The organism is Nocardia heshunensis, from assembly GCF_054782115.1.
The window spans coordinates 899660-1015002 of sequence record NZ_BAAGTC010000009.1 but is presented as its reverse complement, the minus strand read 5'-3'; the positions used below and the strand labels follow the sequence as shown (position 1 = coordinate 1015002).

Sequence of the window (115343 nt, the reverse complement as noted above, 5' to 3'; positions counted from 1 at the left end):
CTCGCCGCGCTGCTGCGGCGCGACGGCGAGAGCTGGCTGTTCGTCGACTGCCGCCCCTACGTGGTCGCGGACCGGCCCTGATCCACCGCAACACCTTTCGAGTGGCCCGCCGTCTCGCGGCAGGCCACCGGCGGTGAGATTCGGGTAGGCGACGTGGATCCGATCCTGCTGTCGCCGCCTGCGCCCTGGAGACCACTCGGCCGATCGGGTTCGGCCGCCGAGGTTTCGAGTGCGGTGTAGAGCCAGTGGTGGGCTGCTCCGACGGTGATTCGGTCGCCGAGGAGTTGGTCGGTCAGGGTCCAGTAGCGGTGGATGCGGGGGTCGGAATCGGTTGCGCCGGTGAGCAATCGGTCACGGAAGCCGGGGGTGTCGCGGTCACCTCTAGCGGTGGCGTGGGCGGTGACGAATCGGTCGAGTTCGCCGCCGGCGTGTGGGAGTTCGCCGTGGGTGATGCGGGTGAGCACGTCCGGGATGATGTCGCCGACGTCGAGGAAGAGGGCCTGACGGTCGCGGATCAGGTCCGCTCGGGTGCGCCAGTATTGCTGTCGCACAGTGCGACTCATGTCGGGGTCGGCGGCCAGGGCGGTCAGTTCGGCATAGGCCACCACCTGGTCGACGCTCGGGTCGGCGGGCGGTTCGGGGACGTTCCAGCACACCCAGGCTTGGATGTGGTGCTCGGGGATCGGGCCGAGGATGCGCCGCCAGTAGCGGAGGAGGCACTCGTGGGCAGCGCTGCCGTCCTCGGCGGCGGCCAGCAGGGCCAGGCGTTGCGGCCGTTGCACGGGGTCGGCGGCCTCGACCGCGCGCAGGGCCGCGCGCCGCCAGGTCATGGACCTGAATTCGAGGTCGAGGCGGGCGCTTTCGGCGGCGACGGCCTCCTCGATGGAGCGTTCGTCGCGGAGCACTTCGGTGATCGTGGCCAGGCCCAGGCCGAGTGTGCGTAGTCGCCTTACCAGCAGCAGGCGTTCGGTGGCGGTGTCGGCGTCGAACATGCGGTGGCCGCCGCCGCTGCGGCGGGATTCGAGAATGCCTTCGTCGCAATAGAACCGGATCGTGCGCACGGCAAGTCCGGTGCTGCGCGCCAATTCTCCGATACTCACCAGCGCGCCGGTCTGTGTGTTGTCTGTCACAAGCTGTTGAACCTCCACCCCGGTGGAGCTTTTAGCGTTCCGAGGACGAAGTTCGTTACTAGGAAAGGGCAATTCGTGGCTACCACGCAGGAAGAGATCGTCGCCGGGATCGCGAAGATCATCGAAGAGGTAACGGGTATCGAGGCTGCCGAGGTGACGATCGACAAGCATTTCGTCGACGACCTGGACATCGACTCGTTGTCGCTGGTGGAGATCGCCGTGCAACTCGAGGACAAGTACAGCGTGAAGGTCCCCGACGAGGACCTGTCGAACCTGCGCACCGTCGGCGACGCCGTCACCTACGTGCAGAAGATGGAGGCCGAGAAGCCGCAGCTGGCCGCGGATCTGGAGGCGAAATACAAGGAAGGCCAGGCGAATTGAACCGCACCCCGGTGCCCATCGAGGCGGTGCGCCGATGATCGCCGACGCGGAACTCGACCCCGCCGCCATCGAACTGGGCAACTACTTCCCGCAGCCGGTCGAGGCGGTATGGCAGGCGCTCACCGATCCGGACCTGGTGGCCCGCTGGCTGCTTCGCCCGATCGGCTTCACCGCCGTCCCCGGCACCAGCTTCCGATTCATCGTCCCCGACGCACCGATCAGCGAAATCCACTGCGAGGTACTGACGGCCCGTCCGCATACGCACCTGACCCACACCTGGCACTACCCCCAAGCCGACTATCCGGCCCACTGGATTCTCGACTGGACCCTCCACCCCCAAGGCCACGGCACCCGCCTACTACTCACCCAAACCGGTTTCGACATCACCGACCGCCGCCAGAAGATGGCCCGCAACGCCATGGAACGCACCTGGAAACGCCGCCTCCTCCCCCGGCTCGGCGAGGTGATCCATCACTGACATGAGTTAGCGTCGAGTATGGACGCGAAGGAGTTGCGCGCCGCGCAGGCGCCGCTGAAGGAGCAATACCGACAGGATCCTGAGACGGCGCGCACTCCTTTGCGCGCGGTCGGGCGGATCGGATCGCCGGGGGTCACCTTCGATGTGGATCAGTTCTCGGGCGTGAGTCGCGCCGGACTGCACAGGGCTACCGGGGGTGACGGGTCGGACGCCTGCTCCGGGGACATGCTGCTGGAAGCCCTGCTCGCCTGCGCGGGCGTGACGCTGCATTCCGTGGCGACGGCATCGGGAATCCAGCTTCGATCCGTGGAAGGCCGCGCCGAGGGATTCTTCGATGCCCGCGGCACCCTGGGTGTCGACCGGGAAGCCCCGATCGGCGTCCAGAACCTGCTGGTCACCTTCACCGTCGACACCGACGCCGACGACGAAGCCCTGACCCGCCTCGCAACCCTCACCGAGCGCTACTGCGTCGTAGGCAAATCCCTCGCCGAACCCCCGACAATCACCGTCCACCGTCCGCTCTGATCACCCCATCCCCGATTCCAAGATCAGGGAGTACTCACTGCGGAATTATGTCCGGTTCACCGCGCTGAGTACACCTTGATCTTGGTCCTTGGCTAGGACCAGTGCGCCACTGGTCATTGGGACCGGGTGGATGGGCCGGGGGTGAGCGGATGGGACATCGGGGTGAGGGTTTGGGGTATTTGTCCGGATTGATGGGGCGGGTAGGGTTGCTGCGCGATGGCCGCAGCTGGTGGCGATCCTGATCGAAAGAGCTTCGTATGCCCACGATTCCGTGGATGTCAGTCGGTACACCCACCACCCCCGAGGTGCAGTGCATGGCCTCTCGGCTCGAGGTGAAGTCGTTGCGCGACGCAGCCGGGTTCCTGCTGGCTTCGCTGACGCTGTGGCGGCAGGCTCGCAGGTCTCCGGGGGTGCTGGGTGTGGCATTGAAGGCGGAGATGCTGAAGGGCGTCTTCTGGACCTACTCGGCGTGGGCGGACAAGGCGGCGATCTTCGCCTACGCGGGGGCCGAGCCGCACAAGTCGACGGTCGAGCGCAAGCGAAAGGTGATGCGGGAGGCGACGTTCGTGTTCTTCACGGCACCGGCGGCCGAGGCGCCGCTGCCGTGGGACGAGATTCGCCGCCGTATCGCGGAGCGTCGGGAAGCCGAGCAGTCAGGGACGGAGCCCGGGCACTGAGCGTCAGCGGGTGACCATGCGGAAGGCAAGGTTTCGACCGTGCCCCTGGCCCATCGCCAAGGTGAGCCACAGGCGCATGACCCCGTCGACGACGTCGTGGGCCTGCTCGCCGACATACACCGGCCGCAGGCCGACGGCGGTGACGAGCTCGTCGACCTGCGGCCGATCCGCCTGTGCGCAGGAGAAATACATGTCGGCGGGCTCACCGTCGAAGATCGGATCGGTGATGATCTCGGTGCCGAGGGTGTTGAACGCGCGGGCATAGCGACACTTCGGAGCATGCTCGGCGAAGGACGCTGAGGCGTTGGCGGGTGTGCCCATCACATCGTTGGTGGCATCGAGAATCAGCTTCCCGGCAAGGGAATCGCCGTGTGCGCGAGCGAAGTCGGCGGCGGCCGCGGGCGGGGTCGCGACGAGAACGACGTCACCGGACGCCACCGCCTCGGCAATGCCGACACTGTCCGCGCTGGGATGACGCGACCCGTAGACGACGGGGTAACCGGCCTGGGCCAGCGCGGCACCCACCGCCCGGCCGACCCGACCTGTGCCGATCACCGCGACGCTCGTCCGCGCGGCATGCTGAACCGAAGTGCTGGTCATCTCTACTCCCGAAACTCGTTGTACCCGTGGCCCCGGAATCCGGCGAGTACCTCGCCACCGGGCATGCTCCCAGCATCGCGTCGGAACGGGCCGCCCACATCGGTAGCGACCACGGAACCCACTACTGATCGAGCCGCCGGGCAGCCAGCTTTCACCGGCTGGTGCAGCAACGAATAGTTCGGATGGTCAGCGGCGGGTCTGGGGGGCGATGATCGGGCCCGAACCCCCCTCGGGCAGTCGCTGCGATACCGAGCTGAAGCTACTCAGGCCGGTGTTCCTGTCGCTCATCAGGCCGCGGAGCCAGTCCCGGAGGCGCGCAAAGAGTTTCATACCTCCGATCATGCTCGCACTAGGAACGACCGGCCAGCGGATTTGTCGGCGTGACCGGGAAATGCGAGTGGCGCATCACCCGGAGGTGATGCGCCACTGGCGGATTCGCTTGGTCAGCCGCGGATCTTGGCTGCTACCGACGCCACGGCGGTGTCGGCGGGGAGTTCTTCGGCGGTGCCGGCGAAGCGGTCGCGGAGTTCGATCTTGCCTTCGGCCCAGCCGCGGCCGACGACGACGATGTAGGGCATGCCGAGCAGTTCGGCGTCCTTGAACTTGACGCCCGGGGAGGCGGTGCGGTCGTCGAGGAGGACCTCGAAGCCGAGGGAATCGAGTTCGGCGGCAACCTGTTCGGCGCCGGAGCGGGCGCCCTCGTCCTTGTTGGCGATGACGACGTGGACGTCGAACGGCGCGACTTCGCGGGGCCAGCGCAGGCCCTTGTCGTCGTGCATCTGCTCGGCCAGCACCGCGACCATGCGGGAGACGCCGACGCCGTAGGAGCCCATGGTGAGGCGGACCGGCTTACCGTTCTCGCCCAGCACGTCGACCTCGAAGGCGTCGGTGTACTTCTGGCCGAGCTGGAAGATGTGGCCGATCTCGATGCCGCGCGCGGCTTCCAGGACGCCGCGGCCGTCGGGCGACGGGTCGCCGTCGCGGACCTCGGCGGCCTCGATGGTGCCGTCGGCGGTGAAGTCGCGACCGGCGACCAGGCCGACATAGTGCTTGTTGTATTCGTCGGCGCCGGTGATCCAGGCGGTGCCGGACACCACGCGCGGGTCGACGAGGTAGCGAACGCCGTTGGCGAGCAGCGCCTTCGGGCCGATGTAGCCCTTCTTCAGGAAGGGGTTGGCCTTGAAGTCGGCCTCGTCGAGCAGCTCCACCGCGGCCGGCTCGAGCGACGCCTCGAGGCGCTTCTCGTCGACCTCGCGGTCGCCGGGGATGCCGACGCCGAGCAGTTCGGTCTTGCCGTCGGGGTAGACCAGCTTGACCATGACGTTCTTGAGGGTGTCGGCCGCGGTGACCTCGCGGCCCAGCACCTTGTCGATGCCCGCGCCGTTGGCCCACTCCACCAGCTTGGCGATGGTGGCGGTCTTGGGGGTGTCGTGGACGACGGCCTCGGCCTGGCCCTCGATGGCGATCGCCGGCGGGGCGGCGGTGACCACGGCCTCCACGTTCGCGGCGTAACCGGATTCGCGGCAGATGACGTAGGTGTCCTCGCCGGAGGGGCTGTCGGCCAGGAACTCCTCCGACGCCGAACCACCCATCGCGCCCGAGGTGGCGGCCACGATCACGTACTTCACGCCAAGGCGATCGAAGATCTTCTGGTACGCCTCGCGGTGGGCGCTGTAGCTGTTCTTCAGACCGTCTTCGTCGAGGTCGAAGGAGTACGAGTCCTTCATGATGAACTCGCGGCCGCGCAGGATGCCCGCGCGGGGACGGGCTTCGTCGCGGTACTTGGTCTGGATCTGGTACAGCGTGACCGGCAGGTCCTTGTAGGAGTTGTACTCACCCTTCACGGTGAGCGCGAAGAGCTCCTCGTGGGTGGGGCCGAGCAGGTAGTCCTGACCCTTGCGGTCCTTCAACCGGAACAGGCCGTCGCCGTATTCGGTCCAGCGGTTGGTGGTTTCGTAGGGTTCGCGCGGCAGCAGGGCCGGCAGCGAGATCTCCTGAGCGCCGATGGCGTTCATCTCCGAGCGGACCACGTCCTCGACCTTGCGCAGCGTGCGCAGGCCGAGCGGCAGCCACGAGTAGACGCCGGGCGCGATGCGACGCACGTATCCGGCACGCACCAGCAGCTTGTGGCTGGGCACCTCGGCGTCGGCGGGGTCGTCGCGCAGGGTGCGCAGGAACAGGTGGGAGAGGCGGGTGATCACGGCTCATCACCCTAGCCGCTGCTCGCGCACAGTTCACAAGGCATTACCGTGTTGGCTCGTGCTGGTGCTGCTGCCTCCCTCCGAAACCAAGTCCGACGGTGGTTCGGGTGGACCCCTGGATCTGGATTCCCTGTCGATGCCGCAGCTCAGCGCGGTGCGCGACAAACTCGTCACCGAGGTGATCGGGCTGGCCGCCGATCCCGACGCCGCGCGGACCGCGCTGGGGTTGGGCAAGGGGGCTGACGCGGAGATCGCGCGCAATGCGGCACTGCGCACCTCCGCGACGCGCCCGGCGCTGGATCGGTATACGGGCGTGCTCTACGACGCGCTCGACGCGGCCGGGTTCACCAAGGCCCAGCGTGCCAAGGCGGAGGCCCGGTTGGGGATCGGCTCGGCGCTGTTCGGCGTGGTCCGCGCGGGCGATCCGATTCCGGCCTACCGACTTTCGGGCGGGTCGAAGCTGCCCGGGCTGCCGACGCTGCAGGCGCTGTGGAAGCCGGTGCTGCCGGAGGCCTTGCGCGCCGAGGCAGCCGGGCAACTGGTGGTGGACCTGCGCTCGGGGACCTACATGAACCTGGGCCGGGTGCCCGGCGCGGTGACCGCGACCGTGCTCACCGAGCGCCCGGACGGTAAGCGAACCGTGGTGAGCCACTTCAACAAACACCACAAGGGACTGCTGGCGCGGGCGCTGGTGCTCTCGCGCACCGAGCCCTCCGACATCGACGGGCTGGCGAAGCTCGCCGAGAAGTCGGGGCTGCGCACCGAGATCGCCTCACCGTCCGAGCTGCTGATCATCACGTCCTGACCGCCGTCGGACGAGCGCTCTCGCCGCCGGCTCAGATATACGGAAACTTGGCTCGGCCGGGCCGCTCGAGCTCGATAGAGTGGCCTGGTGGAACCCAATGATCTGGACCCGGAAGTCCTCGAGCTGGCGAGCAAGATCTTCGACCTCGCCCGTAGCGGCGACGCCGCCACCCTCGGCGCCTACCTCGACGCGGGTGTCCCGGTGAACCTCACCAACGAAAACGGCGACACCCTGCTGATGCTCGCCGCCTACTACTCCCACCCCGCCGCGGTCACCACCCTGCTCGACCACAAGGCCGACCCCAACTTCGGCAACGACAAGGGCCAAACCCCGCTCTCCGGCGCAGTCTTCAAGGGCTCCGACGAGATCGTCAATGCCCTCCTCGCCGCCGGCGCGGACCCGAACGCAGGCAGCCCATCAGCCCGCGACGCCGCCGAAATGTTCGGCCAGACAAAGTATCTGAGCCTCTTCGACAAGTGAGCTGAACCGCAACCGGGCCACAGCTCATCGCGATTGCCCGACGTCAGTGCAGGAACCGGCGTAGTTCCGTGGCAACGAGGTCGGGCTTCTCGCCGTTGAAGGCGGCGCTGTGGCCGGTGCCGGGGAGGGTGGCTCGGGCGGCATTGGGCAGCAGGGTGTGGAGATGGTCGAGGGCTCCGGACAGGAAGTGCGGGCTACGCTCACCGCCCAGAAGCAGTGTGTCGCAGGTCAGTTCGGGCCAGCGATCCCACAGGGTGGCACCCTCGCGAGCCAGACCGATGTCGATACGGAAGGTGGGGAGGGATTCCCGCAGCCCGGGCTGGTCGGCATCGCCGCGATCCACGTGCAGCAGCAGCGCCATGAGGGGGCGAAGCACCATGGGCGGCAACGACATCCAGGAGCCACGGTCAGCGGTCGCGCTGAACAGGGTGGCCATGGCGGCGGCGGGGCGGTTGGTGTCGAGGTAGCGTTCGATGCGGGCCATCATGGTGAGCAGTGGCCCGCTCTCGACCGCCAGCGCCGGTTCGTAGATCGCGAGCTGACGGATCTGCGGAACGCGCAATGCGGCGGCGAGGGCGATGAGGCCGCCTGAGCTCAATCCGAACACCCGCGTGGCACCGGTTTCCCGCACCAGCGCGGCGAGGTCGGCGATCTCGGTGTCCAGTCCGCACTCGGCGACCGTTCCGGCAGCGTCGACAGTCACACCGGCCCGGCTCATTCCATGCCCGCGCCGGTCCGGCACGTACACGGTGAACTCATCGGCCATCGCGATGGCCAGCTCATCGAACAGGGCAGAAGTCATCATCGCGCCGTGCAGAAGGATCAGCGCCGGACCTTGCCCGATGCACCGATACCCGATCTCGACGCCATCACCGGCCCGAACCGAGCCGAAGCGGAAGTCCACGGGAGAAATTGCCTTGACAGCCATGTGCTCACGCTGCGCCCTCCCGCTTACGCTCCACTTGCGCCACTCTGTCGCACCGACGGTTCGCAAGCCGGAAGGCGTTCAGCCGAAGACGATCTCGGAGGAGAGGGAGGGGATGGCGTCGAGGGCGGACAGGATGTCGGCGGGGAGGGTGATCGAGCCGACGGCGATATTGGTTTCGAGGTGGGCGAGGTTGGAGGTGCCGGGGATGAGCATGATGTTGGGGGCGTGGTGGAGTAGCCAGGCGAGGCCGAGTTGGGCGGGGGTGCAGGCGAGGGATCGGGCCGTGGCGATGACGACCGGGTTGTCGGTGACCTTCGGCATGGCGGGGAAGGTGCCGCCGAGGGGGAAGAACGGGATCCAGGCGATGCCTTCTGCCGCACAGAGTTTCACCAGGTCCTCGTCGTCGCGGGCGACCAGGCTGTAGGCGTTCTGAACGCAGACGATGCCGGCGGGGAGGGCCTGTCGCAGGCCGTCGAGGGTGACGGCGCTGAGGCCGATCGCGCCGATCTTGCCCTCGTCGCGCAGCGCGATCATGGCGGCAAGTTGGTCGTCCAGGTCGACGACCTGGTCGCCGGAAGCCCGTAACCCCGGCCCGGTGTCGAGGCGGCGCAGGTTCACCACCGGGATGCGGTCGAGGCCGAGCGAGGTGAGATTGTCTTCGACGCTGGCCCGCAGTTGCTCGGGTCGTTGCGCCGGGCGCAGCGGGATGCGGGCTCCCGGGTCGGGGTCCGCACCGACCTTGCTCACGATGACGACACCGTCCTCGGACGTGAAGGCGTCGCGGATGAGCCCGTTGACGTAGCGGTCACCGTAGAAGTGGGCGGTGTCGACGTGGTCGACCCCCAGTTCCCAGGCTCGGCGCAGCACGGCGAGCGCGGCGGCCCGGTCGTCGAGCAGGCCCGCGAGCCGCATCGCACCGAATCCGATGCGCGACACGGTATGCCGGCCGAGGGTGCCGGGGCCGCCGGGGCGCGGCACGCCCGAGGGGGCGAGGGTGGTCGCGGGCGGGATGTTCGTTGTCATGGGAGTCCTCCCACATGAGATGATGGCCGAAGCGGAGGAACCTCCGCTTAACCGACTATACCGGAGGTGCCTCCGATTTGAGCCCGGCCGATTCCGCGTCCGCCCATGACAAGCCTCGGGCTGCCCGCGCCCCGCGCGCGGACGCCCAACGCAATCGCGACCGACTGCTCGAGGTCGCCCGGGTCGCGTTCGCGAATGCGGGTGACACCGTGAGCTTGGAGGGCATCGCTCAGCAGGCCGGTGTCGGCATCGGCACCCTGTATCGCCACTTCCCCAATCGCGAGGCGCTGGCCGAGGCGGTCTACGCCGCCGAGCTCGACGATGTCACCGCCGCCGTCGGGACCCTGCTCGAGCAGCACCCGCCGGAGATGGCATTGCGGGCGTGGATGGGGCGGTACGCCGCCTTCGTGGCCACCAAGCGCGGGATGGCCGACACGCTGCGCGCCGGGTGGGCTTCCGGCCGGATCGCGATACCGGTTACGCGGGAACGCATTACGGGCGCGATCGCGACGCTGCTGGCGCGGGGAGTCGAAACCGGTTCCCTGCGTGCCGATGTCGAAGCCGCGGATATCACGGTCATGCTGCTGGGGATCCTGCTCACCACGGCGGGCGATTCGGGCGAACAAACCGAGCGACTACTCGACCTCATGCTCGATGCCCTGCGGCCGAGCCCAGTCCCGCGATGATGACGGTTGCGGGATCGCGGCCCGGCCCGCTGCTAGCTTGGGCGGGGTGGAACTCTTCGCACAGTCTTGGAGCGCGTTGCGTACCGCGGTCGGCGAACTCTCCGACGAGGACTTCGGGCGGCCGTCCGGCTGCGCGGGGTGGCTCGTGCGAGATCTGGTGTGCCACTTGGTCATCGACGCCCAGGATGTATTGATCACCCTGGTGACGCCGACCGAGGCCGAGCCGAACCGCGATTCGATCACCTACTGGCGGGTGAGCGACACCCGACCCACCGGCGACGACCCTCTGGACGCCTTGATCGTCCGGCTGGCCGCCGCCTACCAGGACCCGGCCCTGCTCACCTTCCATCTCGACGACGTCGGCGCCGCCGCGGGTCGCGCCGCCGCCCTCGCCGACCCGGCCCAGCGCGTCGCCACCCAGGACTACGCCCTCACCACGGCCGACTACCTCGGGGCCTACGTCCTGGAATGGACCCTCCATCACCTGGACCTGATCGCCAACCTCCCGCACGCGACTCCCCCACCCACCGAAACCCTCACCCGCGCACGCGAAATGCTCGAGCAGATCGCCGGAACCCCCTTCCCGGCCTCGATCTCCGACACCGAGGCCCTCCGCATCGGCACCGGCCGCCGCAACCCCACTCCCGCCGAATCCACCGAACTGGCGGCCCTGGCCGCCCGCGTCCCCTTCGTCCTCGGCTGACCACCTGCGCGGCCGACCGAACGCGGTTCAGGGCGTGGCGGATTGCACGAGTAGAGCACCGACCAGCATGGTCAACGCTCCGGCCAGCTGGGTCGGGGTGAGCGACTGGCCGAGCAGCAGCCAGGCGAGGGCGGCGGCGATCAAGGGTTCCGCGACGGCCAGCACACCCGCCAGGGTCGGGGGTAAGTCTCGGAGGGAGCGGAGACCGGCCAGGTAGGGCAGGACAGTTCCGGCTACCGCCAGGGCCAGGAGGACGACCCATACCGGGGTCCGCAGACCGCCCAGAACGGCTGGGGCCGTGAGCAATCGGGCGGGCAGGGTCCACGGCGGCGTGAATAACGCCACCATCACCGCACCGATGGTCAAGCCGACAGCGGTCAGCCCGGCCGGGTCGTGACTGCGCGCGCCGCGCTCACCGAGCAGGAAGTACGCGGCCGAGCAGACCGCCGAACCCAAGCCCGCGAGGATGCCCAAGGCATTCGGATGCGCGAACTGCCCGAGCTGCGCGATCAACGCCAATCCGGCCACCGCCAACCCGATACCCAGCCACACCCGCCCCGACAGTCGCGTGCGCCGCACCACCCGCACCCACAAGGCGACCAGCACCGGCGCGAGATTGACCAACACCATCGCCGTCCCGACCGGAACCTGCTGCACGGCAACGAAGAACAACAACTGCACCCCGGCGACGCCGAGCAGGCCGTAGCCGAGCAGCAGCCACAGATCGGACCTACGGAAGCGCAGTGCGCTGGGCCGCACCAACGCCACCACCGGGACCAGCAGGACCGCAGCCAGCGTGATCCGCATCGAGGTCACCGCCGCCGGTGACCAGCCCGCATCCATCACCGCCTTCGCCAGCGGCCCCGAACTCGCGAACAGCGCCCAGGAGATCAGACTCCACCCGATCGCCGGTCCCCGGATCGGCACCCGCGCAGCCTTTTCCGTCGTTGCCACAGCTGCAGTGTGATCAGGCACCCGCCCATCCGGCCACCCCATTTCCCGCAGCGCACTCCCGTCGGCGCACCTACGGCAGCCTTATCTCTGCGCGCCCGCAATCTCTGCGGCAGTGCCTCCGCGCGGCCGTGCCCCCGTAACTCCGTGCCCCGTGACTCCTTGCGGCCGTGCCCCCGTGACTCCGTGCGGCCGCGCCTACATGCGGCCGTGCCTCGTGCGCCTGCGCCTTACCATCGTGCGGTCGTATCTCCTGCGGCCGGGAGGGAGTGCCCGGCCGACAGTCGCGCTCAGAGGAAGACGCGGGCGTTTTCCAGCCAGGTCTGCGCGTCCGCGCCGACAGCGGTGAGGTCGGTGGCGGCCAGGGGTTTGCGTTGGGTGACGCGGAGGCAGAAGTCGAGGGCGCTGCCTCGTACTCGTTGCGCGGCGTCCTCGGGGCCCCACGACCAGGGCTCGCCGTCGGGGCCGGTCAGGTCGACGCGGAAAGGAGATGTCGGGAGGGGCAATTCGGCGGCGTAGAACGACAGGCCGAGTCCGGCTACGCCCAGCGCGGCGATGTGCCGCAGGCGGGGTGTCGGACGGTGTGCGGCACCGACGGTGTCGTAGATGTCCTGCCCGTGCGCCCAGGTTTCCATCAGCCGCAGTGGGACCATGAGTGTCGCGGTCAAGTCCGAGCCGAACCACGGGAAGGACTGATCGAGGGGGATGTCGCGGAGTGCCGCCGCCACTTCGGCTCGGCCGCTGCGCCATTCGTCCAGCAGGGCCGATCGAGGTTTCGCCGCTCCCGCCTCGGCGTCGAGGTCGGCGGCGCGCGGACCCGCGGCCTCGGCTTGTTTCAGCACGGTGGCGAAGGCGTCCGGGGTCCGGATCGCGATGAGCACGTTCGCGTCGGCGACGGCCAGATGCGCGATCTGATGGGCGATCGTCCACCCGGCGGCGGGGGTGGACGCGGTCCAGTCGTCGTGCGCGGAGACCAGTGCGTCGAGCTCATCTCCCTCGGCCACCAGATCGGGTACCGCGAGATCGCGGTTCACGTCGGACAGGTCGAGGCCGTAATCCAGCATCGGTAATCACCTTCTCGCGCACGGTCGAACATGATCACCACCACGATAGCCCTCGCGCGAGGCCGGGTTTGTGAGCGTCGGGTCCGGGTACAGAACCCAGCGACGCTGTTGTCTCATATGGGAGTCTCATGACCGAAAGTACTACCGCCACTCCGACATTCGTCTTCGTGCACGGGCTGACCAGCAACAGCTTCTATTGGACGCCCGTGGTCCGCGAGCTGGCGTTGCTCGGGCACCGCAGCCTGCCGGTGGACCTGCCCGGGCACGGGCTCGACGCCTCGATCCCGGTGTCGTATCAGGCCCAGGACATCGACACCTTCGCCGCCGGGGCGTCACCGATGTCCACGATCACGGTGCAGGACAATGTCGCTCACGTCATCGAGGTGGTGCAGGCGGTGCGTCGACACGGTCCGGTCATCCTGGTCGGGCACAGCCTGGGTGGCATCACGATCGGCCTGGTCGGCAATGCCATCCCCGACGCCATCGACCGCATCGTCTACCTCTCCGCGTTCTGCCCGTCCACCGACGAAGCGCCGAACGCCATGGCTTTGAGCCAGACTCCCGAGGCGTTGAAGGGTATTCGCGTCCCGGATCAGGACCATTCACTGTTTCTGGGCATGGAACCGGTGACGCGTGGGCTGATCCGCTTCAATCTGCGGTCGGCCGATCCGGTGGCCCTGGAGGACTTCCGCCTGACCAATTTGCCCGAGGCCACCCTCGAACAGCTGCTCGTGCTGATCAATTTCGGTATGCAGCCGGAGGATTCGGCCAACACCAGCTTCGCGGACGGCCGCGTCGAGGCCGATACATGGGGCCGCATTCCTCGCACCTATATTCGCCTCACCCAGGACAATGTCATCTCCCCCGCTCTCGCCGGGAAGATGATCGACGACGCCGACCGCCTCACCCCCGGCAATCCGTTCGACGTCCACAGCCTGCCCGCCGGGCACATCGGCGCGGTGCTCCAGGCCCGCGACCTCGCCAAGCTTCTCGCCGGGCTCGCCTGAGTCACTGGAACAACTTGAGCAGGTTCACGATCAGGCGATCGACGCCGTAGAGGAACGGGATGGTGACCCACGCCCAGGCGAACACGAGCAGCGGAATGCGCCGGGGCGGAGTGGGTTCCGGGGTGGTCATTGCGGTTGTCCCTCCGGAGTTGCCGGTTCGGCGGGTCGGCGATGATGTCTCGCCGAGACGGGGCGGATGAGTTCGTTGGCCAGGAAGCCGACGCACAGTAGAGCGATCATGATGGCGAACGAGGTGCCGTAGAGGGCGGGGCCGGATTTGCCGTGGCGGGCACCGGAATCGGCGATGGCGTTGACGATGAGCGGGCCCGCGACGCCGGCGACGGACCAGGCGGTGAGCAGGCGGCCGTGGATCGCGCCGACCTGGTAGGTGCCGAACAGGTCCTTGAGATAGGCGGGGACGGTGGCGAATCCGCCGCCGTAGAAGGACAGGATCACCATCGCGCCGAGGATGAAGGCGGGTTTGTTGTCGCGGCCCACCGACCACACCAGGACGTAGGCGAGGGCACCGACGCCCAGGTAGATGCGGTACATGTTCTTGCGGCCGATGAGGTCCGACAGCGACGACCAGCCGATGCGGCCGCTCATATTGGCCGCCGACAGGACGGCCACGAATCCCGCTGCCGCACTGGCCGATACCGGCGTCGAGGTGTGCTTGAAGAAGTCGACCACCATGGGTGCGGCCTTCTCGAGAATGCCGATGCCCGCGGTCACGTTGAAGCACAGCACGATCCACAGCAGCCAGAACTGGGGGGTGCGGATCGCGTCGTTCGCGGCGACATCGTGGGCGCTGACGAGCTTGCCGGTGATGGCGGGCGGCTCCCAGCCCGCGGGCCGCCAGCCCGGCGGCGGGACCCGGACCAGTAGTACACCCACGGTCATGAAGACGGCGTAGACGAGCCCCATCACGAGGAAGGTCTCCGCGATGCCGCGGTGATCCTTGCCGAAGTCCGAGAGCATCTCGGTGGTCCACGGGGAGGCGATGAGCGCGCCGCCGCCGAAGCCCATGATGGCGAAACCCGTTGCCATGCCGGGCCGGTCGGGGAACCATTTGATCAGCGTGGACACCGGTGAGATGTAGCCGATGCCCAGGCCGATGCCGCCGATGAACCCGTAACCCAGCACGATCAGCCAGTATTGGCTGAGTGCCGCGCCCAGCGCCGAGACCAACAGTCCGGAGCAGAAGCACACCAGCGAGACAGCCATCGCCCAACGCGGGCCGCGTTTCTCGACGGTCGTGCCGCCGAAGGCCGCCGAAAGTCCCAGCATCACAATGGCGATCTGGAACGGCAGCGCACTTCCGGTGCCGGAGATGTGCATCGTCTTCTCGAGCGGCGGCTTGAACACGCTCCACGCGTACGCCTGCCCGATGGCGAGGTGAATGGACAGGGCCGCCGGTGGCACCAGCCAGCGGCTCCAGCCCGGCGGTGCGGTGACACGGGAAAACCTCATGGCGTCAGCTACAGCTGTCATGTTCTGCCCCAAATGTCCGACGTGGGGCGATCATAGGACGACGACATACCGGACCGTTGGGTATCGGACGAGGATGGCGGACTCGGCCGCAAGCGTCCGGCCCGAGCGGCGGAAGTGCCACCCGGGCCGGACTTTCGCGCGGTTACTGGGTCCGCTGATAGGTGCGGAAGGCCGACAGCGCCCAGGCGAAGGCGAGGGCGGCCAGGGCCGTCAGGTAGCCGAGATGCGCGGCGACGAAACCGGCATCCGCCGTGCCCGCCAGGCCGGTGCGGCCGATGTCGACCGCCCAGGTGACCGGGTTGAACTTCGAGATCGACTGCACCCAGCCGGGCATCAACGCGGTGGCCATCATGCCCGAGGACAGGAAGGTCAGCGGCAGGATGATCAACTGGGACATGCCGATCAGGGCGATCTGGCTGCGGGTGATCAGCGCCAGCGCGACCGACCCGGCGCAAAAGATCGTCGCCAGCAGGGTGGCCGCCGCCAGCGCTAGCAGCACGCCGACCACGCCACCGGGATAGCGTGCGCCACCGGCGAATCCGATGAGCAGCACCAGCGCGGACTGGACCACGCCGATGGTGAGCTGCACGCCGAGCTGCCCCGCCACCACCGCGCTGCGCGAAACCGGCGCGGTGAGCAACTGATTCATGACGCCGTTGTCGATGTCCTCGATATAGCCGGTGCCCGCCCAGACCCCGGAGTACAGCACGGTCATCATCAGGACGCCGGGAGCCAGGAAGGTGATGTAGTTGGCGGCCCCGAAGCCTGGGATGTCGCCGACGGACTTGAATACCTGGCCGAACAACAGAATCCAGACGATGGGCTGCAGCAGCGCTGCGAACACACCCCAGGATTCGCGCAGAGTGTTGACCATCCAGCGTCGGAAGATCTGGCCGGCCGCCACCGCCCAAGCGGTCGTGGGGTTTTCGCGGGGCAGGTCGTAGGCAATCGCGGTCATGCCGCCACCTCCACGGTGTCGCGGTGGTTGTCGGCTCGGTAGGAACGGCCCGCGTAGTGCAGGTACACGTCATCCAGGGAGGGCCGGGAGATGGATACCGCGCCGAAACCGATGGCGGCGGCGTCGAATTCCGACAACACCCGGCCGACCACGCCCGACGGGTCGTCGGTGCGCGCGATGAGCTTGCCGGTGGGTCCGTCCTGCTCGATGACGATGTCACGCAGGGACGCAATGGATTCCCCGACCGCGCGCACCGCGGCCACATCCGGGTCGATGAGCTCGACGGTGAGCGTGTCGCCGTCCAGCGTCGACTTCAACTGTGCCGGTGTGCCTTCGATGACCGCGCGCCCGTGGTCGATGATGACCAGCCGGTCGGCGAGCTCGTCGGCCTCCTCCAGATAGTGGGTGGTGAGCACGACGGTGAGCGCCGCCTCGGTGGCCAATCGGCGGATCTCCGACCACATCTCGGCCCGCGCCTGCGGATCCAGGCCGGTGGTCGGCTCGTCCAGGAACAGCACCGACGGGGTGTGCACCAACCCGACGGCGACGTCGAGCTTGCGGCGCATGCCGCCGGAGAGCTTGGCCACCTTGCGGTTTCGCGCAGCGGTGAGCTGGAACTGATCCAGCAGGCCGTCGGCGCGCAGCACGGCATCGTGGCGGGACAGGCCGTGCAGGCGCGCGGCCATGACCAGGTTCTCGAAGGGCGTCTGCCGCGGGTCCGCGCCGGAACCCTGCGAGACATAGCCGATGCGATGCCGGATGGCGGCCGCATCGGTGGTGACATCGAATCCGGCCACCCGCGCGGTGCCGGAGTCGGCGCGCGAGAGGGTGGTGCAGATCTTGGTGGTGGTGGATTTGCCCGCCCCGTTGGGGCCGAGCATGCCGTAGACGGTGCCCGCGGCAATGCTGAAGCTCAAGCCGTCCAGGGCGCGCACGTCGGGCTTGCGACGGCCGCCGGGATAGGTCTTGACCAGGTTGTGCACCTCGACCGCAGCCGAGGGCAAGGGAGTGATGGACATGGTGATATTCCTCGTGTCAGGTACGGGGAACGACCACGGAAGCCAACAGATAGGCTGGTGAATGCAGTTCGAGCAGCCGATGGTTCGCCGTCGGTCGTTCGGATCCGGCGGAGGCTCGGGTGTTGGCGCACCCGGGCCACCGTTGTTTTCAGGCGGTTAGCTCGGTGGTTTCGGCATCCCCCATTCCTCCAGAAACAAGTCGGCGAGGTTCTGCGGAATCTGGCCCGGCGGGTGTTTCGCTGCCAGCGCGGTCATGGCGCGCCAGCCGTCGAGACCGCCCAGAGCGCCGGATTCGATGCGGTCGGCGACCTCGGCGGTGAAGTCGCGATCGGCGCACAGCATGCGGACCTCGTAGTTGCTCTCGATCAGCAGGATTTCGGGCAGCCAGGAGACCACGGACTCCTCGATATCGCGGATCTCGGTGATCCGCTTGTCCAGCACCGAGACTCGGCGACGCAGCAGCGCGGCCGCCTCCTCGGGGCCCAGCACCGGCAGGAAGGACAGGGCCGCCATGAAGCGCGGGTATTCCTTCTCCGGCTCGGAGATCCAGGCGCGCAACCAATCCCGCAGCTCAGCGGCCCCGGATTCGGTGATCCGGTAGACGGTGCGGGCGGGCCGGTTGCCGTCCTGTTCCGCCCCGACCACCTCGATGAAACCCTGCGCCAGCAGCGACTCGACCACGGGGTAGAGCGCACCGTAGTTGATGCGCACGCTGCCGTCCTTGCCGCGCTGCTTGAGGGTCTGCGAGATCTGGTACGGGTGCATCGGGCGTTCCCAGAGCTGCGCGAGGACGGCCAGCATCAACGGATTGACCCGGCGAAATGCCCGCTTGGCGGCCATGCCACACCTCCCACTTACTCTGGTCAGAATATGCGCTTACTCTGAACAGAGTACTCCTCGTTGTGCGATAAACAAGGCGTGCCAGTCTCTCGCCGCAAAACCACCAGCCGCCGAACCGTCCTCGCCGGGGCGGGCGCGCTCGCCGTCGGCACGGCCCTCGGCGCGGCCGGATGCAAGGACCCGAGCGCCGCGACCCCGGGGACCACCGCCGAGGCCGCGCTACCGGCGGCCGCGGACTCCGGGATCGACCACATCATCGTGGTGATGATGGAGAACCGATCGTTCGACCACTACCTGGGCTGGCTGCCCGGCGCGAACGGCAAGCAGTCGGGATTGAGCTTCACCGACCGGGACGGCAAGGCGCACACGACCTTCCACCTGGCCACCACCCAAGGCTGCAAGTACAACGACCCGGATCATTCCTTCGAGGGCGGTCGCACCGCGTTCAACGATGGCAAGTGCGACGGCTGGCTGCGCGCCGGGCAGAACGACGAATTCTCCATCGGCTACTACCAGCCGAATGATCTCGACTTCTACGCCAAGGCCGCACCGGCATGGACGGTGTGCGACAACTACTTCTCCGCGATCATGGCCGAGACCTTCCCCAACCGCTGCTATCAGCACGCGGCGCAAACCGATCGCATCCACAACTCCACGACCGTCTCCACCCTGCCGACCATCTGGGATCGCTTGGCGGCGGCCGGAATTCAGGGCCGTTACTACTTCCACGATGTGCCGTTCCTGGCGGCGTGGGGTACCAAATACCTGTCCATCAGCCACCTGTTCTCGACCTTCCTGGCCGATTGCGCGGCCGGGACGCTGCCACCGGTCTCCTTCGTCGACCCGAAGTTCCTCGACGAGTCCACCGGCACCTCGGCCGACGATCATCCGCACGGCGATATCCGGGCCGGGCAGGCATTCCTCAACCAGGTGTATCAGGCCGTCACAAAGAGTCCGGCCTGGTCGAGGACGATGCTGATCATCAACTACGACGAGTGGGGCGGTTTCTACGACCACGTGCCACCGCAGACCGCGCCCGATGCCAATCCCGCGTGGGGTCTGCGCGGATTCCGGGTGCCGTGCCTGGTGATCTCGCCCCTGGCTCGCCGCCGACACGTGGCGAGCGAGGTGTACGACCACGCGTCGGTGTTGAAGGCCATCGAATGGCGTTGGGGGCTACCGTCATTGACGCCGCGCGACGCGGCGGCCCGCAATCTCGCCGAGGTACTGGACTTCAGCGGCACGCCGAATCTCGATGCGCCGCAATGGGATGTGCCGGGCGTCACCTCACCGCGCTGTTCGCCGTCGGTGGTGGCCGACTTCGAGCAATGGACCGGCCTGCGGAAGGTGGCCGAGGCGGCGGGCTGGAAGTTCTGACGCCGCCGCTGCTATTCAGCCGTCGCGACTACTGCGTGGTGTGGCCGGGCAGCACGCAGACCGCGTCGAGGCCCAGGACATGATTCAGGCGGCCGAAGGCCAACCAGGAGCCCAGGCACATGGACAGTTCCACGATCTCGGCGTCGGTGTAGAGCTTCTTCATGCGCTCGAAGAACTCGTCGTCGAGGGCGTGGTGGTCGAGGGCGTAGACCTCGGCGTACTCGGCAGCCATGCGGGTGCGGTCGTCGAAGCTGGTCGTGGTGCGCCACTCGGTGACGTCGTCGGCGAAGGACTCCTCGACCTTCTCGCCGTTCCGGTCGGTGCGCCAATCCAGGCAGAACAGGCAGCCGTTGATCTGGGCGATCCGCAGTCGCGCCGCCTCGAATTCGCGCAGGCCCAGGGTGGAGTGTGAGTAGACGGCGAGGGAGAAGTTGGACGCGGCCACGCCGATGCCGGGGACCATTTCGCCCCACACGTAGCCGATGGGGTCCTTGCCCTCGGGAATGTCGATGATCATGCGGGGCTCCTTAATGTGCCGAAGGGCAGGGGGACGTCGAGGGCGTCGTAGAGGCCGGGCTCCGCATCGGCCAGCCAGGGGATGGCGTTCACCAATCTGCCCACGGCCGTGGCGTTTCCGCCCGCGGAGTGATTGCCGTCTTCGTCGGTGGCCTGCACGGTGATCTCGATGCGCGGGCGGCCCTCGATGAGGACGCGATGCGCGCCCGCACCGCTGGGTGGCTGCGGCCAGTCCGGTGCGCAGCTCGCGTGGATGCGGGTGACGTGCTCGATGATGATGCGCGGGCTGCCGTCGACGATGCCCTGCACCTCGAAGCGGACCGCACCCTGGGTGCCCGCCTCGAACTTGCCCATCAGCTCGGTCTCGACGGTGTCGTCGAGGGCACGGCGTTCCACCACCTCGCGAATGTCGGTGAGCGCCACGCCGAGTCCGCGGGCGATCATGCGAATCTGGCCGCCCCACACCATGGTCGGGATGGTGGGCGCGAGCATGGGCGGCTGGTAGTCCAGGGGCTGGCCCATGCCGACCAGGTAGCGCACCGAATCGGGCTGGTCGTAGGTGGTGTAGTCGAAGATCTCCTGGCAGCGCAGCACGTCCACGCTGCTGCCGAGTCCGGTCATGAGCAGCGGCAGGATGTCGTTGCCCCAGCCGGGATCGATGCCGGAGACGAACAGCGCGCCACCGCCCTCGGTGACCGCGGCCTGCACGCGATCGCGCAATTCGGCCGGGGCGCTGCGGTGGTCGTAGAGCGCGTAGAGCGCGGGAGTGACCACTACCGCGCCGGTGCGCAGGGCGCGGTCGATGTCGGCGAGGGCGTCGTCGGGGCGGATGTCGCCGGAGGCGGCGTAGACCACGGCCCGGGGACCTGCCGCCAGGGCGGCGTCGATGTCGTCGGTGGCCGCGATCCCCAATTCGGTGTCCAGCCCGGCCAATTCGCCCGCGTCGCGGCCGACCTTGGCGGGGTTGTGGACCAGGACGCCGGTCAGTTCCAGTCCGGGATGGGCGGCGACGGCCCGGATGGCGGCACGGCCGACATTGCCCGTGCCCCAGACCAGGGTGGAAATCATGAATCGAACGTAGCAAATGCTTGGTAGGTTGATGTCCGATTCGGCTACATTGCGGTATGGATTTCGAAGCACTCGAGGCGATTCGCACACTCAAGCACCGTTACCTGCGCAGCCTGGACCTCAAGCAGTGGGACGACTACGGGGACACCATGTGCTCCGACATCGTCGGCAAGTACGGCTCCCCCTCCGGCGGGCTGCCCGCCGAATTCCGCGGCCGCGATGCGATCGTCGACTTCATGCGCAATGCGCTCGACGGCAAGAACATCATCAGCGTGCACGTCGCCAACCATCCCGAGATCACCGTCGACGGCGACACCGCCAGTGGCAGTTGGTGTCTGGAGGACACCATCATCGCCGCCGACTACGGGCTGCTGATCCGCGGCGCGGCGTACTACCACGACACTTATCGGCGCGAGGACGGTGTGTGGCGCATCGCCACTACCGGCTACCAGCGGCTCTACGAGTACACGACGGCGACCAAGGACCTGCCCAGCTTCACACTCACCGCCAACCTCTGGGCTCCCGGCGAGGCCGACGCGCGCGGCTGATCGGGCCCGATCGGAAAGCACTGCGACCCAGCGGTTAACGCGTGCCCGAAGCCTGTCGATCATGACTGCGACAGTCGATCATGGCTGTGACATCGAGCAACGCTAGGAAGCACATGCGCAAGACCCTGCTGGCCCTGTCCGGAATCGCCCTCACCACCGCCGCCCTCGCGCTGCCCGCCGCCCCGGCGCAGGCCGCGGGCGACGCCTGGGGCGCGATCGCGGTGTCCGACAACGGCGATCTGGGCTGGGGCTGGAACTACGACACCGAGGACCAGGCCAACCAGGCCGCCATGGACAAGTGCGGTGTGGCGAGCTGCTCCGTCATCACCACGTTCCCCAAGTGCGGTGCGGCGGCCTTCTCCAACTCGATGAACAAGTACACCGGCGGCTTCGGCGACACGCCCGCCGCCGCCGAGCAGAACGCCGAGTGGTACGGCGACTCGGTCATCGTCCGCGCCGCCATCTGCAACGACTGATTCGACGAGCCGGGCGGCGAAACCTGACCCCACCGCCCGGCGCACTCCGTCATTCCGGCGCGATTTTGGCCGGAATCCAACGCGCGCTGTGGATCCCGGCCGAAAGCACGCCGGGATGACGAAGGAGGGTCGCCCCGGGATGAGGGGCGGTCAGCGTTCGGCGGCGTCGACCGCCTTGCGGACGGTGATCGCGTCGGCGGGGGTGGCCGGGTGCTCCCAGAAGGGTTCGGCCGAAGCGTAGGGCTTGCCGTAGGCGGGGGTGCCGGGCTGGGTGCGCCAGCTGTCGGCGAGGGTGCCGATGTCGACGGTGTCGTAGCCGAGGGCGCTGATCAGTTCTGCGGCTGCGGCTTTCGCTGCCACGTCGTCACCGGCGATGGGCAGCGCGGTGCGGTCGGCAGATCCGGCCGGGCGGGCCAGTTCGCCCAGGTGGCGGAAGAGAATATTGTTGAACGCCTTGACTACTCGCGAGCGCGGCAGATGGCGTTGCAGCAGTTCGGAACTCGTAGCGGTGCCCGCCTCCAGATCGGCGAATTCGCCGTCGCGGCCGGGGGAATAGTTGTTGGTGTCGATGACCACCTTGCCGACCAGCGGGTCCACCGGGATCTGCTGATACGCCTTCAGCGGCACCGTGACCACCACGATGTCGCCCGCGGCGGCGGCCTCGGCGGGCGTGGCGGCGCGCGCCCGCTCCCCCAGCTCCGACACCAGCTCGGCCAACGTCTCCGGCCCGCGTGAATTGCTCAGCACCACATCGATCCCCGCCGCCACGGCCAACCTGGCGATGGTGCCGCCGATATTGCCACTCCCGATCAATCCCAGTGTCGTCATGCCCGCACCCAACGCGACACGCTCGGACCTTGTTCCCGACCCGACCCCCGGGTCTGCTGCCGCGCGGTCACTCCTCCGGCGGAAGCGTCGCGGCGGCGGTGAGAGCGGCGTCGAGGACGCCGGGGAAGCGGCCGTTCAGGTCGTCGCGGCGGAGGCTGACGAAGCGGTTGCGGCCGTCCTGGCGGGTGGTGATGAGGCCGGAGTCGCGCAGTACCCGGAAGTGGTGGGACATGGTGGATTTGTGGACGTCGATGCCCGCGGCCGCGGCGGCGCAGGCGTGTTCGGCGTCGTCGGCGAGCGACGCGAGCAGGCGGAGGCGCACCTGGTCGGAGAGGGCGTGCATGACGGCGACGAAGTCGATGTCGCCGGTGGCGGGTTGGGGCAGGTACCGCATGGCTTCATGCTAGCAACTGTTGGATTGTTTGACATCTATCGAACTGTCTTCATAGTATGAAGAACGTCAAACCATTGCGGGTTCCCGCTCACCCTGCACGAGGAGTCTCGGGTGAATTCACGACTAATCACGTTGGCGCTGGGCACTTTTGCCATCGGCATCGACGCGTTCGTCACCGCCGGGCTGGTCACGCCGGTATCCAATGATCTGGGTGTCTCGACCTCGGCGGCCGGGCAGCTGGTCACCGTCTTCGCACTGTCCTACGCGGTGCTCTCGCCGATCCTCGCGACCGCCACCGCCCGGCTGTCGCGAAAACGGGTGCTGCTCATCGCGTTATCGCTGTTCGTGCTCGGCAATGTGGTCACCGCGCTGGCCGGAACGTTCGCGCTGGTGCTGGCGTCGCGGGTGATCGCGGCGGCGGGCGCGTCCATGTACACGCCGAACGCGACGGCCGTGGCGGCGGCGCTCAGCTCGCCGGAACGACGCGGGCGCGCGATCTCGGTGGTGATCGGCGGGCTCACCGTGGCTACCGCGCTGGGCGTGCCGATCGGCACCTGGATCGGTGGCGCATTCAGCTGGCGGGCCACGCTGTGGCTGGTAGCAGCGCTCGGTGCACTCGCGCTGGCGAGCGTGGCGGCGGTCGTCCCGACGGTGCAACTGCCCGCACCCGCACGGCTCCGGGAACGGCTACTGCCATTGCGCGACAGGACGATTGCCACCGGGCTGCTGCACGCGGTCCTGCTGTTCGGCGGCATGTTCACCGTCTACACCTACCTCGCCGCGGCCATGCACCCCGCCACCGGCGGCAGCACCGGCCGATTCACTATCCTGCTGTGGATCTACGGCCTCACCGCGGTGGTCGGCAGCACGCTCGGCGGACGACTTGTCGACCGGCTGGGCTCACGGCGCATCATGCCGCTCACCCTGATGGGCGCGGGCATCGTGGTCGCCCTGATCCACGTCTCGGGCCAACACTTCGCCACCGCCATCGCGTGGTGCATCGCCTTCGGCATCCCCGGCTGGATTTGGGCTGTGGCACAACAATATCGGCTGGTCGAGCTCTCCCCGCAAGGTTCTCCCCTGCTCCTCGGCCTCAATGCCTCCGCCCAGTACTTCGGCATCGCCCTCGGCGGCGCGGCGGGCGGCCTCGGCCTCCAGTGGTGGGGCGCAGGCTCACTCGGCTGGATCGGCCTGGTCCTGGTGGCGGGATCGCTGGCACTGTTCGCGATCAGCCTGCGCGGATCCACGCAGCGGAATGTTGCCGTACCTACGGCCCCGTCGACGGCCGCCGCTCCGCCTGTCTCCCCAACCGCGTCCGCTACCACGACGACCACTACCGCAGCGACCGCCTGACATGCGCCGACTCGGCCGATCGGCCTCTCTCCGTGTGGATTCCGTCCGTAACGTGCCGGAATGACGGAGGGCAACGATGGGATGAGTGCAGCCGCGGGCGAAATCACCAGGGATCGCCCCCACGGCCGCCGTCTTGGCGACGGCCGTGGGAACTCGCCGAATGGTCTGGGGGCGAATGTGATTCAGCCGAGGGTGATGGCGTCGAGGCGGGTTCGGAGGAATTCGGCGGATGTCACCGGTGGGAGGCCGGTGATGCGGCCTACGGGTGGCTCGAGGGGTGTCACGCGGGCGTCGTGGTCGAGTTCGTAGAAGTAGATGAGGGAGATCAGGTCTTCGTCGGGGGCGGAGGGCTGGGGTGGGAGGACGCGGTGGCGGCCTGCGGGCCAGCGTTGGCCGCTCCAATAGGCCAGTAGGTCACCGATGTTCACGGTGAGGGCGGCGGGATCGTAGGGGGCGTCTTCCCAGCCGCCGGCCTCGGTGTAGACCTGTAGGCCGCCTGCGCCCGGTTCGCGGTCCAGCACGGTGACGGTGCCGAAATCGGTGTGCGGGCCGATGCGGAACTGGCCGGGTTCGGGCGGGCCGACCGCGGTCAGCGGCGGGTACCAGTTGATATTGCAGGTCCAGGTGGGGCGGGCGGCCAGACCCTCGAAGGGGTTGTGCGGCAATTCGAGTGCGGCGGCGAAGAGGGCCAGCAGTTCGTCGGAGAGGGTGCGCACGGCGGCGGTGTAGGCGAGGAACAGGTCACGCAGTTCGCTCACCTCGGCGGGCCATACATTGTCGAGGAACCAGACGTCGTCGACGAGGTGGTCACCGGTGCGGGTGTCCGCGCCGATCGCGAAGGTCTCCTTGAGGTCCGGTGGGGTCTCGGTGCCCTCGGCATAGCCGTTGGCCTCCATCCCGGGACCGATCCAGCCGCGCCCGCCGACGGAGACCGCGTAACGCTGCTTGACCTCCTCCGGTAGTGCGAAGAACCGCCGGGCCGCCGCGCGCAGGTCGGCCGGAAGTCCCTGCGGCACACCGTGTCCGCGCACCAGCAGGAATCCGGCGCGCTGCATGCCCGCGTCCACCTCGCGCAGCACCTCGGCGGCGGACTCGCCGCCCGCGCGCCAACGGTCCAGGTCGATGGTCGCGATCGCGTTCATTCCGCCACTCCGATGTCCTCGTTCCAGAGCTCGGGTCGCTCCGCGATGAAACGGGTCATCATGTCTACGCAGGCCGGATCGTCGAGCACGGTGATCGAAACACCGTGCGCGGCAAGCCAATCGTGGCCGCCGGTGAAGGTGCGGGACTCGCCGACGATGACCGCGCCGATGCCGAACTGGCGGACCAGGCCACTGCAGTACCAGCATGGGGACAGCGTGGTGACCATGATGGTGTCGCGGTAGTCGCGGCGGCGGCCGGCGTTGCGGAAGGCGTCGGTTTCGGCGTGCACGCTGGGGTCGTCGTTCTGGACGCGGCGATTGTGGCCGCGGCCCAACAGGTTTCCGTCGCTGTCGAACAGTGCCGCGCCGATGGGGATGCCGCCCTCGCGGAGTCCGAGTTGTGCCTCGTCGTAGGCGGTGACCAGCAGATCCTGTGCATTGATCATGCCGATCATGCTGCCACCGCCTGCCGGGAAATCCGGGAGCGGTTGACGAGCAGGTAGGCCGCGCCCGAAAGCAGGAAGCCGACGAAGAAGGTGATGTCGCCCAGTTGCGGCACCGCCTTGGCGACCGCGCCGACGAACTTCTCCTGATTGGAGAACAGCACGACCGACACGACGAGGCCGAACACGAAGGCCGCCAGCCCGCCCCAATTGCTGTGCGCGCGATCGTAGAGCAGGTGATCGACGCGCTGCCCGCGGCGCAGATACTCGTCGGCGAAGACCACGCCCAGCCAGGGGCCGATCCAGTACGCCACGATCAGCAGGAAGCCCTCGTAGCTGGCCGCCGCGTCCGGCAGCGCCCACCAGGCGACCAGGAATCCGAGCACCCCGAAGGCCGCCGACACCACCGCGCGCTGGGTGCTCACCGAGAATTTGAAGCCCATGGTGACGAATGCCATCGCGCCCGAATACACATTGAGCGCATTGGCGGCCACCGCGCCGACCGCGATGGCCAGCAGCGTCAGATCCTTCAGCGGCGTGGACAGATTCGCGGTGAACACGTCGGTGGGGCTGCCCTGCGCGGTACCGGTCACCGTCGCGGACGCCGCACCGACCACGGTCAGCCAGACGCAGGAAATGAACAGTCCGGCCGAGGCGTAGCCGCCGGTCGCCAGGCGCGAGGCGGAGGCGGGTAGGTAGCGAGAATAGTCCGCGGCGTAGGGATTCCAGCCCGCGGCGTAGCCGAACGCGGTGCCGACGGTGAGCAGGAAGCCGCCCATCCCGCCGACGCCGCCCGCGGGTGCGGGCGCACCCAGGTGGGCCTTGCTGAAGATCACCACCGTGACGATCGCGAACACGACCGCCAGCAGCGGGAAGGCGATGCGCTCCACCGCCTGCACCAGGTTGTGACCGAAGAACGCGAAAGCCGTCTGCACCACCACGATCACCAGCAGCGCGGTCAGTTTCGGCATGCCGGTCAGGGAGTTCAGGGCGAACGCGCCGCTGACGGAGTTGGTGGCGAACCAGCCGACCCCGCACATGACCGACATGAACGCCGCGGGCAGCGCATTGCCGCGATAGCCGAAGGCCAAGCGCCCCAACACCATTTGCGGGACACCGTGCAAGGGGCCGCGCGCCGAGAGCAGGTAGTGCGCGACCGCGCCGATCCCGGTGCCGATCACCAGGCCCAGGCTGGCCTGCCAGAAGTTCATGCCGTAGGCGGTGACGGCGAGCACGCCGACGAAGACGGTCGCGAACTCCATGTTCGGAGACATCCACGTCCAGAACAGTTTTCGCGGAGTGCCGTGGCGGGCGTCCTCCGGAATGTAGTCGTCGCCGCCGGGCTCGACGGCGATCACGCGATCCCCGTAGGCCGACCGGGCTTGCGTCTCGGTCATGGGAGGAATTGTGGGGTCCCCAATGTTGCGGGGACATGAAACCGGGTTACCACTGGATACCAACTGTGCGAACCGGATCTGGCTTCAGTTCGGTCAACTCAGCGGCTAGGGTGGGGTGCATGGACAATGCGTTCGCTCGCGACATGTGGCGGGTGCTGGAACCGCTGCACGCCGTCACCTACTTCGCCGCCGACTGTAGGGCCGCCAACAAAGCCGTTGGCCTGCGCGGATATTGGATGGGCTACTTCGCGGCGCGCTCGGCTCCGCTCGGGGCGGTGGGGCCGTCGGTGGTGGAGGCCACCTTCTACAACTTCAATCCGGCCATGATCCGGCGCGCGATTCCGGACGCCTGGAGTTTCGCCACGCCCGACGCGGTCATCGCCACCCGCACCATCGCGGCCGCCGCGGTGCTGCGGGCCGCGGTGCCCGATATCGTCACCGTCGCCGCCCGCGCCGTCCCGCACCTGCGCGCCGCCATCGACGCCGCGCCCGCCGCGGGCCGCCCGCTCTTCGCCGCCAACCGCGACCTGCCCACCCCCGGCGATTCCGTGCACGCGCTGTGGCAGGCCGCCACCACCCTGCGCGAGCATCGCGGCGACGGCCACGTGGCCTGCCTGCTCTCGGAAGGCATCGACGGCTGCGAAGCCCACGTCCTGTTCTCCGCCGCCACCGGCACCCCCGAACAACTCTGGCGCGACAACCGCGGCTGGAGCGACGCCGACTGGCAGGCCGCCCGCGACCGACTCACCGACCGCGGCCTGCTCGACCGCGACGGCGTCACCGACACCGGCCGTGCCCTGCGCGACCACATCGAATCCCGCACCGACGCCTTGGCCATGACCGCCTACCGCGACCTCCCCGGCATGGTCGAAACCCTCTCCGTCCTCACCCCCGCCGCCCGCGCCGTAGTCCGCGCCGGCGAAGTCCCCTACCCCAACCCCATGGGCGCCGACCCGGCCTGATTTCTCATATCCGCGAGGATCCCCTCGGCGCTCTTGCGACGCCCCATCCGGGTCCTGCGACCCCGTGATGCCGCCGGAATCTATGCCCACCCGCGGCCCGAGTTCGCGCGCCTCGCGGAAGCGGGTGCACTGCACCGCATCGCCACCGGCTACTACGCGGCCGTGCCCGACGACCGGATCGGCCAAGCTTGGACTCCGGAACTCGAACCCACCGCCGTCTCTTCGTCCGCCGTGACGTGGGGAAGCTGGACTTGCAGCGGCACCGATGGGAATTGGGTACCGGCTGGATCACCACCGTCGAGCAAACAATCCTCGACCTGGCCGCCCGCCCCGATCTGGGAGGACTCCCGGACGAAGCACACGGCGCCACACACGCCTTACTCCCCCGGGCGGATCACGCCCTGCTCGCCGACCTGGCCACCAAACAACGCCGCAAAGCCACTCTCGACCGACTGCTCGGAGCCGCATGACATGCGCACCGACCACGAGGAACAAACGGTCGCAACCCAATTCGGCGTCTCACCCGCCCAGGTCCGACGCGACCACCTGATCTCCCACCTACTCGGTGCCATCGGGAGGCACTCGGCCCGACGAAGTCCTCTTCTTCGGCGAGACAGCCCTGTCGCGAACCGCGCTTCCGGCGGGGCGCTTGTCCGAGTACATCGACCTGATCGCGCTCGGTAGTCGAAAAGCGTGGTGCAGGCGACGGCGGGGATGTTCGTGGTGCTGCCGCATGGTGTTCCGCATGCGTCGCGGCGCGGGTCCACGCCGCCGCCCCGGGTCATTCAGATCTCCTCGCCCGGTGGGTGGGAGTGCTATCTGGAGGATCTGTACGAGGCTCAGTAGAGGCCGGGGACCAGGCGCTTCGTGGTGAGGCGGTAGGTCTCGTATGGGGCGCCGAGGGTTTCGAGGAGGGTTTGCTCCTCGAGGCGGATGCGGCGCAGGAAGGCGTAGATCGGGATGATCGTGGTGAGCAGTAGGGAGGGGTAGTTGGCGGAGGCTATGCCGAAACCGACTGTGATCAGGAGGACGCCGGTGTAGGAGGGGTGGCGGACCCAGTGGTAGGGGCCGTGGCTGATGACGGGCTGGTCGGCGTCGACCTCGACGGTGGTGCGGAAGTGCTTGCCCAGGACCGTGATCGCCCAGATGCGGACCGCCAGGCCGAGCCACATGAGCGCGATGCCCGCTACCTGCCAGGGGACCACCGGGCCGGGGAAGCGCACGGGGCTGTCGGCGGGGAGGAGGATGCCGGCGAAGCTGGCCACGGTCATGGCGGCCGCTACCAGGAGCATGATGGCCAGTCGGGTGCCGCCGTCGCCCGCGGTGGAGCCGGTGCCGCGCACACGATCTCGTATGCGCAGGGCGATCTCGAATGCCAGCCACACCCAGGTGGTGTAAACCGCGATTGTCACGTCCGGCTGTCCTTCCCTTGTCCGATCACGTTGAGAATTCCATCCAACCGGCCGCGCGCACATCCGGGATCCACCCGGAGAACGAGTGCCCGCCGCCCCGGGTCAACCCCGGGGCTGAGGCTCGGGAGGACTCAGTACGTCTGGAGTCGAATGGCGTTGGCGGCCTTCTCGATCGGCTTGATGATGGGGCGCAGGGCCAGGCCCTTCCACGGCATCCAGCGCAGCATCCGCATCATGGACAGCTGCATGCGCAGGGATTTGGCGTCACCGGCCACCATCTGGGTGGCGTTGTTCCAGCCCAGCGTGAGGTTCTGCTCGACGAACTCGCGCATGCGCTCCTGGTAGGCGGGGAAGGCCGCCCGGTGATCGCCCGCGGCGGCGCGCAGTTCACCCGCCAGCACGTACGCGCCGACCAGGGCCATGCTGGTGCCCTGGCCCGAGAGCGGAGACGGGCAGTAGGCGGCGTCACCCAGCAGCGCGACGCGGCCCGACGACCACTGGTCGAGGTGGATCTGGCTGACGGTGTCGAAGTAGAAGTCCGGCGACTCCCCCATGGCGGCCAGCAACTCGGGCACCACCCAGCCGCTGTCGGCGAAGGTGTCGGCCACCAGTCGCTGCTGGGCGGCCACGTCGCGACGGTCGGGCAGGTTCTCGGGAGCGGGGAAGATGAACTGCGCCTTGGCCGCTGAGCGGTGGGTGCTGTACACCTGCACCACCTTGCCGGGTGCGGCGTGGATGAGCTCCCAGTGGTCGAGGTCCAGGGTGTTGGGGACGGAGATGACGCAGGCGGCCATGCCGGTGTGGCGGGCGAACTGGTCCTCGTCGCCGAAGATAGTGCGGCGCACCGTGGAATGCATGCCGTCCGCGCCGACCACCAGATCGAACACCTGCGGGGCGGAGTTGCGGAAGTGCACCTCGACGCCGTCGGCGTGCTCGATCAGCTTGGTGATCGCGTCACCGAAGCGGTAGTCGACGCCGTTCTTGGTGGCGTCGAACAGGATTCGCGACAGATCCCCACGCAGCACCTCGTCGTCGCCGGGCGAGCGCATGCCGATCAGGTCCGGGCCGAGGGTGGCGACGGCTTTGCCCGTCTCGTCCACCCAGGAACCGCCGCGCATATCGGTGGACGCCTTGCGGATCTCGTCGGTGAGGCCCATCCGGTCGATGACCTCCATGGCCACGCCGCGGATATCGACCTTGTAGCCGCCCTCGCGCAGGGCCGGGGCCTGCTCGACGACGGTGACGCGGAAGCCGTACTCCCGCAGCCAGAAGGCGAGAGCCGGGCCGGCGACGCTGGCGCCGGAGATGAGGACGGTCTTGTTGGCGAACTGCTGTGTGCTGGTCATGACACAAACCTTCGCCGGAGGGCCTCACCGAACCCTCACCGTCGGCTCACCGACCCTCACCAAGCCGCTGACCTGCGGATTCAAACACGGCAGTACTCGCCGACCCGATCCTGCCCGCACCTCAGCCGTTCTCCAACAACGCGAGTCCGGCGTGCGCCCGCTCACGTGCCTCCAGCACGGTGGGTGATCCGGCGGCCGGGATCTCCAGCACGGCCGCGTAATACTGCCGGGCCGCCGCTGGATCGTCGTCGCGCACCGCGTCACCCAGCCCGCGGAGCGCGCCTGCGTACATATCGATCGCGCCCGTGGAACGCGCCAGCTCGGCAGCCCGCTGATAGTCCGCGCGCGCCGCCGCGACATCTCGTCCCGCACTCGCGGCTCCGGCTCCGGCTCCGGCTCCGGCTCCGGCTCCGGCTCCGAGCAGAATGTCGCCTCGGCGGGTGAGCAGGTCGGACATGTCTGCGGCCCAACCCAATTCGGCGTTCACCGCGACCGCCTCGTCGATCAGGGCCAGCGAGGCGGAGCGGTCGCCGCGTCGCTCGGCGACGGCGGCCAGCTTGTCGAGGGTGGCTGCGATCGCCCAGCGGTCGCCGATCGCGCGGAATCCCGCCAGCGCGGCAGTGAAGTCCGGCTCGGACTCTTCAGGGCGACCGGACATGAGCAGTCCCATACCGTCTCCCATCCGCAGGAACGCCTGCGACCAGGCGTCCGGCCCGAACAGGCGGCGCAGGTCCGCGGGATCGCCGGGCAGCATGCCGCCCGCCATGGCGAGCAGCAGCACCAGCTGCGGCTGCCGCAGCGGAGATTCCAGCGCGGCGACATCCGCCGCCGCCCGCTCGGCCTGCATGGCGAGATCGCCGCGCCCGCGCGCCGCCACGGCGACACACAGGGCATACCGCTCGATCTCCAGACCTCGCGTTGCCTCGGCGGCACCGCCCATGGACATTCCGGCAGCATCCACCGACATTCCGGCGGCGGCCACTCGTATCCCGGCAGCGTCCACTGTTCTCGCGGCCCGGTTCTGGCCGGGATCCTCTCCGGGCGAATGGATTCCGGCCACGAGCACGCCGGAATGACGGGGTGGATCCAGTTGCGGCAGTGTGCGGTTCGCGAGGGCCGGGGCGTCGCCGGGGCGGCCGGTGAGCCACCAGTACCAGGCTTGGGCGGCGATCAGGCGGGCGGCGAGGGACGGGTCGGCGGTGGCGGACCAGTGCAGGGCGGATTGGAGGTTGTCGTGGTCGGCGGCGAGGAGGTGGAGGTGGTCGAGTTGGGTTGCGGTGCGTAGCAGGGGGTCCGAGGTTTCGGCGAGGGTGGTGAAGTATTCGGCGTGGGAGCGTTGGGTGGTGGCGTGGTCGCCGGATTCGAGAGCGCGGGTGTGAGCGAATTCGCGGATGGTTTCGAGCATGCGGTAGCGGCCCGCGGAAACGTCGAGGAGGGACTTGTCGGCGAGGTCGGCGAGGAGGTCGTCGATGTCGTCCAGGTCGCAGACGTGCTGAGCGGCCGCAGCGGTCGCGCCGCCGGAGAAGACCGAGAAGCGTTGGGCCAGTTGTTGTTCGGCGGGGTCCAGCAGGTCCCAGCTCCAAGCCACGACGGCCTGGAGGGTTTGATGGCGGGGCTGGGCGGTGCGGTCACCGCGGGCCAGTAGGCGGAAACGGTCGGAGAGGCGGGCGTCGATCTCGGCGAGGTCGAGGGTGCGCAGGCGGGCGGCGGCGAGTTCGATGGCCAGGGGCAGGCCGTCGAGACGAGCGCAGATGCGCGCGACCACGGCGATGGTGCCCGCGTCGACGACGAAGCCGGGGCGGACGGCGGCAGCGCGGTCGGCGAAGAGGCGGACTGCGGGGGCCGAGAGTTGGTCGGCCAAGGCTGAATCTGTCGGGGCCGTGGGTAACTGCGGCACCGGGAACAGTGCTTCGCCGGTGACGCGCAGTGCTTCTCGGCTGGTCGCCAGAATTCGTAGGCCGGGGCAGGCGGTCAACAGCCGGTGCGCGAGCTGCGCGACGCCGAGCACCACCTGCTCGCAGTTGTCGACAATCAGCAACATCGGCCGGTCGGTCAGCATGGCGATCAGCTGGGATTCGGAGTCGCGTGGACCCCCACTACGTTCGGCCAGGTCCCGGCCACCCAACGCGGTCGCGACGGCCGCGGCCACCTGCGTATCGTCCAGCAGCGCAGCCAATTCGACGAAACACACCTCGCCGCGCACCCGGCTACCGGCGGCGAGCGACAGCCGCGTCTTGCCGGTGCCACCCGGCCCGATCAGCGTAACGAGCCGGGACTTCGCGATCAGCGGCACCAACCGCGCCAACTCCTCCTCGCGCCCCACAAAGCTGGTGAGCGGCGTCGGCAGCCGCCGATTCGCCACTCCTGCAACCTCATCCGCGCGCAGGATCGCCAGGTGAGCGTCCATCAACTCAGCGGAAGGGTCGGCCCCGAGTTCGTCGGCGAGCAGCCGCCGCCCTTCTTCGAACGATTCCAAAGCCTCGGCCTGCCGCCCCGCCGCATACAGCCCGCGCATGAACAACGCCCGCGCACGCTCCCGAAGTGGATGCGCCGCAACCAATTCCGCCAGTGCCGCCAATACCGACTCCGACTCCCCCACCGCCAAAGCAGCTTCGGCCCGATCCTCCTCGACACCCAATCGCGACTCGGCCAGCCGCGCCGCCGCCGCCTCGGCGAACGGTGCATCCCGCACATCCGCCAACGCGGGCCCCCGCCACAACCCCAGCGCCTCTTCCAGCACAGTCACCGCCGCGCCAGGATCCCCGTCCCGCAACGACTTCCGCCCCAGCCCGGCCAACTGCCCGAACCGCAGTGCGTCTACCGCTTCCGCCTCGACCGCCAATCGATAACCCGCCCCGGTCGATTCGACGAACTCCCCCTCCCCGACCCCGGCGCGCAAGGCCCGCCGCAACCGCGAAACCTGCGACTGCAACGCATGCCCCGCATCCCCCGGTACATCCTCCCCATACAACTCGTCGACGAGCCGCTCCCGCCCGACGACCCGCCCCGCCGCCAAAGCCAACGCCGCCAACAGGGCCCGCACCTGCGGCCCACCGACCGGAAACGGACTCCCATCCGCCCGCCGAACCTCAACAGGCCCCAAGATCCCGAACTCCACCCGGCCAGTATGCCCGCCCACCAAACGCGTTCCGATCGACTAGGGGTGGGTGCGAGTGGGCAGCAGGTCGCGGATCAGGAGGGCGGTGTGGAGGGAGGTTCGGGTTTCGCCGTGGGTCAGGTCGACGGAGAGGATGCGTTCGATGCGGGATAGGCGGTCGTAGAGGGTGGGGCGGCTGATGGTGAGGCGTTTGGCCAGTTCGGTTTTGTTGCCCGCCAGGTCGAGGTAGAGGCGGAGGGTGGCGGTCAGGTCGGTGTTGTTGCGGATGTCGTGGCGGAGCAGGGCGGAGAGTTCGGTTTCGGCGAAGTGTTGGACGCCGGGCTCGTCGCGGATGAGGGAGAGCAGACCGCGGAGGCGGATGTCGCCGCTGCGGTAGAAGGGGCGGGGGGTCGAAGGAGCCAGGGAGAGGGCCACTTCGGCGACGTGGGTGGCGTGTGAAAGTTCGCGGGCGGTGTCGAGGAGAGAGTCGGACGCGTGACCCGCGCCGATGACGGCGCGGGTGACGCCGGGGACTCGGCGAATCTCGGCGAGTACTGCAGCGCAGATCGTGGTGAGGGCAGTGTCGAGGTCGCCGCTGCGGGAAATGGCCAGCAGCAGGATGATTCGGTTGCCGTGCTCGGGCGCGGCCAGAGCTGTCGCTTTGGACAGGGCGACGCCGTGCATAGCCGCGTCCAGGAGGGCGGTCGTGCGGCGTTGCTGCGCAACCGGATCCGACGCGGACACGCCCTCGAGCTCGGTAGCCGCGATATCCACGGCCAAGGGGACATACCGGGCACGGCGAGCGAGACCGAGGGCCGCGGCCAACGCGACGGCGTCGCGCTCATCACCGAGGCGGCCGGTGACCATGTCATCGATGAGCCCCGTCTGCGCCTGTCGATGCAGACCGAAGCGGTCGCGCTCGATCATGCGGTGCAGGGTGAGGGTCTGCGCCGCCCGCTCCAGCACCATGCGGGAGCGGGTGGTCGATACCTCGCCGGTGCCGGCAACGGACTCCGCCAGGCCGATCCCGGGCGCGGTCGGCGCGAGTGCCGGGCGCAGGATAAGGCGGCCCCACGGCTGGGTTGGCTGGCCTACCGGGACGACGGTGGGGTCGGTGTCGGGGAGAAGACGGGAAACGTGTTCCCACTGTTCGAGAAGGGCCGGGGTGCCGATGTGGCGGGCGGTCAAGGCCAGCACGCGGTGGGTGACGTCTTCGAGGACGATCGAGGTGTCCAGCATTCCGGCAGCGGTCTTCACGATTTCGGCGAGCGAGGCGCGCCGGACGCTGAGGGCGGTGAAGGTTTCGTGGACCGTGCGCGCGAATTCCAGCTCCTCGTACTGGTCGGCCACGATCACCCGGTGCACCGCCTCGGTGATCTCCACGAACCGCACCACCCGGTGCAGCGCCACCACCGGCATGCCCAGCCGATCCGCCGTCGCCGCCACGATCGGCGGCAATTCCCGCAGGTAGGTGCCCAATTCGACGACCAACCCGGAAACCCCGGCCGCGGCGAGGGATTCCAGATAGGCGACGGTCGCGGCGTCCGCACCGGCCAGCGCCTGCCCGGTGGTGAGGATCAACTCCCGCCCGACCAGCAGTTCGGCGACCTCCGGCAGTTCGCTCACGTGCACCCACCGCACCGGCCGATCCAGCGTGCCGCCGCCCGCGAGCTCGGGCTGCCCGGCCTGCACCACGGGCATGGCTACGATGTCGGCAACGGTGAGGAGCACCGACGAATCGTAAAACGAAGCTCGAAATCGCGCACACAATGTCGGGGTCCAACCGGTGGGTAAGGGCGCAGAGTATGGGCATGAACAGCATCGGACATTGGCTCGACGGCAAACCCTTCGCCGGTTCCAACACCGCCACCGCCCCCGTCACCAATCCCGCCACCGGCGTGGTGACCGGGCAGGTCGCCCTGGCCTCCGCGGCCGATGTGCGCGCGGTCGTGGACGCCGCCGCGGCCGCCTTCCCGGCCTGGCGCGACGCCTCCCTGGCCCGCCGCACCCAGGTGCTGTTCCGCTTCCGCGAACTGCTCAACGAGCGCAAGGAGGAACTGGCCGCGATCGTCACCGCCGAGCACGGCAAGGTGCTCGCCGACGCCGTCGGCGAGGTGACCCGCGGCCTGGAGGTCGTCGAATTCGCCTGCGGCATCCCGCATCTGCTCAAGGGCGGCTACACCGAGAACGCCTCCACCAAGGTCGACATCTTCTCGGTGCGCCAGGCGCTGGGACCGGTGGCGATCATCTCGCCGTTCAACTTCCCGGCCATGGTGCCCATGTGGTTCTTCCCCCTCGCCATCGCGGCCGGGAACACCGTGGTGCTCAAGCCGAGCGAGAAGGACCCGTCGGCGTCACTGTGGCTGGCCGAGCTCTGGCAGGAGGCCGGACTGCCCGACGGCGTGTTCAACGTGGTCCAGGGCGACAAGGTGGCGGTCGACGAACTGCTGGAAAACCCTGCGATCAAGGCGATCTCGTTCGTCGGTTCCACCCCGATCGCCAAGTACGTCTACGAGCACGGCACCGCCAACGGCAAGCGGGTGCAGGCGCTCGGCGGGGCGAAGAACCACATGGTGGTGCTGCCCGACGCCGACCTGGACCTGGCCGCCGACGCCGCCGTCAACGCGGGCTTCGGCTCGGCGGGCGAACGCTGCATGGCCATCAGCGCGCTGGTGGCGGTGGGCGAGATCGCCGACGCTCTGGTCGAGCGAATCAACCAGCGCGCCAAGACCATTCGCACCGGCGACGGTACCCGCGGCACCGATATGGGCCCGCTGGTCACCAAGGCGCACCGCGACAAGGTGGCGAGCTACATCGCGGCGGGCGAAACCGCCGGGGCCACGGTCGTTCTCGACGGACGCACCATCGAGGCGGACGGCGCGGCCGACGGATTCTGGCTCGGCCCCACCATTCTCGACCACGTCACCCCCGACATGAGCGTCTACACCGACGAGATCTTCGGCCCGGTGCTCTCGGTCGTCCGTGTCGAGAGCTACGACGAGGCGATGGCCCTACTCAACGCCAACCCGTACGGCAACGGCACCGCCCTGTTCACCAATGACGGCGGCGCGGCGCGGCGGTTCCACAACGAGGTGGAGGTCGGCATGGTCGGCATCAACGTCCCTATTCCGGTGCCCATGGCCTACTACAGTTTCGGCGGCTGGAAGAACTCCCTGTTCGGCGATTCGCATGCGCACGGCACCGACGGCGTGCACTTCTTCACCCGCACCAAGGCCGTCACCACCCGCTGGCTCGACCCCAGCCACGGCGGCCTGAACCTCGGCTTCCCGCAGAACCACTGAGCCCGCAGAACACTGACGACCGCGACACCGAAAAGGACATGCCATGACACTGCCCAATGGTCTGACTCCGGACGCGGCCCGCGAAAAGGCCGCGCGCGCCTACGAATTGGACCGCAAACACGTCTTCCACTCCTGGTCGGCGCAGAAGTCGCTCAACCCCATGGTGATCACTGCCTCCCAGGGCAGCTATGTGTGGGACGGGGACGGCAACCGGCTGCTGGACTTCTCCTCGCAGATGGTCAACACCAATATCGGACACCAGCATCCGAAGGTGGTGGCCGCGATCCAGCAGCAGGCGGCCACCCTGTGCACCATCGGCCCGGCGTTCGTCAACGACGCCCGCTCGGAGGCGGCGCGGCTGATCGCCGAACGCACTCCCGGTGAGCTCAACCGGATCTTCTTCACCAATGGCGGCGCGGACGCGGTCGAGCACGCGGTGCGCATGGCACGGCTGCACACCGGGCGCTACAAGGTGCTTTCGCGCTACCGGTCGTATCACGGCGGCACCGAGACCGCGGTCAACCTGACCGGCGACCCCCGCCGCTGGCCCAACGACCACGGCAACACCGGCACCGTGCACTTCTTCGGACCGTTCCTGTACCGCTCGCAATTCCACGCCACCACCGAGGCGGAAGAGTGCGAGCGGGCGCTGGAGCATCTCGAGCAGACGATCATGTTCGAGGGGCCCAGCACCATTGCCGCGATCATTCTCGAGTCGGTGCCGGGCACGGCCGGGATCATGGTGCCGCCGCCCGGGTATCTGGCCGGGGTGCGGGAGCTGTGCGACCGCTACGGCATCGTGTTCATCGCCGACGAAGTGATGGCGGGCTTCGGCCGCACCGGAAAGTGGTTCGCCATCGACCATTTCACCGGTGGACGGGGCGCGGGCGTGGTGCCGGACCTGCTCACCTTCGCCAAGGGCGTCAACTCCGGGTATGTGCCGCTCGGAGGTGTCGCCATCGCACCGCACATCGCCGCGACCTTCGAGGACCGGGCCTACCCGGGTGGGCTCACCTACTCGGGACATCCGCTCGCGACGGCCGCGGCCGTCGCGACCATCAATGCCATGGCCGAGGAACGCATCGTCGAGAACGCCGCCGATATGAGCGACCGGGTGATCGGCCCGGCGCTGCGCGAATTGGCCGAGCGACACCCGAGTATCGGCGAGGTCCGCGGACTGGGCGTGTTCTGGGCGATCGAACTCGTCCGCGACCGCACGACCCGCGAACCCCTCGCCCCCTACGGCGGGACCAGCCCGGCCATGACCGAGACCGTCGCCGCGGCCAAGGCGGCCGGACTGCTGCTGTTCGTCAACTTCAACCGCCTGCACGTGGTCCCGCCCTGCACGATCTCCGAAGCCGAGGCCAAGGAAGGCCTGGCCATTCTCGATCACGCGCTGACCATCGCCGACGGGCATACGGTGTGAGCGTGACCCAACAGCCGCAAGACGAACAGCTGCAATACATCGGCGGCGCACGGCAATCCGGTTCGGGTGCGCCACTGACGATCACCGCCCCGGCCACCGGGGAGGAGATCGTCACTGGTGCGGGCGCGAATGCCGCCGACGTGGAAACGGCCGTGGCCGCCGCACAGGCGGCCTTCCCCGGCTGGGCGGGGCTCACGCCGGGCGCGCGATCGGACCTCATGCACGAGTGGGCGCGGGTATTACGTTCCCGCGCCGACGAATTCGCGGCGGTCGAGAGTTCCAACGCAGGCAAGCCGATTCGCCTGGCCACCGAATTCGACGTGCCCGGCACCATCGACAACACCGCCTTCTTCGCCGGTGCCGCACGACATCTCGACGGCAAGGCGGCCGCCGAGTACTCCGGCGACCACACCTCCTCGATCCGCCGGGAGCCGCTCGGCGTGATCGGGTCCATCGCGCCGTGGAACTATCCGCTGCAGATGGCGGCCTGGAAGATCCTGCCCGCCGTGGCCGCCGGAAACACGGTGGTGCTCAAGCCTTCCGAGCTGACCCCGCTCACCTCGCTGCTGTTCGCGGAGGCCGCGACGGCGGCGGGCATCCCGCCCGGCGTCATCAATGTCCTCACCGGAACCGGTGCCGAGGCCGGGCAGCCGCTGGTGGAACACCCTGCGGTGGCGATGGTTTCGTTCACCGGCTCCACCGCCGTGGGCAAACGCGTGGCCGCCACCGCCGCCGGTGCGGTCAAACGGGTGCACCTCGAACTCGGCGGCAAGGCACCGTTCGTGGTGTTCGACGACGCCGACCTCGAGGCGGCCGCACGCGGCGCGGTAGCCGGGGCCTTGATCAATGCCGGTCAGGACTGCACGGCCGCCACCCGCGCATACGTGCAAAGGCCCCTGTTCGAGGAATTCGTCGGCCGCGTCGCCGATCTCATGGACCGGGTCCGGCTCGGACCGGTACAGGATCCGGAAACCGATATGGGCTCCCTGATTTCCCGCGCGCATCGCGACAACGTGAGCGCCATGGTGGAACGCGCCCGCGAATCCGGTGCGAAAATCGTGCGCGGCGGCCGAATTCCGGAACACACCCCGGACGCGGGCGCGTATTACGAACCCACCCTGATCACCGGGGCGGCCCAGTCCGCGGAGATCGTGCAGCGGGAAATCTTCGGTCCCGTACTGGTCGTCCTGCCGTTCGACACCGACGACGAGGCCCTCGCCCTGGCCAACGACACCCCCTACGGCCTGGCCGCTTCGGCCTGGTCACGCAGCGTATTCCGGACCCAGCGGGCCGCCCGCGAAATCCGGGCGGGCTGCGTGTGGATCAACGACCATATTCCGATCGTCAGCGAAATGCCGCACGGCGGGTACAAAGCCTCCGGATTCGGAAAGGATATGTCCGCCTACGCATTCGAGGAGTACACGAATATCAAGCACGTCATGTCCGATATCACCGCGGTCGCGCGCAAACCCTGGCACGAGGTGATCTACCGCGCCGAGTAACGGCGACGACACGGAATCCGCCGATTCCGGCATTCGACCCGGCTTTGGGTTATCCTCACGGCACACGTCATGTTCTGAGGTGGTTACCGTGGAAACCCGCACCGCCGGGTTCGACCCGAGGCTGCAGGATGCGGCCATGAATATCGCCGGGCAGCTGCGCATGCGCCGCCGCTGCGACGATCGCGCCGCCACCAGCTGAATCATCCGAAAGCCGCCGACTGGTCCCCTCGCGGGTGACCATCGGCGGCTTTCGCGTATCCCGAACCCGCCGCGCGGCCGCAGATCGGCTCTCCGACAGGGGGTTCGGGGCAAGCCCCTGACAATCCCGAGAGCCGGGATTCGCCGTCTCGCACGGCAGGAGCGAAGGAGTTGATCGGCCATGTCGGCCAAAGGAAGCAAACTGTCGGCGTCGGCACTCATCGATGCAGCGCCGACGCCGTACTGGACCGACCGGCCCGAGCGGCCGACCCCCACCGACCCCCTGACCACCGCCACCGAGGCGGACCTGGCCGTCATCGGCGGCGGTTACAGCGGACTGTGGACCGCGCTGCTGGCCAAGGAACGCAATCCCGGCACCGACGTGGTGCTGCTGGAATCCGGGCTGTGCGGGCACGCCGCCTCCGGGCGCAACGGCGGATTCTGTTCCGCCAGCCTCACCCACGGGCTGGCCAACGGCATGGAACGCTTCCCCGACGAGATCGACCAGCTCGAACGATTGGGCCGCTCCAACCTCGACGATATCGAGAAGGCCATCCTGCGCTACGGCATCGACTGCGACTTCGAGCGCACCGGCGAGATGGAGGTCGCCACCGCGCCGCACGAGGTCGACTGGCTGCGCGAGAGTCACGACGCGGCCGAATCCCTCGGCTACCGCACCGAATTGCTGGATGCCGGGCAGGTGCAGGGCATGGTGCACTCTCCCACCTATCTGGGCGGGTGGTGGGATCGCGACGGGGTCGCCATGCTGGATCCGGCGCGACTGGCGTGGGGATTGCGGCGCGCCTGCATCGAATCGGGGGTGCGCATCTACGAAGGCACTCCCGTGCAACGGATTTCGAAATCGTGCGCGGGGACGCTGACCCTGCACACGCCGCACGGCGAGCTGCGCGCGCCCCGGGTCGCGTTGTGCACCAGCGCCTTCGCGGGACCGCTGCCCAAGGTGTCGCGCCACGTGGTGCCCGTCTACGACTACGCCCTGATGACCGAACCGCTCACCGCCGAACAGCTCGACAGCATCGGCTGGCACACCCGCATGGGACTCGGCGACGCCTCCTACCGGTTTCACTACTACCGGCTGACCAGCGACAATCGCATCCTGTTCGGCGGCTACGACGCGATCTACCACTTCGGCAACCGCATCGCCCCGACCCTGGAGTACAACGAGGCCACCTTCGAAACCCTGGCGGCGCACTTCTTCCAGACCTTCCCGCAACTCGACGGGCTGCGCTTCACCCATCGCTGGGGCGGCGTCATCGACACCTGCGGCCGCTTCTGCGCCTTCTTCGGCTCCGCCTACAAGGGCAAACTCGCCTACGCCGCGGGCTACACCGGCCTCGGCGTGGGTGCGACCCGCTTCGGCGCGGAGGTCATGCTCGACCGCCTCTGGAACCTCGACACCGAACGCACCCGCCTGCGCCTGGTCCGCTCCCGGCCGCTGCCGCTGCCGCCGGAACCGTTGCGCTCCGCGGGAATTCACCTCACCCGCTGGTCCCTGGCCCGCGCCGACGCCCACCAGGGCCGCCGCAACCTGTGGCTGAAGACCCTCGACTACACGGGCTTGGGGTTCGACAGCTGAACGGCCGACATCGCCCGTCATTCCGGCGCGTACTTGGCCGGAAATCCACACGGCAGGTGTGGATCCCGGCCAAAAGCACGCCGGGATGACGGGCGATGCTGCGCGCTGTCGGGCCGGTTACTTGGCGGTGCGCAGGATCAGGACGGTGATCTCGCTGGGGGCGAAGAGGCGGAGTTGCGGACCCCAGAAGCCGGTGCCACGGCTGGTGTAGAGCTGGGTGTGGTCGCCGTGGCGGGACAGGCCCGCCACCACCGGCTGGTCGAGGCGGACCAGGTAGCGGAAGGGCCAGATCTGGCCGCCGTGGGTGTGGCCCGAAATCTGCAGGGCCACACCGGCGGAGACCGCGTCGGTAACCTGCTTGGGCTGGTGAGCCAGGAGCACGACGGGGAGGGCGGGGTCGGCTCCGGTCAGGGCCGTGCGGATGTCGGGGCCGTGGCCGGGCAGGGCCGCGCCGGTGGGGTCGTCGATGCCCGCGAGCACGAGACTGTCGCCGTTGCGGGTGATGACCTGGTGCTCGTTGCGCAGCGGCCGCCAGCCCAGGCCGGACATGTGATCGATCCAGCCGGGAGCGTCACCGAAGTACTCGTGATTGCCGGTGATGTAGTACCGCCCGTACTCGGCCTCGACCTTGCCCAGCGGATCCACCTGCGCCTTGCGCGCGGCCACCGAACCGTCGGCGAGATCGCCCGCGTGACAGGCGATATCGGGGCGCTGGGCGTTGACCTCGTCGACCACCCGCTCCGACCAGCGCAACCGATCCGTGGCGGCGAAATGGGTGTCCGTGACCACGACCAACCGCAGCCCGTCCAGGCCCGCACCGAGATTCGGGATATCGACCTCGACCGTGCGCACCCGCGGCAGGCGACGCGCCTCGTAGATCGCGTACGCGGTCAGCACCGCCCACACCGCCAGCACCCCGACCGCGACGACCCGCGAGCGGGCCGGATCGTCCACGCCCGCGACCGCGAGCACGCCGCGCACCACCGCACCGATCACCGACCAGGTGAACCCGACCCACATCACGCCCAGCAGCGTGTCCCCGATCAGGGACGCGGCATCGGACTGCCGGGGGCCGTGCCCGAGCAACATGCCCGCCGGCAACGCGAGATAGCCGAGCGCGAACACCGCGGTACCCAGCCAGAACGCGGGCCCGGACAGGGTGGTGTACACCAGCAGCCACCACGGCAGGGCGAACAGGAGCGCGGGAATCACGAGGAACAGAACCGCGCGCGGTACGTACTTCACGGGAGATCATCCTTGTCGGACGGAAAGCGCCGGATTCGGCGTGCTATCCAACGTACCGTGCCCATCGGGAAGGATGATCTCTCGTGACCGATCAGACCCGCGCAGCCCCGATCCTCGACGACATCTCCAAGCGGATCATCGCCCAGCTGCAGGAAGACGGCCGCCGCGCCTACGCCACCATCGGCAAGGCGGTCGGCCTCTCGGAGGCGGCGGTCCGCCAGCGCGTGCAGAAGCTCGCCGACGCCGGTGTCATCCAAATCGTGGCGGTCACCGATCCGCTACAGGTCGGACTGTTCCGGCAGGCCATGATCGCCATCACCGTCGACGGCCCGGTGCAGCCGGTGGCCGACACCCTCGCCGCCATCGAGGAGATCAACTACGTGGTGGTGTGCGCGGGCCGCTACGACATCCTCTGCGAAGCGGTGTGCCCGGACGACGAGGCCCTGCTCGACCTGGTGTCCAACCGGATTCGCGGCCTGGCCGGAGTCCGCCACGCCGAAATCATGGTCTACCTGAAACTCCGCAAGCAGACCTACAAGTACGGCACTCGCTAGACCGCGTTGTATCCCGGCCACAACACGCCGGGATGACGAGGGTTCACGCTCACGCCGGGTTGCCGAGGGATTCGCGGTCGGATGTCTAGTCGGTGAGGGCGGCGATTTCGGCGGAGAGGTTGGCGCGGGCGGCGGTTTCGTAGCGGGCGCGGGCGGTCGGGGTGCGGAACAGCTCCGGTTGTTCGGCCAGGGCTTTGAGCACCGCGGCGCGGCCCGGGCGGAAGAGATTGTCGGGGACGTGGGCGTATTCGGCGCGGACGGCGGCGGTGTAGGCCGCGTAGCTCGCCGGGTCGGCGGCGAGGATGGCGAGGTCGGCGTCGCAGAGGACGGCACCGTTGCGGTCGGCGGGATCGGGGTGGTGGCCGCCGGTCAGGCGGACCAGGCGGGCCACCTCGGCGACCGTGTCCGGGTCGACTCCCAGGGTGGGCAGGGTGGTTTCGGCCAGGCGGGCGCTGGCCTCCTCGTTGTCGCTGCCGTCCATGGCGTAGACGGCATCGTGGAAGAAGGCGGCGTAGCGGACGGCGTCCAGGTCCTCGGCGTCGGCGGCCAGGTCCTCGATGACCGCGAGCATGGCGGCCAGGTGCTCGACGGTGTGATAGCGGCGGTGCGGCTCGCTGTAGCGGCGGACCAGGTCCTCGCCGACGGTGCGTGCTTGCGGCCCGGCCAATTTCGTCCAACGGTCCAGCAGATCCGCGTGCAGGCTATTCCCCATCGGGGCAGTGTGACCGAACTTCGGTCCGGAGAAAACCCCTTCGGCACGGTGGTTTTCGCCACCCACACCGATCAGGCGGTGCCGAGGGTGAGGTAGCGCTGAATGGTCGGCCCGATATCGGCGACGACCTGCTCGGGGGTGAGCGCCACCACCGGGGGCAGCCGCAACACATAGCGGCACAGCGCGAGTCCCAGGATCTGGGTGGCGATCAGGCCCGCCCGGTGCGGCGCGTCGGCGGGATCGCCGAAGCGCAGCACGGCGGGCATGAGCTGACCGGTGAAGATGCGTTGCATCCGCTCGTGCACCTCCTCGTCGGTCACCGCAGAGCGCAGCAGGGTGAGCAGGATGTCGCTGGTCGGTGGCTGCTCCCACAGTTCGAGGAAGCGCCCGGCCAGCAGCGCGCCCAGCGAATCCGATTCGGCGGCACCGAGATCCGGCAGCTCCAGGTCGACATCCAGTGCGGCGTCGAACAATCCGTCCTTGTTGCCGTAGTACCGCATCACCATCGAGGGATCGATGCCGGCGTCGGCGGCAATCGCGCGAATGGTCGCCTTGCGATAGCCGTCCTCGGCGAAGCGGCGGCGGGCTGCCTCCAGAATGGCGGCCCGGGTGGCGTCCGAGCGCCGGGGAGTCGTCTCCACATTCATGCCCACAAGCGTAGGCCAACATCTGTTGACAGACAAACATGACCTCGCTACCGTTAATGCCAACAGACGTTGACCAACGCTTGTTGACCTTGAAAATGATTGCGTAGCAAGGACGAAGCCATGAACGACCAGACCCGCGAACTCGCCGAGCGCCCGCAGGACTACCTCGGCCCCAACCTCAACCCGGCCGGACTGCAACTGCTGCCACACGAGATCGGGCCGGGCGTGCACGCACTGCTGGCCAATATCCCGCCCAAGGACAACAACGGGGTGATCGTCGGAAACGACGCCGCGCTGGTCATCGACGCGGGCATCAACGGCGCTGTCTCCCAGCAGATCCAGGGCCTCGTCGCCGGGCTCACCGACAAACCGCTGCGCTACCTGGTCAATACGACCTATCACGGGGACCACACCTTCGGGAACGCCGCCTTCCCGGAGTCGGTCACGATCATCAGCTCACGCGCCAATCGCGACAGCATGCGCGACCTCGACTACGAGAAGCAGATGCGCTTCGGCAATATGCGCGGCGACGAGAACCCCCTGGCCGCCGTCACCGTCTGGCGCAAGCCGGAGGTGGTCTTCGACCGGTATGCCGAGATCGACCTGGGCGGAAAAACCGTGCAGCTGTGGCACTTCGGACCCGGCAACGGGCCCGGCGACACCATCGTCTTCGAACCCGAGACCGCGACCGCGTGGACAGGCAATTTCTTGATGAGCGCCGGGCTGCCGCCCATGCTGCTCGAGGGCGGGCCGGGACCATATCTGGAAAGCCTGCGCGCCATGCAGCAGACGCTGCCGGTGAAGCTGGTGGTGCCCGGTCACGGACCGATGGGCGACGGCCCGGCGGCGCTGCACAACTTCATCGAGTACCTCGAACTGCTGCGCGACGAGGTCGGCAAGGCCGTCGCGGCGGGTTGGACGGTCGAGGAGTCGATCGAGCGCATCCCCACGCCCGCGCTGCTGCGCCTGCCAGCGAATGTGCATCCGACCCCGGAGTTCGAGCAACTGCTGGGCCATCTGCACCGGCTGAATGTGCTCGCGGCCTACCGGGATGCACAGCCCTGAGCGACATCCCGATCGGTATCCACGACGCGCGCGGGGGTGTTGGATGAAGTCATGTCTATGCAGCCCCGACGCTGGACGCCGCCCAAGGCGACGCCGCGCGCGCACGAAAGCCACAGCGAGCCACCGATGCCGCCGGTGAGACTGCTCGAAGTGCCCGGCCAAGGGCCCGAGGATGTGGTGGTCGCCGCCGACGGCAGAGTGATCGCGGGCCTGGCGAACGGCGCGCTGGTGGCCGTCGATCCCAGCGACGGGACGGTCGAGGAGATCGGGCACACCGGCGGGCGGCCGCTCGGGTTGCACGCCAATCCCGATGGGTCACTGCTGGTCTGCGACGCCGAACGCGGACTGCTACGTCTGGACAAGCCGGGCGGACAGTTCGAGGTGCTGGTGTCCGAGGTCGACGGGGTGCCGTTGAACTTCACCAGCAATGTGTTCGCCGACGGCGACACCGTCTACTTCTCCGAGTCGACGCGGCGCTGGAAGCTCGAGGAGTACATGGGCGACATCATCGAGCACTCCGAGACCGGGCGGCTGCTGCGGCGCAATCCGGACGGCAGCGTCGAAACCCTCGTCGACGGACTGAAATTCGCCAACGGCATCGTGCTCGCCCCGGACCGCTCCTGCGTGCTGGTCGCCGAGACCGGCGGCTACAGCATCACCCGCTACTGGCTGAGCGGGCCGAAGGCGGGCACCCACGACTATTTCGTCGAGAACCTGCCCGCCTTCCCCGACAATATGGGCCTCGGCAGTGACGGGCTGATCTGGGTGGCACTGGTGTCGCTGCGAAATCCGCTGCTGGACATGCTGCTTCCGCTGCCCGGCGTGCTGCGGCAGTTGGTATGGGCGATCCCCGAACGGCTGCAACCGAAACCGCAGCGCACCATCTGGGTGCAGGCCTTCGACTTCGACGGCAGGCTGGTTCACGACCTGCAGCGGGAGGGCACCGATTACGCCATGGTCACCGGGGTCGCCGAACAGGACGGAGTGATCTACCTGGGCAGTCTCAGCGAATCGGCGATCGCAGTGACGCGAGTGCCCTGATGGCGTTGGATTCCGGCCAAGAGCACGCCGGAATGACGGAGGGGCTCAGTTCTTCTGGGCCTCGTCCTGGGCGTGCTGGGCCTGGGCAAGCTGCGCGGGCGTGTAGCGCAGCGTCAACGCGAGCACACCCATGATGGCGGTGCCCAGCGCGCACACCAGCAGGACGAAGGTGTACCCGTGGCCGAGCGCGTCGATGGCGTGCTGCGACATCTCGCTCACCTTGCCCTTGGCGCTCTTGTCCAGCGACAGCGTGCGCGACAGGGCGACCGGGCTCAGAATGCCGACCGCGAACGGGGTGCCCATGTTCATGAACATCTGCCCGACCGCCGACAGCGGGCCGATATGGGCCATGTCCACGCCGACCAGCACGCACAGCGGCAGGATCACAATGGCGACGCCGATGCAGAAGCCCACGATCGACATCATGACCAGCAGCGTCGGGAAGTAGTCGGCCGAACTGTCCAGCGTCGAACCGAAATACAGCGCGCCCGACAGCACCGCCGCCGCGGCCAGCAGCAGCCAGCGCGCCTTGACGTACATGCACGCCTTGGACGCCACCGCGGTGCCGACACCCGCGCCGAGGGTGAACGGGATGCTGGCCAGACCGGCCTGCAAAGGGCTGTAGCGCAACACGTTCTGCAGGAACTGGGCGACGAAGAAGGTGGTCGCGCCGAGCACGCCCGACGCCAGGAAGATGGCGGCGAAGGTGATCACGCGGTCGCGGCTGTCGAACAGCGACCACGGCAGCAGCGGGTTCTTCACATCACGCTCGGCGAAGACGAACACGAGCAGCAGGATGAGGCCGCCGATCAGCGCACCCAGGATGATCGGGCTGTTCCAACCCATTTCGGGTCCTTCGGTGGCGCCGAAGACGATCGACACACACGCGACCGTGCCCAGGATCGCACCGCGCACATCCATCGACATGCGCTGGTGCGCGGTGTCACGCAGCTGGTAGATCGCACCCCAGACGATGAGGGCGCCGATCGGGACGTTGATCCAGAAGATCCAGCGCCAGTCCACCTGGGTGAGCGCGCCGCCGATGACCAGACCACCGACCGAGCCGACGCCGACCATGGATCCGAAGATGGCCACGGCCTGATTGCGCGCCGGGCCGGGCGCGTAGGTGCTGGCGACCAATGCGAACGCGGTCGGCGCGGCGATCGCGGCACCCGTGCCCTGCAAGGCGCGGGCTGCGATCAGCCACGCCTCGTTCTGCGCGGTACCGCACAAGGCCGAGGCGAGTGTGAACAGGGCGACGCCGATGATCAGCATCCGCTTGCGGCCGAACGAGTCGCCGAGTCGTCCGCCCAGGAGCATCAGGCCCGCGAACGGCAGGCCGTAGGCGGTAACTGTCCAGGCGCTACCCGCGCTGGACAGGCCGAGCTGCTCTTGTAGTCGCGGCAGCGCCAAGATCATGACGGTGCCGTCGAGCACCACCATCAGCTGCAACCCGCTCAAGACGAGAATGGCGAGCCCGAACGCCCGCTTGGTCACCGGATACTGCATCGTCGCAGCGGGGTTATCGAGCACCCGCCCACTGTAGTGGATGCAGTGGGCGGGGCATCGGCCTCGCTGTGTGCAGTCAGGTCCGGTCGGATTCTGGTGCGCCTGCGGTGAAACCGGCGGTGGGGCCGATGACGATGATCGCGGGTGGGCGGATGGCTTCGGTGCGGACGCGTTCGGCGATGGTCGAGAGGTCGGCGCGGAGGATGCGCTCGGTGCGGAGGCTGCCTTCTTGGATGACGGTGGCCGGGGTTTCGGGGGCGCGGCCGCCGGAGATCAAGGCGTCGGCGAACTTTTCGATGCGTTCGACGGCCATGAGCAGGACGATGGTGCCGCGCAGGTGGGCCAGGGCGGGCCAATCGACCAGGGAATCCGGGTGATCGGGGGCTACGTGGCCGCTGACCACGACGAATTCGTGGGTGACGCCGCGATGTGTGACCGGAATACCGGCCAGGGCAGGCACCGAGATCGCGCTGGTGACACCCGGGACCACCGTCACCGGGATGCCCGCGTCGACGCAGGCTTCTAGTTCCTCGTAGCCGCGGCCGAAGACGTAGTTGTCGCCGCCCTTGAGGCGGACCACGAACTTGCCCGCCTTCGCGCCCTCGATGAGGGCGGCGTTGATGTGCTCCTGGGCCATGGCGCGGCCGTAGGGGATCTTGGCGGCGTCGATGACCTCGACGTCGGGGCCGAGTTCGGCCAGCAGCTCCGGCGGCGCGAGGCGGTCGGCCACAACGAGATTCGCGCGGGCCAGCAGGCGACGGCCGCGCACGGTGATCAGGTCCGGGTCGCCGGGGCCGCCGCCGACCAGGGCGACGCCGGGGGTGACGGGGGCCGAATCATCGGTCACCACACCGGATTGCAGAGCTTCCAGCAGGGCGTTCCGCACGGCGGCGGAGCGGCGGTGGGCACCACCGGCGAGCACGCCCAGGGTCATGCCGTCGTAGCGGGCGGTGGCCGGGGTGACGGCGGTGCCGAGGCGGGCGGTGTCGGCGCGCACGCAGAACACGCGGCGGCGGGTGGCCTCGGCGACCACGGCCGCATTGGTCTCGGGTTCGTCCGTGCAGGCCATCACGTACCAGGCGCCGTCCAGATCGCCGTCGGCGTAGGCACGCAATTCGACGGTGAGCTGGCCGGAGGTGGCCATGCCCTCGACCGCCGGGGTCACCTCGCGGCTGATCACGTGCACATCCGCGCCGGAGGCGATGAGCAGCCCGAGCCGCCGCTGCGCGACCGTGCCGCCGCCGACCACGACCACGCGGCGACCGTTCAGATCGAGGCCGACCAGGTAGTTCGGGTCACCGGTCGGGGCTTGCGAATCCGGAACCGGCTGGTCATCGGGGGTGGCTGAGGCGTTCTGCACAAGGATTCAGCCTACGGCGTGCCCGGCGGCGGTCGATAATCGCCCGGCTGCTGTCCAGCAAACCGACGTGCGATCGAGAGGAAGTTCACTGTCGGGCCCGGACCCGAGAGGAGATCGAGCCGTCTTGCCACGCGAACCGACCGGCCATTCTTATGCTGAATAGCTATGACCCGCTGCGCCGCGCTGATTCGCAGTTTCCTGCTCGCCGCGCTGTTCGTCTTCGGGGTGCCCGCGGTGACGGGGCACGCGGATTCGACAGTGGAAGCACACTATTCGCAGGCCGGGCCGTGGGCGGTGACCGCGCAGCACGCCTTCACCTGCTGCGACTCCACCGGCGCGGCCTACGACATCTGGTATCCGACCGACCTGGGGGCCAACGGATTCCGCCATCCCATCCTCACCTGGGGCGACGGCACCAATGCGCATCCGAGCCAATACGACTATCTGCTGCGGCATTTCGCGTCCTGGGGATTCGTGGTGATCGCCACCGAGAACGCGGCCACCGGGTCCGGGGTCGATATCGCCGGGGCGGTGGACAAGCTGCTGGCGCTGGCCGCGGATCCGGCCAGCGTGTTCCACGACCGGCTGGACGCGAATGCGATTGGCGCGGTGGGTCACTCGCAGGGCGCCACCGGCGCGCTGAACGCCATGGCGAACTCCGGCGGCCGCATCCGCACCGCGATACCGATCGAACTCCCCGCCCAGGTGTGGTGTCTCGGCGGATCGTGCGCGGACACCGGCCGCATCGCCGGTGATTCGGTGTTCTTCGTGAACGGCTCGGCAGACACCATCATCTCGCCGTCCGAGCAGGCCCTGCCGCGGCAAGTCGTCGGACTCCAATCCCTGCACGCCTACTACGACGCGGTGCCCGCCGGAACACCGAAGGCCTGGGGCACGCTGGTCGGGCCGAATCACAATGATGTGCAGGGCCAACCGGATTGCGCGAGCGCGTCCTGGCCCTGCACGACGGGAGTGTTCGGCTATCTCGGCTATCCGACCGCCTGGCTCGCGGCCCGGCTGCTCGGAGACACCGATGCCGCGCGGGCGTTCACCGCCGGATCCGGTGAGTTCCTGGCTCCGAATCCCGGCTGGGCCAATCAAATCAGCGACATCACTCCCCCATGACCTTGCCGAAGTTCGCGTCCTCCTGAATGAGGTGCAGGCCGCGGCCCTGCCGCAGCGCCAGGCTGCCGAGGTCGACCTGATCGAGCGCGATGGTGACCGGGTGCCCCGCCAGCTGACCATTGAGCACCAACCGGTTCGGCATCGGCTGCTCGTAGGTGAGATCGCCCAGATCAGTGGCCGTCTTCGCGTCGCGCAGCACCAGCCGGCGTGCGCCGGTGTCGATCTGCGCCGGGTACATCATGAACTCATCGTCCATGCGCTGCACGTAGGCCAGCTTGGGCTGATCGAAAACCAGTCGCCGCCAACGGCTCTCATCGGTCAGCAGCGGTGGCACCGGCTCGCCGTCGCGGGTGAAATCGGTGACCGCCCAGATGCCGTACAGCTCCGATCTCGCGCTCGCGCCGTGGGTTTCGCGCCAGTTGTCCGTCCCGATCCAGGCGTAGCCTGCCGCGAACCACACGGCCAGCAGCACCTGGGCGACCGCCGCCACCCGCAGCGACCGGCGCGTGCGGAACGGTTGCGGGGTCGCGGCCGGACCGGCCGCCCGGCCCGTCAGCAGGGCGGTCAGCCGCGGTGCCTCGGGCACCAGCAGCACCAGGCACAGCAGCATCAGATGGAACGACAGCAGCTTCACCGGCACATCGAAGGTCATATTCAGCACCCACACCTGCGCCATGCTGACCAGGCTCAACAGCACACCGGCCAGCTGAGTGCGCGGCAGCAGCAACAGCAGGCCACCGAGAATCTCGGCGGTGCCGAGCAGGCTCTCGTACACCGGTGACACGCCGACCTGAGTCCACAGCACGCCCATGGGCGCGAAGTCGCCGTACGGGGTCAGCAGCGTGGTGAGCGCGGGCTCGGGCATCTGCGTCGGAATCGCCTTGGCGAAGCCGTATCCCAGCATCTGACCGGCCAGGCACACCCGGATGAAGAGCAGAAACCACCCGGACAGGCGGTGGTACTCGGTCCGGCCGCGGTCCAGCAACGTCCAGAGCACGGTCCCGACCGCGGCGATCACGAGCAGGCAGAACAGCAGGACCCAGAAGACCTGCTGATCACCGCTGCCCGTGCTGTGCAACTCCACCTCGGCCCCGAAGACGGTGTGGCCCACCCACTTGACCACGGGCAGGGACGGATTCATCCAGAGGCGAGGCCAGTCGGCCGGGAGCCAGTGCTGCAGCGGTCCCGCGAAATCGATCAGCATTTGCGGGTAGCAGACGCAAAAGAGCCCGAAATACAGGAATCCGAATCGGAAGAGAATGCGTCCGATCGGACTCCAGGACCGCGCGGGCTCGGTGTCGCTGCCCTCGGTTTCGATAGCGATAGCGATTGACTGCACCCCTCGACGCTAGGGAGCCCGACCGGGTCCGCACTTCCAGGATTCACCCTGAGCCGACCCGGAATATGCCTGATAGGAACTACTTCTCGAGGCGTACGTGCCAGCACGACCAACCCTGAGTGACCAACCAGCATCCCGGTGACCGGTACTGGTGAAACAGGTCTCTCCGATCCCCTTACGTCGACATTTAGAACGGGTTACATTTCCCTCGACGTGCCGACCGGGCTTACCACATCGGCATCACCCGTGCAGGGAGGACACCATGACTTCGGCCAACGCCGATCCCAACCAGCGGATGGAACTCACCGTCTCCGACCAGAACCTCGACGAACTCGCGGAAGAACTCGCGCAGTGGCTCGGGACCAAGGTCGAAGCCGACGAGCCGCCGCGGGTCACCTCGATCACCCGCCCCCAGACGGGTGGCATGTCGAGCACCACGCTGCTCTTCGATGCGGAGTGGACGGAGCAGGGTGAAGCGGCTGGCGGGTCCTTCGTCGCGCGGCTCGCGCCCGACAAGGACTCCTTCCCGGTGTTCGAGAACTACGACCTGGCAACGCAATTCGCCGTGATCGCCGGTGTCGCCGAGGCCACCGATCTGCCGGTGCCGCCGCTCGCCTGGCTGGAAACCAGCGCCGACAATGTGCTGGGCGCACCGTTCTTCGTCATGCGCCGGGTGACCGGCCGTGTCCCCGAGGACAATCCGCCCTACGTGTTCCTCGGCTGGCTGTACGACGCGACCCCGGAACAGCGGCATCAGGTGACCCGCCACACCGTCGAGATCATCGCCAAGGTGCACTCGATTCCGGATCCGGCGCAACGGTTCCCGATGTTCGACGGCGAAGGCTCGGCGCTGCGGCGGCACTTCGACGCCCAGAAGGCCTGGTACGACTGGGCGCTCGCGCGTGACGGCTACCGGATTCCGCTGCTGGAGCGCACCTTCCAGTGGCTCGAGGACAACTTCCCCACCGACACCGGACCCGACGTGCTCAGCTGGGGCGACGCCCGGCCCGGCAATGTCATGTTCGACGAGTTCGATCCGGTCGCGGTGCTGGACTGGGAGATGGCGGCCATCGGCCCGCGCGAACTCGACGTGGCCTGGACCATCCTGATCCACCGGTTCTTCCAGGACATCGCCACCCGCTTCGACCAGCCGGGTCTGGCCGACTACATGCGACGTGCCGATGTGGAGAAGCTCTACGAGGACGCCAGCGGCCACGCACCGCGCGATATGGACTGGTACCTCATGTATTCCGCGCTGCGGCACGGCATCGTGATGGCCCGGATTCGCCGCCGGATGATCCACTTCGGCGAGGCCGCGGACAACGACGACCGCGACGACTACGTGATGCACCGACTGTTGCTGGAAGCCATGCTCGACGGCACCTACTCGTGGGATTGAGAGATGACGCAGAATCAGATCAACTCGCTCGACGAATACCCGATCCATCAGACCCCGCTGTCCATGTCGCGGGTCGGGACCAGCGATCGGAACTTCTACGACCGCAACTACTTCAACGCGCTCGACAAGGGCAGTGACACCTTCCTGGTGACCGGGTTCGGCGTCTACCCGAACCTGGGCGTGACCGACGCCTTCGCCACCGTGCGCCGCGGCGACACCCAGCGCGCGGTGCGCTTCTCCGACGCGCTGGCCGAGCGCAGCCTGGAGCCGAAGGTCGGCGGGTACCGGATCGAGATCATCGAACCGCTGCAGAAGATCCGCGTGCTGTGCGAGCACGACGACCTGTCGTTCGACCTCACCTGGGAGGGTTCCTTCCCGGCGGTGGCCGAGCAGCCGCACACCATTCTCACCGGCGTGCACCGGCCGATCATCGACGCGCAGCGCTTCGCGCAGCTCGGAACCTGGTCGGGCACACTGAATGTCGACGGCAGCGATATCGCCGTGGACCCGTCCGCGTGGTGTGGCTCGCGCGACCGGTCCTGGGGCATCCGCCCGGTCGGCGAAGCTGATAATCCCGGCCGATTGGCTTCTGAGCCGTCGGAGGGCTTCTGGTGGCTGTACGTGCCACTGCTGTTCGACGAGTTCTCGATCATCATCATCGTGCAGGAGGAGCCCAACGGCTTCCGCACGTTGAACGATGCCACCCGCATCTGGAAGGACGGGCGCGTCGAGCAATTGGGTTGGCCGCGTGTGCATCTGACCTACAAGCCCGGCACCCGCATCCCGACCAAGGTGCGCCTCGACCTCACCACCGGTGAGGGCAAGCCGCTCGAGTTGGAGGTCGAGGCGGGCACCTTCATGGCGCTCAATGTCGGCTGCGGCTATGGCGGCGACCCGGACTGGCAGCACGGGCAGTGGAAGGGCCGCGAGTGGGTCGAGAGCAAGCTCTACGACCTGACCGATCCGGCGATTGCCGGGCGCGTCCCGTTCGGTGTCATCGATCACGTGGGCAAGGCCCGTTGCGGTGACGCCGAGGGCTGGGGCCTGTTCGAGCACGGCACCATGGGCCGCCACGATCCGACCGGCTTCGCCGACTGGGGTTCGGTCGCGCCGTAGGGGCCGAGTGGCACAACCCCTCCGAAACTCGCGGCCTCCGTCGGATTCCAACCACACGACGGAGGCCGCGGGCTCGGGCCGCGCAGCAGGCCGATCGCCGCTGACCTCGGACTCGGGCTCGGCCGTCGTGCCGATCCAGTACTGCACCCGTTCTCCTACTGCATCCGCAGTACCCCAGGCGGCCTCCTCTCGCCCGATGTGGACTACAACGTCGCTCGACGAGGCTGGCGAGCATGGCCAAAATCTTGTACCGGCTGGGCCGCTTCGCCTTCGAGAAGCGCCGTCTGGTCGTCCTGCTCTGGTTGGGCATCCTGGCGGCCGCCGCGGTCGGCGCGACCCAGGCCCCCACCCCGCCCCCCGACTCCTTCTCCATTCCCGGCACCGAATCCCAGCAGGCGTTCGACCTGCTCGCGCAGCGGTTCCCGGGCACCAAATCCGATGGGGCACAGGCCCGCATCGTGTTCGTGGCACCCGACGGACAGCAGATCACCTCGGACGCGAACAAGGCGAAGGTCGAGCAGATCATCGCGAGCGCGTCGGCCGGCGGCCAGACCAAGGGCGTGCTCGACCCCTTCCAGACCGGGGCCGTGAGCAAGAACGGCACCACCGCCTACGCGACCGTCAGCTACGGCGCGACCAGCGCGGACCTCACCGATGCCACCAAGAACGCGCTGACCTCCGCGGTCGACGAGGGTCGAGCCGACGGCCTGACCGTCGAGATCGGCGGCACCGCGCTGCAGGCCAAGCCCGACATGGGCGGGGCCACCGAGGTCATCGGCCTGGTGATCGCCGCGATCGTGCTGATGATCACCTTCGGCTCGGTGGCGGCGGCCGGACTGCCGCTGATGACCGCGCTGATCGGACTCGGGGCCGGGATCGCGGCCATCGTGACGATCGGCATGTCCACGACCACGACCACGCTCGCCATGATGCTCGGGCTCGCGGTCGGCATCGACTACGCACTGTTCATCGTGTCGCGCTACCGCACCGAACGCCGCGAGGGGTACAGCCCGGAGGAAGCGGCGGGACGCGCGGTCGGCACCGCAGGATCGGCCGTGGTCTTCGCGGGACTCACCGTGGTTATCGCGCTGGCCGGACTCTCCGTCGTCGGCATTCCCATGCTCACCAAGATGGGCTTGGCCGCGGCGGGCACCGTCGCCATCGCGGTCACCGTCGCCTTGACGCTGCTGCCCGCACTGCTCGGGTTCTTCCAGAAGGCCGTCATGCCCCGGGCGTTCCGCAAGAGCCTGCGCGCCAACGAGATTCCCGAGCACCCCGACGCGAAGCCGAACATGGGCACCCGGTGGGCCCGGTTCGTGGTGCGGCGACCGGTCGCGGTGCTGGTGCTGGGCCTGCTCGGCCTCGGTGTGCTGGCCCTGCCGGTAAGCAGTCTCGAACTCGGCATTCCCGGCGACGAATCGCAGCCGACCTCGACCACCCAGCGTCGCGCCTACGACGATCTCGCGGCCGGGTTCGGCGCGGGCTTCAACGGGCCGCTCTCGATCGTGGTGGACGCCAAGGGCGCACCGGATCCGAAGGCCGCCGTCGACAAGGCGTCGGCGACCTTGGCCGCCACGCCGGGCGTCGTCTCCGTCACGCCCGCCATGTTCAACCAGGCCGGTGACACGGCCATGCTGACCGCGATTCCGGCGACCGGTCCGGCCGCGACCGAGACCAAGAATCTGGTGGGCACGCTGCGCGGCGAGGCCGACGGGCTGCGTGCGGCGACCGGCGCGACCATGCTGGTCACCGGCACTACAGCGATGAATATCGATCTGTCGCAGAAGATGCAGGACGCGCTGCTGCCGTATCTGGCGGTGGTAGTTGGCCTCGCGGTCATCCTGCTGATGCTCGTGTTCCGGTCCATCGCGGTGCCGATCAAGGCGGCGCTCGGGTTCCTGCTGTCGGTCGGCGCGGCCTTCGGTGTGATCGTGGCCGTCTTTCAATGGGGTTGGCTGGCAAGCCTGCTCGGCGTGCACCAGACCGGACCGATCATGAGCATGATGCCGATCTTCCTGATCGGCGTGGTGTTCGGCCTGGCCATGGACTACGAGGTCTTCCTGGTGACCCGCATGCGGGAGGCCTACGCGCACGGGCAGAGTCCCGAGGAAGCCATCGTCACCGGCTTCCGGCACAGCGCCCGGGTGGTGGTCGCGGCCGCGGCGATCATGATCGCGGTGTTCTCCGGATTCATCGGTGGCGGCGAAGCCATGATCAAGATGATGGGTCTCGGCCTCGCGGCGGCGGTGTTCTTCGACGCGTTCATCGTCCGCATGACCATCGTCCCGGCGGTGCTGGCACTGCTCGGCGACAAGGCGTGGTGGCTGCCGCGCTGGCTGGACAAGATCCTGCCGAACGTGGACGTCGAGGGTGAGAGCCTGGCCCGCCGCGAACCGGAGAAGGAGCCCGAACCAGCGCTGGTATGAGGCTGATCGCCTGGTAGGCCGTCCCGAGTGGGCGGCCTACCGCTGTTCTTCGGGCAGCCCCGCCGTGATCTCGAACAGCACAGTTTAGGGTCGGAACAACAGGTAAGGAGCCGAGATGACCGCCGGATGGTCGCAGTGGCCGGGCCGCCACAGCCGATTCGTCGACGTGGTGACGGCCGTCCTGCTGTGCGCACTGGCCACCTACTCCAGCGCCATCGCCAACCATCCCGGCGAGGGCAACGCCATTGTGTACCGGACGCCGTCGCTGGCGGTGTTCCTGGTGTCTGCCCTCGCCTCGCTGACGCTGTTGCGGCGACGGCAGTATCCGCTGGCCGTGCTGGCGGTGACCACCGGATGCGGGATCGCCATCGGCGCTTTGGGTTTCGAACTCTCGGTGATCAACGCGGGCGCCGCGTTCGTGGCCATGTACACGGTGGGAAGCTGGCTCGAGCCACACACCGTCAAGATCACGGCACCGCTCGCGGCGCTCGCCCTGTTGATCGCGTCTTTCCTGCACCAACCGACGCCGATCCTGACCGGGGCCCGCATCAGCGTGGTCGCGGGTTTCCTGGTCGCCGGTGCACTCTCCGAGGCAACCCGCAATCGGCGCAACTATCTGGCCGCCCTGCATGCCCGCGCCGAACTGGCCGAACGCACCCGCGAGGACGAAGCGCAGCGGCGGGTCGGCGAGGAGCGGGTGCGCATCGCGCGGGAACTGCACGACATCGTCGCCCACCACATGGCCCTCGCCCACGCCCAAGCCTCCACCGCCGCATACCTTTTGCAGAGCAAGCCCGAGCAGGCACAGGAGATGCTCGACCAGCTCGCGAACACCACCTCGACGGCGCTACGGGAACTCAAGGCGACCGTCGGACTGCTGCGGGAGGACGACGGTGACGCGCCACTGGAGCCCACCCCCGGACTGGACCAATTGCAAGACCTACTCACGTCTTTCGAGCGCGCGGGGCTCGACATCACGCTGACGGTCACCGGTGGGCCGCGACCCCTGCCGTCCGGGACCGATCTGACGGCCTACCGAATCATCCAGGAGGCCCTGACCAATGTCGCCAAGCATGCCGATACCGCGACCGCGACGGTCCGGCTCGCCTACTCCCGGCAACTGCTCACCATCAGCGTGATCGATGACGGCAGCGCCAAACCCGCTCGCGACGACGAGAATTCGGCGGCCGCCGGGTACGGGCTGATCGGCATGAACGAGCGAGCCGCGTCCGTCGGCGGCCACCTGCATGCCGGGCGACGGCCCGACGGCGGATTCGAAGTCACCACTGAACTTCCCCTGGAGCCGCAATCGCGGGAAGCGCAATCGCGGGAGCCGGAAGCACTGGAGCCACAATCACGGGAGCAACCTTGACGATTCGCGTACTGCTGGCCGACGATCAAGCGCTGCTGGCGGGCACCTTCCGGCTGCTGATCGACTCGGCCGACGATATGGAGGTCGTCGGGATCGCCGGAAACGGCCGGGAGGCAGTCGAATTGACGCGGGCCACCAAGCCGGACGTGGTGGTCATGGACATTCGCATGCCCGGCATGGACGGACTCAGCGCCACCCAGGAGATCTGCGGTGACGAAACCCTGCGCGATACCCGGGTGCTCATCCTCACCACGTTCGAGCTGGACGAGTATGTGGCGCAGGCGCTTCGGGCCGGGGCCAGCGGGTTTCTCGGCAAGGGCGTCGGTCCGGAGGAACTGCTGCGTTCTATCCGGGCCATCTCGGCCGGTGACGCCCTGCTCTCCCCCGCCGCCACCCGAACCCTGATCGCCCGCTACCTGGCCCGGCCCGAAAGCCGGGTCGGGGCGGCCGATTCTCTCGACGTGCTCACCGCGCGGGAACGTGAAGTGGTCGCCATGGTCGCCGAGGGGCTGTCCAATGAGGAGATCGCCGACAAGATGTACGTCAGCCCGTTGACGATTCGGACCCACGTGCAGCGGGCCATGTCCAAAGTGGGAGTACAGAATCGGGCGCAGTTGGTGGTGACCGCGTTCCAGTCGGGGCTGGTGCGGGTCGAGCCACCGCGACGTGAACAGTCGGGCCAGTAGTAGCGGTTACCTACTGGCCGAGCAGTCGGCGCACCACCTCGGCGATCGGTCCGGGCTGTTCGGCGGGGACGATGTGCTCGGAGTCCACCGCCTCGAACTGCGCGCCTACTTCCTCCGCGTACCGCTTCTGATATTCGTGCAGGGTGTCGAAGTTGCGGGCCTGGAGTCGATTGGCTCGCGACGACACGATGACGGCGACTGCACATTGGGGCGGCAATTGCGGTGGCCTGCTGCGGAATTCGCCGATGGAGTCGGCGACCGCTCGGATATCGTTGCGCGTCTGCGCGAGACCCGCGGGGGTGAAGTCCTCGTCCAGCATCGTGGCGTAGGCGTCGGCGGGGAAGATGCGGCTGTACGGGTGAGTCAGCAGGCGTGCCAGCGGACGGACCCGGAACAGCACCTGCTGGACGGCGATGATGCGATCCGTCTTGGCGACCCGTGGCGACCAGTCGTCGTAGACCGGGGCGGTCTCGGGCGTCCCGTCGATCAGCACGAGGCCGATCGGCTGCGGCGACATCTTCTCGATGGCGCGCCGGGCGACCAGCCCACCCATGCTGTGCGCCACCAGGATCAGCCGCTTCGGTGCGAGTGCCGCCACCAGATCGACCAGGACGGTGGCCATTTCGTCGATGCTCTGCGGGTGGTCGGCCGGTCCGCTGCGCCCACGTCCGGCGCGATCGTAGGTAACGGTGCGAGCGACGTCCGTCAGCAGCGGGACCACCGAATCCCACATCGTCCGTCCCGCACCGGCGCCGGATTCGAACACCACGCAGGTGTCACCGCTGCCGGACTCTTCCAGATAGATCTCGTTGCCGCCCAATGACACTCGGCGGCCTGGCACGTTTCGCATGATCATCCCTCCACCAACGATACCAACTTTGGAAACGGTACCAGAAGTGGGATAGTAAGACCATGGATCCCACCGAGCTGCTGCTTCACCCCGTTCGACTGCGCATCGTTCGCGCGCTCTCCGGCCGGACAATGAGCGCGACCGAATTGTGCGAACGCCTGCCGGACGTGCCCCGAACCAGCATCTATCGGCATCTTGGCTTCCTGGTCGACGGCGGGATGCTCGAGGTCGCCGAGGAGCGGCGGGTGCGGGGGGCGGTCGAACGGTCCTACCGGCTTGCCGCCGACCGGCCCACGGTCACGCCCGAAGACGGGGCCGCCATGACGCTCGACGAGCATCGGCGTGGATTCGCCACATCCATGGCCGTATTGATCTCGGAATTCAATACGTACGTCGATGAGGCGGGGACCGATCTCTACGGCGATGCCGTCATCTACCGGCAGGGGACGCTCTGGCTCAGTCCGGAGGAACTCGACGCCATGCTGACCGGATTCCGGGAGATCGTGGCTTCAGTCGCCAGCAACCAACCTGAGGAAGGGCGTCGACCCTACCTGCTCAGTCCGGTGCTGTTCCCTCAGGCGTTGGGCCACCAGTAGTTGGCGATCAGGTAGAGGCTGAGGATCACGCCTGGGATGAAAACCACGAAGGCGATGGCGATTCCCCAAGCCGGGGCCCGGCGACTGTGTAGGGCTACTCGGCCCAAGAACCAGGCGATTGCTCCCGCAATTGCCCATGTGTAGACGGGAAGCAGGCCGAGGCTCAGCACGATCCAGGGGGCGCAGGGGTGGCGCCAGCCGCAGAAGGCGGGGACGCCTTCCATGTCGCTGATGATGAGGTAGGACAGGAAAGCTGTCAGGCAGAAGCCGATTACGCCCCAGAAGCGCCACCAGGTTAGGTAGGTGCGCCAGCGGTCGGGGGCGAGGGTGGGGTCTGCCACAAGAAGTAAAGATATAAGAACCGAAAGGCAAAAGACGCCAGGAGGAGGAGATAGGACGTGGCTGGGTTGAGCCCGCCCACTACCGGTCCCAGCCGCCTCACCGCTCGGCCGTTCGTCGGCCCGGTGACCGAAGCCGCCATGTCTCACATCCACCCTGCAGACCCCAAAAGCCTCGAGACAAAAGCCGAAAGACAAAGACGCCGGGAGAAGGAGATAGGACGTGGCTGGGTTGAGCCCGCCCACTACCGGTCCCAGCCGCCTCACCGCTCGGCCGTTCGTCGGCCCGGTGCTGGTGTCGAAGAACAAGAACGAAGAGCAAGAGCAATTAGTGCGGAACCGATACAGGATGCGCGGGTAGGCGGCGTAGCCGCGTTTCCGGATCCGCTCACGGGGCGCGGCGCGTGCGGGAACGGTGGGTGGGCGGGCGGGGCGGGCGATCAGCGCGGTGGTCTGGCCGCGTTCTGAATCTGCTGGCCGGTGGAGGCTTTCGAACGCCGGGCCGAGGGGCAATGCGCTATGGAGTTGTCAAAGAACGTTCGAGAAGGCTTGCGACGCACGGTGGATGGATCCGGCTTGTCGTGAGTCTCTGGGCTTTTGGTTCTTTGGGTTTTGTCTCGAGAAGGTGATGCGTGCAGTCCGTGGGCCGGGATCGGCGGCTGACGGTAGGCGGCTTGGCGTCAGCCCAAGTCCGGCAGGGCAGGCGACGCCACCACACCTCCATTGCCCTGCGAACGCCAGCTGTACATCCGCGGCCCGGGGTTCATGCGACCCGTGAACCCCACTGTTGGCAACTGGAATCCACCGCCGCCGCAACCAACTCAGCCATGTGATGACGCTGGTTCACCGTCGGCGTGCCGGACGGATCAACATGCCCCGGCGCGATCCAGCCACAGCGGCCCGGGAACTCCGAATCCTTGCCCATGACCACGGTCTTCCAACCATCCGCCGAATCGTTGACCAGTGCGTGGCAGTGATCGCACGCCAGAGCGAGATTCGCCAGGTCGGTCGGGCCGCCGTCGGCCCAGTCGGTGATGTGGTGTGCCGCGCACATCGAGGCGGGTGCATCGCAGCCGGGGCGGGTGCAGCCCTTGTCGCGAGCGATGAGGGCGAGGCGCTGGCCGGGGCTGGCGAGGCGCTGGCTCTTGCCCAGGAACAGTGGGATGCCGTGCGGGTCAAGCACTGCCAGCACCGGGCGGGTACCCGCCGCCATCTTCAACGCCTCGTTGATCGAGACGTGGCCGCCGGTGGCGGTGGACGCCAAGCCTGCACCGCGCTCGAGGTCGGCCAGGCTCATGGTCAGGATGACTTGGGTCTTGAGGCCGCGGTGCTGACCGAACCCGGTTGCCGCAGTGGCGGACTCGGCACTGGTGGACTCGGCCGGAGCCGTGGGCTGCAGCAGGGCGTACAACGCGTCGTGGGTGCGCTGACCGGCATCACGACGGTCGCGGCGAGCGGCGTCGTCGAGGACCTTCGAGTCGATCGACTTGACCGACAAGGCAAGCGGTTCGGCGTCATCGATGTTGCACATGCCCGGACGCGCGTACTTGGCCAGAAACGCATCCAGATAGGCGCGCAACTCCGGGGTCAACCAACCCTCGACCTTTGACATGCCATCTACACCCGGGCGGCCGATCGTGATGCCGCGACGGCGGCGACGGTCGGCGTCGGAGATGACGGTGCCCTCGGGATCGAGGCGGGCGAGGATTTCGCGGCCGATCTTCGGCAGGTCGTCGGGGTGGCCGGTCAGGCAGTGTTCGAGCAAGTGCTGCTCGGTTTCGGCGTAAGCCTCGGGGGCGATGTCGGCGGGCAGGTGCGTCATCACGTCTACGATGTGGCGGGCGTGATCGCGCGAGATGTCGCCTGCCTCATACGCTTCCGCGGTCGCGGACAGGGTGTCGGCGCGCGGGTGGCCCGAGGCGTCGAGGAGGCCTGCGCAGGCGCGGGCGATCTTTACGCGGCCGGCGGCGTCGTAGCGGGACAAGCCCAAGGTTTGGCGCAGGAACGAGACCAGGTCACCGGCACCGGAGGACTGCGGCAGGCCGCGGTCGGAGATCTCGAGGATGAGACGGGAATCCATCGCGGAGAGTTGGCGTTTGCAGGTTTCGAGCAGACTTACGAACTTGGTGAATTCGGAATCGGCCAGGGTGGAGAGGCCGTTGTCACGCAGGGTCGCTGAGACGGATTGGACGGCGGTCACCAGTTGGATGATGCCGCAGGTTTCGAATGTTTCCCCCTTCGAATGCATGTGCTAATACTACCGCCATATCCGAACGCTGGGAACCCGAAATGTCCAGTATTACAAGGCTTTTCACATTTGCCTTCAACCAATTCTGGCTGCCGCAATAACAATTCCGGACGTTACCGTTTTTGTTTTCACCAATTCCCCTCCGCCACTGCCCAATACAGCGGCAGCTTCGGCAACGCTCCCAGTTCCCAGCCTCGCCGAGACCTGCCGCGAGGGATTCGGAACCGCCACTTGTTCGAGCTCCTCGGGCGAGAAGCCGACGGCCTCTGCTCCGAGTTGCTCGGCGGCGGCGATGAAGCCCGGTTCCGTTGCCCGGCGGTCGAGAGTGGCCAGGCGGCGGACTGTCCCGATTGGCACCTCCGACCGCACTGCACCGACCAGGACGTCCGCCGATGTTCCAGGACGGAAACCTACCCCGACCGCCAGATCAGGCGCTGACATGGGGATGGGCGAAATCGGCTGCGGCGGAGACGAAGCGGCCGATGGCGGCGGGGTTTCCGGCGGGATGGGTGTGCAGGTAGGAGGCATGCACGCGGCTCGAGATTGCACCCTCGCGAACGACCTCACCCGTCGGCGAGCGCCAGGCCCAGGCAGGCGCGGCGGTGCTGGGTGCACTGAGACGGGTGCGGTGGAATTCGTGGCCACGTACGCGCTCGCCCGCGCTCCAAAGTGGAGAGTCGGTGAGGGCCACGGCATCTCGGTAACCAAGGGTGAGGCGGGGACCGAATTCGGCGTCGGCGTCGATTACTCCGGCCATGCGATGGCCGTCCAAGGAGCGCGTCAGGTAGAGCAGGCCAGCGCATTCGGCATGGATCGGGAGGCCGCGGTGAGCCAGCTCGGCAATGGTGGTGAGCAGGGGCGTATTGGCGGCGAGGTCGGCGGCGTGTTCCTCGGGGAAGCCACCGGGAACAACCAATCCCGCTGTACCCACGGGCAATTCGTCACGCAGTGGATCGAAGACCTCGACCCGGGCACCCGCCGCCGCCAACAGTTCGCGATGTTCGGCGTACCCGAAGGTGAATGCCGGGCCGCCCGCGATCGCTACCAACGGCCCAGTTTGCTCACCGGCAACCGCGACCACTACCTCACCCGACAGCCCGGCGGTGAGCTCACCACGCGGATCCCAGCTGGGGCCGGACACGGTGGTGGCCGCCATGGCCGCGACGGCCTCGAGATCGATGTGTGCCGCAACGAGATCCGTCATCGCGTCCACCGCGGACCGAGCCGCCGAGCCGTGCTCGACAGCGGGAATCAACCCGAGATGCCGTGACGGGACGGCCAATTCGGCGAGGCGGGGCAGCGCACCCAAAACCGGAATACCGACGCGGGCACACGCGGCGCGCAACACCTGTTCGTGCCGTTCGCTGCCAACCCGGTTGAGAATGACTCCGCCGAGCCGAATTCCACTGTCATAGGTGGCGAAACCGTGCAGCAGCGCGGCCAGGCTCTGACTGTGCCCACGCGCGTCGACCACCAGGATCACCGGTGCGCCGAGCATGGCGGCGATCTGAGCGGTGGAACCCTCGGCAATGGGATCCGGATTGTTTTCGTCGATGCGCCCGTCGAACAGGCCCATCACGCCTTCGACCACCGCGAGATCGCACCCCGCACTGCCGTGCAGGTACAGCGGCACCACCCGCTCCACCCCGGCCAGCACCGGGTCCAGGTTGCGCCCGGGTCGCCCGGCGGCCAGGCCGTGATAGCCGGGATCGATGTAGTCCGGGCCGACCTTGAACGGTGCCACCCGATGCCCCGCGCGGCGCAGCGCGCCGATCAATCCCGTGGCCACCGTGGTCTTTCCGCTCCCGGACGCGGGTGCGGCGATGACCACCGCCGGTGTGCTCACCATTCGATGCCGCGCTGGCCCTTGCGGCCCGCGTCCATCGGATGCTTCACCTTCGTCATCTCGGTGACCAGGTCGGCGGCCTCGATCAGGGCCTGCGGCGCATCCCGGCCGGTGATCACCACGTGCTGGTTGCCGGGCCGATCGCGCAGCGTCTCGACGACCTCGTCCACGTCGACCCAGCCCCACTTGAGCGGGTAGGTGAACTCATCGAGCACATAGAAGCGATGCTCCTCGGCCCCGAGCCGCCGCTGAATTTCCTTCCACCCGGCCAGCGCCGCCGCCGCGTGATCCTCGTCGGAACCCTGCTTGCGGGTCCACGACCAGCCCTCCCCCATCTTGTGCCATTCCACGGCACCGCCGACCCCGGTCTCCTCGTGCAGCGTGCCGAGGGTCCGGAATGCGGCCTCCTCCCCCACCTTCCACTTGGCGCTCTTCACGAACTGGAACACCGCGACATCGAAGCCCTGATTCCAGGCCCGCAACGCCATCCCGAAGGCCGCCGTGGACTTCCCCTTCCCCGGCCCGGTGTGCACCGCGAGCACGGGCAGATTCCGACGCTGCCGCGTCGTCAGCCCATCATCCGGAACGCTCTCCGGCAGCGGCACACCCTTCGGCATCGACTCCAGCTCCTTCCACGACCGACAATCCCGGCTTCACGGTGCCATACGCGCACGACGCGATGGCTCCCGGCCCCGGGCTGCGGGTCAATGGAAGTCGAGGGTGAAGATGCTCTTGATCACGCCGAGGAAGCCGCGAACGACGACGTCGGGGACGGGTGTCTGGCCGAGTAGAGTCGCCCCGGTCTGGACGACCGCCTCACCGTAATCGCGCTTACCCGAAGTACGACCGCCCGCAGGCCCGGCCGCGACGGCATCGGATCCGGCCCGCATGATCTCGCGATCGGCCTTGGCGCGCACAGCCATTTCGGCCTCGATCGGCTTGGATGCCTCCCGCCCGACATCGTGGATGCCGCCGTGCGACTCGGCCCAGCCGTGTGTGTAGAACCCCATGATCCACCCGCCCGTACTCCGGATGATCTCGGCGAACGAATCGCCGGTTACTGCCGCCAATTGTAAGTAGCCGCCGCATGTTTCAGCAGCACCGGAAGGCGCTCGCGGCGCCCCCAATTGTCAGGGCCGCCCCAATTGGTCAGGTCAATGCGTGTGCGATGGTCTTGACGACTCCGACGAGGCCGCGGACCAGGAGTTCGACAACGGTTTCGGCGGCGGCCTCGGCGGCGATGTCGCCGGAGGAGCGGCGCTTGTCCTTGCGGCGGCGGAACAGGCGCATGGTCAGGCCGCTCGGGTGGCGCGGACGATACCGGCCACGGAGTCGCCGGTGAGGTCGCTCAATTGCAGGTAGCCGCCGCGTAGTTCGGCGGCGATGTCGCGGGCCAGGCCCAGCCGGATCATGCCGCGTTCGCAGTCGACCACCATGGCGGTGACTGCATCCCGAGCGAGCATGCGGGCCGCCGCACGCGCACGTAGGACCGGGTCGGTACCGCCGGTGGCGCGGCCGTCGGTGAGCAGGACCAGCAACGGGCGGCGGTGCGGGTCGCGGACGCGTTCGCGGCGCAGCAGGTCGCGGGCCTTCAGGAGTCCTTGCGCCAGTGGGGTTTTGCCGCCGGTGCGGAGGTCGGCCAGGCGGCGGACGGCGATATCGACCGAGGAGGTCGGGGGCAGCACCAGTTCGGCGTCCTGACCGCGCATGGTGATGACGGCGACCTTGTCGCGGCGCTGGTAGGCGTCGCGCAGCAGGGCGACCACCGCATTCGTGACAGCCGAGAGCCGGTCACGGGCGGCCATCGAACCGGAGGTGTCGACCACGAAGACGACCAGGTTGCCTTCGCGGCCTTCGCGATACGCGCCTCGCAGGTCGGCGGGAGCGAACGACAGCGGGCCCGCGAGACGGCCGCGCTCGAACTGGTAGGGCACGGCGGCGAAGATCGTGCCCAGCAGGTGCAGGCCGGTGGAGGTGTCCTCGATGGCCTTCACCACGCGGCCCTGCCTGGTGCGGGCCCGCGAGCGGCGGCCGGGTGCGCCTTCGCCGACGCCGGGAACCTCCCAGCGCGGGGGCTTCGGCAGGGTGGCGGTGGGTGCGGCGGTGCGGCCCTCGCGGCCGGGACGGTCACCCGCCCCCTCCGCCCGATCCTGATCCCCGTTCCCCGCGCGCGAACTCCGGGACGAATCCCGTTCTCCCCCGGTCGAGTTCGATCCGTTGTCGGAGACGTCGGGGCTGTCGTTCGAGATACCGGAGCCGTCGTCCTGGGCATCCGAGCCGCTGTCCGCATCGGCGGAACCGGCATCCGGACCGAGGTCGGCACCGTTGCCCGACGCGCCCGAGTTCCCTGCGCCGGATTCATCCGGATCGAGCGAATCGTCCTGGGCTAGCGGCTGATCCTGCGGTCCCTGGCCGTCGGCCGGGACCGCTTCACCTTTTCCCAGGTCATCAGCTCCGCCCTGCTCGCGGGCCGCTTCCTCGGCGGCCTGCCGCATGGCGTCGTCCAATTGCTCCTCGCTGATCCCGGGCTCGTCGAAGGGGTCGCGTCGACGCCGGTGCGGCAGTGCGAGTTCCGCGGCGACTCGGACGTCCTCCTCGGTCACCGCGGTGACTCCGCGCCAGGCCGCGTGGGCGGTCGCGCAGCGCGCCACTACCAGGTCCGCGCGCATGCCGTCGACATCGAAGGTCGCGCACAGCGCGGCGATGCGGCGCAGCTCGACATTGTCCAGGTCGACCTCGGCCAGGCGGTCGCGCGCGGTCAGAATGCGTTCGGCCACTTCACGATCGGCGGCGGCGTACGCGGCGGCGAAGGCGGCCGGATCCGCCTCGTAGTCCAGGCGGCGGCGCACGACGGCCATGCGCACGTCCACCTGACGGGAGGCGACCACGTCCACGGTGAGACCGAAGCGGTCCAGCAGCTGCGGCCGCAGCTCACCCTCCTCGGGATTCATGGTGCCCACCAACACGAATCGCGCGGGATGCGTGTGCGAGACGCCGTCGCGCTCGATGTGCACCCGTCCCATGGCGGCCGCGTCCAGCAGCACATCCACCAGATGGTCGTGCAGCAGGTTCACCTCGTCGACATAGAGCACGCCGTGATGCGCGGCGGCCAGCAGGCCGGGCTTGAACGCCTGCTCCCCGTCCCGCAGCACCCGCTCCAGATCCAGCGATCCCACGACCCGGTCCTCGGTCGCGCCCACCGGCAACTCCACCAGCCGCGCGGGCCGCGCCCCGGACTCGTCCACCACCGGCGGCAGCAGCTGCGCCAGCGCGCGCACCACGGTGGATTTCGCCGTCCCCTTCTCCCCGCGTACCAGCACTCCACCGATCCCCGGGTGCACCGCACACAGGATCAGGGCCAACTGCAGCCGCTCCTGACCGACTACAGCGGAGAAGGGAAACCCGGCCTCGTCGACGGCCGGACGAACACTCTCGGGATAAGTCACAGGGGAAACGGACACGCCCCAACTCTAGGCGCGCGCCCGCACACCCCACCGAGTGCCCCTCGGGCGATCGCATACTCGAAGCAGGAGGTTATCGATGAACGCATTGCGCGCGACCACACCGGAATCGGTTCTCTCACTGCTGGCGACAGCCCTGGCCGAGGGCCGCCCCGACGACGCGGCATCCCTCTACGAGCCGGATGCCGTGTTCTTCTACTCCCCCAATGCCGCCCCGGCGCGGGGGATCGACGAAATCCGTTCCGCCCTGGCCGATCTCGCGACCATCAATCCGATCATGAAGAACGACATCCGCCGCGTGGCCATCGCCGACGATATCGCCACCGTCGTGAACGCCTGGCAGATCGAAGGCACCCGCCCCAACGGCGATCGCGTCACCATGTCGGCCACCAGCACCGACGTCCTGCGCCGCCACCCCGACAGCACCTGGCGCATTCTCATCGACGATCCGTGGGGCGTTCCACCCACCACCCCTGGATAGTGAAATGGCCGCGCCCGCTGTGGGTTTCACAGCGGGCGCGGCCGGTTCGGTGGGGTGCGGGGTCAGCCGCGGCGCATCGGGATGTGCGGGATGCCGTCTTCGATGTACTCCTCGCCGTCCGGCTTGAAGCCGTGCTTGGTGTACATGTCGACCAGGTAGGTCTGGGCGTTCAAGCGGACCGTGGCGGAACCCGCCTCGGCCAGGGCCGCCTGCAGCAGGCGGGTGGTGTAGCCGTGTCCGCGCGCCTCGGGGGTGGTGCAGAGGCGGCCGATGCGGAAGGACTTGACGCCCTCCTCGTGCTCTTCCATGAGGCGGAGGGTGCAGATGACCTCGCCCTCGTCATCGAGCCAGAAGTGGCGGGTTTCCGGCAGCAGGTCGTACCCGTCCAATTCCGGATAAGCGCACTTCTGCTCGACGACGAACACCTCGACCCGAAGTTTCAACAGCTTGTACAGCGTCGTGGTGTCCAGGTCTTGGGACCACGACCTTTTGAGAGCAACCGTTGACATCATCGAGTCTTGCTATCACATCTAGGCGTGAGAAGCGATACCGGCGTGCTTGGGCGTGTTGTCCGAATCCAGCTGCAGGGCCTTGGAAGACCAGTCCCAGACCTCGCTGTAGAGGGCCTGGTTCTCGGAGAGCTTGACGCCCAGCGACGGCACCATTTCCTTGAGTTTCGGCTCCCACGTGGAGAATTCGCGCGGGAAGCAACGCTTCATCACGTCGAGCATGGCGCTCACACAGGTGGACGCGCCTGGCGAGGCGCCCAGCAGACCGGCGATGGTGCCGTCCTCGGCCGCGACGACCGCGGTGCCGAGTTCGAGCACGCCGCCCGCGCCCTTGCGGCGGATCACCTGCACGCGCTGACCGGCGATGATCAGCTCCCAGTCGCGGCCGTCGGCGCGCGGGATGAACTCGCCCATCGCGCCGATCCGGTCCGCCTGCGAGTTGAGCAGCTCACCGACCAGGTAGTTGACCAGGCCCATCTCGGTGACACCGACACCCAGCATGGAGAACAGGTTGTTCGGCTTCACCGACTTGATCAGGTCGGTCAGCTTGCCGTCCTTGAGGAACTTCGGCGTCCACCCGGCGTAGGGGCCGAACAGCAGGCCCTTCTCACCGTTGATGACGCGAGTGTCCAAGTGCGGCACCGACATCGGCGGCGCGCCGACCGACGCCTGGCCGTAGACCTTGGCCTCGTGCTGGGCGACCAGCTCCGGGTTGGTGGCCCGCAGGAACAGACCCGACACCGGGAAACCACCGAAGCCGTTGATCTCCTTGATGCCCGACTTCTGCAGCAGCGGCAGCGCGCCGCCGCCCGCGCCGACGAACACGAACTTGGCGTTGATCACCCGCACCTTGTAGCTGCGCAGGTTGCGCACCTTGACCAGCCAGGAGCCGTCGGACTGCTTGGTCAGATTGAGCACCTCGTGACCGAAGGCGATATCCGCGCCGGACGCGCCCAGATAGGCCAGCAGTTCCTTGGTGAGCTCACCGAAGTCGATGTCGGTGCCGTGGTCGGACCAGTTCAAGCCGATCGGGTCGGAGAAATCCCGGCCCTTCGCCATCAGCGGTAGTCGCGAGCTGAATTCGGCTGCGTCGTCGATGAATTCCATGCCCTCGAACAGCGGGTGCCGCGACAGCGCCTCGTGGCGCTTGCGCAGGTACTCCACGCCGTCCGCGCCGTGCGTGAAGCTCACGTGCGGAATGGGGTTGATGAAGTTCGACGGGTTGGCAAGCACGCTGTTCTCGACCGCGTAGGACCAGAACTGCCGCGACACCTGGAAACGCTCATTGATGTCGATGGCCTTGGTGATCTCCACCGAGCCGTCGGCGTTCTGCGGCGTGTAGTTCAGCTCGCACAGGGCCGAGTGGCCGGTGCCCGCATTGTTCCAGGGGTCGCTGCTCTCACCCGCGGCCTCGTCCAGGCGCTCGAAGACATTGATCGACCAATCCGGCTGCACCTGTCGAAGCAAGGCGCCGAGGGTGGCACTCATGATGCCGGCTCCGATGAGTACTACATCGGTCTTTTCAATCGTGGCAGCGTTCGACACGGCGTTCGTCGACTTCCTTGTCATTTGGGGTCACCAGGTGGGAGTTAGGTTACCCGTCGTTCACTTGGACTCAATTCTGCCCCTGACCATTCCCGAATCCCGCTTCGAAATCCCTGAATGTGAGAGATCCCTCCCAAATGGACAACGTTGTGGCGCGGTCTATCTTGGGCGTGTGACCTCCGATACGTCATCCTCCACTTCGTCGACCACCACCTGGCAGCCGGACGTGCTGGGCGACGACTACCAGCAGCTGACCATTCCCCTGGGACCCGATCCGGACGGCGAGGGCGACGCGGTCGCCACCCTGGTCCGGTACACCCCGGCCGACGCGCCCGTCACCACGCGGGCCGTGCTGTACGTGCACGGATTCACCGACTACTTCTTCCAGGAGCACCTGGCCCAGCATCTCGCCGCGCAGGGGTATGCCTTCTACGCGCTGGATCTGCGCAAGTGCGGGCGTTCGCAGCGGGCGGGGCAGACGCCGCACTTCGTGAGCGATCTGGCGCTCTACGACGAGGAACTCAATCGGTCGCTCGAGATCATGCGGGCCGAGACCGGGTTGCCGGTGCTGGTGATGGCGCATTCGACCGGCGGACTGGTGACCTCGCTGTGGCTCAACCGGCTGCAGGCCGCGGGTGGCACTGCCGCACAGGGCATTACGGGTCTGGTGCTCAACAGCCCGTGGTTCGATCTGCAGGGGCCGGGCTACTACCGGTCGGTCGGCACGCCACTGCTGGAGGGGCTGGGTCGACTGCGGGCGTTCGCGAAGATTCCGCTGGGCGTCTCCACCGCCTACGGCGACAGCCTGCACAAGAGCGTGTCCGGCGAGTGGGACTACAACCTGGATTGGAAACCGTTGAGCGGCTACGCCGTTCACGCGGGCTGGCTGCGGGCCATCCGGCGTGGGCAGTTCCGGCTGCACAAGGGACTGGATATCGGGGTGCCCGCGCTGATCCTGCGGTCCAAGATCACCAAGTTCATGCGTCAGTACGGTCCGGCCGCGGATCTGGCGGATCTGGTGCTGGACGTCAAGCAGATCCAGCGTTGGTCGGGTTGCCTGGGTGACCGCACGAATATCGTGCCGATCGAGGGTGCGCGCCACGATGTGTTCCTGTCCGCGAAGGACCCGCGCACGCGGGCCTTCGACGAACTCGATTCCTGGCTGGAGTGGCTGGCGAAATCACCAGAAGCTGGTGCGTAGCACCACTTCGGTGGCCAGCTCGTGGCCCGCTTCGGCGGGCACATCCGTGACATCCATGGGGACCAGCCGGAATTCGCCGTAGACGAACCGGCTGGAACCCTCCGCCACCGAGCGCGGCAGGCGCTTGGTGGCCAGCAGGGTGGTGGGGATCTCCACCGGCGGGCAGGAGGCGTCGGGGACGGTGCCGTCCGGGCCGGGCGCGGCCGGGTGCCCGCCGCCCGCGGCGATCAGGCTCATGAAGCGGCCGAAGCCGCGCGCGGCCAACTGCCAGGCCAGATCCGCGCCCGCGCCGCTGCCGACCAGATTGGCCCACGGGACCTTCAACTGGTCGAGGATGGCGAACACCGTGGGGGCGTCGAGGCCGTCGATCGATTCGACGGCGATGGTGTGCAGGTCCGAGGTCTGCAAGCGTTCGCAGACCTGGTCGTAAACGTCGGCCGGATCGCCCGCATCGGGGAGCAGCAGGACGTGGTGCCGGGTTTCGGGTCCGCCGATTCGCACCGCCCACTCGCGGTCACCGACCGTGATCCGCCGAGATTCCATGGTGAATCACGCTACAGGAGCCATGCAGGGGCCGAACCCGAGTCGGGCGTATTTTTGTGACCTGAGTCACTTGGTGACGGTCAGAATTGGGAGATCCGACAGCGCTCCGCCGCCGATCAGGCGCTCGAGCAGGGCCTGATCGAGATGCTTTTCCATCAGGTCGGCGAGCAGATCCAGCTGCTCGGCGCGCACCCGATCGACCGAAACATCATCGGCCACAACGAATCCGGTTCGGCCCAGCCGATCGGCCACCTGACGCAGCCAGGCGCGGCGAAACTCGTCCGACTCCAACGCACCATGCAGGTGGGTGCCCCAGATCGATTCGCGCACACTGCCTTCGGACACACCGTCCAGCTCGAACCAGGCGGGGTCGCCGTTGCGGGTGACGCGGCCGTGGTGGATCTCATAGCCGTACACGGGGAGATCGCTATCACCGCCGGGTCCGGCATGATCTCGGACACGACCGGTGGAGCGGCGCAACACCTTCGGGTCGGCGAACTCGATCTCCAGGTCCAGCAGGCCCAGGCCCGGCACCTCACCCGCGGCCGATTCGACCGGGTCGACGATGGTGCGGGCCAGCATCTGATAGCCGCCGCAGATGCCGAGGATCGGCCCGCCCGCCGCCGCGCGGGCGGTCAGGGCGTCCGCGATCCCGGTGCGGCGCAACCACTCCAGATCGCTGACGGTGGATTTACTGCCCGGGATGACGACCAGGTCCGCGCCCGCGAGGCGGGACGGGTCGTCCACCCAGCGGACCGAGACTCCCGGTTCGCACGCCAACGCCTCGACATCGGTGGAGTTGGAGATGCGCGGCAGCCGGATGGCGGCCACGGTCAGCCACTGATCGCCCAACGGCGGCCGGGGCCGCCCGACCGGTGCGTCCGCGACGGTGCCCAGCGAGTCCTCCGCGTCGAGCCAGAGGTCGGCAGCGAAGGGGATGACGCCGAGCGTGGGCCGCCCGGTGAGCGCGGTGAGCTGATCGATCCCCGGCTTCAACAGGTCCACATCACCCCGGAACTTGTTGACGATGAACCCGGAGATCAATTGCTGGTCTTCGGGTTCCAGAATCGCGACGGTCCCGAACAGATGCGCCAGCACTCCCCCGCGATCGATGTCCCCGACCACCACCACGGGCAGCTCCGCCGCCCGCGCCAACCCCATATTCGCCAGATCCGTTGCCCGCAAATTGATCTCGGCAGGCGACCCCGCCCCTTCACAAATCACCACATCGAATTCGTCCCGCAGCGAAGCCAATTCCTCAGCCACGATCGCCCGCAACTCGGTCCGATGCCGGAAGTAATCCTTGGCCCCCACGGTGTCGATCGCCTTGCCCCGCACCACAAGTTGCGATCGCCGATCACTCCCCGGCTTGAGCAGCACCGGGTTGAACCGCACGCTCGGCTCCAGCCCACAGGCGCGCGCCTGCAACGCCTGCGCCCGACCGATCTCCCCGCCATCGAGCGTGACGACCGAGTTGTTCGACATGTTCTGCGCCTTGAACGGCGCGACGCGAACGCCGCGCCGCGCCAACATGCGGCAAAGACCCGCTACGACAACGCTTTTCCCGGCGTCCGAGGTAGTCCCCGCGACCAGCAGAGCGCCCTTCACCGCGGCCGTCCAGCGGCGACGGCCGGGTCGGACATCCCGGAGGAAACCCCGCCCGTCATCCCGGCTCGCCTATTGCCGGGATCCATAGCAGCCGTTCGAATTCCGGCCACGAGCATGCCGGAACGACGGGAAAGACTCGCGGCGGGACGCGGGGTCACCGGGTGCTGTACTCCGCTCGGGGGCGGTAGACGTAGTGGTCGCGGCCGCTGCTGGTGTAGGCGTCGCGGTTGACGTAGTCGCGCTTGTCGGCGGCGGCGTCGTCCGGCTTGTCGGCGTCGTCGACGGGGCGGCCCGCGGAGAGTTCGACGTGGCGGCGCATGGTGGCGCGCATGGCGCCGAGGCCCTCGTCGCGGGGGTTCGGGGGGAGGAAGCGGGAGGGCTTGCGGCGGGGGCCGCGGGAGCCGATGCCTCGGGTGGTGACGCCCCGCTGGGGCATGGCGATTTTCACGGGAGGGTCAGAATCTCTGCGCCTTCGTCGGTGACGACGAGGGTGTGTTCGAACTGGGCGGTCCACTTGCGGTCCTTGGTGACCACGGTCCAGCCGTCGTCCCAGATCTCGTAGTCGATGCCGCCCAGATTGATCATCGGCTCGATGGTGAAGGTCATGCCCGGTTCGATGACCGACTCCACGGCGGGCTGGTCGTAATGCAGGATGACCAGGCCGGAGTGGAAGGTCGGGCCGACGCCGTGACCGGTGAAGTCGCGGACCACACCGTAGCCGAAGCGGTTGGCGTACGCCTCGATGACGCGACCGATCACGTTCAGCGCGCGACCCGGCTTGACCGCCTTGATCGCCCGCAGGGTGGCCTCTTCGGTGCGCTCGACCAGCAGGCGCACCTCCTCGTCGACATTGCCCGCGAGGAAGGTCTTGTTGGTGTCGCCGTGCACGCCGTCGATGAAGGCGGTGACGTCGATATTGACGATGTCGCCGTCCTCGATCACGGTCGAGTCCGGGATGCCGTGGCAAATGACCTCGTTGAGCGAGGTGCAGCAGGACTTCGGAAATCCCTTGTAGCCCAAGGTCGACGGGTACGCGCCGTGATCGCACATGTACTCGTGCGCAATGCGGTCGAGCTCGTCGGTGGTGACCCCGGGAGCGACGGCCTTACCGGCCTCTTCCAGCGCCTGTGCGGCGATCTTGCCCGCGATCCGCATCTTCTCGATGGTCTCCGCGGTCTGCACCCAGGGCTCGTGTCCCTCCTGGGCGGTTTTCTTCCAGACGTATTCGGGTCGCTCGATATTCTTCGGGACCTCGCGAATGGGCGACTGCTGCCCGGGAACGAGGGGCTTGCGGGTGCGCACAGACATGGGTCCAGGGTATCTGCCGGTCGAAACGGCCAGATCCCCAGGTCCGGGTGAGCGGGGAATCTTTCCGGACCATGGTCCGTTTAAGCTTTCGGTTGACTTGGAAACAAGACAGGAAGAGGACAACGGCCGTGGAACTGGGACTGACGACATTCGCCGAAACACACCCGGTCGGTGGCGACGGGCCGGTGCCGAGCGCGGGCGAACGCCTGCGGCAGGTGGTCGAGGAAGCCGTCGCCACCGAGGCGGCCGGGCTCGACGTGTACGGCGTGGGCGAGCATCACCGCAAGGATTTCGCCGCCTCCTCGCCCGCCATGGTGCTGGCGGCCATCGCCTCGCGCACCGAGCGCATTCAGCTCACCAGCGCGGTAACGGTGCTCAGCTCGGACGATCCGGTGCGGGTGTTCCAGGACTTCTCGACCCTGGACGGACTCTCGAACGGCCGGGCCGAATTGATGGCCGGGCGTGGCTCGTTCATCGAATCGTTCCCGCTGTTCGGGTACGACCTGAGCGACTACGACGAGCTCTTCGAGGAGAAGCTCGCGCTGCTGCTGAAGATCCGTGAGGAAGGGCCGGTCACCTGGGAGGGCAAGTTCCGGGCGCCCCTGAAGGACGCGATCGTCTATCCGCGCACCGAGAACCGGCCGCTGCCGGTGTGGATCGCGGTCGGCGGCAGCCCCGAATCCGTCGTGCGCGCAGGGCTTTTGGGCCTGCCGCTGGCCATCGCCATCATCGGCGGGCAGCCGGCGCGGTTCAAGCCGCTGGTGGATCTCTATCACCGGGCCCTCGACGAGGGCGGGCACGAGCCGCAGCCGGTGGCGGTGCACGCGCACGGCTACGTCGCCGAGACCGACAAGGCGGCGGTCGAGGACTTCTACGCGTCCTACGCGCGGGCCATGTCCGGGATCGGGCGGGAACGCGGGTGGGGTCCGATGACGCGGCAGCAGTTCGACGCGCTGCGTTCGCAGAGCGGGTCGCTGTTCGTGGGCACGCCGGACTACGTGGCGGAGAAGATCGCCGACGTGCGTGACACCCTCGGGCTGGACCGGTTCATGCTGCACAGCAGCGTCGGCACGCTGCCCCACGAGAAAGTGCTCGCGAACATCGAGCTGCTCGGCGCGAAGGTCGCACCCCAAGTCCGCTGAGCCACAAGGACGTTGGATTCCGACCACAAGCGCGCCGGAATGACGGATGCATTCGGCCCGGTCGTCACGACCGGGCCGTTTTCATGACGCCGCTGCCGTTCTCATGACGCCGTCTCGGTTGCCCCGAAGGCGGCGAGCAGCATGTCGGTGAGTTGGTCGAGGTAGGCGGGGCCGGTGGGGTCGCCGCCGAGCATGACGCGCCAGAACAGGGGGGCGCCGATGAAGTCCAGGGCCAGTTCGAGATTCAGCGACTCCGGCAGTTCGCCCCGGTCGATCGCGCGGTGCAGGATGCGGGCGACCCGCGCGCGGCGCGATTGACCGATGCCCAGTTGCAGCACCTCGCGGAGCGCGGGTACGCGCACGGCCTGGGCCAGGATGTCCGGAATGATCCGGGCGACAAGGGGATTGGTCAGTACCTCGGCCGATTGGGCGAGGAAGGCGCGTAGGTCGCCGCGCAGGCTGCCGGTGTCGGGAGAATCGGCGGCGTCGACCGCGACTTCGGAGATCAGGCCGATCACCAAGTCCTGCTTGGTCGACCAGCGGCGGTAGAGGGTCGGCTTGCTGACGCCCGCGCGCCGGGCGACCGCCTCCATGGACAGCTTGCCGTAACCGACGTCGGCCAGTTCCTCGAAGGCCGCCACGCGGATGGCCGCGGTCACCTGCGGCTGCATCACCGCCGCGCCCGCGGGCTTGCGGCCGCCCGAACCGGATTCCTCACTCATGTCCGGGAGTCTAGCAACGACGAAACGGTTGCGTTTCGTCGTCGACCGGTCTACCGTTCTACCCGTACGACGAAACGGTGTCGTATCGACGTAAAGAGCGAGGTAGAAGCCATGAAATTCCTCTTCGACGACGAATCCTTCAGCTACGAGGCGCTGCGCGCCGCCGGGTTCGCCAGCTATGGCGGCGCGGAACTCGGCGAGGTGATCGCCACCGCGAGCCGCATCCCCGACGGTGACGAGGACGCCTGGCTGCGCGAGTGGGAGGCCACCGCCATGCGGGTCCAGGCCATCGGCGAGGCGTCCGCGAAGGCGGGACACCGGGTGAGCGCCCGCGAGGCGCTGCTGCGGGCCTCGAACTACTACCGCACCGCCGAGTTCTACCGCCGCGACGATCCGGCCCACGATCCGGTGCCGCGCGAGCTGTCCTGGCTGGCCCGCGAAACCTTCTGGGAAGCGGCACAACTACTGGAGACCCCGGTCCATCCGATCGCGATTCCCTACGCGGACACCACACTTCCCGGCTACCTGTTCCTGGCCGACGACAGCGGGCAGGCCCGGCCGACCGTCATCTTCAACAGCGGCTTCGATTCCACACTCGAGGAATCCTGGTTCGCGCTCGCGGCTGCCGCGGTGGCGCGCGGCTACCACGTGCTGGCCTTCGACGGTCCCGGCCAGGGCGAGGTCATCCGCGAACAGGGCCTGACCTTCCGCCCCGATTGGGAGGCGGTGATCACGCCCGTGGTCGACTACGCACTCACCCGGTCGGAGATCGATCCGGACCGCATCGCCCTGTTCGGCTACAGCCTCGGCGGCTACCTGACCGCGCGGGCCGCCGCCTTCGAGCCCCGGATCGCCGCGCTCATCCTCGACGACGGCCTGTTCGACTACCACGCCGCCCACGTGCGGATGATGCCGCCCTTCCTGGCCGAGTGGATCGCCGCGGGCCGCGACGAGGAGGCGAATGCCGTTGCGTCCCTGATGATGACGGTCAGCACCACCATGCGCTGGGCGCTGCGCAACGGGCAGTGGACCTTCGGCGCGAGCTCACCCGCGGACTATGTGCGTCGCACCGCCGACTACACCCTCGCCGGTGTGGTGGACGCGATCCGCTGCCCCACCCTGGTTTTCGACGCCGAGAACGACCTGTTCTTCCAGGGCGAGGCCCCGCGCGTGTACGAGGCGCTCACCTGCGAGAAGAAACTCATCACCGGGACCGCGGCCGAGGGCGCGGGCGAGCACTGCCACACGGGGGCCATGGTGCTGACCCATCAGCGCATGTTCGATTGGCTCGACGACATCCTGCCGAGTCGATAGGCTGCGCGATCCGAATTACCGAATTGAAATACCGACCGGGCCGTCAACGAATTCCGTTGGCGGCCCGAATATTTCATTCGGATCAAGTGCCCGTTAACGCCGCAATCACGACATCTCGGACGTATGGTGGATGGGCAGCTGCATTCGTCAGATCCTCGAAAATTCCGCGCCCCGTGAGCATTTCACGCGCGGAGAAAGTAGGTATGCGATGGCACCGATCCCGTCTGGCGTATACGCAATCAGCCGTCCGGTGGAGCAGCTCATCACACTGATCGGCGACGAACCCGGGCATCCGGCCATGATGCTCCCGCCCACCGGCAATCCCGGCGAGCAGGAGTGGGAGATCATGGAGATCCCCAACGGCAATGTCCTGATCCGGAACCTGCGGGTGAACAACTTCCTGGGCATCGATGGGGAACCCCAGCCCAATCTCCCGGTGGTGGGCATCGGCAAGGAATACGAATGGGTGCTCCGGCAGAGCGCGATGCCCTTCACCTTCCACATCGTGGTGCCCGGCGGCCCCATCGACGGCACCGAATTGGCCCTCGATCTGAGCCTGCTGCGCATCTATCCGCCGCGGTTGGCCCTGCGCCCGCTCAACCCGGAAAACCAGATGCAGGCGTGGCGTTTCCAGTTCCACGAGTGACGTGAGCACGACCGAGTGAGTGCGTGAGGCGAGGCGTATCGGCCGGTTCGGACCCGGCCGATACGCCTCGCACACAACAATATTGAGAAGTCGATTCGATATTCAGTAGTCGGTGAGATTGGCCTGGAAGGCGATGCGGTCACCGCGATACAGCGACCGCACCCGTTCGATCGGCACGCCCTCGCCGTCGACGCTGCGGCGGTGCAGCAGCAGCATCGGCAGGGCGGTCGTACATTCCAGCAGCGCCGCCTCGCGCGGTGAGGCCAGCACGGTCTCGATGCGTTCGGTGGCGACCGCGTACACCACGCCCATGCCACGGGTGGCGGCGTAGAGCGAGGTCTCCGGGTTGTAGAACTCGCGCAGCACAGCGAAGCGGTTCAACGGCATCCACGTGCTCTCCAGGCCGATGCGCTCCCCGTCGGCGAGCAGGATGCGCTCGAGATGCATGACCACGGTGCCGGGCTCGACCGCCAGATCGTGCGCGGTGTCGGGATCGGCGGGGACATCGGTCCATTCGACCAGCAGACGGCCGGGCTTGCGGCCGAACTTGATCGCACCCTCGGTGTAGGAGCGCAATGACAAGGGCTGCACCATCTTCGGGCGCGAGACCACGGTGCCCCGGCCCTGGCGGCGAATCCGCCCCTCCACCAGTAGTTCTCGCACGGCCTGGCGCACGGTCTCGCGGGCGACGCCGCAGCGCAGGGCGAGCTCGCGTTCCGAGGGCAGCGGATCGCCCTCGGACAGTCCGGCCAGCAGGGCCTCGAGTTCCGCGCGGACGCGATACGACTTCGGTATGCGCGTGGCGCTCAGCGGATCGGCGCCCGGCACCGCGATGCTCGCGGCATCCGGCCCGGAATCCGGTTCTGTACTGGGCGTTTCACCCGGCGGGCGGCCGGGGTCCACTTCTTCTCCCACCCCGGCGGCCTCCCTCGTCTCCATGACCCCAGCCTACACAAGATTGGTCTATACCAATTATTAACCTAGCGTTTCCATACGAAACACTCCTAGGTCTAGACCATTGCCCAGGATGTTGGTCATGCGATTGGTCATCATCGGCGGAGGGATCCTCGGAACCGCCCACGCACTCGCCGCCATCGGGCGCGGCCACGAGGTCGTCCACCTGGAACGTGAGGTGGAGGCGCGCGGCGCGACCGTGCGCAACTTCGGGCTGGTGTGGGTTTCGGGGCGCAGCGCCAACGAATTGGAACTCACGCTGCGGTCCCGGCAGCTGTGGGAGGAGATCGGCGGCAAGGTGCCGGGCGTGGGCTTCCGGCCCGCCGGCTCGATCACGCTGGTGCGCACCGACAACGAACTCGCCGTGGCCGAGGCCGCCATGGCGAACCCGTCGGCCGCCGAACGCGGCTTCGAGCTGCTCGACCCCGAGCGGGTGCGGGCGCTGAACCCGGCGCTGCGCGGCAAATTCCTTGCCGGCCTGCACTGTTCCACCGACGCCGCCGTGGAATCGCGCCAGGCGCTGCCCGCGCTGCGCCGCTACATGGAGGCCAGCGAGCGCTACACGTTCTTCGCGGGCACCGAGGCGCGCACCATCACCGGCACCACCGTGGTCGACGACCGCGGCCGCCGCCACGAGGGCGATCTGGTGCTGTTCTGCCCGGGCGCGGCGCACACCGGCCTGACCCGGGAACTGGTGGGCGACATTCCGGTGCGCCGGGTGCGGTTGCAGATGATGCAGACCGCGCCGCTGGGCGAGCCGCTCACCACCGCCGTCGCCGACGGCGACAGCTTCCGCTACTACCCGGCCTTCGCGGGCCCGGAGCTGGACCGGCTCAATCGTGAAGAGGCGCAGCCGTTCACGGCGGCCCAGCACAAGATGCAGCTGCTGGCCGTGCAGCGCCTGCACGGCGGGCTCACCATCGGTGACACCCACGAGTACGACGAACCGTTCACCTTCGATGTGGACGAGGCCCCCTACGAGCACCTCACCGGCGTGATGGAGGAGCTGCTCGGCCGCAAGCTGCCGCCGATCGTGCGGCGCTGGGCGGGCGTGTACAGCCAGTCCATCGATCCGGGCACCATCGTGACCCGCGCGCAGGCGTCCGAGGGCGTCTGGGTGATCACCGGCCCCGGCGGCCGCGGCATGACGCTCGGCCCCGCACTGGGTGAGCAGACCGCCGACCTGCTCGACCTCTGAACCCCGCAACGACGAAGGAATCATCGTGTCCGATAAGCAGATCGAACTCGCCGTCCTGGATATGGCGGGCACCACCGTCGCCGACGACGGGCTGGTCGAGAAGGCGTTCGAGGCGGCCATCACCGCCGCGGGCGTTCCCACCGAGGGCCCGGAGCGCGAGGCAGCCCGCACGTTCGTGCAGGACACCATGGGCCAGTCCAAGATCTGGTGCTTCCGCACCCTGCTCGGCGACGAGGACCGCGCCCAGCTCGCCAACCGCGCCTTCGAGGCCGCCTACGCGGACTTCGCCGACGCCGGGATCAGCCCGATTCCCGGTGCCGCCGAAGCGATTTCGGCGCTGCGGGCGGCGGGCATCAAGGTGGCGCTGACCACCGGGTTCAGCCGCGAGACCCAGAACCGCCTGCTGAACGCGCTGGGCTGGAACGAGATCGCCGATCTGACGCTGGCTCCCTCCGATGCCGGGCGCGGCCGCCCCTACCCGGACATGGTGCTCACCGCCGTGCTGCGGCTCGAGGCCGACGCCGTGGATCGGGTTGCGGTGCTGGGTGATACGTCCAGCGATATCGCCACCGGGCTGGCCGCGGGCGCGCGCATCGTCGCGGGCACGCTGACCGGCGCGCACACCGAGGACCAGCTGCGGGCCGCCGGTGCGACCCACGTGGTGCCCTCGGTCACCGAATTCGCGCAGCTGCTGCTGGCCGAGCGCGGCTAGAAGAATTCCGCCGCCCGAGCGCGCCTCGCCCGGGCGGCGGAGTACCCCCTGTTCCTTCGACTCGACCGTCCCCTGAACTGAAAGTGCAGCCACCGTGCGTAATACGAACAACCGCCTCGCACGCACCATCGCCCGTTCCGCTCTCATCCTCACCTCCGCCACCGCGGTCGCCTTCAGCCTGACCGCCTGTGGCGGCACCGGCAGCGACTCGAACGGCGGCAAGACGGTCACCGTCTACTCCGTCGACGGCCTCGGCGACTGGTACAAGCCCGTCTTCGAGAAGTTCAAGGCGCAGACCGGGATCACGGTCAACGAGGTCGAGGCCGGTTCCGGCGAGGTCGTCAGCCGCGTCGAGAAGGAACAGTCCAACCCGCAGGCCGACCTGCTGGTCACCCTGCCGCCGTTCATGCAGAAGGCCGACAAGTCCGGGCTGCTGCAGGCCAGCGGCGCGGACACCGGCGCCGTGGCCGCCGCCGACAAGGACGCCAACGGCAAGTGGGTGTCCCTGGCGGGCAACTACCTCTGCTTCATCGCCAACCCGTCGGTGGATGCCTCCAAGCTGACCTGGGACGACCTGCTCAAGCCCGACTACAAGGGCAAGCTGCAGTACTCCACCCCCGGCCAGGCCGGTGACGGCACCGCCGTGCTGGTGCTGCTGCAGCAGCTGATGGGCAAGCAGGGCGCGCTGGACTACCTGGGCAAGCTGCAGGCCAACAATGTCGGCCCGTCCTCCTCCACCGGCAAGCTGCAGGCCAAGGTCGACAAGGGCGAAATCGTCGTCGCCAACGGCGATGTGCAGATGAACCTGCAGAGCGTCAAGGACGGCTCCAAGTTCAACGTCTTCTTCCCGGCCTCGGCCGACGGCAAGAAGTCGACCGTCTCGCTGCCGTACCTGATGGGTGTCACCAAGGGCGCGCCGCACACGGACGCCGCCAAGAAGCTGATGGAGTTCCTGCTCTCGGCCGACGTGCAGAAGTCGCTGCCGGACACCTTCGCCATCCCGGCGCGCACCGATCTGGCGAACGCCCCGGCCACCGGTAGCGGCCCGTCGCCCGCCGCCACCATCAAGGATGTGACCGTGCTGCACCCGGATTGGACCACCGTGCTCGACAACCTCGACGCCGACGTGGCGGCCTACACCAAGGTCACCGGCAGCTAGTCCGATACCAGCCCCAGGAGCAGCAACCATGTCCTCCGCGTTGACGACATCCACGGCGACCACCGACACCACCGCCGAACCGGCCATCGTGTTCGACCGGGTCGGGGTCACCTACGGCCGCGGCCGTAAAATCACCGTCGCACTGGCCGATTTCAACCTGCGCGTCGCCGCGGGGGAAACGGTCGCGCTCCTGGGGCCCAGCGGTTCCGGCAAGTCCACCGCGCTCAAGGCGCTGGCCGGATTCGTCCGGCCCACCTCGGGCGCGGTGCGGCTGGCCGGCCGCGACGTCACCGACCTCTCCCCCGCCAAGCGCGGCATCGGGGTGGTCGTGCAGTCCTACGCGCTGTTCCCGCACATGCGGGTGCACGACAATGTGGCCTTCGGTTTGAAGGCACATCACGTGGCGCGCAACGAGATCGGGGCCCGGGTGACCGAGGCCCTGGAAATGGTCGGCATGGGCGCCTATGCCAAGCGGCTGCCGCGCGAGCTGTCGGGTGGGCAGCAGCAGCGGGTCGCGATCGCGCGGGCGTTGGCCATCCGGCCCAAGGTGTTGCTGCTCGACGAGCCGCTGGCCGCGCTGGACGCCCAGCTGCGCCAGAACATGCTCGGCGAGTTGCAGCAGCTGCGAAAGGCATTGCCCGACACGGCGATGCTGTACGTGACCCACGATCAGGCAGAGGCGCTCGCGCTGGCCGACCGCATCGCCGTGATGCGCGATGCCCGCCTGGTCGACATCGACACCGCCCGCAACCTGTGGCAGCAGCCCGCCACCGAATTCACCGCTTCCTTCCTGGGCGGCGCGAATCTGCTGCCCTGCGAGGTGAAGCACGTCTCCGGCACCGCCGCGCTGGTGACCGTCGGCGAGCACACCCTGCGCGCCGACGCCCCGCCGCCGGGAGTCGGACGGCCCGACTGGGTCCCCAACGCCGACGCCCAACTGTGCGTCCGCCCCCACACCGTCTCCATCGTCCCCCTCACCGACCGGGATGCGCTGCGCGCCACCGTGATCGCCAGCGTCTGGAAGGGCGCCTCCACCCGCCTGCACCTCGACGTGACCGGCATCCCCACCGAACTCACCGCGGATATGCTGGGCCACACCGAGATCGCCCCCGGCGACCACGTCGGCGTCCGCTTCCCCGACCCGGCCGGCGTCCTCATCCCGCCGGGGATCGGCACCGACGCCGCCGCCGACGGCGAGGCCCGCGCATGACCGCCGCACCGCGCCGCGCGGCGACCGGCGAATTCATCTACACCCCAGCGACCTTCGCCCCGCGTCACACAATCCCCTCGTCATCCCGGCGTGCCGTTGGCCGGGATCCACACATCGGGTTCATGCACCCTGCCGCGTTGGATTCCGGCCACAAGCACGCCGGAATGACGGATGGTGCGGTCGCCCGGATGACGGACGGCGCGCGCACCGAACCGGCGGGGAGGCTGTCGTGACCGCATTGCTCGAAACCGCTTCCGCGCCAGCTGATCCCGAGACACGGGAGCCCGGGCGGTCGTGGCGGCCGGTGCTGTGGACGTTGCCACCGGTGCTGACGGTGTTGGTGATCGCCGTGTATCCGATCGTGCGGGTGCTGTTGGAGTCGACCAAGACCAAGGACGGGCGCGGGGGCGGGACCTGGTCGCGGGTGCTGGCCGAGGAGTCCTTCCGGAATGCGTTGGTGCGCACCGTGACCATCGCGGTCAGCTCGACTATCGGGTGTCTGCTGTTGGGGACGTTCGTGGCGATTGTGCTGGCGTTCGTGCCGTTTCCCGGATCGCAGCTGGTGGGGCGGCTCATCGATTCGGTGCTGACCCTGCCGTCTTTCCTTGTGACGCTGGCCTTCACGTTCCTCTACGGCACCGCCGGTGCGGTGAACGCGCTGATCAATCAGATCACCGGCGGTACCAAGCCGGTGATCGACTTTCTGAGCACGCCGTGGGGTGTGATCCTCGCCGAGGTCACGTTCTTCACGCCGTTCGTGGTGCGGCCGCTGCTGGCCGCGTTCGCGCAGTTGCCGCGCGAGCAGCTGGATGTGGCGTCGAGCCTGGGCGCTTCGCCGTGGCGGGTGCTGACCCAGGTGGTCATGCCGGAGGCGTGGCCCGCGCTGGCGGCGGGCGGCAGCCTCACGCTGCTGCTGACCCTCAACGAATTCGGCATCGTGCTGTTCACCGGGGCCAAGGGCGTCATCACGCTGCCCGCGCTGATCTACACGCGCGGCATCGTCACCTTCGATCTGCCGGGCGCCGCGGTGCTGGCCTCGGTGCAGGTGTTGTTGTCGCTGAGCCTGTATCTCGGATACCGACTGCTGTTCGCGCGCCTGACCCGCGCGCGGAAGGAGAGCTGAACCATGCTGGTGTGGACCAGGCGCGGGCGGGCCGCGGTGCTCGCCGTGTTCGCGGTCGTGGTCGCGATCGTGTTCGTCGCGCCCATCGCGACCGTGGTGGCGGCGGCGCTGGCCGGACAGTGGACCGGGCCGCTGCCCTCGCATCTGGGATTCGCGAACTTCGGCCGGGCACTCTCGGGCGAGGAATCAGCGAGCCTGTCGGTGAGTTTGCAGACCGCGCTGCTGGCGGGACTGTTCTCGCTGGTGCTCGGCACCTGGGCGGCGCTGGCCTCGATGGAGGCGCCGAACTGGCTGCGACGGGTCACCGACGCGGTCTTCCACGTGCCGGTGGCGGTGCCGTCGGTGGCCATCGGCCTGGGCGTGCTGATCTCCTTCAACGAACGCCCGCTGCTGCTGGGCGGCACCAAATGGATTGTGATCCTGGCTCATACGGTGCTGGTGCTGGCCTACGCGTTCAGTGGGGTTTCCGCCGCGCTGGACCGGCTCGACCCCGGCTACCGGCAGGCCGCCGAATCACTGGGTGCCGGCCCGGTGCGTGTGCTGACCCGGGTCACCCTGCCGCTGCTGCTGCCCGCGCTCGGTGCGGCGGCAGGTCTGGCCGTCGCCCTGTCCATGGGTGAGCTGGGCGCGACCATCATGGTCTACCCCGCCACCTGGAAGACCCTGCCGGTGACCATCTTCGCGGCCACCGACCGCGGCGAGGTCTTCGACGCAGCGGCCAGTACCACCCTGCTGGTGCTGGTCACACTCATCGCCCTGGTCATCCTGGGCCGCTTGAAAGGTCGTGCGGCGCTGCGCTGACCTGCGGGTCAGCACGTGTTCGACCGCACCACACCGCTGACCGCGTCATGAGGGGACGGTCAGCGGTGTCTTGCGTTTATAGGGAGGCGTGGCGGACAGTAGACCGGTAGGCTCGCCGAGTTGCTGAAGATCACGCAGTGCACAGTTTCAGTGTTGGATTTACCGTTCGGGCGGGGGAAGTTCGATGGTGGTAGTCGCTGGGTTGTCCGGTGAGTCGTATGACGTGGACGCCGAACCCTTCTATGCCGCAGGCACCCGATCCGTGCAGTACCTGTGCCGGGATCCGCGTGGGCAGCAACGCCTCTACAAGATGTTCCGCACCCCCGCGACCGCCCCGAACGATATCGAGCGGGCCCGGCAGGTCATGCTCATCGGGCGGCAGACGGTCGTGAACGCCGAGGCAGCGGGCGGAGCCACCGGGCAGCCCGCGGAGGCGATCAACTGGCCCATCGACGTCATCGTGCACGACGGGATGCTGGCCGGGGTGGTACTGCCGCTGATCCCCATGGACTATCTGCTGCCGGACGGGCGGCCGCGCACCCTCGACCAACTGTGGTCGACACCCGCGCAGACCGCCTCGTATCTCCGTGCCGGACTGGCGGTTCGGCTCTGCGACATCGTGCGGGTGCTCGAGGAACGGCAGCTGGTGCACGGCGATCTCTCGCCCAAGAACGTGCTCTCCCACGCGTCCGCGCCGCTGGCCTACGTCATCGACACCGCCGGGCTGACACCGGCCGACGCCGCCTACGACCGGTACAAGGATCGCTACGACCTGGCGACGCTGATCTACCGTGTCCTGTTCCTCGATGCCGGGACCGGCGTGCCCGGGATGCCGTGGCAGCCGGGGGCCGGGTACCCCGCGGATCTGGATCCGCGCCTGCGGGCGCTGTTCGATCGGGCCTTCGGCAACGGCGGATTCGGGCCGGACGCCCGGCCCTCGGCCGCCGAATGGGACGACACCCTGCGTGCGACCTACCTGACCCCCGACGGCACCAACTATGTGCCGGAGACGCTGGCGGTGCTGGATCGGCACACCGGTCGCCTGCCCATGGGCGGGCCGCAGAGCGCGCCCGCCATGCCGACCGTGGCGCTGACCTCCCCGCAGGGCTGGACCGGTGCCACCCCGCAGCAGCCGGTGGGGTATTCGACCGGGCCGCAACAGTATTCGACCGGACCGCAGCAGTTCGCGACCGGACCGCAGTATGTGGACGTCCCGCCGCCGGGCAACTCCAATACCGCGTTGAAGGTGATTCTGGGCGTGCTGCTGGTGGTGCTGGTCATCGCCATCTCGGTGGGCGCGGTGGTGCTCACCGGCAAGCATTCCAAGAACGACGCCATCGTCACCAGCACGGTCACCACGCCGCCGAGCACGACCGCACCCCCGACCACCACGACGGCGGCCTTCGACAAGTCCACCCTCAACCAGCAGGCCACCGACAAGACGCCGTTCACCGCCGACGCGCTGCTGCCGACCACCTTCACCGACAGCAAGGGCGTGCTCTACAGCCGCACCTCCTCCGGCGCGAAGGACTGCGTCTCCAGCAATATGTCGCAGAACGTGAAAACCGCACTGCAGAACAACAAGTGCCAGCAGATGATGACCGGCGTCTACTTCAACCCCGATCAGACGATCCTGCTGTCCGTCGAGGTCTTCACCTTCGCGTCCGACACCGATGCCAGCGCCGTCTACACCGGCCTCAAGGGCGCCAACCAGACCTGGGACGTCTGGTGCCCGACCGACGGTGTCGGCAGTTCGGTCTGCAAGGCCAATCTCGACACCATGTTCGCGGCCACCTACTCCAGCTGGGGCCGCCAGCAGTACCGCTACCTCTACGAGTCGTACGCGCTGTACGTCAACCTCACCCAGGACGCCTCGCTCGAGCCCAACCTGGATGCCCCCGCCCACACCGTGATTCAGAACGTGGGCCCCGACAACTACTGGAAGTAGCCATGGTTCCGCTCTCGCACGTGCTGGCGTTCGGGGTCGCGGCGATGATCATCATCGTGATTCCGGGGCCCAATGTGATGTTCGCGGTGGGGCGGGCGCTGGTGTTGGGGCGGCGGGCGGCGGTGCTGTCGGTGCTGGGGACCGGGATGGGGACGACGGTGTGTCTGGTGGCGGCTTCGCTGGGACTGGGCGCGCTGCTGATGGCCTGGGCGATGCTGTTCCTGGCGGTGAAGATCGCCGGAGCGGTTTATCTGATCTTCCTGGGGGCCATGGCGATTCGGGAGCGGAAGAAGCTTTCCGAGGCGTTGCGGACGGTCGTTCCGGCGGAGGCCGAGCGGCGGGTGCTGCGGCAGGGGTTCATGGTGGGGGTGAGCAATCCGAAGACGGTGGTGTTCTTCGCGGCGGTGTTGCCGCAGTTCGCGGTGCCGTCGGCGGGGTGGTTGCCGTTGCAGTTCCTGGTGCTGGGGGCGATCTTCCCGGTGCTGCAGGTGCTTTCGGATGTGGTGTGGGCGGTGGGGGCGGCCTCGGCGCGGGCGTGGTTCGCGCGGTCACCGCGGCGGGTCGAGGCGGTGGGGGCCACCGGTGGGGCGATGATCATCGGAGTCGGTGCGAGCGTGGCGTTTACAGGCAACAGCTGAGACTGCTTGGTAGGCAATAGAGTTGGGCCGGTACCCGAGGATTCGGGTACCGGCCCAACTGTTCTCCGGGTGAGGGATCAGGTCCCCGAAGTCTCGAGGCCGGCGGTGGCGGCCAGTAGGGGGCGGGCGTGGGCGTCGTCGGTGGCCTGGATCAGACCGGCGGCCAGCAGATAGGCCGCGGCCATCTCGACGGCCGAATCCCGCAGGGCGGTCAGGGCTTCGGTGAGCCGGTGGCCCTTGTGCTCGAAACCGCGGCGGAGCTGATGCGCGGAGTCGAAGTCACCGAAGCCGGTGAGGGCGTGGGTGTCGTGGCTGCCGGCGATCTGCGGATCCAGGGCGTCGGCGAAGCGCAGGAAGTTCGCGGCGCACTTGCGGGCGGTGTCGACCTCCAGCCGGAAGTCGCCCGCCCGGGCCCGGCGGTAGAGCTCGGTGGCCGATGCCTCGCCCGTGTTCATGGCTGAACTCCGTCCCTCACGCACTGTGCCGAATAGACGAACCCCGAATGCACCCGCGCCATTGTGAAAAAGAAACAGTGCGAATGATCTTCGGGCACTACGCAACAAAGAAAGTTCAGGGCGGGCGTGCCGCGCCAGTCGACCACGCGGCACGCCGGGCGGGGCGCCCCGTTGCGCCCGCCGTCTTGGGGCGGGCGACGTCGTGCGGTTCGAGCAGAGCTATTGGTCCGATAGCGTTACTCGGATGACGTCACCGCTGACGATCAACGATTCGGTAGCAATACATTAATTGTGTCAATGCATTTGGAATCATTGTTCTGGTAAACGGCGACGGCCACCGGCCACGTCGATTACGAGATCAGTGTAGCCGTCAACCAGTTCAGCGAGATGGTACCAGTGTTTATGGGTGTTATCACTGGCCGCACCCTCGTGATCGATCACCTGATTGGCTTCCACCCAGCTCCGGGCCATGCGGTCGACGACCGCGCCCAGGCTCTCGGTGTGCAGGGTGGCGCCGTTGCGGTGTTGCGGCAGTTCCTGTTCCACCCAATCGTTGATATCGTCAACGAGTTCTTCGCGGCGACAGTCGATCTCACCCACCATCACGGGATCCCGCACCTGACCGCGGCGTTCGTGCAGTTCGGCGAGAGCATGTGCCGACCGCAACAAAACTCGATCTTGAAAACGCCGCCCCTGGAAGGCACAGAGCAATTGCGGAGCGGTCGGTAGAACTCCGGCTATGGACATGGTCATCGCGACTCCCCATACACACCCGACAGCATCACTAATCGCACCAACATGATTGGTCTCCGGATTCAGCTATACCGGTCATCGGATCGGCCGTACACGAATAGGCTAGCTGGATCATGCTCTTACAAATGCAAGAACGCAATACTGCGTTCTTGCTTGTGCGACAAGCGAAAGGGTTGTCATGGCAGGCAAGCGAACCGTGCTTACCGTCCGTTTGCGGCGGCTCGCCGCGATGCTGCACGAGATGCGCGAGCACGCGCAGCTCAGCAAAGAGGTGGTCAGCGCCAAGACCGGCATCAACGTCACCACGCTGTACCGCATCGAGACCGCCCAGGCCAGGCCACAGCGCCGCACCCTGACGGCCATGCTGGATCTCTACGGCATCGGCGAGCCGCAACGTTCAGATGCCTTGCAGTTGCTGGTGGATGCGCTCCGCCCCGGCATGGCGCGCTCCTTCGAGGACGCCGTGTCGGAGGTCTACGGCGCGTACATCAACTTCGAGGCGGAGGCGCTCTCGGCGCGATTCTTCCAGTCCACCTTCATCCCCGGGCTGTTGCAGACCGAGGCGTACGCGCTCGCGGTGTACCAGACCACCATGCCCAAGATCTCGGATCAGGTTATCGAGCAACGGATTCGGGCCCGGCAGGAGCGGTCCAAGGTGCTGATCAAGGATGATCCGCTCGAGCTGTGGGTGGTGCTCGACGAGGCCGTCATCCGGCGGCTCGTGGGCGGCCCGGAGGTGATGAGCCAGCAGTTCAGCCAGCTGCTGTGGCACACCGAGAAGCGCAATGTGATCCTGCAGATCCTGCCCTTCGACGCCGGCGCGCACCCGGGCATGCTGGGCTCGTTCACATTGCTCGACTTCCCCGATCCCGCCGACCCCGAACTGGTCTACGTGGAGGGCATCGCCAGTGACGAGTTGATCGAGGGCCACCCGGAGGTCCGCCGCTACGGCGTCATGTTCGATCAACTCCGCGCCATGGCGCTGAGCCCCCGCGACTCCATCACCATGATCCAGGAAACCATGGCCGAGCTGGACAAGACGAGCGGGGAGAAATCATGATCACCCCTCCGACCTGATCTTCCACCCACCCCAGGGTGGGCAGGCCCGCACCCTCGGAGCGGAATTCGGCAGCACTGTGGTCGCTATCGACCGCGGCACGCGGCGGCGAGAGTGGATACATACCGAACGCCACCGCAAGCGCCCCCTCCGAGAGGATGATGTTCGATGTGCAAGCCGGTCGAATCGCCCGCCACCGCCGTGGTGACCGCCGCCGATCCCGAGCCGCGTCAGACGGAACTGGATCGCTGGAGCAATCGAGTGGCGCGCATGCTGCTGGCGCTCGGAGCCCACCCCGGCGCCCGCATCGCAATCGTCGAGGTGCCGCGGTTGGAAAGCGAGGTCGCCCGGCTGGCCATTGCCAAGACCGGCGCCACCGCGCTGCCGCTGACCACCGAAACCACCCTCGCCCGAGCGGATTTCGGCATCACGACGAAGGCAGGACGCGACCTGATCACCGATCCGGCCCGCTGGCTGGTGCTCGACGATCGCTCCGCGCTGGTGGCATACCTCACCGGCTCCGACGCACCGATCACCGAGGCGGAGCTCATCGTGGCGCGCAAGGCTTCCTGAGCCCGCGCGGCCGTGCTCCGGCCGGTCACAGAACCGTCATCGACCGCAGATTGTCATCGACCTATGGCTTCCAGCTTCGCCGTGCCCGGTTCCTCCGCCACCGATTCCCCTGCCACCGATTCCTCCTCGGCCTTCACCCTGTCCGCGGCGCAGCGCGGTATCTGGTTCGCCCAGCAGCTGGCCGGTGACACCCCCGTCTCGATCGCCCAATATGTGGAGTTCACCGGCGATTTCGAGGTGGAGCTGCTGGCCGACGCCGCCCGGCGCGCCGGACGCGAGTTCGGCACCGGCTATCTGCGGTTGATCGAAATCGACGAGCTGCCTTGGCAACTCGTGGACACCAGCCTCGACGACGCCATCGAGACCGTCGACCTGAGCGACGCGCCCGATCCGGCGGCCGCCGCCCGGGCCTGGATGCGCGCGGAGTACACCGCACCGCTGGATCTGACCCGTGACCGCCTGTGCAAGGTGGCCATGCTGCGGCTGGCCCCGAACCACTGGTATTGGTATTCGCGCTTCCACCACATCCTGCTCGACGGGGTCGGCGCGCTCACCATGCTGCAGCGCACGTCGGAGATCTACAACGCCGCCGTCGCGGGCCGCGAGGTGCCCGAGGGCAAGGCCGAACCGTTGCAGCGCATCGTGGAAGCCGATGCCGCCTACCGGGATTCGGACAAGCTGGCGGCCGACCGCGACTACTGGCGCACACACCTGACCGGCATGCCCGAGCCCGTCGCACTGGGGCGGCGCACCGGCGCGGTGGACGCACACCCTCGGCTGCTCAGCGGCGCGCTGCCGGAATCGACTGCGGCCCTGTTGGATTCGATGACCGCCGCACTGTCCACCAGTCCGGCCCCGGTGGTGGTGGCCGCCTTCGCCGCGTACGTGGCGGCCATGACCGGGGCGGGCGAGATCGTGCTGAGCCTGCCGGTGTCCGGTCGCACCACCGCCACCCTGCGCCGCTCCGGCGGCATGGTCGCCAATGTCGTTCCGCTGCGCCTGCATCCGTCCCCCACCGCCACCGTCGGCGAGCTGATCCGCGTCACCCAGGGTGAGCTGACCGCGGCGCTGCGCCGGCAGCGGTATCGGCAGGAGGACATCATCCGCGACCTAGGCTGGGCCATGGACGAGGTCGCCGGGTTCGGTCCGACGGTCAATCTCATGCTCGCCGACACCCGCATCCGGCTCGGCGGCGTCACCGGGCAGCTACACGTGCTGACCTCGGGGTTGATCGACGATCTGTTCGTCAATGTCTATCCCGGCGTGGGCGGGGAGCGCACGCACATCGACTTCCAGGCCAATCCGAACCGCTACGGCGACACCGAACTCGCCGGGTTGCATGCCCGGTTCCTGGAGTTCCTGCACCGGTTCCTGGCCGGGGGCACCGAGCATCGCCTGACCGCGATCAGCGCGCTGCACGACGGAGAACATGCCGAGCTGGTTCCGGCGAGGGGGCGCGACGGGACCCGGGCGCGCACGCTGCCCGAGATCCTCACCGCCGGAGCCGAACGCGCGCCGGGGTCGATCGCGCTGCGGGTGGACGGGACCGCCTACACGTACCGCGAACTCACCGAGCAGGCGCAGCGGCTGGCGCGGGTGCTGATCGCGGCGGGCGCGGGACCCGAACGCAGCGTGGCGATCTCGATCCCGCGCTCGGCGGAATCGGTGCTGGCCATGTGCGCGGTGGCGTACACCGGCGCGGCGTTCGTGCCGATCGACCCGACGTACCCGACCGATCGCATCGAGCACATGATCGCCGACAGCGGCGTGGTCGCGGGTGTGACGGTGGTGGGCTCGCGGGCCGCGCTGCCGGATCGGGTCGACTGGCTGGTACTCGACGCACCCGATATCGAGAGTCGGCTCGCGGCAATGGATTCCGGACCGGTCACCGAGGCCGAGCGCCGTGCGCCGGTGCGCGTGGACCAGGTGGCCTATCTGATCTATACCTCCGGGTCGACCGGTCTGCCCAAGGGCGTCGCGGTCACCCATCACGGACTCGACAATCTGGTCACCGGTTCCGGGGCGGCCTTCGGGGTCGGCGCGGATGCGGTGGTGGCGCACGCGGTCTCGCCCAGTTTCGATATCTCCATCGAGGAGCTGCTGGTCGCCTTCGCGGTGGGGGCCACGGTGGCGGTGGTGCCGCCGACCGCGTACGCCGGTGACGAGCTGGCGCGGGTGTTGCGCATGCTGGAGGTCACCCATCTGAATGTGACTCCGGCGGTGGCGGGTTCACTGGAGCCGGAGACGCTGCCGCGGCTGCGGACCGTGGTGGTCGGCGGTGATTCCTGCCCGCCGGAGCTGCCGGTCCGCTGGGCTGGGCGCTGCGTGCTCAATGGCTACGGGCCGACCGAGACCACGGTCACCGCGACTGTGAGCGCACCGCTCGGTCCGGGCGACCCGATCACGATCGGCGCGCCCGCGCGTGGAGTGTCTGCGATCGTGCTCGACCCGTGGCTGCGGCCGGTGCCGCCCGGCGTCGTCGGCGAGCTGTATTTGAGCGGCAAGGGCGTAGCGCGCGGCTATCACCAGCGCATCGGATTGACCGCGCGCCGCTTCGTGGCCGACCCGTACGCCCCGGGACAACGCATGTACCGTACCGGCGATCTGGTGCGCTGGCGGCGGCGCAACGGCCGCTGGGAGTTGGAGTATCTCGGGCGCGGCGACACCCAGGTGAAGGTGCGCGGGTTCCGCATCGAACTCGGTGAGGTGGATGCCGCGGTGGCGCGGCATCCGGGCGTCGAGATGGCGATCACGGTGGGTGCGACCACCCCGGGCGGTGCGACCGCGCTGGTGTCGTATGTGCTGGCGACGGCGGCGATCGATCCGGAGGATGTGAAAGCCACGGTGGCGCAGCAGCTTCCGGGGCACATGGTGCCGTCGGTGGTGATGGTGCTGGATACGCTGCCGCTCACCCCGGCGGGCAAGGTGGACCGCCGCGCGCTGCCCCGGCCCGACTTCAGCAGCCGCGCCCGGGCGGGCCGCGCGCCCGCGACCGAGCGGGAACGCGTGCTCGCCGAGGTGTTCGCGGCCGTGCTCGGCGTGGAATCCGTTGCGGCGGACGATAATTTCTTCGCCCTCGGCGGCGACAGCATCGTCGCCATCCAGCTGGTGGCGCGGGCCAAGGCGGCGGGGCTGGGGCTGCGCGCCCGGGATGTGTTCGAGCACAAGACCGTTGCGGGTCTGGCCGCCGTCGCGACCGAGGTGACCGCCCCGGTGATCGAGGAACTGCCGGGCGGCCCGGTCGGGGCGGTGGCGCTCACCCCGATCGTGCACACCATGCTCGAACAGGGCGACACCTGGCCCAGATTCGCGCAGGCCGTGCTGATTCCGCTGCCCCGCGACATCGATGCCGCCCGGCTGACCCCCGCCGTGCAGGCCCTGCTGGACCGGCACGACCTGCTGCGCAGCACGCTGACCCACCCGGCCAACGGCAGCCAGGCCTGGGAGTGGCAGGTCGGCGCGCCCGGCACGGTGGAGGCCGGGGCGCTCATCGAGACCGTCAGCGCCGCCGCCGACAGTGACGGCGAAGACGAATTGCAGCGGGCGGCAGACCTGTTGGATCCGGCCGCCGGGATCGTCGCCCGCTTCGTGCTCATCGAACGCGACGGCGCGCTGCCGCTGCTGTGGGTCGTGCTGCATCACCTGGTCACCGACGGCGTGTCCTGGCGCATCCTGTTGCCGGATCTGGCCAGCGCGTGGGCGGGCGGCACGCTGGCCCCGGTCGGCACGTCCTTCCGGCGCTGGGCGCACGGCCAGGTGGAGCAGACGCGCGAGCGGATCATCGAAATCCCGCACTGGCGCAAGGTTCTCACCACGCCTGATCCGCGGCTGGGCACCCGGGCGCTGGATCCCGCACTCGACACGGTGCTCACCCAGGGGCAGCTGCGCACCATCGTCGATGCCGACACCATCGCGGCCGCACAGGAATACATTCCGGCACGCTTCCACTGCGGCTTCGACGACGTGCTGCTCACCGCGCTCGCGCTCGCCGTCGGCCGGTTGCGGGGCACGCGGCGCACGCTGCTCATGGTGGAGGGGCACGGGCGGGAGGAGTCGATCCTGCCCGGGGCCGACATCTCGCGCACCATCGGCTGGTTCACCAGTCTGTTCCCCGTCGCGCTCGACCTCGGCGATATCGACCTGGACGACGCCTTCCACGGCGGACCGGCCGCGGGCATGGCGCTCAAGGCGGTGAAGGAACAGCTGCGGGGCATCCCCGACAAGGGGGTGGGCTTCGGCATGCTGCGCCACCTCGACGCCGAGACCGCCGTCGAATTCGCGGGCGCGCCGGTGCCGCAGCTCAGCTTCAACTATCTCGGCCGGACCGGGGCCGGGGTCGAGCATCCCGGTGGTGCGGAAACCCCGTGGGTGCCGGTGCGATTCGCCGCCACCCAGGACGACGCGGCCCCGTTGGAGGCGGTCGTCGACATCAATGCCTTCCACACCGCGTCCGGGCTGGAGGTGACCTGGGCCTACGCGTCGCGGGTGCTGAGCTCCAAGCAGGTGCGCGAGCTGGCGCAGCTGTGGGGGCGCGCGGTCACCGCGCTGGTCACCCATGCCCGGCATGCGGGGGCGGGCGGGCATACGCCGTCGGATTTCGCGCTGGTTCCGGTGTCGCAGCGGCAGATCCAGACCTGGGAACGCGAGTATCCGAGCCTCACCGACGTGTGGCCGTTGTCGCCGCTGCAGTACGGGCTGTTGTTCCATGCGCGCTACGACACCGACACCGCCGACGGGTACACCGTGCAGACGCGGCTGTCGCTGGCCGGGCGGGTCGACGCGGCCCGGCTGCGGGCGGCGGCCGCGGCGCTGCTGGAGCGGCACGAGGTGTTGCGGGTGGCGTATGTGGAGACCACCGACGGACCCCGGCAGCTCGTGCTCGGTGAGGCCGAGATTCCCTGGCAGGAAATCGATCTCACCACCATCACCGAACCGGCCGAGCGGCAGCGGGAGTTGACTCGGCTGCTCGCGGTGGACGCGGGCACCCGCTTCGACCTGACGCGGCCGCCGCTGCTGCGGTTCAGTCTGGTGCGGACCGAGGCCGAGGCGTACACGCTGCTGATGACCAATCACCATCTGGCGCTGGATGGCTGGTCCACGCCCTTGGTTGTGCGGGAACTGCTGGCCGGGTACCTGGCCGCGGTCACCGGGCACGAGATTCCCCGCACGCCCGCGCACTCCTATCGCGAATTCCTGTCCTGGCTGGGTGAACAGGACGAACAGGCGGCGCTGGCCGTGTGGACCGAGGCGCTGGCCGGGGTCGACTCCCCCACCCGCGCGGTGCCCACCCTGGCCGGGATCACCTCCACCGAATCCGGCATGGTGTCCGTAGATTTCGACGCCGCCCGGCTGGCGCGCCTGACCGGGACCGTTCGTGCGGCCGGGGCCACCGTGAACACGGGGGTGCAGGCCGGGTGGGCGTTGTTGCTGGCCATGCTCACCGGTCGCACCGATGTGGTGTTCGGTGGGACCGTCTCCGGGCGGCCGCCGCAGCTGGCCGGGGTCGAGGACATGGTCGGGCTGTTCATCAATACGCTGCCGGTGCGGGTGCGGCTGGATCCCGGTGAGCGCGTGGGCGAGCTGCTGGCGCGGGTGCAGGCCGAACAGGCGCGGCTGCTCGACCATCAGCAGGTGGGGCTGGCCGCCATCCACCGGGCGGTCGGGCTGCCGGAACTCTTCGACACGCTCACCGTGTTCGAGTCCTATCCCATCGACCGCGAAACACTCTCGCGGGCAATGGATATCGCGGGCATGCGGGTGCTCGATGTGTCCGGCACGGACGCTACGCCGTATCCGCTGAACCTCATGGTGATTCCGCAGCGGGGCGCCGACGGCAGTGAAAGCCTGTGTATCACCGCCAAATTCATGGCGGACGAACTGCCCGAGGCCGCCGCGCGGCGGCTGCTGGACCGGTTCGTATTGCTGCTCGACCAGATCGCTACGCATCCCGGGTGGCGGACCGCGCAACTACAGCACTGCGATCCGGCCGAACGCGCACAGCTGCTGCCGGTGCGCGGTGGCGAACCCACACCGCTGCGCACGTTGCCCGATATTCTCGCCGCCGGAGCGCGCGCCAATCCGGAGGGCATCGCGGTGAGCTCCGGGGCGCTCAGCATGACCTACCGGGATCTCGACAGCTGGTCCAACCGGTTCGCGCGAGTATTGTTGCGGCGCGGCGTCACCCGCGAGACCTTCGTGGTGCTGGCGTTGACCCGGTCGGTGGAATCGGTGGTCGCGGTGTGGGCGCTGGCCAAGACCGGCGCGGCGTTCCTGCCGCTGGACCCCAACTATCCGGTGGAGCGCATCGAGCACATTCTCACCGATTCGCGTGCGCCCATCGGGGTGACCGTCAGTGAGGTCGGCGACACGCTCCCCGGGACCATCGACTGGCTGCTGCTCGACGATCTCAACACCATTCGCCGCGTCATGACGCTGTCGGACGCGCATATCACCGACGCGGAACGCGGCGGGCCCATCAACCTGGCCCAGACCGCGTACCTCATCTACACGTCTGGGTCCACGGGCAAACCCAAGGCCGTGCTGCTGAGCCATCGCGGATTGGCGAATCTCGTTGCGTCCCAGCAGAGTCTGCTGGATCTCGACGAGACCACCAGTGCCTTGCAGGTGGCCTCGCCCAGCTTCGACGCGTCCGTGCACGAATTGCTCATGGCGCACGGGGCGGGCGGGCGGCTGGTCATCTCGCCGCCGGAGGTATACGGCGGCAGCGCACTCGAGGAACTGCTGCGCACGGAGAGCGTGACGCACGCGGTGATCACGCCGTCGGTGCTGGCCACCATGAATCCCGACGGGCTCAGTGAGCTGTCGTGCCTGTCGGTAGCCGGGGAGGCGGCCGGGACGGAACTGGTGGCCGCCTGGTCGGCCGGGCGGCGCATGGTGAACCTGTACGGGCCCACCGAATTCAGTGTGTGGGCGACCGGGCCGGGTGAGCTGCGCCCCGGGGAACCCATCACCATCGGGGCACCCATTCGCGGTGCGGCGGCGCTGGTGCTCGACAGCTGGCTGCGGGCGGTGCCGCTCGGAGTGACCGGTGAACTTTATCTCGCCGGGCCGGCGTTGGCGCGCGGCTACTTCAACCGATTCGGGCTCACCGCAGCGCGTTTCGTGGCCAACCCGTACACGCAGCCCGGTGCGCGCATGTACCGCACCGGCGACATGGTGCGCTGGGTCGAGGTGAAGACACCCGACGGGGCGCAACTGGAGCTGGAATACCTGGGGCGCAGCGACTTCCAGGTCAAGATCCGCGGACTGCGCATCGAACTCGGCGAGATCGACGCCGTGCTGGCCGCCGACGACGAGGTCGACTACGCCGCCACCCTGGGGTGCCCCGGACCGGCCGGACAAACCGTCCTGGTCTCCTACGTGGTGGCCGCGCCCGGCCGCACCCTCGACACCGAACTGCTGCGCACCCGCATCGCCGCCGCCCTGCCCGGCTACATGGTGCCCAGCTACCTCATCCAGCTCGACGACGTGCCGCTCACCCCGGTCGGCAAGCTCGACCGGAATGCCTTGCCCGCACCGGATTTCGCCACCCTCGACCAGCGCTACCTGGCCCCGCGCACCCCCGTCGAGACCGCCGTCGCCCAGGTCTTCGCCGACGTCCTGGAGACCGAGCGCGTCAGCATCGACCGCTCCTTCTTCGAACTCGGCGGCAACTCCCTCACCGCCACGCGCGTGGTGGCGCGGGTGAACGCCGCGCTCGGCGCGACCGTCGCCCTGCGCGACCTCTTCGACGCCCCCACCGTCGCCCAACTCTCCGCGCGGGTCGTCCCCGGCACGGAGATCCCCGGCCTACCCACCCTGGCCCCCCGCATCCGCCCGGACCGAATCCCGTTGTCCCCGGCCCAGCAACGCATGTGGGTCCTCAACCGCCTCGACCCCGACTCCGCCGCCTACAACATCACGGCCGCCCTACGCCTGACCGGCGATCTCGACATCGATGCACTGCGCGAAGCCGTCGCCGACGTAGTGCGGCGGCACGAAACCCTGCGCACCATCTACCCCGCCGACGGGGACGGACCCCGCCAGGTCGTACTGAACGCTGACGCCGCCACCCCCGACTTCGAGGTCGGCGACGTCGAAGACGATGCGCCGCTGCGCAAGCGGATCGCCGAGCTGACCGGCACCGGCTTCGACCTCACCCGGGAAGCCCCACTGCGCGTCGGACTGCTCCACGTCGCGCCTCCCCCTCGTCATCCCGGCATGTCTTTGGCCGGGATCCATACCGCCGCGTTGGATTCCGGCCAAAAGCACGCCGGAATGACGGAGGGCGGGGCGTCCACCCACGTGGTTGTGCTGGTGGTGCACCATATCAGTGCGGATGGGGCCTCCATGGCTCCGCTGGCCACCGATCTGGTTGCGGCCTATCTGTCCCGGAGCGCAGCCGCGCGCGCCACCGGCGCGCACGAGACCGGCAGCGGCACAGCACAGTTCGCAGACCCGGCAACGGCTGCCGACCGACCTCCGTTGCGGGTGCAATACGCCGATTACGCCCTCTGGCAGCGCGAGTTGCTCGGGGACGAAAAGGATTCGGAATCGCGGGCGGCGCAGCAGATTCGGTATTGGGGCGAGCAGTTGGCGGCGACGCCGGATGTGCTGGAGTTGCCCACAGATCGGCCGCGGCCCGCTGTGCAGAGTATGCGGAGTGCGGATCTGGGGTTCCGGCTGGACGGTGCACTGCATTCGGCGCTGACGGAATTGGCGGCGGCCACCGATACCAGTCTGTTCATGGTGTTGCATGCGGCGCTGGCGGTACTGTTGTCGCGGCTGGCGGGGACGCACGATGTGCTGATCGGGACGGCGGTGGCCGGGCGCGGGGAGGCGGCGCTGGACGAGCTCGTCGGGATGTTCGTCAATACGCTCGCACTGCGGACGCCGGTGGATCCGGCCAAGGGGTTCGGGGAGTTCCTGGGGCAGGTGCGGGCAACGGATCTGGATGCGTTCGCGCATGCCGAGGTGCCGTTCGAACGGCTGGTGCAGGTGTTGGATCCGCCGCGGTCGACCGCGCAGCATCCGCTGTTCCAGGTGTCGCTGTCGCTGCAGAACTTCACGCCGCCGAGCGTGGAATTCCCGGGGCTGCGGGTGGCGGTCGAACCCATCGAACGCGATGCCTCGCAGTTCGATCTGACCTTCGATCTGCGCGCACCGCTGCCGGGGAGCGATACGACGGGGCTCGACGGGACGCTGACCTTCGCGACCGATCTGTTCGACGAGGCCACCGCCGCACGGCTGGTGACGCGCTGGCAGCGGATACTCACCGCGATCACCGCCGACCCCGGGGTGCGGTTGTCGGACATCGATCTGCTCGACGCCGCCGAACGCGCCGCGCTGGTGCCGCTGCGCGGACCCGGCCAGGCCGGAACCGCCACGCTCGCACAGGTTTTCCGGGCCGCCGCCACCGCGCACCGGCTGTGCCCGGCCATCATCGCCGACGGGCGCGTGGTGTCCTACCGCGAGCTCGACACCGCCTCGCAGCGACTGGCCATGCAGCTCTCCGCCGCCGGGGCCGGGTCGGAAACCATTGTGGCGCTCGCGCTTTCCCGGGGCGCTGAGCTGCTGACCGCGATCTGGGCGTGTGCCAAGGCGGGAGCCGCCTTCCTGCCGATCGACCCGCGCCATCCGCTGGACCGCATCGACCACATGCTGACCGATTCGCGGGCCGTTCTCGGACTCACCACTGCTGCGCACCGGCCGCTGCTGCCCGACACGGTCGGCTGGCTGGTGCTCGACGATCCGGACGCCTCCAGCGTGCGAATCGACCTGGGGCGCGGGCGAGTTCGTGCCATGACCACTCACCTCGATCAACCTGCGTGGCTCATCTATACCTCCGGCTCCACGGGCACCCCCAAGGGCGTGTCGGTGTCGCATCGCGGCATCGGCGACCTGGTGCGGGCCCAACGCGAACTGCTGTGGCTGGGCGAGCACTGCCGCGTGCTGCAGGTCGCCTCACCGAGTTTCGACGCCTCCGCCTTCGAGGCGCTCATGGCGTTCGGTTCCGGCGGCACCGCGGTCGTCGCGCCACCGGACGTCTTCGGCGGCGAACCGCTGACGGAACTCATTGCCGCGCAGGGTGTCACCCACCTGGTGATCACCCCGTCCGCTCTGGCCACCCTCGACCCGGACGCCGTGTCCAGCGTGCGGGTGCTCGCGGTGGCGGGCGAGGCCATCGGCCCGGACCTGGTGGCACGCTGGTCCACCGGACGCACCCTGGTCAACCTGTACGGCCCCACCGAATTCACCATCTGGGCAACGGCTTCCGAACCACTGGTCGCCGGGCAACCGGTCACTATCGGCACCCCGATCCGAGGTGCGGGCACCCTCGTCCTGGACGAGCGACTGCGGCCGGTACCCATGGGCGTGGCCGGGGAGCTCTACCTGGCCGGTGCCGCCCTGGCCCGCGGCTATCACGCCCGACCCGACCTGACCGCCGCCCGCTTCGTCGCCGACCCCTACGGGCGACCCGGCGAACGGCTCTACCGCACCGGCGATCTGGTGCGGTGGACCGGCTACCTCGACGAACCCCGCCTGGAATACCTGGGCCGCACCGACTTCCAGGTGAAGGTGCGCGGCCAGCGCATCGAACTCGGCGAGATCGACGCCGCCCTGTCCGCCGCCGACGGCGTCGAATTCGCCGTCACCCTGGGCGTGCCCGGGCCCGGCGGTGCGACCGCGCTGGCCGCCTACCTGCTGCCCGAACCCGGCGCGCACGTGGACCCGGCGGCCGTCCGCGCCCATGCCGCCGACCGGCTGCCCGGCTACATGGTGCCCTCGGCGTTCGTGGTGCTGGACGCCATCCCGCTCAACGCGGTCGGCAAACTCGACCGCAAGGCGCTGCCCGCACCGGTTTTCGAGGCTGCCACCGAATATCGCGCGCCCACCACCGACCTCGAGACGGTGCTCGCCGAAATCATCGGCGAACTGCTGGGCCGCGACCGGGTCGGCGTGCACGACTCGTTCTTCGCGCTCGGCGGCGACAGCATCCTGGCCATCCAACTGGTGTCGCGGGCGCGGCTGCGCGGCATCGAACTCACGCCGCTGCAGGTGTTCGAGCATCGCACCGTCGCCGCGCTGGCCGCGCTCGCCGCCGCCGCGGGCGAGACCGTCGTGCTCGAGGAACTGCCCGGCGGCGGGGTCGGCGAACTGCCGCTCACCCCGATCGTGCGCTGGATGCTCGAAAGAGGCGGCGACCACCGCAGATTCGCGCAGACCGCGGTGCTGGAACTGCCGCGCGGGATCGCTCGCGAACAGCTCGTCGCCACCGTCACCGCCGTCGTCGATCAGCACGACATACTGCGCGCCCAACTGGCCTTCGTGGACGGCGACTGGCGGCTGCGCACCCGCCCGCCCGGCGCGGTGGATGTGGACGCGCTGCTGCACCGCATCGAATTCGATACCGGCGACGGGGTCGAACTGCGCGAATACGCGGTCACCGAACTGGATTCCGCGCTCGGACGCCTGGATCCCGACAACGGCACCGTCCTGCAATTGGTGTGGCTGGATCCCGCGCCCGACAGCCCGGCCGACCGGCGCGGCCACCTCATCCTGGTGGCGCATCACCTGGTCATCGACGGCGTGTCCTGGCGCATCCTCATCCCGGACCTGATCGCCGCGTGGGCGCAGGTCAGCGGCGGCGCGGACCCGATCCTGCCCGACACGGGAACGTCCATGCGGCGCTGGGCTTATGCGCTGGACGAGGCAGCGCGGCAGCCCGCGCGCGTCGCCGAACTCGAGTACTGGCAGCAGGTGTGCGCCACCGCCGACCCTCGTCTGGGGGCCCGCGAACTCGATCCGGCGGTCGACCGGGTGTCGAGCGTGCGCGCCGTCGAGGTCGAACTGGACGCCGACACCACCACGGCATTGCTCACCACCGTGCCCGGCCTGTTCGACGGCACCGTCGAGGACGCGCTGCTGGCCTGCCTCGCACTGGCCATCCGGCGCTGGCGGATGGAACCCATCGAGGCCGTGCTCATCCGGCTCGAAGGACACGGGCGGCAGCAGGAAATCATTGCGGGAGCGGAACTCTCGCGCACCATCGGCTGGTTCACCACCGTGTACCCGGTGCGGCTCACGCTCACCGGCATCCCGATTCGCGACGCACTGGCCGGTGGGCCCGCCATGGGCGACGCCATCCGCGCGGTCAAACACCAACTGGCGGCCGTGCCGGACAAGGGCATCGGGTACGGCATGCTGCGCTACCTCAACTCCGACACCGGCGCGCGACTCCCCGCACGGGTGCCCGGCCGCATCGGCTTCAACTACCTCGGCCGCTACGCCACCGCCGACATTCCGGCCGGGCTGGAGGATCTCGGCTGGCTGCCCACCGACGCCTTCGGCGATCTCCACGCGAGCGAGCACGCCGACGTGCCCGTCACCGCGGAGATCGAGATCAACGCCGTCGTCGTCGGCGACCGGTTGCAGGCGAGCTTCACTTTCCCCGAGAGCCTGCTGCCCCGCCACGAGATCACCATGCTGGCCCACCTGTGGACCGACGCCCTATCCGCCGCAGCGTATTTCGCCACCACCCCGGCCGCCGAACTCGCCGCCGAGGCCGAACGCCACGCCATGGCCGAACTGCGGGCCGCCGCCGAACTCGCTGCCGCACAAGCCGATTCCTCGCCCGGACTGGGCCTGGACGTGGTGCTGCCGATCCGGCCCGGCGGTGGCGAGCCACCGCTGTTCTGCATCCACCCGTCCTCGGGCATCGCCTGGACCTACCTCGGGCTCGCCGACGCGCTGCGACCCGGCCGCCCCATCTACGGACTGCAGGCCCCCGACCTGTCCGGGGAGCCGCACGCCCGCAGCATCGCCGACTTCGCCGACCGCTACGTGGCCGAAATCCGCCGACTGCAACCGCACGGCCCCTATCATCTGCTCGGATGGTCCTTCGGCGGCCTGATCGCCCACGCCGTCGCCACCCAGCTCGAGGCAACCGGAGACGAGGTCGCCACCCTGGCCCTGCTCGACGCGGACAGCACCGATATCGACGGCGGCAGCATCGACAAGCTCACCGCCGGATCCTTCGTCGCCACCTTCGGGTCGGTCTTCGGGATCACCGACATCCCCGCCGACACCAGCGCCGAACAGGCCGCGGCCCTGATCCGCGAACGCATGGGCGGCGTCTCCCTCGTCGACGCGGCCACCCTCGAACGGATGGCCGCCTCCTACAACGCCTCCGCCGACACCCGCACCGGCTACCAGCGGCCCGTATTCCACGGCGACGCACAGTATTTCAGCGCCACCGTGCACACCTCCGACATCTTCGGCCCCGACGGCTGGCGACCGTACATCACCGGGACCATCACCAACCACGACATCGACGTCAGCCACGACGAACTGACCGCACCGCATGCGCTCGCGGCCATCGCCCGGATTCTCGACACACATTGGGGAGGGACGCCGTGAACACCGAGCAGGGCAAACCCGATACAACAAACGTGGAAACCAGTACCGACGACGGCGTCATCGTCGAAGGCGTCGAGAAATCCTTCGGCGCGGTCCAGGCGCTACGCGGCATCACCTTCAAGGCCGCGCCCGGCGAGGTGCTCGGCATCCTCGGGCCCAATGGGGCGGGCAAGACCACCACCGTCAACATCCTGTCCACGCTCATCGCGCCGGACGCCGGGCGGGCCATGGTCGCCGGGCACGATGTCGTCACCGACGCGGCGGCCGTGCGCCGCAGCATCATGCTGACCGGGCAGTTCGCCGCCCTCGACGACGCGCTGTCCGGGTACGAGAACCTGGTCATGTTCGGGCGGCTCATGGGGCTGCGGAAACGTGCCGCGCGGGCCCGCGCCGACGAACTCGTGGAGGAATTCGACCTGGTACAGGCCGCCGGGCGCCGCGTCGGAACCTACTCCGGCGGTATGCGGCGGCGCATCGACATAGCCTGCGGGCTCGTGGTGCGGCCCGACGTGGTGTTCCTCGACGAGCCCACCACCGGGCTGGATCCGCGCAGCCGCCAAGGCGTCTGGGACCTCGTCGGCGGATTCCGCAAACACGGCATCACCACGCTGCTCACCACCCAGTACCTCGAAGAGGCCGACGCGCTGTGTGACCGCATCATCGTCATCGACCACGGCGTGGTCATCGCCGACGGCACCGCCGACGAACTCAAGGCCCGCACCGGCGGCAGCTACTGCGAGATCGTGCCACTGCGGATGGAAGATCTGTCGTCGATCGTCGCCGCGCTCGGCGATCTGCTGCCCGCGGCCAATCGGGAAGCGCTGACCGGGGATTCGGACCGGATCGCCATTCCCGCGCCGGGCGGGGCCAAGACGCTCGCCGAGGCATTGCGGCGATTGGACGCGGCCGGAATGGAATTGGTCGATATCGCGCTGCGGCGGCCCTCGCTCGACGACGTGTTCCTGGAACTCACCGGGCATATCGCGAAAGTCGAGGAACCCGAGGAGGATTCGCCGTCCGTCCGATTCCGGACCGCGGACGGGCGGTACACCGCCGAGGATCGGACGCGGGCATGACCGCCGCCGCCCTCGGCCCGGAAGCGCAGGCGACACCCGGCAATTGGCTCACCGAGCTGCGCGCCACACCGGCCACGCTGGCGCAGTGGTGGGTGCTCACCGTGCGGCTCATCGTGCCGTCGGTGGTGACCGGCGAGATCATCACCGCCATCCTCGCGCCCATCACCTTCACCGCCAGCTTCTACATCCCGCTGAACCGGGTGATGACCTTCGCCGGGCTCGGATTCAGCAGCTACGCACAGTTCATGGCACCGATCGTCATCCTGCAGGCCGCCGCGTTCACCGCCGTCTCCGCTGCGTTCCGGGCCGCCACCGACGCCGTATCGGGGCTCGACCGACGCTTCGACGCCATGCCCATGCATCCGCTGATTCCCGCGGCGGCCCGCATGTCCTCCAACATCTTCCGGCTCGCCGTCGGCATGGTCGCGGCCGTGGGCAGCATCTACTACATCGGCTTCCGGTTCGTCGGCGGCGCACTGCACACGCTCGGGTTCCTCGCTCTCGGCATGCTCATCGGCGTCGCCTTCTGTCTCGGCGCGGACGCCATCGGCACCTTCACCCGCAGTCCCGAGGCCACCACCCAGATGCTGGTGCTGCCGCCGCTCATCCTCGGCATGCTGTCCACCGGGCTCGCACCGGCGCACCAATTCCCGCACTGGGTCCAGCTTTTCGTGCGCAATCAGCCCGTCTCCCAGTTCGCGGAGGGGCTGCGCGCGCTCGGTGGCGACAGCCTCGGCAAATCCGCGCCCGTCACCTGGTCGCTCATGACACCGCCGCTGCTGTGGATCGCGGCCATCATCGCGGTGTCGCTGTTCTTCATCGCCCGGCAGAACCTGAAGAGGTCGTGATGGCAACCCTCGACCGTCCGGAAGTCAGCGACACCGTCATCTTCGGCGAGGCCACCGCCCCGGCCCTGTTGCGCCACACCTGGATTCAGACCCAGCGGCTGCTGCTGCGCTGGGTCCGCGACCCGATCACACTGCTGGAAACCCTGATCGTGCCGTGCCTGCTGCTGCTCATGCTCGACATCGTGGTCGGCTCGCAGATCCAGAAGTTCTCCGGCCAGAGCGCCCTCTACGGATCCACCCCCATGGTCACCCTGGTCGGCGCGCTGTCGGGGACCGTGGCCAGCGGCGTCATGCTCGGCCGGGAACGCGAAGCGGGCATCCTCTCCCGCTTCTGGGTCCTGCCCGTCCACCGCGCCTCCGGCCTGGCCGCCCGCATCCTCGCCGAGGGCTGCCGCATCTTCGCCGGCACCGTCGTCATCATCTGCTTCGGCATGCTGCTCGGCTTCCGCTTCCGCCAAGGCCCGCTGCAAGCCTTCGCCTTCCTCTGGATCCCCGTCCTCTTCGGCCTCGCGTTCGCCACCATGGTCACCGCCATCGCCGTCTTCACCGCCAAATCGACTCTCGTCGAAGGCGTCGCCCTGCTCTCCTCCCTCCTCATGTTCTTCAGCACCGGCTTCGTCCCCCTCGCCGCCTACCCCCGCTGGATCCAACCGGTCGTCCAACACCAACCCATGTCCGTGGCCGTCGACACCATGCGCGCCTTGGCCTCCGGCGGCCCGATCGCCGCACCCCTCACCAAGACCATCGCCTGGTCGGTCGGCCTGATCGTGGTCTTCGCCATCCCCGCCGCCTACGGCTACCGCCGAGCCAGCCGCCGCTGAGTCGATCCCGCCTCGCCGGACCGAATGGTCGGGATCGGCCACGGTGCCTATATTGAATTGTTATGAGACATGCACGGGAGAGCCATCGGGCGATCGTGGACCCGGTGACGACACCGTTGCGGCCTTATCAGGAGACGCCCAAGCAGGAGACACCGCGGCAGGAGCGGCCCAAACCGGAAGCGGCGAAGCGGGGAGGGGCTCGGCGGCGGCGGAAGGAGCCGTCGCGGCGGATGAGCCGGGCTCTGCTCGCCGGGCGCGGATCGGTGGTCGCGGTCACCGCCGTGGTGTTTCTGGCCACCGGGTTCGGGTGGCACGAGTACGGCAAGGCGATGGCCGGGGTGATCACGACCCACATTCCGGGCCTGGACAAGCCGGCCGGGGGTAAGAAGGACGATCAGAACATTCTGATCATGGGGTTGGACAGTCGGCTGGACGAGCGGGGCAATCCGCTGCCGCAGGATATGTACGACGCCATTCACGCCGGGGACGACAGCGTCGGCGGATACAACTCGAATGTGCTGATCCTGCTGCACATTCCGGGCGACGGGTCGAAAGCCACCGGCATCTCCATTCCCCGCGACGACTACGTGACCCTGGATCCGGCCTCCTGTACCTACAGCAGCCCCTGCAAGGGGAAGATCAAGCAGGCCTACGGTTTCGCCTACGAGAAGGAAAAGGAGAAGCTGCAGGCGGCGGCCGCCAAGTCCAGCGGCAAATCCCTCACCGCGATCCAGACCGGGCCGGTCGACGAGGACCTCGAGCAGCAGGCCCGCAATGCCGGTCGCGTGGCCGAGATCAGCACGGTGCGTAGCTTTCTCGGCAACAACGTGCAGATCAACAACTCCGTGGAAGTGACACTGGCCGCGTTCTTCCAGATCGCGCAGGCCGTGCAGCCGATCACGGTGTGCCTCAACGAGCGCACCCAGGATTCGTTCTCCGGCGCGGATTTCCAGAAGGGCAGCCAGGAGATCGACGCCTCGCAGGCGATGGCGTTCGTGCGGCAGCGGCGCGACCCGGACGAGTCGCTGAACTTCACCGACCTCGACCGCACCCGCCGCCAGCAGGCGTTCATCGTGTCGCTGGCGCACAAGCTCAATGACAACGGCACGCTGTCGAATACGGGCACGCTGCAGAAGCTGCTCGAGGTCGCCAAACAGAACATGTGGTTCGACGACTCGCTGGATCTGATGGACTTCGTGCATCGCGCCACCGGGCTGATGTCGGGCGGCATGTCGTTGTTCACACTGCCGGTCAAGGACTTCGGGCAGGACGATCAGGGCGAGGACATCAACATCGTCGACCTGGACGAGATCCACGGCATCGTCAAGGGCCTGCTCACCCCGGCGAACGGGTCGACCCCGGCCACCACGGCGGCAACCCCCACCCCGACCACCATCCCCGGCGCGGCCGCGGTGACGGTGAACGTGACCAACGACTCCGGCAAGACCGGTCTGGCCGGGAAGCTCGAAACCGCGCTGGCGGCAAAGGGCTTCACCCAGGGTTCCGTCGCCACCGGCTCGGAGCACAGTGCCAGCGCACTCAACTACGGTCCCGGCGCCGACGCCGCGGCGAAGGCCCTGGCCACCCAGCTGGGCCTGACCGCCACCAAGAGCAGCGACCTGGACAACAACACCATCCAGCTGGTGGTCGGCACCGACGCCCTGTCGTCGGGCCCGATCGCCGACCTCGCCGCCACAGTCCCCGACACCTCCACCAGCGCCGCGCCCACCTCGACCACGCCACCGCCCGCCCCGGTCGCGGCCACCGCCACCGGCGACAACGCTCCGGCACCGACCGATCTGTCCACCATGGACGCGGGCGGCATCCCCTGCGTGAAGTGACCGGAGATCCAGTCCCCTTTCCGTAAATACCGGGCGGCGGGTGCGTCGAGCGCCCGCCATGATCGGCCGGGCGCACTATGCTGGCCGCCGTGCTCGAGTCTGAAACCCCCGTGGCCCCCCACCCCGATATCGCCCACCTCGCCCCGCTGCTGGGCACCTGGCGCGGTCGCGGACAGGGGGAATACCCGACCATCGAATCGTTCGAGTACCTCGAGGAAGTGCACTTCGGCCACGTCGGCCGCCCCTTCCTCACCTACCGGCAGCGCACCCGCGCCGCCGACGGCAGCCGGCCCATGCACAGCGAGACGGGCTACCTGCGTGCCACCGGACCCGATCGCATCGAGCTGATCCTCGCGCATCCCACCGGGATCACCGAGATCTGCGAGGGCCGGTTGGTCAACGAGGAGGGCGAGCTGCGCCTGGAACTCGACTCCACCTCGATCGGCATGAGCAGCAGCGCGAAATCGGTGACCGCACTGGGCCGGACCATCACCGTCGCGGGCGACACCCTCGAGTACTCGCTGCGAATGGCGGCGGTCGAGCAACCTCTCACCCACCATCTGGCCGCCACCATGCAGCGCGCGAATTGACGGTGAACTTCCGGTAGCAAACTCCGCCGTGACCTGCTGCCCCCTCTTTTGAGGGGTCCGCGGTAACGCTGCGATGCCTTGATTCGACATAAGTGACCGATTAACGTTTCTTGCATTGGCAAACAGTCAGCCAACCCTAATGAGCCACGGACAACCGAATTACACAGTTCGGGTTTCCGCACTCGTCCCCAAACAAGGGAGAGGGATATGAAGCGCTCGGCCCTTTTGCTCCTCACCACCGCAGGCATGATTCTCGCGGGCGCGGGTGTCACCGAAATCCTGGGCGACGGGTCCGCGGACGGGCCACCCGGCAAAGTATTGGCACAGCAGCGCTTCGTCACCGATTCATTAGGTCAACTACATCCGGCCACCTGCCTGCGCGACGACACGGCATTCGGCGACCGCTGAGGTTCGAACAACCCGGCGGCAGTGGTCAGTAGCCCGAAGGCAGTGCCGTGAGCATGTCCCGCGTGACCGCCACCGCATTGTCCGAGCTCCCGCCGCGCACCACCAGCGTGGCCCACGCCAGATCACCGCGATAGCCGATGAACCACGCGTGCGAACCGCCGTCCACCTCGGCCTCACCGGTCTTGCCGTAGACCTCACCCTGATCGACGATGCGCTCGGCCGTACCGCCGAGCACCACCTTGCGCATCATCAACCGCAATCCGTCGATCACCTCCGGGCGCAGCTGCGGACGATCACCCGAGACCTTGGTCTGATGGCCCGCGATCAAATACGGCACCGGGGTCGACCCGTGCGCGACCGTCGCCGCCACCAACGCCATCCCGAACGGGCTGGCCAACACCTTGCCCTGGCCGATGCCGTCCTCGGCGCGCTGCACCAGCTCGTCGTCGGCCGGGACCGAACCCGACACCGTCGGCAGGCCCGCCACCGTGTAGTCCGGGCCCAGCCCCAAAGCCGAAGCCGCCGTGCGGAGATCCTCGCCGCTCAACTCCGAGGCGATCTTGGCGAAGGATGTGTTGCAGGATCGCTCGTAGGCGGTCGCCATGGAGACGGTGCCGACGCTGAAGAGGTTGTAGTTCGGAATCGTGCGCTCCCCCACCACGATCTGACTCGGGCACGGGACCGAGGTGTCCGGGGTGGCACTGCCGGTGGTCATGGCCGCGGCGGCGGTCACCGTCTTGAAGGTCGAGCCCGGCGGGTAGAGGCCGGTCGCTGCGACCGGGCCGTCCTTGTCGGCCTCCTCGTTCTGCGCGATGGCCAGGATCGCACCCGAGGACGGCTGCACCACCACCATCATGGCCTGCTCGGTGCGGGCGTCCACCGCACGCTGCGCGGCATTCTGGACATTGCGGTCGACGCTCAGCGAAAAGGACGGGGAGGTTTGCGGATCGACCTCGGTGAGCACGTCGGTGTCCACGCCATTGGCGTTGACGGTGACCACACTCCAGCCCGCCTTGCCGTCGACCTCGTCGATCACCGTCTTGCGGACCTGCGTCATCAGGTCCGGGGCGAAGCGCCGGTCGGTGGGGACCAGATCGAATTCCTTGCTGAAGGTGACGCCCGACAGGCCCAGCAGCTCCGAATTGACCTGGCCGAACTCCCATTCCGAGAGCAGGGCCGTGGTGTACGCGCCGTCGGCCTTGCGGGCGGTGCTCAGCAGCGAGTCGGGGGTGAGGTGTTCGTCGAACTGCCGCAGGGTGTTGGCCAGCGTGCCCGCGACGCCACGCGGATCCTTCGACGCGGACGGTTTGAACATCACCCGGTACAGCGAACCAGGCACCAGCACATCGCCGCCGGAGCGTTCGTTCACGCGGGCGCGCGGGGCCGGGGTCGAACGCAGTTGCAGCGTCTGGGTATTGCCGAGTTGCGGGTGGATGTCGGCGGCGCTCCAGCGCACCTGCCAGCGGCCGTCGGTGCGGGTCATCTGCAACTGGCCCTTGTAGGTCCAGACGCGGTCCTTGGGCATGTGCCACTCGTAGGTGTAGTCGACCACGGCGGTGTCGCCGGTGACCCGGGCGTCGCCGGTGCTGGCCACCAGTTTCTCTGCCTGCAGCTGATCCCACGCGGAAGCCAGTGCGGCACCGGCCTTTTCGGGTTGACTGGTGCGGTCGGCGGCGGCCTGCACATCGTGGTTGCCGAAGTCGGAGACGAAGGCTTCGGCCGCCTGCGCGGCCCCCGGCGGCGCCGTCGAGCAACCGGCCGCGGCGAGGCCGAGGGCGGCGGCGATCAGCGTGGTAAGGACCCGAGTTGACATCGGGACAGATGCTAGAGCCAACTACTGGCAAACCGGTGCGACACACAGCACCGGAACGGATTTCACGCTCACATCACAGGATTGGCGTCAGTCCAGCAGCACGGTCGCGAAGGTGGCGATCTGGCGGAAGCCGATCTTCTTGTAGGCTCGACGCGCAACTTCGTTGTAGCAGTTGACATACAGGCTGGCCGTGCGCCCGGAGGAAACCACGACATTCGCGACAGCGGCGGTGCCCGTGGTGCCGTACCCCTGACCCCGCTTGTCCGGATGCACCCACACCCCTTGGATCTGCCCGGTCCGCCGCGACAACGCCCCCACCTCGGCCTTGTACACGACTTCGCCGTCCTCGAAACGCGCCCAGGCCCGGCCGGATTCGATCAGCCCCGCCACCCGGCGGCGATAACTGCGCCCGCCGTCCCCCGTGCGCGGATCGATGCCGATCTCCTCGGTGAACATGGCGACCGCGGCCACCATGTACCGGTCGACCTCCTCGGGCCGTACCCGCCGCACCCGCAGATCCGGCCCGACACTCGCGGGCCGCTCCAACGCCAGCAGCGGTTGATCCTCCCGTAGCTCCCGCGGCGGCCCCCAGTGCTCACCCAGCAACTCCCACAGCGGCAATGCCAGCTCGCGCCGCCCCACCACCGACGAACACATCCGAGGGCCCTTGATCGCCCGCTCCGCGAACGCCTTCAAGTCTTCGCGACCACCCCGCAACGGCACCAGATTCGCCCCCGAGAAGCACAACGACTCCCCCGGCCCACCCCGGCTCCACAGCTCCCCGTACACCCCGCGCGGATCCAATCCGAACTCCTGCAGGCGTGCGGCGACCATGCACGTCGCCACGGGATCGGCGTCGAGCACCCTCAGAACTTGACTCAAATCGCGGTTCGCAAGCTGACGGGCCCCGGCCACCCGGCCCCGGCGAGCAGGCTCCAGCACACTCCGCACGCTCACAGCCTGCCAGAACTTCCCCACCCGCGCCGCCCGATTGCCCCCAACCGCCCACCCACCAGCGGAAACCCGCCCGCCATCAGCGGCCGGGAAGCGCATCTTTCGTCTGCCCGTTCAACGCGCTCACTTCCCGCAGGAACCCGGCGTTGTCGGCATCCGTGGTCTGGTAGGTCGCGGCCGCCGCGATGATCTGCTGGGCGTTGGTGTCGAGGTCGGTGATGAAACCGTTCATCTCCGTGTGGAACTTCCCGGCGAACTCCACCAGCTTCGCGCCGCTCGCGAATCCCGGATTGTCGCTCGCCGCGGTGGCTGGGGAATCGAAATACTGATTCGTCTTGGCGAGCGCGGCGGTCGCCATATCGGCCAATTGGCTTCCCGCAGCGCTGACTTTGGCGGGTTCGATGGACAGATCGTCGTCACTCATTGATTCGCGTGCTGCTCTTTCAAGGTCGGGCAGGGTTCTTCGGGAATCGGTTTGTTGTTGGTCTCGAGGCCGCCCCACACGGTGAGCAGATAGAGCCCGACGACCGCGCACGCGGCCAGCAGTCCTACGGCGATCCATCGGGCCCGACCGGATCGGGTTCGAAACGCGACGAGTACCGCGGTGACCACGGTCAGGACGAAGACTGCGGTGATCACGTACAGGTAGGTGCGTTCGGCCGGGTTGTACGGCCCGATCACACAGGTTTCGCCGTACCAATGGCCGG

Annotated in this window: 104 protein-coding genes (2 of these 104 running past the window's edge); 52 read left to right on the top strand and 52 right to left on the bottom strand. The window is 68.3% G+C overall.

What is annotated here, in order from left to right; all coding sequences use genetic code 11:
• Positions 1-81, top strand: the final stretch of a protein-coding gene (locus ACYVN4_RS32880) for an SgcJ/EcaC family oxidoreductase (RefSeq protein ID WP_460725868.1). Its footprint begins 312 nt before the window's first position; only the last 81 of its 393 coding nucleotides appear in the window; its start codon lies off the left edge, out of view; the stop codon is at positions 79-81.
• Here the strand turns inward: ACYVN4_RS32880 and ACYVN4_RS32875 are convergent.
• A complete protein-coding gene (locus ACYVN4_RS32875) occupies positions 57-1130 on the bottom strand; it encodes a MerR family transcriptional regulator (protein ID WP_460725867.1) in 1074 nt (357 codons plus the stop codon). The two genes, ACYVN4_RS32880 and ACYVN4_RS32875, sit on opposite strands and share 25 nt — an antisense overlap.
• Positions 1131-1205: 75 nt before the next feature.
• Here ACYVN4_RS32875 and acpM point away from each other — a divergent pair, with 75 nt between their 5' ends.
• The 4 genes from acpM to ACYVN4_RS32855 all read left to right on the top strand — a co-directional run bounded on the left by acpM (position 1206) and on the right by ACYVN4_RS32855 (position 3191).
• Positions 1206-1511 carry a meromycolate extension acyl carrier protein AcpM gene (acpM, locus tag ACYVN4_RS32870; RefSeq protein WP_460725866.1) on the top strand — a complete coding sequence of 102 codons (306 nt, stop codon included), beginning with the start codon at positions 1206-1208 and terminating at the stop codon, positions 1509-1511.
• A 34-nt stretch (positions 1512-1545) separates the two neighbouring features.
• Positions 1546-1989, top strand: a complete 444-nt coding sequence (locus ACYVN4_RS32865) for an SRPBCC family protein (protein ID WP_460725865.1) — start codon at positions 1546-1548, stop codon at positions 1987-1989.
• 18 nt (positions 1990-2007) lie between these two features.
• Positions 2008-2514 carry an OsmC family protein gene (locus ACYVN4_RS32860; RefSeq protein WP_460725864.1) on the top strand — a complete coding sequence of 169 codons (507 nt, stop codon included), beginning with the start codon at positions 2008-2010 and terminating at the stop codon, positions 2512-2514.
• Positions 2515-2789: 275 nt separating this feature from the next.
• The gene (locus ACYVN4_RS32855) at positions 2790-3191 is read left to right on the top strand and encodes a hypothetical protein (protein ID WP_460725863.1); all 402 of its coding nucleotides are present in this window, start codon (positions 2790-2792) and stop codon (positions 3189-3191) included.
• A 3-nt stretch (positions 3192-3194) separates the two neighbouring features.
• Here the strand turns inward: ACYVN4_RS32855 and ACYVN4_RS32850 are convergent, their stop codons facing one another.
• A complete protein-coding gene (locus tag ACYVN4_RS32850) occupies positions 3195-3791 on the bottom strand; it encodes an NADPH-dependent F420 reductase (RefSeq protein ID WP_460725862.1) in 597 nt (198 codons plus the stop codon).
• A gap of 443 nt (positions 3792-4234) precedes the next feature.
• Positions 4235-5992 carry a proline--tRNA ligase gene (locus ACYVN4_RS32845; RefSeq protein WP_460725861.1) on the bottom strand — a complete coding sequence of 586 codons (1758 nt, stop codon included), beginning with the start codon at positions 5990-5992 and terminating at the stop codon, positions 4235-4237.
• A gap of 58 nt (positions 5993-6050) precedes the next feature.
• Between ACYVN4_RS32845 and yaaA the strand changes: the two genes are divergently transcribed.
• Both yaaA and ACYVN4_RS32835 read left to right on the top strand, forming a co-directional pair.
• Complete coding sequence (gene yaaA, locus ACYVN4_RS32840; RefSeq protein ID WP_460725860.1) at positions 6051-6797, top strand: peroxide stress protein YaaA; 747 nt, start codon at positions 6051-6053, stop codon at positions 6795-6797.
• Positions 6798-6881: 84 nt separating this feature from the next.
• On the top strand, positions 6882-7277 hold the full coding sequence (locus ACYVN4_RS32835; RefSeq protein ID WP_460726801.1) for an ankyrin repeat domain-containing protein: 396 nt from the start codon (positions 6882-6884) through the stop codon (positions 7275-7277).
• A gap of 43 nt (positions 7278-7320) precedes the next feature.
• Here ACYVN4_RS32835 and ACYVN4_RS32830 read toward each other — a convergent pair whose 3' ends face one another.
• Positions 7321-8205 carry an alpha/beta fold hydrolase gene (locus ACYVN4_RS32830; protein ID WP_460725859.1) on the bottom strand — a complete coding sequence of 295 codons (885 nt, stop codon included), beginning with the start codon at positions 8203-8205 and terminating at the stop codon, positions 7321-7323.
• A 78-nt stretch (positions 8206-8283) separates the two neighbouring features.
• Positions 8284-9228 (bottom strand): aldo/keto reductase, encoded by a 945-nt coding sequence (locus ACYVN4_RS32825; RefSeq protein WP_460725858.1) that lies wholly within the window; start codon positions 9226-9228, stop codon positions 8284-8286.
• 77 nt (positions 9229-9305) lie between these two features.
• On the opposite strand from ACYVN4_RS32825, the gene ACYVN4_RS32820 reads away from it, so the two are divergent.
• Together ACYVN4_RS32820 and ACYVN4_RS32815 are read left to right on the top strand one after the other, a co-directional pair.
• Positions 9306-9914, top strand: coding sequence for a TetR/AcrR family transcriptional regulator (locus ACYVN4_RS32820; RefSeq protein WP_460725857.1), 609 nt, complete (start codon positions 9306-9308; stop codon positions 9912-9914).
• A 46-nt stretch (positions 9915-9960) separates the two neighbouring features.
• Positions 9961-10617 carry a maleylpyruvate isomerase N-terminal domain-containing protein gene (locus ACYVN4_RS32815; RefSeq protein WP_460725856.1) on the top strand — a complete coding sequence of 219 codons (657 nt, stop codon included), beginning with the start codon at positions 9961-9963 and terminating at the stop codon, positions 10615-10617.
• A 27-nt stretch (positions 10618-10644) separates the two neighbouring features.
• On the opposite strand, the gene ACYVN4_RS32810 is transcribed toward ACYVN4_RS32815, so the two are convergent.
• Together ACYVN4_RS32810 and ACYVN4_RS32805 are read right to left on the bottom strand one after the other, a co-directional pair.
• Positions 10645-11571, bottom strand: a complete 927-nt coding sequence (locus ACYVN4_RS32810; protein WP_460725855.1) for an EamA family transporter — start codon at positions 11569-11571, stop codon at positions 10645-10647.
• A 287-nt stretch (positions 11572-11858) separates the two neighbouring features.
• Positions 11859-12632, bottom strand: a complete 774-nt coding sequence (locus ACYVN4_RS32805) for a TIGR03084 family metal-binding protein (protein ID WP_460725854.1) — start codon at positions 12630-12632, stop codon at positions 11859-11861.
• A 128-nt stretch (positions 12633-12760) separates the two neighbouring features.
• Between ACYVN4_RS32805 and ACYVN4_RS32800 the strand changes: the two genes are divergently transcribed.
• A complete protein-coding gene (locus ACYVN4_RS32800; RefSeq protein ID WP_460725853.1) occupies positions 12761-13639 on the top strand; it encodes an alpha/beta hydrolase in 879 nt (292 codons plus the stop codon).
• Position 13640: 1 nt separating this feature from the next.
• Here the strand turns inward: ACYVN4_RS32800 and ACYVN4_RS32795 are convergent, their stop codons facing one another.
• The 5 genes from ACYVN4_RS32795 to ACYVN4_RS32775 all read right to left on the bottom strand — a co-directional run bounded on the left by ACYVN4_RS32795 (position 13641) and on the right by ACYVN4_RS32775 (position 17947).
• A complete protein-coding gene (locus ACYVN4_RS32795; protein WP_460725852.1) occupies positions 13641-13769 on the bottom strand; it encodes an MFS transporter small subunit in 129 nt (42 codons plus the stop codon).
• Entirely contained in the window at positions 13766-15109 is a 1344-nt protein-coding gene (locus ACYVN4_RS32790; RefSeq protein WP_460725851.1) for an L-lactate MFS transporter, read from the bottom strand. Before ACYVN4_RS32790 ends, ACYVN4_RS32795 begins: the two co-directional genes overlap by 4 nt.
• A gap of 163 nt (positions 15110-15272) precedes the next feature.
• The gene (locus tag ACYVN4_RS32785) at positions 15273-16088 is read right to left on the bottom strand and encodes an ABC transporter permease (protein WP_460725850.1); all 816 of its coding nucleotides are present in this window, start codon (positions 16086-16088) and stop codon (positions 15273-15275) included.
• Positions 16085-17107 (bottom strand): ABC transporter ATP-binding protein, encoded by a 1023-nt coding sequence (locus ACYVN4_RS32780; RefSeq protein ID WP_460725849.1) that lies wholly within the window; start codon positions 17105-17107, stop codon positions 16085-16087. Before ACYVN4_RS32780 ends, ACYVN4_RS32785 begins: the two co-directional genes overlap by 4 nt.
• 156 nt (positions 17108-17263) lie before the next feature.
• Positions 17264-17947: a PadR family transcriptional regulator gene (locus ACYVN4_RS32775; protein ID WP_460725848.1), complete on the bottom strand. Its 684-nt coding sequence runs from the start codon at positions 17945-17947 to the stop codon at positions 17264-17266.
• Between the two features lie 78 nt (positions 17948-18025).
• On the opposite strand from ACYVN4_RS32775, the gene ACYVN4_RS32770 reads away from it, so the two are divergent.
• Positions 18026-19324 (top strand): alkaline phosphatase family protein, encoded by a 1299-nt coding sequence (locus ACYVN4_RS32770; RefSeq protein ID WP_460725847.1) that lies wholly within the window; start codon positions 18026-18028, stop codon positions 19322-19324.
• Between the two features lie 28 nt (positions 19325-19352).
• Here ACYVN4_RS32770 and ACYVN4_RS32765 read toward each other — a convergent pair whose 3' ends face one another.
• Both ACYVN4_RS32765 and ACYVN4_RS32760 read right to left on the bottom strand, forming a co-directional pair.
• Positions 19353-19841 (bottom strand): carboxymuconolactone decarboxylase family protein, encoded by a 489-nt coding sequence (locus ACYVN4_RS32765; protein ID WP_460725846.1) that lies wholly within the window; start codon positions 19839-19841, stop codon positions 19353-19355.
• Positions 19838-20908 carry an NAD(P)H-dependent amine dehydrogenase family protein gene (locus ACYVN4_RS32760; RefSeq protein WP_460725845.1) on the bottom strand — a complete coding sequence of 357 codons (1071 nt, stop codon included), beginning with the start codon at positions 20906-20908 and terminating at the stop codon, positions 19838-19840. The genes ACYVN4_RS32765 and ACYVN4_RS32760 overlap by 4 nt, the downstream gene beginning before the upstream one ends.
• A 56-nt stretch (positions 20909-20964) precedes the next feature.
• On the opposite strand from ACYVN4_RS32760, the gene ACYVN4_RS32755 reads away from it, so the two are divergent.
• Complete coding sequence (locus ACYVN4_RS32755; protein WP_460725844.1) at positions 20965-21456, top strand: nuclear transport factor 2 family protein; 492 nt, start codon at positions 20965-20967, stop codon at positions 21454-21456.
• A gap of 113 nt (positions 21457-21569) precedes the next feature.
• Positions 21570-21932 carry a DUF4189 domain-containing protein gene (locus ACYVN4_RS32750; RefSeq protein ID WP_460725843.1) on the top strand — a complete coding sequence of 121 codons (363 nt, stop codon included), beginning with the start codon at positions 21570-21572 and terminating at the stop codon, positions 21930-21932.
• Between the two features lie 150 nt (positions 21933-22082).
• On the opposite strand, the gene ACYVN4_RS32745 is transcribed toward ACYVN4_RS32750, so the two are convergent.
• Positions 22083-22760, bottom strand: coding sequence for an NADPH-dependent F420 reductase (locus tag ACYVN4_RS32745; protein ID WP_460725842.1), 678 nt, complete (start codon positions 22758-22760; stop codon positions 22083-22085).
• A gap of 67 nt (positions 22761-22827) precedes the next feature.
• Complete coding sequence (locus tag ACYVN4_RS32740; RefSeq protein ID WP_460725841.1) at positions 22828-23154, bottom strand: ArsR/SmtB family transcription factor; 327 nt, start codon at positions 23152-23154, stop codon at positions 22828-22830.
• Positions 23155-23265: 111 nt separating this feature from the next.
• Between ACYVN4_RS32740 and ACYVN4_RS32735 the strand changes: the two genes are divergently transcribed.
• Complete coding sequence (locus tag ACYVN4_RS32735; protein ID WP_460725840.1) at positions 23266-24507, top strand: MFS transporter; 1242 nt, start codon at positions 23266-23268, stop codon at positions 24505-24507.
• 182 nt (positions 24508-24689) lie between these two features.
• Here ACYVN4_RS32735 and ACYVN4_RS32730 read toward each other — a convergent pair whose 3' ends face one another.
• The 3 genes from ACYVN4_RS32730 to ACYVN4_RS32720 are packed head-to-tail and all read right to left on the bottom strand — an operon-like array spanning position 24690 to position 27489.
• Positions 24690-25649 carry an isopenicillin N synthase family dioxygenase gene (locus ACYVN4_RS32730; RefSeq protein WP_460725839.1) on the bottom strand — a complete coding sequence of 320 codons (960 nt, stop codon included), beginning with the start codon at positions 25647-25649 and terminating at the stop codon, positions 24690-24692.
• Positions 25646-26095: a nucleoside deaminase gene (locus ACYVN4_RS32725; protein ID WP_460725838.1), complete on the bottom strand. Its 450-nt coding sequence runs from the start codon at positions 26093-26095 to the stop codon at positions 25646-25648. Before ACYVN4_RS32725 ends, ACYVN4_RS32730 begins: the two co-directional genes overlap by 4 nt.
• Before the next feature lie 5 nt (positions 26096-26100).
• Positions 26101-27489 (bottom strand): purine-cytosine permease family protein, encoded by a 1389-nt coding sequence (locus tag ACYVN4_RS32720; protein WP_460725837.1) that lies wholly within the window; start codon positions 27487-27489, stop codon positions 26101-26103.
• 119 nt (positions 27490-27608) lie between these two features.
• Here ACYVN4_RS32720 and ACYVN4_RS32715 point away from each other — a divergent pair, with 119 nt between their 5' ends.
• Positions 27609-28451 carry an SCO6745 family protein gene (locus tag ACYVN4_RS32715; RefSeq protein ID WP_460725836.1) on the top strand — a complete coding sequence of 281 codons (843 nt, stop codon included), beginning with the start codon at positions 27609-27611 and terminating at the stop codon, positions 28449-28451.
• A gap of 251 nt (positions 28452-28702) precedes the next feature.
• The gene (locus ACYVN4_RS32710) at positions 28703-28921 is read left to right on the top strand and encodes a hypothetical protein (RefSeq protein WP_460725835.1); all 219 of its coding nucleotides are present in this window, start codon (positions 28703-28705) and stop codon (positions 28919-28921) included.
• 369 nt (positions 28922-29290) lie between these two features.
• Here the strand turns inward: ACYVN4_RS32710 and ACYVN4_RS32705 are convergent, their stop codons facing one another.
• From ACYVN4_RS32705 to ACYVN4_RS32690, 4 genes are all read right to left on the bottom strand, one after another.
• Positions 29291-29863 (bottom strand): methyltransferase family protein, encoded by a 573-nt coding sequence (locus ACYVN4_RS32705; RefSeq protein ID WP_460725834.1) that lies wholly within the window; start codon positions 29861-29863, stop codon positions 29291-29293.
• Between the two features lie 131 nt (positions 29864-29994).
• Complete coding sequence (locus ACYVN4_RS32700; RefSeq protein WP_460725833.1) at positions 29995-31209, bottom strand: FAD-dependent monooxygenase; 1215 nt, start codon at positions 31207-31209, stop codon at positions 29995-29997.
• Between the two features lie 121 nt (positions 31210-31330).
• A complete protein-coding gene (locus tag ACYVN4_RS32695; protein ID WP_460725832.1) occupies positions 31331-34327 on the bottom strand; it encodes a BTAD domain-containing putative transcriptional regulator in 2997 nt (998 codons plus the stop codon).
• 39 nt (positions 34328-34366) lie between these two features.
• A complete protein-coding gene (locus ACYVN4_RS32690; RefSeq protein ID WP_460725831.1) occupies positions 34367-36037 on the bottom strand; it encodes a PucR family transcriptional regulator in 1671 nt (556 codons plus the stop codon).
• A gap of 80 nt (positions 36038-36117) precedes the next feature.
• On the opposite strand from ACYVN4_RS32690, the gene ACYVN4_RS32685 reads away from it, so the two are divergent.
• The 4 genes from ACYVN4_RS32685 (at position 36118) to ACYVN4_RS32670 (ending at position 42331) form a co-directional block, all read left to right on the top strand.
• Positions 36118-37608, top strand: coding sequence for a CoA-acylating methylmalonate-semialdehyde dehydrogenase (locus ACYVN4_RS32685; RefSeq protein WP_460725830.1), 1491 nt, complete (start codon positions 36118-36120; stop codon positions 37606-37608).
• A gap of 43 nt (positions 37609-37651) precedes the next feature.
• Positions 37652-39034, top strand: a complete 1383-nt coding sequence (locus ACYVN4_RS32680; protein WP_460725829.1) for an aminotransferase class III-fold pyridoxal phosphate-dependent enzyme — start codon at positions 37652-37654, stop codon at positions 39032-39034.
• Positions 39035-39036: 2 nt separating this feature from the next.
• On the top strand, positions 39037-40536 hold the full coding sequence (locus tag ACYVN4_RS32675; RefSeq protein WP_460725828.1) for a gamma-aminobutyraldehyde dehydrogenase: 1500 nt from the start codon (positions 39037-39039) through the stop codon (positions 40534-40536).
• Positions 40537-40915: 379 nt separating this feature from the next.
• Positions 40916-42331: an NAD(P)/FAD-dependent oxidoreductase gene (locus ACYVN4_RS32670; RefSeq protein WP_460725827.1), complete on the top strand. Its 1416-nt coding sequence runs from the start codon at positions 40916-40918 to the stop codon at positions 42329-42331.
• Between the two features lie 117 nt (positions 42332-42448).
• Here ACYVN4_RS32670 and ACYVN4_RS32665 read toward each other — a convergent pair whose 3' ends face one another.
• Positions 42449-43576, bottom strand: a complete 1128-nt coding sequence (locus ACYVN4_RS32665) for a metallophosphoesterase (RefSeq protein WP_460725826.1) — start codon at positions 43574-43576, stop codon at positions 42449-42451.
• A gap of 83 nt (positions 43577-43659) precedes the next feature.
• Here ACYVN4_RS32665 and ACYVN4_RS32660 point away from each other — a divergent pair, with 83 nt between their 5' ends.
• The gene (locus tag ACYVN4_RS32660) at positions 43660-44130 is read left to right on the top strand and encodes an Lrp/AsnC family transcriptional regulator (protein ID WP_460725825.1); all 471 of its coding nucleotides are present in this window, start codon (positions 43660-43662) and stop codon (positions 44128-44130) included.
• 85 nt (positions 44131-44215) lie between these two features.
• Here the strand turns inward: ACYVN4_RS32660 and ACYVN4_RS32655 are convergent, their stop codons facing one another.
• Together ACYVN4_RS32655 and ACYVN4_RS32650 are read right to left on the bottom strand one after the other, a co-directional pair.
• Entirely contained in the window at positions 44216-44842 is a 627-nt protein-coding gene (locus ACYVN4_RS32655) for an HD domain-containing protein (protein ID WP_460725824.1), read from the bottom strand.
• 71 nt (positions 44843-44913) lie between these two features.
• Entirely contained in the window at positions 44914-45489 is a 576-nt protein-coding gene (locus ACYVN4_RS32650; RefSeq protein ID WP_460725823.1) for a TetR/AcrR family transcriptional regulator, read from the bottom strand.
• 120 nt (positions 45490-45609) lie between these two features.
• Between ACYVN4_RS32650 and ACYVN4_RS32645 the strand changes: the two genes are divergently transcribed.
• Positions 45610-46554: an MBL fold metallo-hydrolase gene (locus ACYVN4_RS32645; protein ID WP_460725822.1), complete on the top strand. Its 945-nt coding sequence runs from the start codon at positions 45610-45612 to the stop codon at positions 46552-46554.
• A gap of 51 nt (positions 46555-46605) precedes the next feature.
• Positions 46606-47595 carry an SMP-30/gluconolactonase/LRE family protein gene (locus ACYVN4_RS32640; RefSeq protein WP_460725821.1) on the top strand — a complete coding sequence of 330 codons (990 nt, stop codon included), beginning with the start codon at positions 46606-46608 and terminating at the stop codon, positions 47593-47595.
• Positions 47596-47640: 45 nt separating this feature from the next.
• On the opposite strand, the gene ACYVN4_RS32635 is transcribed toward ACYVN4_RS32640, so the two are convergent.
• Both ACYVN4_RS32635 and cobA read right to left on the bottom strand, forming a co-directional pair.
• Positions 47641-49104 (bottom strand): MFS transporter, encoded by a 1464-nt coding sequence (locus ACYVN4_RS32635; RefSeq protein ID WP_460726799.1) that lies wholly within the window; start codon positions 49102-49104, stop codon positions 47641-47643.
• Between the two features lie 76 nt (positions 49105-49180).
• Positions 49181-50389 (bottom strand): uroporphyrinogen-III C-methyltransferase, encoded by a 1209-nt coding sequence (cobA, locus tag ACYVN4_RS32630; RefSeq protein WP_460726797.1) that lies wholly within the window; start codon positions 50387-50389, stop codon positions 49181-49183.
• 240 nt (positions 50390-50629) lie between these two features.
• Between cobA and ACYVN4_RS32625 the strand changes: the two genes are divergently transcribed.
• Positions 50630-51589 (top strand): poly(ethylene terephthalate) hydrolase family protein, encoded by a 960-nt coding sequence (locus ACYVN4_RS32625; RefSeq protein ID WP_460725820.1) that lies wholly within the window; start codon positions 50630-50632, stop codon positions 51587-51589.
• Here ACYVN4_RS32625 and ACYVN4_RS32620 read toward each other — a convergent pair.
• Entirely contained in the window at positions 51576-52928 is a 1353-nt protein-coding gene (locus tag ACYVN4_RS32620) for a DoxX family protein (protein WP_460725819.1), read from the bottom strand. The genes ACYVN4_RS32625 and ACYVN4_RS32620 overlap by 14 nt on opposite strands.
• Before the next feature lie 262 nt (positions 52929-53190).
• Here ACYVN4_RS32620 and ACYVN4_RS32615 point away from each other — a divergent pair, with 262 nt between their 5' ends.
• The 5 genes from ACYVN4_RS32615 to ACYVN4_RS32595 all read left to right on the top strand — a co-directional run bounded on the left by ACYVN4_RS32615 (position 53191) and on the right by ACYVN4_RS32595 (position 59927).
• Positions 53191-54327: a phosphotransferase family protein gene (locus ACYVN4_RS32615; protein WP_460725818.1), complete on the top strand. Its 1137-nt coding sequence runs from the start codon at positions 53191-53193 to the stop codon at positions 54325-54327.
• 3 nt (positions 54328-54330) lie between these two features.
• Positions 54331-55443 (top strand): hypothetical protein, encoded by a 1113-nt coding sequence (locus tag ACYVN4_RS32610; RefSeq protein WP_460725817.1) that lies wholly within the window; start codon positions 54331-54333, stop codon positions 55441-55443.
• Positions 55444-55676: 233 nt separating this feature from the next.
• Positions 55677-57869 carry an MMPL family transporter gene (locus ACYVN4_RS32605; protein WP_460725816.1) on the top strand — a complete coding sequence of 731 codons (2193 nt, stop codon included), beginning with the start codon at positions 55677-55679 and terminating at the stop codon, positions 57867-57869.
• A gap of 115 nt (positions 57870-57984) precedes the next feature.
• Entirely contained in the window at positions 57985-59241 is a 1257-nt protein-coding gene (locus ACYVN4_RS32600) for a sensor histidine kinase (protein ID WP_460725815.1), read from the top strand.
• Positions 59238-59927, top strand: coding sequence for a response regulator transcription factor (locus ACYVN4_RS32595; RefSeq protein ID WP_460725814.1), 690 nt, complete (start codon positions 59238-59240; stop codon positions 59925-59927). The genes ACYVN4_RS32600 and ACYVN4_RS32595 overlap by 4 nt, the downstream gene beginning before the upstream one ends.
• Positions 59928-59937: 10 nt before the next feature.
• Here the strand turns inward: ACYVN4_RS32595 and ACYVN4_RS32590 are convergent, their stop codons facing one another.
• Positions 59938-60777, bottom strand: coding sequence for an alpha/beta fold hydrolase (locus ACYVN4_RS32590; protein ID WP_460725813.1), 840 nt, complete (start codon positions 60775-60777; stop codon positions 59938-59940).
• A 62-nt stretch (positions 60778-60839) separates the two neighbouring features.
• Between ACYVN4_RS32590 and ACYVN4_RS32585 the strand changes: the two genes are divergently transcribed.
• On the top strand, positions 60840-61373 hold the full coding sequence (locus ACYVN4_RS32585; protein WP_460725812.1) for a helix-turn-helix domain-containing protein: 534 nt from the start codon (positions 60840-60842) through the stop codon (positions 61371-61373).
• Here the strand turns inward: ACYVN4_RS32585 and ACYVN4_RS32580 are convergent.
• The 8 genes from ACYVN4_RS32580 to ACYVN4_RS32545 all read right to left on the bottom strand — a co-directional run bounded on the left by ACYVN4_RS32580 (position 61352) and on the right by ACYVN4_RS32545 (position 69266).
• Complete coding sequence (locus ACYVN4_RS32580; protein ID WP_460725811.1) at positions 61352-61714, bottom strand: hypothetical protein; 363 nt, start codon at positions 61712-61714, stop codon at positions 61352-61354. The genes ACYVN4_RS32585 and ACYVN4_RS32580 overlap by 22 nt on opposite strands.
• A gap of 760 nt (positions 61715-62474) precedes the next feature.
• A complete protein-coding gene (locus ACYVN4_RS32575; RefSeq protein WP_460725810.1) occupies positions 62475-63959 on the bottom strand; it encodes an HNH endonuclease signature motif containing protein in 1485 nt (494 codons plus the stop codon).
• A 75-nt stretch (positions 63960-64034) separates the two neighbouring features.
• Positions 64035-64400 carry a cobalamin biosynthesis protein gene (locus ACYVN4_RS32570; RefSeq protein WP_460725809.1) on the bottom strand — a complete coding sequence of 122 codons (366 nt, stop codon included), beginning with the start codon at positions 64398-64400 and terminating at the stop codon, positions 64035-64037.
• Positions 64387-65808 carry a cobyrinate a,c-diamide synthase gene (locus ACYVN4_RS32565; RefSeq protein ID WP_460725808.1) on the bottom strand — a complete coding sequence of 474 codons (1422 nt, stop codon included), beginning with the start codon at positions 65806-65808 and terminating at the stop codon, positions 64387-64389. Before ACYVN4_RS32565 ends, ACYVN4_RS32570 begins: the two co-directional genes overlap by 14 nt.
• The gene (cobO, locus tag ACYVN4_RS32560) at positions 65802-66422 is read right to left on the bottom strand and encodes a cob(I)yrinic acid a,c-diamide adenosyltransferase (RefSeq protein ID WP_460725807.1); all 621 of its coding nucleotides are present in this window, start codon (positions 66420-66422) and stop codon (positions 65802-65804) included. The genes ACYVN4_RS32565 and cobO overlap by 7 nt, the downstream gene beginning before the upstream one ends.
• An 87-nt stretch (positions 66423-66509) precedes the next feature.
• Positions 66510-66815 carry a hypothetical protein gene (locus ACYVN4_RS32555; protein ID WP_460725806.1) on the bottom strand — a complete coding sequence of 102 codons (306 nt, stop codon included), beginning with the start codon at positions 66813-66815 and terminating at the stop codon, positions 66510-66512.
• A 139-nt stretch (positions 66816-66954) separates the two neighbouring features.
• Complete coding sequence (locus ACYVN4_RS32550; RefSeq protein WP_460725805.1) at positions 66955-67095, bottom strand: hypothetical protein; 141 nt, start codon at positions 67093-67095, stop codon at positions 66955-66957.
• 2 nt (positions 67096-67097) lie between these two features.
• A complete protein-coding gene (locus tag ACYVN4_RS32545; RefSeq protein ID WP_460725804.1) occupies positions 67098-69266 on the bottom strand; it encodes a VWA domain-containing protein in 2169 nt (722 codons plus the stop codon).
• A 79-nt stretch (positions 69267-69345) separates the two neighbouring features.
• On the opposite strand from ACYVN4_RS32545, the gene ACYVN4_RS32540 reads away from it, so the two are divergent.
• Positions 69346-69747, top strand: a complete 402-nt coding sequence (locus ACYVN4_RS32540; protein WP_460725803.1) for a YybH family protein — start codon at positions 69346-69348, stop codon at positions 69745-69747.
• 62 nt (positions 69748-69809) lie between these two features.
• On the opposite strand, the gene ACYVN4_RS32535 is transcribed toward ACYVN4_RS32540, so the two are convergent.
• Positions 69810-70259: a GNAT family N-acetyltransferase gene (locus tag ACYVN4_RS32535; protein ID WP_460725802.1), complete on the bottom strand. Its 450-nt coding sequence runs from the start codon at positions 70257-70259 to the stop codon at positions 69810-69812.
• A gap of 18 nt (positions 70260-70277) precedes the next feature.
• A complete protein-coding gene (gene mqo, locus ACYVN4_RS32530) occupies positions 70278-71825 on the bottom strand; it encodes a malate dehydrogenase (quinone) (protein WP_460725801.1) in 1548 nt (515 codons plus the stop codon).
• 148 nt (positions 71826-71973) lie between these two features.
• On the opposite strand from mqo, the gene ACYVN4_RS32525 reads away from it, so the two are divergent.
• The gene (locus ACYVN4_RS32525; protein ID WP_460725800.1) at positions 71974-73002 is read left to right on the top strand and encodes an alpha/beta hydrolase; all 1029 of its coding nucleotides are present in this window, start codon (positions 71974-71976) and stop codon (positions 73000-73002) included.
• Here ACYVN4_RS32525 and ACYVN4_RS32520 read toward each other — a convergent pair.
• The 4 genes from ACYVN4_RS32520 to map form a co-directional block, all read right to left on the bottom strand.
• Complete coding sequence (locus ACYVN4_RS32520; RefSeq protein ID WP_460725799.1) at positions 72982-73545, bottom strand: alpha/beta hydrolase; 564 nt, start codon at positions 73543-73545, stop codon at positions 72982-72984. The two genes, ACYVN4_RS32525 and ACYVN4_RS32520, sit on opposite strands and share 21 nt — an antisense overlap.
• Before the next feature lie 66 nt (positions 73546-73611).
• Entirely contained in the window at positions 73612-75153 is a 1542-nt protein-coding gene (locus ACYVN4_RS32515) for a cobyric acid synthase (RefSeq protein ID WP_460725798.1), read from the bottom strand.
• Between the two features lie 154 nt (positions 75154-75307).
• A complete protein-coding gene (locus ACYVN4_RS32510; protein ID WP_460725797.1) occupies positions 75308-75589 on the bottom strand; it encodes a hypothetical protein in 282 nt (93 codons plus the stop codon).
• Positions 75590-75597: 8 nt separating this feature from the next.
• Complete coding sequence (gene map, locus ACYVN4_RS32505; RefSeq protein WP_460725796.1) at positions 75598-76461, bottom strand: type I methionyl aminopeptidase; 864 nt, start codon at positions 76459-76461, stop codon at positions 75598-75600.
• Positions 76462-76589: 128 nt separating this feature from the next.
• Here map and ACYVN4_RS32500 point away from each other — a divergent pair, with 128 nt between their 5' ends.
• Positions 76590-77603 carry an LLM class flavin-dependent oxidoreductase gene (locus tag ACYVN4_RS32500; protein WP_460725795.1) on the top strand — a complete coding sequence of 338 codons (1014 nt, stop codon included), beginning with the start codon at positions 76590-76592 and terminating at the stop codon, positions 77601-77603.
• Positions 77604-77704: 101 nt separating this feature from the next.
• Here ACYVN4_RS32500 and ACYVN4_RS32495 read toward each other — a convergent pair whose 3' ends face one another.
• Positions 77705-78325, bottom strand: a complete 621-nt coding sequence (locus tag ACYVN4_RS32495; RefSeq protein WP_460725794.1) for a TetR/AcrR family transcriptional regulator — start codon at positions 78323-78325, stop codon at positions 77705-77707.
• Between the two features lie 111 nt (positions 78326-78436).
• On the opposite strand from ACYVN4_RS32495, the gene ACYVN4_RS32490 reads away from it, so the two are divergent.
• Together ACYVN4_RS32490 and ACYVN4_RS32485 are read left to right on the top strand one after the other, a co-directional pair.
• Positions 78437-79639 carry an alpha/beta hydrolase family protein gene (locus ACYVN4_RS32490; protein WP_460725793.1) on the top strand — a complete coding sequence of 401 codons (1203 nt, stop codon included), beginning with the start codon at positions 78437-78439 and terminating at the stop codon, positions 79637-79639.
• Between the two features lie 250 nt (positions 79640-79889).
• Positions 79890-80285, top strand: coding sequence for a hypothetical protein (locus ACYVN4_RS32485; RefSeq protein WP_460725792.1), 396 nt, complete (start codon positions 79890-79892; stop codon positions 80283-80285).
• Positions 80286-80387: 102 nt separating this feature from the next.
• Here the strand turns inward: ACYVN4_RS32485 and ACYVN4_RS32480 are convergent, their stop codons facing one another.
• Complete coding sequence (locus ACYVN4_RS32480) at positions 80388-81095, bottom strand: GntR family transcriptional regulator (RefSeq protein ID WP_460726795.1); 708 nt, start codon at positions 81093-81095, stop codon at positions 80388-80390.
• Positions 81096-81321: 226 nt separating this feature from the next.
• Between ACYVN4_RS32480 and ACYVN4_RS32475 the strand changes: the two genes are divergently transcribed.
• From ACYVN4_RS32475 to ACYVN4_RS32440, 8 genes are all read left to right on the top strand, one after another.
• Positions 81322-82437, top strand: coding sequence for a TIGR03364 family FAD-dependent oxidoreductase (locus tag ACYVN4_RS32475; protein WP_460725791.1), 1116 nt, complete (start codon positions 81322-81324; stop codon positions 82435-82437).
• Positions 82438-82462: 25 nt separating this feature from the next.
• The gene (locus ACYVN4_RS32470) at positions 82463-83149 is read left to right on the top strand and encodes a phosphonatase-like hydrolase (protein ID WP_379356447.1); all 687 of its coding nucleotides are present in this window, start codon (positions 82463-82465) and stop codon (positions 83147-83149) included.
• A 94-nt stretch (positions 83150-83243) separates the two neighbouring features.
• Positions 83244-84308: a 2-aminoethylphosphonate ABC transporter substrate-binding protein gene (locus ACYVN4_RS32465; protein WP_460725790.1), complete on the top strand. Its 1065-nt coding sequence runs from the start codon at positions 83244-83246 to the stop codon at positions 84306-84308.
• Between the two features lie 28 nt (positions 84309-84336).
• The gene (locus ACYVN4_RS32460) at positions 84337-85518 is read left to right on the top strand and encodes an ABC transporter ATP-binding protein (RefSeq protein ID WP_460725789.1); all 1182 of its coding nucleotides are present in this window, start codon (positions 84337-84339) and stop codon (positions 85516-85518) included.
• A gap of 229 nt (positions 85519-85747) precedes the next feature.
• Complete coding sequence (locus ACYVN4_RS32455) at positions 85748-86641, top strand: 2-aminoethylphosphonate ABC transporter permease subunit (RefSeq protein WP_460725788.1); 894 nt, start codon at positions 85748-85750, stop codon at positions 86639-86641.
• Positions 86642-86644: 3 nt separating this feature from the next.
• Positions 86645-87442, top strand: coding sequence for an ABC transporter permease (locus tag ACYVN4_RS32450; protein ID WP_460725787.1), 798 nt, complete (start codon positions 86645-86647; stop codon positions 87440-87442).
• Between the two features lie 184 nt (positions 87443-87626).
• On the top strand, positions 87627-89390 hold the full coding sequence (locus ACYVN4_RS32445) for a hypothetical protein (protein ID WP_460725786.1): 1764 nt from the start codon (positions 87627-87629) through the stop codon (positions 89388-89390).
• A 2-nt stretch (positions 89391-89392) separates the two neighbouring features.
• Positions 89393-90028 carry a LysE family translocator gene (locus ACYVN4_RS32440; RefSeq protein WP_460725785.1) on the top strand — a complete coding sequence of 212 codons (636 nt, stop codon included), beginning with the start codon at positions 89393-89395 and terminating at the stop codon, positions 90026-90028.
• Positions 90029-90105: 77 nt separating this feature from the next.
• On the opposite strand, the gene ACYVN4_RS32435 is transcribed toward ACYVN4_RS32440, so the two are convergent.
• Positions 90106-90483, bottom strand: a complete 378-nt coding sequence (locus tag ACYVN4_RS32435; RefSeq protein WP_460725784.1) for a hypothetical protein — start codon at positions 90481-90483, stop codon at positions 90106-90108.
• 309 nt (positions 90484-90792) lie between these two features.
• Entirely contained in the window at positions 90793-91152 is a 360-nt protein-coding gene (locus tag ACYVN4_RS32430) for a DUF4254 domain-containing protein (protein ID WP_460726793.1), read from the bottom strand.
• A gap of 262 nt (positions 91153-91414) precedes the next feature.
• Here ACYVN4_RS32430 and ACYVN4_RS32425 point away from each other — a divergent pair, with 262 nt between their 5' ends.
• The 9 genes from ACYVN4_RS32425 (at position 91415) to ACYVN4_RS32385 (ending at position 111869) form a co-directional block, all read left to right on the top strand.
• Complete coding sequence (locus tag ACYVN4_RS32425; protein ID WP_460725783.1) at positions 91415-92296, top strand: helix-turn-helix domain-containing protein; 882 nt, start codon at positions 91415-91417, stop codon at positions 92294-92296.
• Between the two features lie 165 nt (positions 92297-92461).
• Entirely contained in the window at positions 92462-92866 is a 405-nt protein-coding gene (locus ACYVN4_RS32420) for an AMP-binding protein (RefSeq protein ID WP_460725782.1), read from the top strand.
• A 63-nt stretch (positions 92867-92929) separates the two neighbouring features.
• Positions 92930-106285 (top strand): amino acid adenylation domain-containing protein, encoded by a 13356-nt coding sequence (locus ACYVN4_RS32415; RefSeq protein WP_460725781.1) that lies wholly within the window; start codon positions 92930-92932, stop codon positions 106283-106285.
• Entirely contained in the window at positions 106282-107361 is a 1080-nt protein-coding gene (locus tag ACYVN4_RS32410; RefSeq protein WP_460725780.1) for an ATP-binding cassette domain-containing protein, read from the top strand. Before ACYVN4_RS32415 ends, ACYVN4_RS32410 begins: the two co-directional genes overlap by 4 nt.
• Complete coding sequence (locus tag ACYVN4_RS32405) at positions 107358-108209, top strand: ABC-2 transporter permease (protein WP_460725779.1); 852 nt, start codon at positions 107358-107360, stop codon at positions 108207-108209. The genes ACYVN4_RS32410 and ACYVN4_RS32405 overlap by 4 nt, the downstream gene beginning before the upstream one ends.
• Positions 108209-109030 (top strand): ABC transporter permease, encoded by an 822-nt coding sequence (locus tag ACYVN4_RS32400; RefSeq protein WP_460725778.1) that lies wholly within the window; start codon positions 108209-108211, stop codon positions 109028-109030. The genes ACYVN4_RS32405 and ACYVN4_RS32400 overlap by 1 nt, the downstream gene beginning before the upstream one ends.
• 230 nt (positions 109031-109260) lie before the next feature.
• Positions 109261-110871 carry an LCP family protein gene (locus ACYVN4_RS32395; RefSeq protein WP_460726791.1) on the top strand — a complete coding sequence of 537 codons (1611 nt, stop codon included), beginning with the start codon at positions 109261-109263 and terminating at the stop codon, positions 110869-110871.
• A 77-nt stretch (positions 110872-110948) separates the two neighbouring features.
• A complete protein-coding gene (locus tag ACYVN4_RS32390) occupies positions 110949-111461 on the top strand; it encodes a peroxynitrite isomerase (RefSeq protein WP_460725777.1) in 513 nt (170 codons plus the stop codon).
• Positions 111462-111668: 207 nt separating this feature from the next.
• Positions 111669-111869, top strand: coding sequence for a hypothetical protein (locus ACYVN4_RS32385; protein ID WP_460725776.1), 201 nt, complete (start codon positions 111669-111671; stop codon positions 111867-111869).
• A 25-nt stretch (positions 111870-111894) separates the two neighbouring features.
• Here ACYVN4_RS32385 and ACYVN4_RS32380 read toward each other — a convergent pair whose 3' ends face one another.
• The 4 genes from ACYVN4_RS32380 to ACYVN4_RS32365 all read right to left on the bottom strand — a co-directional run.
• A complete protein-coding gene (locus ACYVN4_RS32380; protein WP_460725775.1) occupies positions 111895-113682 on the bottom strand; it encodes a penicillin-binding transpeptidase domain-containing protein in 1788 nt (595 codons plus the stop codon).
• Positions 113683-113769: 87 nt separating this feature from the next.
• On the bottom strand, positions 113770-114633 hold the full coding sequence (locus ACYVN4_RS32375; RefSeq protein ID WP_460725774.1) for a GNAT family N-acetyltransferase: 864 nt from the start codon (positions 114631-114633) through the stop codon (positions 113770-113772).
• Positions 114634-114715: 82 nt separating this feature from the next.
• Positions 114716-115060: a hypothetical protein gene (locus ACYVN4_RS32370; RefSeq protein ID WP_460725773.1), complete on the bottom strand. Its 345-nt coding sequence runs from the start codon at positions 115058-115060 to the stop codon at positions 114716-114718.
• Positions 115057-115343, bottom strand: the 3' portion of a protein-coding gene (locus tag ACYVN4_RS32365; RefSeq protein WP_460725772.1) for a hypothetical protein. Its footprint extends 94 nt past the window's final position; only the last 287 of its 381 coding nucleotides appear in the window; its start codon lies off the right edge, out of view; its stop codon occupies positions 115057-115059. The genes ACYVN4_RS32370 and ACYVN4_RS32365 overlap by 4 nt, the downstream gene beginning before the upstream one ends.

Coding starts and splice junctions, on each gene's coding strand:
- ACYVN4_RS32865 (WP_460725865.1), top strand. CDS start 1,546: ATGATCGCCGACGCGGAACTCGACCCCGCCGCCATCGAACTGGGCAAC.
- ACYVN4_RS32860 (WP_460725864.1), top strand. CDS start 2,008: ATGGACGCGAAGGAGTTGCGCGCCGCGCAGGCGCCGCTGAAGGAGCAA.
- ACYVN4_RS32855 (WP_460725863.1), top strand. CDS start 2,790: ATGTCAGTCGGTACACCCACCACCCCCGAGGTGCAGTGCATGGCCTCT.
- ACYVN4_RS32850 (WP_460725862.1), bottom strand. CDS start 3,791: ATGACCAGCACTTCGGTTCAGCATGCCGCGCGGACGAGCGTCGCGGTG.
- ACYVN4_RS32830 (WP_460725859.1), bottom strand. CDS start 8,205: ATGGCTGTCAAGGCAATTTCTCCCGTGGACTTCCGCTTCGGCTCGGTT.
- ACYVN4_RS32825 (WP_460725858.1), bottom strand. CDS start 9,228: ATGACAACGAACATCCCGCCCGCGACCACCCTCGCCCCCTCGGGCGTG.
- ACYVN4_RS32805 (WP_460725854.1), bottom strand. CDS start 12,632: ATGCTGGATTACGGCCTCGACCTGTCCGACGTGAACCGCGATCTCGCG.
- ACYVN4_RS32800 (WP_460725853.1), top strand. CDS start 12,761: ATGACCGAAAGTACTACCGCCACTCCGACATTCGTCTTCGTGCACGGG.
- ACYVN4_RS32795 (WP_460725852.1), bottom strand. CDS start 13,769: ATGACCACCCCGGAACCCACTCCGCCCCGGCGCATTCCGCTGCTCGTG.
- ACYVN4_RS32790 (WP_460725851.1), bottom strand. CDS start 15,109: ATGAGGTTTTCCCGTGTCACCGCACCGCCGGGCTGGAGCCGCTGGCTG.
- ACYVN4_RS32785 (WP_460725850.1), bottom strand. CDS start 16,088: ATGACCGCGATTGCCTACGACCTGCCCCGCGAAAACCCCACGACCGCT.
- ACYVN4_RS32780 (WP_460725849.1), bottom strand. CDS start 17,107: ATGTCCATCACTCCCTTGCCCTCGGCTGCGGTCGAGGTGCACAACCTG.
- ACYVN4_RS32775 (WP_460725848.1), bottom strand. CDS start 17,947: ATGGCCGCCAAGCGGGCATTTCGCCGGGTCAATCCGTTGATGCTGGCC.
- ACYVN4_RS32765 (WP_460725846.1), bottom strand. CDS start 19,841: ATGATCATCGACATTCCCGAGGGCAAGGACCCCATCGGCTACGTGTGG.
- ACYVN4_RS32760 (WP_460725845.1), bottom strand. CDS start 20,908: ATGATTTCCACCCTGGTCTGGGGCACGGGCAATGTCGGCCGTGCCGCC.
- ACYVN4_RS32755 (WP_460725844.1), top strand. CDS start 20,965: ATGGATTTCGAAGCACTCGAGGCGATTCGCACACTCAAGCACCGTTAC.
- ACYVN4_RS32750 (WP_460725843.1), top strand. CDS start 21,570: ATGCGCAAGACCCTGCTGGCCCTGTCCGGAATCGCCCTCACCACCGCC.
- ACYVN4_RS32745 (WP_460725842.1), bottom strand. CDS start 22,760: ATGACGACACTGGGATTGATCGGGAGTGGCAATATCGGCGGCACCATC.
- ACYVN4_RS32740 (WP_460725841.1), bottom strand. CDS start 23,154: ATGCGGTACCTGCCCCAACCCGCCACCGGCGACATCGACTTCGTCGCC.
- ACYVN4_RS32730 (WP_460725839.1), bottom strand. CDS start 25,649: ATGAACGCGATCGCGACCATCGACCTGGACCGTTGGCGCGCGGGCGGC.
- ACYVN4_RS32725 (WP_460725838.1), bottom strand. CDS start 26,095: ATGATCAATGCACAGGATCTGCTGGTCACCGCCTACGACGAGGCACAA.
- ACYVN4_RS32720 (WP_460725837.1), bottom strand. CDS start 27,489: ATGACCGAGACGCAAGCCCGGTCGGCCTACGGGGATCGCGTGATCGCC.
- ACYVN4_RS32715 (WP_460725836.1), top strand. CDS start 27,609: ATGGACAATGCGTTCGCTCGCGACATGTGGCGGGTGCTGGAACCGCTG.
- ACYVN4_RS32700 (WP_460725833.1), bottom strand. CDS start 31,209: ATGACCAGCACACAGCAGTTCGCCAACAAGACCGTCCTCATCTCCGGC.
- ACYVN4_RS32685 (WP_460725830.1), top strand. CDS start 36,118: ATGAACAGCATCGGACATTGGCTCGACGGCAAACCCTTCGCCGGTTCC.
- ACYVN4_RS32680 (WP_460725829.1), top strand. CDS start 37,652: ATGACACTGCCCAATGGTCTGACTCCGGACGCGGCCCGCGAAAAGGCC.
- ACYVN4_RS32670 (WP_460725827.1), top strand. CDS start 40,916: ATGTCGGCCAAAGGAAGCAAACTGTCGGCGTCGGCACTCATCGATGCA.
- ACYVN4_RS32655 (WP_460725824.1), bottom strand. CDS start 44,842: ATGGGGAATAGCCTGCACGCGGATCTGCTGGACCGTTGGACGAAATTG.
- ACYVN4_RS32650 (WP_460725823.1), bottom strand. CDS start 45,489: ATGAATGTGGAGACGACTCCCCGGCGCTCGGACGCCACCCGGGCCGCC.
- ACYVN4_RS32645 (WP_460725822.1), top strand. CDS start 45,610: ATGAACGACCAGACCCGCGAACTCGCCGAGCGCCCGCAGGACTACCTC.
- ACYVN4_RS32640 (WP_460725821.1), top strand. CDS start 46,606: ATGTCTATGCAGCCCCGACGCTGGACGCCGCCCAAGGCGACGCCGCGC.
- ACYVN4_RS32635 (WP_460726799.1), bottom strand. CDS start 49,104: ATGCAGTATCCGGTGACCAAGCGGGCGTTCGGGCTCGCCATTCTCGTC.
- ACYVN4_RS32625 (WP_460725820.1), top strand. CDS start 50,630: ATGACCCGCTGCGCCGCGCTGATTCGCAGTTTCCTGCTCGCCGCGCTG.
- ACYVN4_RS32615 (WP_460725818.1), top strand. CDS start 53,191: ATGACTTCGGCCAACGCCGATCCCAACCAGCGGATGGAACTCACCGTC.
- ACYVN4_RS32610 (WP_460725817.1), top strand. CDS start 54,331: ATGACGCAGAATCAGATCAACTCGCTCGACGAATACCCGATCCATCAG.
- ACYVN4_RS32605 (WP_460725816.1), top strand. CDS start 55,677: ATGGCCAAAATCTTGTACCGGCTGGGCCGCTTCGCCTTCGAGAAGCGC.
- ACYVN4_RS32600 (WP_460725815.1), top strand. CDS start 57,985: ATGACCGCCGGATGGTCGCAGTGGCCGGGCCGCCACAGCCGATTCGTC.
- ACYVN4_RS32590 (WP_460725813.1), bottom strand. CDS start 60,777: ATGCGAAACGTGCCAGGCCGCCGAGTGTCATTGGGCGGCAACGAGATC.
- ACYVN4_RS32585 (WP_460725812.1), top strand. CDS start 60,840: ATGGATCCCACCGAGCTGCTGCTTCACCCCGTTCGACTGCGCATCGTT.
- ACYVN4_RS32575 (WP_460725810.1), bottom strand. CDS start 63,959: ATGCATTCGAAGGGGGAAACATTCGAAACCTGCGGCATCATCCAACTG.
- ACYVN4_RS32570 (WP_460725809.1), bottom strand. CDS start 64,400: ATGTCAGCGCCTGATCTGGCGGTCGGGGTAGGTTTCCGTCCTGGAACA.
- ACYVN4_RS32565 (WP_460725808.1), bottom strand. CDS start 65,808: ATGGTGAGCACACCGGCGGTGGTCATCGCCGCACCCGCGTCCGGGAGC.
- cobO (WP_460725807.1), bottom strand. CDS start 66,422: ATGCCGAAGGGTGTGCCGCTGCCGGAGAGCGTTCCGGATGATGGGCTG.
- ACYVN4_RS32555 (WP_460725806.1), bottom strand. CDS start 66,815: ATGGGGTTCTACACACACGGCTGGGCCGAGTCGCACGGCGGCATCCAC.
- ACYVN4_RS32550 (WP_460725805.1), bottom strand. CDS start 67,095: ATGCGCCTGTTCCGCCGCCGCAAGGACAAGCGCCGCTCCTCCGGCGAC.
- ACYVN4_RS32540 (WP_460725803.1), top strand. CDS start 69,346: ATGAACGCATTGCGCGCGACCACACCGGAATCGGTTCTCTCACTGCTG.
- ACYVN4_RS32535 (WP_460725802.1), bottom strand. CDS start 70,259: ATGATGTCAACGGTTGCTCTCAAAAGGTCGTGGTCCCAAGACCTGGAC.
- mqo (WP_460725801.1), bottom strand. CDS start 71,825: ATGACAAGGAAGTCGACGAACGCCGTGTCGAACGCTGCCACGATTGAA.
- ACYVN4_RS32520 (WP_460725799.1), bottom strand. CDS start 73,545: ATGGAATCTCGGCGGATCACGGTCGGTGACCGCGAGTGGGCGGTGCGA.
- ACYVN4_RS32510 (WP_460725797.1), bottom strand. CDS start 75,589: ATGCCCCAGCGGGGCGTCACCACCCGAGGCATCGGCTCCCGCGGCCCC.
- map (WP_460725796.1), bottom strand. CDS start 76,461: ATGTCTGTGCGCACCCGCAAGCCCCTCGTTCCCGGGCAGCAGTCGCCC.
- ACYVN4_RS32495 (WP_460725794.1), bottom strand. CDS start 78,325: ATGAGTGAGGAATCCGGTTCGGGCGGCCGCAAGCCCGCGGGCGCGGCG.
- ACYVN4_RS32490 (WP_460725793.1), top strand. CDS start 78,437: ATGAAATTCCTCTTCGACGACGAATCCTTCAGCTACGAGGCGCTGCGC.
- ACYVN4_RS32475 (WP_460725791.1), top strand. CDS start 81,322: ATGCGATTGGTCATCATCGGCGGAGGGATCCTCGGAACCGCCCACGCA.
- ACYVN4_RS32460 (WP_460725789.1), top strand. CDS start 84,337: ATGTCCTCCGCGTTGACGACATCCACGGCGACCACCGACACCACCGCC.
- ACYVN4_RS32450 (WP_460725787.1), top strand. CDS start 86,645: ATGCTGGTGTGGACCAGGCGCGGGCGGGCCGCGGTGCTCGCCGTGTTC.
- ACYVN4_RS32445 (WP_460725786.1), top strand. CDS start 87,627: ATGGTGGTAGTCGCTGGGTTGTCCGGTGAGTCGTATGACGTGGACGCC.
- ACYVN4_RS32440 (WP_460725785.1), top strand. CDS start 89,393: ATGGTTCCGCTCTCGCACGTGCTGGCGTTCGGGGTCGCGGCGATGATC.
- ACYVN4_RS32435 (WP_460725784.1), bottom strand. CDS start 90,483: ATGAACACGGGCGAGGCATCGGCCACCGAGCTCTACCGCCGGGCCCGG.
- ACYVN4_RS32425 (WP_460725783.1), top strand. CDS start 91,415: ATGGCAGGCAAGCGAACCGTGCTTACCGTCCGTTTGCGGCGGCTCGCC.
- ACYVN4_RS32420 (WP_460725782.1), top strand. CDS start 92,462: ATGTGCAAGCCGGTCGAATCGCCCGCCACCGCCGTGGTGACCGCCGCC.
- ACYVN4_RS32415 (WP_460725781.1), top strand. CDS start 92,930: ATGGCTTCCAGCTTCGCCGTGCCCGGTTCCTCCGCCACCGATTCCCCT.
- ACYVN4_RS32405 (WP_460725779.1), top strand. CDS start 107,358: ATGACCGCCGCCGCCCTCGGCCCGGAAGCGCAGGCGACACCCGGCAAT.
- ACYVN4_RS32400 (WP_460725778.1), top strand. CDS start 108,209: ATGGCAACCCTCGACCGTCCGGAAGTCAGCGACACCGTCATCTTCGGC.
- ACYVN4_RS32395 (WP_460726791.1), top strand. CDS start 109,261: ATGAGCCGGGCTCTGCTCGCCGGGCGCGGATCGGTGGTCGCGGTCACC.
- ACYVN4_RS32390 (WP_460725777.1), top strand. CDS start 110,949: ATGCTGGCCGCCGTGCTCGAGTCTGAAACCCCCGTGGCCCCCCACCCC.
- ACYVN4_RS32385 (WP_460725776.1), top strand. CDS start 111,669: ATGAAGCGCTCGGCCCTTTTGCTCCTCACCACCGCAGGCATGATTCTC.
- ACYVN4_RS32380 (WP_460725775.1), bottom strand. CDS start 113,682: ATGTCAACTCGGGTCCTTACCACGCTGATCGCCGCCGCCCTCGGCCTC.
- ACYVN4_RS32370 (WP_460725773.1), bottom strand. CDS start 115,060: ATGAGTGACGACGATCTGTCCATCGAACCCGCCAAAGTCAGCGCTGCG.